Annotated in this window: 105 protein-coding genes and 4 pseudogenes (2 of these 109 running past the window's edge); 53 read left to right on the top strand and 56 right to left on the bottom strand. The window is 59.7% G+C overall.

The window, feature by feature from the left end; all coding sequences use genetic code 11:
* From gcvP to arcD (KW838_RS06110), 9 genes and pseudogenes are all read right to left on the bottom strand, one after another.
* Positions 1–2716 carry the 5' portion of an aminomethyl-transferring glycine dehydrogenase gene (gcvP, locus tag KW838_RS06145; RefSeq protein WP_218500699.1) on the bottom strand. 137 nt of this gene lie to the left of the window's left edge, so only the first 2716 of its 2853 coding nucleotides appear in the window; it begins with the start codon at positions 2714–2716; the stop codon falls past the left edge of the window.
* Between the two features lie 11 nt (positions 2717–2727).
* Positions 2728–3111, bottom strand: a complete 384-nt coding sequence (gene gcvH / locus KW838_RS06140; RefSeq protein ID WP_007977291.1) for a glycine cleavage system protein GcvH — start codon at positions 3109–3111, stop codon at positions 2728–2730.
* 431 nt (positions 3112–3542) lie between these two features.
* A complete protein-coding gene (locus KW838_RS06135; RefSeq protein ID WP_007977290.1) occupies positions 3543–5051 on the bottom strand; it encodes a sigma-54-dependent transcriptional regulator in 1509 nt (502 codons plus the stop codon).
* Between the two features lie 99 nt (positions 5052–5150).
* A pseudogene (locus KW838_RS29835) lies at positions 5151–5240 on the bottom strand (metal ABC transporter ATP-binding protein); the annotation flags it as partial.
* Positions 5241–5252: 12 nt separating this feature from the next.
* Positions 5253–5615 carry a DUF5064 family protein gene (locus KW838_RS06130; protein WP_102698365.1) on the bottom strand — a complete coding sequence of 121 codons (363 nt, stop codon included), beginning with the start codon at positions 5613–5615 and terminating at the stop codon, positions 5253–5255.
* 12 nt (positions 5616–5627) lie between these two features.
* Positions 5628–6557, bottom strand: coding sequence for a carbamate kinase (gene arcC, locus KW838_RS06125; RefSeq protein WP_218500698.1), 930 nt, complete (start codon positions 6555–6557; stop codon positions 5628–5630).
* 154 nt (positions 6558–6711) lie between these two features.
* Positions 6712–7722, bottom strand: coding sequence for an ornithine carbamoyltransferase (locus tag KW838_RS06120; RefSeq protein ID WP_007974406.1), 1011 nt, complete (start codon positions 7720–7722; stop codon positions 6712–6714).
* Positions 7723–7790: 68 nt separating this feature from the next.
* Positions 7791–9047 carry an arginine deiminase gene (gene arcA / locus KW838_RS06115; RefSeq protein ID WP_015096588.1) on the bottom strand — a complete coding sequence of 419 codons (1257 nt, stop codon included), beginning with the start codon at positions 9045–9047 and terminating at the stop codon, positions 7791–7793.
* Between the two features lie 33 nt (positions 9048–9080).
* On the bottom strand, positions 9081–10508 hold the full coding sequence (gene arcD / locus KW838_RS06110; RefSeq protein ID WP_102698363.1) for an arginine-ornithine antiporter: 1428 nt from the start codon (positions 10506–10508) through the stop codon (positions 9081–9083).
* A gap of 443 nt (positions 10509–10951) precedes the next feature.
* Between arcD (KW838_RS06110) and arcD (KW838_RS06105) the strand changes: the two genes are divergently transcribed.
* Both arcD (KW838_RS06105) and KW838_RS06100 read left to right on the top strand, forming a co-directional pair.
* Positions 10952–12379, top strand: a complete 1428-nt coding sequence (gene arcD / locus KW838_RS06105; RefSeq protein ID WP_218500697.1) for an arginine-ornithine antiporter — start codon at positions 10952–10954, stop codon at positions 12377–12379.
* Positions 12376–13239, top strand: coding sequence for a DNA-3-methyladenine glycosylase (locus KW838_RS06100; RefSeq protein WP_218500696.1), 864 nt, complete (start codon positions 12376–12378; stop codon positions 13237–13239). The genes arcD (KW838_RS06105) and KW838_RS06100 overlap by 4 nt, the downstream gene beginning before the upstream one ends.
* Positions 13240–13351: 112 nt before the next feature.
* Here KW838_RS06100 and KW838_RS06095 read toward each other — a convergent pair whose 3' ends face one another.
* The 10 genes and pseudogenes from KW838_RS06095 to gap form a co-directional block, all read right to left on the bottom strand.
* Positions 13352–14701: a CoA transferase gene (locus KW838_RS06095; protein ID WP_218500695.1), complete on the bottom strand. Its 1350-nt coding sequence runs from the start codon at positions 14699–14701 to the stop codon at positions 13352–13354.
* A 170-nt stretch (positions 14702–14871) separates the two neighbouring features.
* Positions 14872–15399: pseudogene (locus KW838_RS29830) on the bottom strand (methyl-accepting chemotaxis protein); the annotation flags it as partial.
* 378 nt (positions 15400–15777) lie between these two features.
* Positions 15778–16746, bottom strand: a pseudogene (locus tag KW838_RS29825) (chemotaxis protein); the annotation flags it as partial.
* Positions 16747–17211: 465 nt separating this feature from the next.
* The gene (locus tag KW838_RS06085; protein WP_218500693.1) at positions 17212–17601 is read right to left on the bottom strand and encodes a YbaN family protein; all 390 of its coding nucleotides are present in this window, start codon (positions 17599–17601) and stop codon (positions 17212–17214) included.
* Between the two features lie 159 nt (positions 17602–17760).
* Positions 17761–18369, bottom strand: coding sequence for a biliverdin-producing heme oxygenase (locus tag KW838_RS06080; RefSeq protein ID WP_218500692.1), 609 nt, complete (start codon positions 18367–18369; stop codon positions 17761–17763).
* Positions 18370–18484: 115 nt separating this feature from the next.
* Entirely contained in the window at positions 18485–21049 is a 2565-nt protein-coding gene (locus KW838_RS06075) for a TonB-dependent receptor (RefSeq protein ID WP_218500691.1), read from the bottom strand.
* Between the two features lie 122 nt (positions 21050–21171).
* Positions 21172–22137, bottom strand: coding sequence for a FecR domain-containing protein (locus KW838_RS06070; RefSeq protein WP_102700504.1), 966 nt, complete (start codon positions 22135–22137; stop codon positions 21172–21174).
* A gap of 91 nt (positions 22138–22228) precedes the next feature.
* Positions 22229–22756: an RNA polymerase sigma factor gene (locus KW838_RS06065; protein WP_102700505.1), complete on the bottom strand. Its 528-nt coding sequence runs from the start codon at positions 22754–22756 to the stop codon at positions 22229–22231.
* 77 nt (positions 22757–22833) lie between these two features.
* Positions 22834–23298 (bottom strand): methylglyoxal synthase, encoded by a 465-nt coding sequence (locus KW838_RS06060; RefSeq protein WP_218500690.1) that lies wholly within the window; start codon positions 23296–23298, stop codon positions 22834–22836.
* Between the two features lie 150 nt (positions 23299–23448).
* Entirely contained in the window at positions 23449–24450 is a 1002-nt protein-coding gene (gene gap / locus KW838_RS06055; protein WP_007974423.1) for a type I glyceraldehyde-3-phosphate dehydrogenase, read from the bottom strand.
* A 220-nt stretch (positions 24451–24670) separates the two neighbouring features.
* Between gap and edd the strand changes: the two genes are divergently transcribed.
* The 11 genes from edd to KW838_RS06000 all read left to right on the top strand — a co-directional run bounded on the left by edd (position 24671) and on the right by KW838_RS06000 (position 38322).
* Positions 24671–26497, top strand: coding sequence for a phosphogluconate dehydratase (gene edd, locus KW838_RS06050; protein ID WP_218500689.1), 1827 nt, complete (start codon positions 24671–24673; stop codon positions 26495–26497).
* Entirely contained in the window at positions 26494–27453 is a 960-nt protein-coding gene (locus KW838_RS06045; protein WP_218500688.1) for a glucokinase, read from the top strand. The genes edd and KW838_RS06045 overlap by 4 nt, the downstream gene beginning before the upstream one ends.
* 177 nt (positions 27454–27630) lie before the next feature.
* Entirely contained in the window at positions 27631–28362 is a 732-nt protein-coding gene (locus tag KW838_RS06040) for a response regulator (RefSeq protein ID WP_007974429.1), read from the top strand.
* 31 nt (positions 28363–28393) lie between these two features.
* On the top strand, positions 28394–29821 hold the full coding sequence (locus KW838_RS06035; protein WP_015096573.1) for an ATP-binding protein: 1428 nt from the start codon (positions 28394–28396) through the stop codon (positions 29819–29821).
* A 236-nt stretch (positions 29822–30057) separates the two neighbouring features.
* Complete coding sequence (locus tag KW838_RS06030) at positions 30058–31317, top strand: AGE family epimerase/isomerase (protein WP_218500687.1); 1260 nt, start codon at positions 30058–30060, stop codon at positions 31315–31317.
* Between the two features lie 117 nt (positions 31318–31434).
* Positions 31435–32733 (top strand): ABC transporter substrate-binding protein, encoded by a 1299-nt coding sequence (locus KW838_RS06025; RefSeq protein WP_218500686.1) that lies wholly within the window; start codon positions 31435–31437, stop codon positions 32731–32733.
* A gap of 157 nt (positions 32734–32890) precedes the next feature.
* The gene (locus tag KW838_RS06020) at positions 32891–33799 is read left to right on the top strand and encodes a carbohydrate ABC transporter permease (protein WP_007974433.1); all 909 of its coding nucleotides are present in this window, start codon (positions 32891–32893) and stop codon (positions 33797–33799) included.
* Positions 33792–34637 (top strand): carbohydrate ABC transporter permease, encoded by an 846-nt coding sequence (locus KW838_RS06015; protein ID WP_007974434.1) that lies wholly within the window; start codon positions 33792–33794, stop codon positions 34635–34637. The genes KW838_RS06020 and KW838_RS06015 overlap by 8 nt, the downstream gene beginning before the upstream one ends.
* Before the next feature lie 4 nt (positions 34638–34641).
* A complete protein-coding gene (locus KW838_RS06010; RefSeq protein ID WP_218500685.1) occupies positions 34642–35802 on the top strand; it encodes an ABC transporter ATP-binding protein in 1161 nt (386 codons plus the stop codon).
* A gap of 204 nt (positions 35803–36006) precedes the next feature.
* Positions 36007–37353: a carbohydrate porin gene (locus KW838_RS06005; RefSeq protein ID WP_218500684.1), complete on the top strand. Its 1347-nt coding sequence runs from the start codon at positions 36007–36009 to the stop codon at positions 37351–37353.
* Positions 37354–37467: 114 nt separating this feature from the next.
* The gene (locus tag KW838_RS06000; RefSeq protein ID WP_102700513.1) at positions 37468–38322 is read left to right on the top strand and encodes a D-hexose-6-phosphate mutarotase; all 855 of its coding nucleotides are present in this window, start codon (positions 37468–37470) and stop codon (positions 38320–38322) included.
* Positions 38323–38447: 125 nt separating this feature from the next.
* Here KW838_RS06000 and KW838_RS05995 read toward each other — a convergent pair whose 3' ends face one another.
* Positions 38448–39308: a MurR/RpiR family transcriptional regulator gene (locus tag KW838_RS05995; protein ID WP_170948639.1), complete on the bottom strand. Its 861-nt coding sequence runs from the start codon at positions 39306–39308 to the stop codon at positions 38448–38450.
* Between the two features lie 228 nt (positions 39309–39536).
* Between KW838_RS05995 and zwf the strand changes: the two genes are divergently transcribed.
* Genes zwf through KW838_RS05980 form a run of 3 tightly spaced genes read left to right on the top strand, consistent with a single transcriptional unit; the run spans position 39537 to position 42389 of the window.
* Positions 39537–41006 carry a glucose-6-phosphate dehydrogenase gene (gene zwf / locus KW838_RS05990; protein ID WP_102700514.1) on the top strand — a complete coding sequence of 490 codons (1470 nt, stop codon included), beginning with the start codon at positions 39537–39539 and terminating at the stop codon, positions 41004–41006.
* Complete coding sequence (gene pgl / locus KW838_RS05985; RefSeq protein WP_218500683.1) at positions 40993–41706, top strand: 6-phosphogluconolactonase; 714 nt, start codon at positions 40993–40995, stop codon at positions 41704–41706. The genes zwf and pgl overlap by 14 nt, the downstream gene beginning before the upstream one ends.
* Positions 41707–41723: 17 nt before the next feature.
* Positions 41724–42389 carry a bifunctional 4-hydroxy-2-oxoglutarate aldolase/2-dehydro-3-deoxy-phosphogluconate aldolase gene (locus KW838_RS05980; protein ID WP_007974446.1) on the top strand — a complete coding sequence of 222 codons (666 nt, stop codon included), beginning with the start codon at positions 41724–41726 and terminating at the stop codon, positions 42387–42389.
* Between the two features lie 314 nt (positions 42390–42703).
* Here KW838_RS05980 and KW838_RS05975 read toward each other — a convergent pair whose 3' ends face one another.
* Entirely contained in the window at positions 42704–43885 is a 1182-nt protein-coding gene (locus KW838_RS05975) for an aminotransferase class V-fold PLP-dependent enzyme (protein WP_218500682.1), read from the bottom strand.
* Between the two features lie 20 nt (positions 43886–43905).
* Complete coding sequence (locus KW838_RS05970; RefSeq protein WP_003227425.1) at positions 43906–44142, bottom strand: DUF3820 family protein; 237 nt, start codon at positions 44140–44142, stop codon at positions 43906–43908.
* A gap of 202 nt (positions 44143–44344) precedes the next feature.
* On the opposite strand from KW838_RS05970, the gene KW838_RS05965 reads away from it, so the two are divergent.
* Positions 44345–44812, top strand: a complete 468-nt coding sequence (locus KW838_RS05965) for a PA2169 family four-helix-bundle protein (RefSeq protein WP_102700517.1) — start codon at positions 44345–44347, stop codon at positions 44810–44812.
* Between the two features lie 125 nt (positions 44813–44937).
* Here KW838_RS05965 and KW838_RS05960 read toward each other — a convergent pair whose 3' ends face one another.
* Positions 44938–45408 carry a MaoC family dehydratase gene (locus KW838_RS05960; RefSeq protein WP_095967928.1) on the bottom strand — a complete coding sequence of 157 codons (471 nt, stop codon included), beginning with the start codon at positions 45406–45408 and terminating at the stop codon, positions 44938–44940.
* A 41-nt stretch (positions 45409–45449) separates the two neighbouring features.
* Positions 45450–46394, bottom strand: a complete 945-nt coding sequence (locus tag KW838_RS05955) for an alpha/beta hydrolase (protein WP_218500681.1) — start codon at positions 46392–46394, stop codon at positions 45450–45452.
* 239 nt (positions 46395–46633) lie between these two features.
* Between KW838_RS05955 and fadD2 the strand changes: the two genes are divergently transcribed.
* Together fadD2 and fadD1 are read left to right on the top strand one after the other, a co-directional pair.
* Complete coding sequence (fadD2, locus tag KW838_RS05950; RefSeq protein WP_218500680.1) at positions 46634–48322, top strand: long-chain-fatty-acid--CoA ligase FadD2; 1689 nt, start codon at positions 46634–46636, stop codon at positions 48320–48322.
* 356 nt (positions 48323–48678) lie between these two features.
* The gene (gene fadD1, locus KW838_RS05945) at positions 48679–50379 is read left to right on the top strand and encodes a long-chain-fatty-acid--CoA ligase FadD1 (RefSeq protein WP_102700520.1); all 1701 of its coding nucleotides are present in this window, start codon (positions 48679–48681) and stop codon (positions 50377–50379) included.
* Positions 50380–50500: 121 nt separating this feature from the next.
* Here the strand turns inward: fadD1 and KW838_RS05940 are convergent, their stop codons facing one another.
* Positions 50501–50881, bottom strand: coding sequence for a hypothetical protein (locus KW838_RS05940; protein WP_007974458.1), 381 nt, complete (start codon positions 50879–50881; stop codon positions 50501–50503).
* Between the two features lie 202 nt (positions 50882–51083).
* Between KW838_RS05940 and KW838_RS05935 the strand changes: the two genes are divergently transcribed.
* The 3 genes from KW838_RS05935 (at position 51084) to def (ending at position 52951) form a co-directional block, all read left to right on the top strand.
* The gene (locus KW838_RS05935) at positions 51084–51275 is read left to right on the top strand and encodes a CsbD family protein (protein ID WP_007974460.1); all 192 of its coding nucleotides are present in this window, start codon (positions 51084–51086) and stop codon (positions 51273–51275) included.
* A gap of 177 nt (positions 51276–51452) precedes the next feature.
* Positions 51453–52409: a YihY/virulence factor BrkB family protein gene (locus KW838_RS05930; RefSeq protein ID WP_218500679.1), complete on the top strand. Its 957-nt coding sequence runs from the start codon at positions 51453–51455 to the stop codon at positions 52407–52409.
* Between the two features lie 2 nt (positions 52410–52411).
* Positions 52412–52951 carry a peptide deformylase gene (gene def / locus KW838_RS05925; protein ID WP_218500678.1) on the top strand — a complete coding sequence of 180 codons (540 nt, stop codon included), beginning with the start codon at positions 52412–52414 and terminating at the stop codon, positions 52949–52951.
* A 117-nt stretch (positions 52952–53068) separates the two neighbouring features.
* Here the strand turns inward: def and KW838_RS05920 are convergent, their stop codons facing one another.
* Positions 53069–53488, bottom strand: a complete 420-nt coding sequence (locus KW838_RS05920; protein ID WP_218500677.1) for a GNAT family N-acetyltransferase — start codon at positions 53486–53488, stop codon at positions 53069–53071.
* A 328-nt stretch (positions 53489–53816) separates the two neighbouring features.
* Here KW838_RS05920 and KW838_RS05915 point away from each other — a divergent pair, with 328 nt between their 5' ends.
* The 6 genes and pseudogenes from KW838_RS05915 (at position 53817) to KW838_RS29815 (ending at position 59375) form a co-directional block, all read left to right on the top strand.
* On the top strand, positions 53817–54758 hold the full coding sequence (locus tag KW838_RS05915) for a fatty acid desaturase (RefSeq protein ID WP_218500676.1): 942 nt from the start codon (positions 53817–53819) through the stop codon (positions 54756–54758).
* A 142-nt stretch (positions 54759–54900) separates the two neighbouring features.
* Complete coding sequence (locus KW838_RS05910; protein ID WP_218500675.1) at positions 54901–55692, top strand: phosphate/phosphite/phosphonate ABC transporter substrate-binding protein; 792 nt, start codon at positions 54901–54903, stop codon at positions 55690–55692.
* Positions 55693–55887: 195 nt separating this feature from the next.
* Positions 55888–56436 carry a sigma-70 family RNA polymerase sigma factor gene (locus tag KW838_RS05905; protein ID WP_218500674.1) on the top strand — a complete coding sequence of 183 codons (549 nt, stop codon included), beginning with the start codon at positions 55888–55890 and terminating at the stop codon, positions 56434–56436.
* A complete protein-coding gene (locus KW838_RS05900) occupies positions 56433–57446 on the top strand; it encodes an ABC transporter substrate-binding protein (protein ID WP_007974473.1) in 1014 nt (337 codons plus the stop codon). Before KW838_RS05905 ends, KW838_RS05900 begins: the two co-directional genes overlap by 4 nt.
* Before the next feature lie 609 nt (positions 57447–58055).
* A pseudogene (locus KW838_RS29820) lies at positions 58056–58829 on the top strand (PAS domain-containing protein); the annotation flags it as partial.
* 6 nt (positions 58830–58835) lie between these two features.
* Positions 58836–59375 carry a methyl-accepting chemotaxis protein gene (locus KW838_RS29815; protein WP_371317820.1) on the top strand — a complete coding sequence of 180 codons (540 nt, stop codon included), beginning with the start codon at positions 58836–58838 and terminating at the stop codon, positions 59373–59375.
* 127 nt (positions 59376–59502) lie between these two features.
* Here the strand turns inward: KW838_RS29815 and KW838_RS05890 are convergent, their stop codons facing one another.
* A complete protein-coding gene (locus KW838_RS05890) occupies positions 59503–60036 on the bottom strand; it encodes a hypothetical protein (RefSeq protein ID WP_218500672.1) in 534 nt (177 codons plus the stop codon).
* A gap of 148 nt (positions 60037–60184) precedes the next feature.
* Positions 60185–60823, bottom strand: a complete 639-nt coding sequence (locus KW838_RS05885) for a glutathione S-transferase family protein (protein WP_008052684.1) — start codon at positions 60821–60823, stop codon at positions 60185–60187.
* A gap of 386 nt (positions 60824–61209) precedes the next feature.
* Between KW838_RS05885 and KW838_RS05880 the strand changes: the two genes are divergently transcribed.
* On the top strand, positions 61210–61458 hold the full coding sequence (locus KW838_RS05880) for a DUF6124 family protein (protein WP_102700526.1): 249 nt from the start codon (positions 61210–61212) through the stop codon (positions 61456–61458).
* A 189-nt stretch (positions 61459–61647) separates the two neighbouring features.
* On the opposite strand, the gene KW838_RS05875 is transcribed toward KW838_RS05880, so the two are convergent.
* Positions 61648–62679, bottom strand: coding sequence for a LacI family DNA-binding transcriptional regulator (locus tag KW838_RS05875; RefSeq protein ID WP_095967915.1), 1032 nt, complete (start codon positions 62677–62679; stop codon positions 61648–61650).
* Between the two features lie 215 nt (positions 62680–62894).
* Between KW838_RS05875 and KW838_RS05870 the strand changes: the two genes are divergently transcribed.
* Together KW838_RS05870 and KW838_RS05865 are read left to right on the top strand one after the other, a co-directional pair.
* Positions 62895–63428 carry a gluconokinase gene (locus KW838_RS05870; protein ID WP_218500671.1) on the top strand — a complete coding sequence of 178 codons (534 nt, stop codon included), beginning with the start codon at positions 62895–62897 and terminating at the stop codon, positions 63426–63428.
* A gap of 81 nt (positions 63429–63509) precedes the next feature.
* Positions 63510–64862 (top strand): GntP family permease, encoded by a 1353-nt coding sequence (locus KW838_RS05865; RefSeq protein WP_015096544.1) that lies wholly within the window; start codon positions 63510–63512, stop codon positions 64860–64862.
* Positions 64863–65041: 179 nt separating this feature from the next.
* On the opposite strand, the gene alaC is transcribed toward KW838_RS05865, so the two are convergent.
* Positions 65042–66259, bottom strand: a complete 1218-nt coding sequence (gene alaC, locus KW838_RS05860; protein ID WP_007974487.1) for an alanine transaminase — start codon at positions 66257–66259, stop codon at positions 65042–65044.
* Between the two features lie 139 nt (positions 66260–66398).
* On the opposite strand from alaC, the gene KW838_RS05855 reads away from it, so the two are divergent.
* The 3 genes from KW838_RS05855 (at position 66399) to KW838_RS05845 (ending at position 68200) form a co-directional block, all read left to right on the top strand.
* Entirely contained in the window at positions 66399–67061 is a 663-nt protein-coding gene (locus KW838_RS05855; RefSeq protein WP_102700528.1) for a LysE family translocator, read from the top strand.
* 66 nt (positions 67062–67127) lie between these two features.
* The gene (locus tag KW838_RS05850) at positions 67128–67613 is read left to right on the top strand and encodes a GyrI-like domain-containing protein (RefSeq protein WP_218500670.1); all 486 of its coding nucleotides are present in this window, start codon (positions 67128–67130) and stop codon (positions 67611–67613) included.
* 98 nt (positions 67614–67711) lie between these two features.
* Positions 67712–68200, top strand: a complete 489-nt coding sequence (locus KW838_RS05845) for a GNAT family N-acetyltransferase (protein ID WP_218500669.1) — start codon at positions 67712–67714, stop codon at positions 68198–68200.
* 136 nt (positions 68201–68336) lie between these two features.
* Here KW838_RS05845 and KW838_RS05840 read toward each other — a convergent pair whose 3' ends face one another.
* Positions 68337–68822: a GNAT family N-acetyltransferase gene (locus KW838_RS05840; protein WP_218500668.1), complete on the bottom strand. Its 486-nt coding sequence runs from the start codon at positions 68820–68822 to the stop codon at positions 68337–68339.
* A gap of 141 nt (positions 68823–68963) precedes the next feature.
* On the opposite strand from KW838_RS05840, the gene KW838_RS05835 reads away from it, so the two are divergent.
* The 3 genes from KW838_RS05835 to KW838_RS05825 all read left to right on the top strand — a co-directional run bounded on the left by KW838_RS05835 (position 68964) and on the right by KW838_RS05825 (position 71037).
* Complete coding sequence (locus KW838_RS05835; RefSeq protein WP_218500667.1) at positions 68964–69389, top strand: nuclear transport factor 2 family protein; 426 nt, start codon at positions 68964–68966, stop codon at positions 69387–69389.
* A 66-nt stretch (positions 69390–69455) separates the two neighbouring features.
* A complete protein-coding gene (locus tag KW838_RS05830) occupies positions 69456–69800 on the top strand; it encodes a YciI family protein (RefSeq protein ID WP_102700533.1) in 345 nt (114 codons plus the stop codon).
* Position 69801: 1 nt separating this feature from the next.
* Positions 69802–71037, top strand: a complete 1236-nt coding sequence (locus KW838_RS05825) for an RNA polymerase sigma factor (RefSeq protein ID WP_218500666.1) — start codon at positions 69802–69804, stop codon at positions 71035–71037.
* Between the two features lie 125 nt (positions 71038–71162).
* Here KW838_RS05825 and KW838_RS05820 read toward each other — a convergent pair whose 3' ends face one another.
* The gene (locus tag KW838_RS05820; RefSeq protein WP_102700535.1) at positions 71163–72017 is read right to left on the bottom strand and encodes a LysR family transcriptional regulator; all 855 of its coding nucleotides are present in this window, start codon (positions 72015–72017) and stop codon (positions 71163–71165) included.
* 90 nt (positions 72018–72107) lie between these two features.
* On the opposite strand from KW838_RS05820, the gene KW838_RS05815 reads away from it, so the two are divergent.
* Positions 72108–72545 (top strand): multidrug/biocide efflux PACE transporter, encoded by a 438-nt coding sequence (locus KW838_RS05815; RefSeq protein ID WP_218500665.1) that lies wholly within the window; start codon positions 72108–72110, stop codon positions 72543–72545.
* Between the two features lie 54 nt (positions 72546–72599).
* On the opposite strand, the gene KW838_RS05810 is transcribed toward KW838_RS05815, so the two are convergent.
* Positions 72600–73358 carry an SDR family NAD(P)-dependent oxidoreductase gene (locus KW838_RS05810; RefSeq protein ID WP_218500664.1) on the bottom strand — a complete coding sequence of 253 codons (759 nt, stop codon included), beginning with the start codon at positions 73356–73358 and terminating at the stop codon, positions 72600–72602.
* Positions 73359–73480: 122 nt separating this feature from the next.
* Between KW838_RS05810 and KW838_RS05805 the strand changes: the two genes are divergently transcribed.
* Entirely contained in the window at positions 73481–74377 is an 897-nt protein-coding gene (locus KW838_RS05805) for a LysR family transcriptional regulator (protein WP_218500663.1), read from the top strand.
* A 129-nt stretch (positions 74378–74506) separates the two neighbouring features.
* Here KW838_RS05805 and KW838_RS05800 read toward each other — a convergent pair whose 3' ends face one another.
* The 5 genes from KW838_RS05800 to KW838_RS05780 form a co-directional block, all read right to left on the bottom strand.
* A complete protein-coding gene (locus KW838_RS05800; RefSeq protein WP_007946102.1) occupies positions 74507–75229 on the bottom strand; it encodes a TylF/MycF/NovP-related O-methyltransferase in 723 nt (240 codons plus the stop codon).
* Complete coding sequence (locus tag KW838_RS05795; RefSeq protein WP_102700539.1) at positions 75226–76092, bottom strand: hypothetical protein; 867 nt, start codon at positions 76090–76092, stop codon at positions 75226–75228. The genes KW838_RS05800 and KW838_RS05795 overlap by 4 nt, the downstream gene beginning before the upstream one ends.
* Positions 76093–76291: 199 nt before the next feature.
* Entirely contained in the window at positions 76292–77314 is a 1023-nt protein-coding gene (locus tag KW838_RS05790) for a transporter (protein WP_218500662.1), read from the bottom strand.
* A 226-nt stretch (positions 77315–77540) separates the two neighbouring features.
* Positions 77541–77849 carry a PepSY domain-containing protein gene (locus KW838_RS05785; RefSeq protein ID WP_102700541.1) on the bottom strand — a complete coding sequence of 103 codons (309 nt, stop codon included), beginning with the start codon at positions 77847–77849 and terminating at the stop codon, positions 77541–77543.
* 248 nt (positions 77850–78097) lie between these two features.
* Positions 78098–79225, bottom strand: coding sequence for a glycerophosphodiester phosphodiesterase (locus tag KW838_RS05780; RefSeq protein ID WP_218500661.1), 1128 nt, complete (start codon positions 79223–79225; stop codon positions 78098–78100).
* A 211-nt stretch (positions 79226–79436) separates the two neighbouring features.
* Here KW838_RS05780 and KW838_RS05775 point away from each other — a divergent pair, with 211 nt between their 5' ends.
* Complete coding sequence (locus KW838_RS05775; RefSeq protein WP_218500660.1) at positions 79437–79763, top strand: DUF2025 family protein; 327 nt, start codon at positions 79437–79439, stop codon at positions 79761–79763.
* Positions 79764–79879: 116 nt separating this feature from the next.
* On the opposite strand, the gene KW838_RS05770 is transcribed toward KW838_RS05775, so the two are convergent.
* Positions 79880–80203 carry an antibiotic biosynthesis monooxygenase gene (locus tag KW838_RS05770; RefSeq protein WP_218500659.1) on the bottom strand — a complete coding sequence of 108 codons (324 nt, stop codon included), beginning with the start codon at positions 80201–80203 and terminating at the stop codon, positions 79880–79882.
* The gene (locus tag KW838_RS05765) at positions 80200–80907 is read right to left on the bottom strand and encodes a CTP synthase (RefSeq protein ID WP_218500658.1); all 708 of its coding nucleotides are present in this window, start codon (positions 80905–80907) and stop codon (positions 80200–80202) included. Before KW838_RS05765 ends, KW838_RS05770 begins: the two co-directional genes overlap by 4 nt.
* Positions 80908–80922: 15 nt before the next feature.
* Between KW838_RS05765 and KW838_RS05760 the strand changes: the two genes are divergently transcribed.
* Entirely contained in the window at positions 80923–81864 is a 942-nt protein-coding gene (locus KW838_RS05760; protein WP_218500657.1) for a LysR family transcriptional regulator, read from the top strand.
* Between the two features lie 6 nt (positions 81865–81870).
* Here KW838_RS05760 and KW838_RS05755 read toward each other — a convergent pair whose 3' ends face one another.
* A complete protein-coding gene (locus KW838_RS05755; RefSeq protein WP_218500656.1) occupies positions 81871–82401 on the bottom strand; it encodes a DUF1003 domain-containing protein in 531 nt (176 codons plus the stop codon).
* 124 nt (positions 82402–82525) lie between these two features.
* Complete coding sequence (locus tag KW838_RS05750) at positions 82526–83137, bottom strand: TetR/AcrR family transcriptional regulator (RefSeq protein ID WP_218500655.1); 612 nt, start codon at positions 83135–83137, stop codon at positions 82526–82528.
* A gap of 215 nt (positions 83138–83352) precedes the next feature.
* Between KW838_RS05750 and KW838_RS05745 the strand changes: the two genes are divergently transcribed.
* Positions 83353–84411, top strand: a complete 1059-nt coding sequence (locus tag KW838_RS05745) for an MBL fold metallo-hydrolase (protein WP_218500654.1) — start codon at positions 83353–83355, stop codon at positions 84409–84411.
* A gap of 23 nt (positions 84412–84434) precedes the next feature.
* On the opposite strand, the gene KW838_RS05740 is transcribed toward KW838_RS05745, so the two are convergent.
* Both KW838_RS05740 and KW838_RS05730 read right to left on the bottom strand, forming a co-directional pair.
* Complete coding sequence (locus tag KW838_RS05740) at positions 84435–84755, bottom strand: helix-turn-helix domain-containing protein (protein ID WP_116583297.1); 321 nt, start codon at positions 84753–84755, stop codon at positions 84435–84437.
* A gap of 207 nt (positions 84756–84962) precedes the next feature.
* Complete coding sequence (locus KW838_RS05730; protein WP_104449141.1) at positions 84963–85280, bottom strand: hypothetical protein; 318 nt, start codon at positions 85278–85280, stop codon at positions 84963–84965.
* Between the two features lie 252 nt (positions 85281–85532).
* Between KW838_RS05730 and KW838_RS05725 the strand changes: the two genes are divergently transcribed.
* The gene (locus KW838_RS05725; RefSeq protein WP_218500653.1) at positions 85533–86222 is read left to right on the top strand and encodes a hypothetical protein; all 690 of its coding nucleotides are present in this window, start codon (positions 85533–85535) and stop codon (positions 86220–86222) included.
* Between the two features lie 19 nt (positions 86223–86241).
* Here the strand turns inward: KW838_RS05725 and KW838_RS05720 are convergent, their stop codons facing one another.
* Positions 86242–87207 (bottom strand): hypothetical protein, encoded by a 966-nt coding sequence (locus KW838_RS05720; RefSeq protein ID WP_218500652.1) that lies wholly within the window; start codon positions 87205–87207, stop codon positions 86242–86244.
* 262 nt (positions 87208–87469) lie between these two features.
* Here KW838_RS05720 and KW838_RS05715 point away from each other — a divergent pair, with 262 nt between their 5' ends.
* The gene (locus KW838_RS05715) at positions 87470–89260 is read left to right on the top strand and encodes a SulP family inorganic anion transporter (RefSeq protein ID WP_218500651.1); all 1791 of its coding nucleotides are present in this window, start codon (positions 87470–87472) and stop codon (positions 89258–89260) included.
* A gap of 207 nt (positions 89261–89467) precedes the next feature.
* On the opposite strand, the gene KW838_RS05710 is transcribed toward KW838_RS05715, so the two are convergent.
* The 10 genes from KW838_RS05710 to KW838_RS29810 form a co-directional block, all read right to left on the bottom strand.
* Complete coding sequence (locus KW838_RS05710; protein ID WP_371317819.1) at positions 89468–89656, bottom strand: HNH endonuclease; 189 nt, start codon at positions 89654–89656, stop codon at positions 89468–89470.
* Positions 89657–89846: 190 nt separating this feature from the next.
* Entirely contained in the window at positions 89847–91064 is a 1218-nt protein-coding gene (locus KW838_RS05705; RefSeq protein ID WP_218500650.1) for an MFS transporter, read from the bottom strand.
* 147 nt (positions 91065–91211) lie between these two features.
* Positions 91212–92084 (bottom strand): glutamate racemase, encoded by an 873-nt coding sequence (gene murI, locus KW838_RS05700; RefSeq protein WP_218500649.1) that lies wholly within the window; start codon positions 92082–92084, stop codon positions 91212–91214.
* Positions 92085–92095: 11 nt separating this feature from the next.
* Positions 92096–93070, bottom strand: a complete 975-nt coding sequence (locus tag KW838_RS05695; RefSeq protein WP_102702734.1) for a TauD/TfdA family dioxygenase — start codon at positions 93068–93070, stop codon at positions 92096–92098.
* Between the two features lie 735 nt (positions 93071–93805).
* A complete protein-coding gene (locus KW838_RS05690; RefSeq protein WP_218500648.1) occupies positions 93806–94519 on the bottom strand; it encodes an HNH endonuclease in 714 nt (237 codons plus the stop codon).
* A 116-nt stretch (positions 94520–94635) separates the two neighbouring features.
* Positions 94636–95169: a Bro-N domain-containing protein gene (locus KW838_RS05685; RefSeq protein WP_102702736.1), complete on the bottom strand. Its 534-nt coding sequence runs from the start codon at positions 95167–95169 to the stop codon at positions 94636–94638.
* Positions 95170–95576: 407 nt separating this feature from the next.
* Positions 95577–96824 (bottom strand): ribonucleotide-diphosphate reductase subunit beta, encoded by a 1248-nt coding sequence (locus tag KW838_RS05680; protein WP_007978181.1) that lies wholly within the window; start codon positions 96822–96824, stop codon positions 95577–95579.
* A 527-nt stretch (positions 96825–97351) separates the two neighbouring features.
* Positions 97352–97705: a hypothetical protein gene (locus KW838_RS05675; protein ID WP_218500647.1), complete on the bottom strand. Its 354-nt coding sequence runs from the start codon at positions 97703–97705 to the stop codon at positions 97352–97354.
* A gap of 189 nt (positions 97706–97894) precedes the next feature.
* Entirely contained in the window at positions 97895–98158 is a 264-nt protein-coding gene (locus tag KW838_RS05670) for a DUF2790 domain-containing protein (protein WP_218500646.1), read from the bottom strand.
* A gap of 164 nt (positions 98159–98322) precedes the next feature.
* A complete protein-coding gene (locus KW838_RS29810) occupies positions 98323–98691 on the bottom strand; it encodes a hypothetical protein (RefSeq protein WP_371317818.1) in 369 nt (122 codons plus the stop codon).
* A gap of 171 nt (positions 98692–98862) precedes the next feature.
* On the opposite strand from KW838_RS29810, the gene acs reads away from it, so the two are divergent.
* From acs to argR, 7 genes are all read left to right on the top strand, one after another.
* Positions 98863–100818, top strand: a complete 1956-nt coding sequence (gene acs, locus KW838_RS05655; protein ID WP_218500645.1) for an acetate--CoA ligase — start codon at positions 98863–98865, stop codon at positions 100816–100818.
* Positions 100819–101518: 700 nt separating this feature from the next.
* Positions 101519–102295 (top strand): ABC transporter substrate-binding protein, encoded by a 777-nt coding sequence (locus KW838_RS05650; RefSeq protein WP_007971007.1) that lies wholly within the window; start codon positions 101519–101521, stop codon positions 102293–102295.
* Between the two features lie 91 nt (positions 102296–102386).
* Entirely contained in the window at positions 102387–103076 is a 690-nt protein-coding gene (locus KW838_RS05645) for an ABC transporter permease (protein ID WP_047532379.1), read from the top strand.
* Positions 103073–103771: an ABC transporter permease gene (locus KW838_RS05640; protein WP_007971009.1), complete on the top strand. Its 699-nt coding sequence runs from the start codon at positions 103073–103075 to the stop codon at positions 103769–103771. Before KW838_RS05645 ends, KW838_RS05640 begins: the two co-directional genes overlap by 4 nt.
* A gap of 1 nt (position 103772) precedes the next feature.
* The gene (locus KW838_RS05635) at positions 103773–104897 is read left to right on the top strand and encodes a M14 family metallopeptidase (protein ID WP_218500644.1); all 1125 of its coding nucleotides are present in this window, start codon (positions 103773–103775) and stop codon (positions 104895–104897) included.
* A gap of 27 nt (positions 104898–104924) precedes the next feature.
* Positions 104925–105689 (top strand): ABC transporter ATP-binding protein, encoded by a 765-nt coding sequence (locus KW838_RS05630; RefSeq protein ID WP_218500643.1) that lies wholly within the window; start codon positions 104925–104927, stop codon positions 105687–105689.
* A 264-nt stretch (positions 105690–105953) separates the two neighbouring features.
* Entirely contained in the window at positions 105954–106946 is a 993-nt protein-coding gene (argR, locus tag KW838_RS05625) for a transcriptional regulator ArgR (protein WP_007971017.1), read from the top strand.
* 7 nt (positions 106947–106953) lie between these two features.
* Here the strand turns inward: argR and KW838_RS05620 are convergent, their stop codons facing one another.
* On the bottom strand, positions 106954–111891 hold the full coding sequence (locus KW838_RS05620; protein WP_218500642.1) for a dermonecrotic toxin domain-containing protein: 4938 nt from the start codon (positions 111889–111891) through the stop codon (positions 106954–106956).
* Positions 111892–112201: 310 nt separating this feature from the next.
* On the opposite strand from KW838_RS05620, the gene KW838_RS05615 reads away from it, so the two are divergent.
* Both KW838_RS05615 and aruF read left to right on the top strand, forming a co-directional pair.
* Positions 112202–113422: an aspartate aminotransferase family protein gene (locus KW838_RS05615; protein WP_095963651.1), complete on the top strand. Its 1221-nt coding sequence runs from the start codon at positions 112202–112204 to the stop codon at positions 113420–113422.
* 200 nt (positions 113423–113622) lie between these two features.
* Positions 113623–113988: the start of an arginine/ornithine succinyltransferase subunit alpha gene (aruF, locus tag KW838_RS05610; protein WP_007971023.1), read on the top strand. The gene runs 654 nt beyond the window's last position; the window shows 366 of its 1020 coding nt (coding positions 1–366); the start codon lies at positions 113623–113625; its stop codon lies beyond the right edge, outside the window.

Genomic DNA, 113988 nt, shown 5'->3' with positions numbered 1-113988 from the left:
ACGGGTGCGACCACTCGCCCACCAGTTCCTTGGCGGTGTGTGGAGCGTTTTTCAGCGGGTTGTCGTCCTTGTCCAGGGTGCCGTTTTCCACCGCGCGGATTTCTTCGCGGATGCGGATCATGGCGTCGCAGAAGCGGTCCAGTTCTTCCTTGGATTCGCTTTCGGTCGGCTCGATCATCAGCGTGCCGGCTACCGGGAACGACATGGTCGGCGCGTGGAAGCCGAAATCGATCAGGCGCTTGGCCACGTCATCGACGCTGATGCCGCTGCTGTCTTTCAGTGGACGCAGGTCGAGGATGCACTCATGTGCCACCAGGCCGTTGCTGCCGGTGTACAGCACTGGATAGTGCTCTTCGAGGCGACGGGAGATGTAGTTGGCATTGAGGATCGCCAGCTGCGAAGCACGCTTGAGGCCCGCACCACCCATCATACGAATGTACATCCAGGTGATCGGCAGAATGCTCGCGCTGCCGAACGGTGCCGCGCAAACGGCGCCTTTCTTGCGCTCCATCTGTGCGTGGCCCGGCAGGAACGGCGCCAGGTGCGATTTCACACCGATCGGGCCGACGCCCGGGCCGCCACCGCCGTGGGGGATGCAGAAGGTCTTGTGCAGGTTCAGGTGCGACACATCGCCACCGAACTTGCCCGGCGCGCAGAGGCCGACCATGGCGTTCATGTTGGCGCCGTCGATGTACACCTGGCCGCCGTTGTCATGAACGATGCCGCAGATTTCGCGGATGCCTTCTTCGAACACGCCGTGGGTCGACGGGTAGGTGATCATCAGCGCGGCGAGGTGCTCGCGGTGCTCGATGGCCTTGGCGCGCAGGTCTTCGATGTCGACGTTGCCACGGGCATCGCATGCGGTCACAACCACACGCATACCGGCCATCTGAGCGGTGGCCGGGTTGGTGCCGTGGGCCGACGACGGGATCAGGCAGATGTCGCGGCGGTCTTCGCCACGGCTCTGGTGGTAGGCGCGGATCGCCAGGAGACCTGCGTATTCACCCTGGGAGCCGGCGTTCGGTTGCAGCGAAACCGAGTCGTAGCCGGTCGCAGCGCACAGCATGGCTTCCAGTTCGTCGGTCAATTGCTGATAACCGGCGCTTTGCTCGGCCGGGGCGAACGGGTGCAGGGCACCGAACTCGGCCCAGGTCACCGGGATCATTTCGCTGGCGGCGTTGAGTTTCATGGTGCACGAACCCAGCGGGATCATGGTGCGGTCCAGCGCCAGGTCCTTGTCCGCCAGTTTGCGCAGGTAGCGCATCAGCTCGGTTTCCGAGTGATAACGGTTGAACACCGGGTGGCTGAGGATCGGCGACTGACGTACCAGCGCGGCCGGGATGGCGCTCTGCACCGAGGCGGCGAGGGCGGCGAAGTCCGGCAGGGCCTTGCCGTCGGACAGCAGGCTCCACAGGGTTTCAACGTCGGCCTGAGTGGTGGTTTCGTCCATGGACAGGCCCAGGCGTTCGCCATCGATCACGCGCAGGTTGATGCGCTGGGCGTGCGCCTTGTCGTGCAGGGCGGCGGTTTGAGCGCCGGTCTTCACGGTCAGGGTGTCGAAGAAGTTCGCTTGCTCGACGTTCAGACCCAATGCGCTCAAGCCTTTGGCCAGGATCGCAGTCAGGTGGTGCACGCGATTGGCGATCTGCGTCAGGCCTTTCGGACCGTGGTACACGGCGTACATGCTGGCGATGTTGGCCAGCAGCACTTGCGCGGTGCAGATGTTCGACGTGGCCTTCTCGCGACGGATGTGTTGTTCGCGGGTCTGCATGGCCAAACGCAGGGCCGGGTTGCCGAAACGGTCTACGGAAACACCGACCAGGCGGCCCGGCATGTCACGCTTGAAGGCATCCTTGGTGGAGAAGTAGGCCGCGTGCGGGCCACCGAAGCCCAGCGGCACGCCGAAGCGCTGTGCGCTGCCGATGGCCACGTCGGCACCGAATTCGCCCGGTGCGGTCAGCACGGTCAGAGCCAGCAGGTCGGCCGCCACGGCGACCAGGGCGTTGGCAGCATGGAAGCGTTCGGTCAGCTCGCGGTAATCGAACACGTCACCGTTGCTTGCCGGGTATTGCAGCAGGGCGCCGAAGAACGGCGTCACGTCGGTCAGTTCACGCTCGTCGCCAACCACCACGTCGATGCCCAGAGGCTCGGCACGGGTGCGCAGGACGTCGAGGGTCTGCGGGTGGCAATGCACGGAGGCGAAGAATTGGTGGCTGCCTTTGTTCTTGCTCAGGCGTTTGCAGAAGGTCATGGCTTCGGCAGCGGCGGTGGCTTCGTCGAGCAGCGAGGCGTTGGCGATCGGCAGGCCGGTGAGGTCGCTGATCAGGGTCTGGAAGTTCAGCAGCGCTTCGAGACGGCCCTGGGAGATTTCTGGCTGGTACGGGGTGTAGGCGGTGTACCAGGCCGGGTTTTCCAGCAGGTTGCGCAGGATCGGCGACGGCGTGTGGGTGCCGTAGTAACCCTGGCCGATGAAGGTCTTGAACAGCTGGTTTTTGCTCGCGATGGACTTGATCAGGGCCAGGGCATCGGCTTCGCTCAAGCCGTCTTCCAGGCCGAGGACGCTGGTGCCCTTGATGCTGTCGGGAATCACGCTGGCGCTCAGGGCTTCCAGGGAGTCGAAGCCGAGGCTGTTGAGCATGGCTTGCTCGTCGCCGGCACGCGGGCCGATGTGACGGGCGATGAATTCGTTGGCAGTGGTCAGATTGATCTGGGTCATGTCAGTGCTCCTCAGGCTTCGGCTTGGGCTTTGATCAGGCGGTCGTAGGCGTCCTGGTCCAGCAGTTGGCCGACAGCGGAGGCATCGGCAGGTTTGAAACGGAAGAACCAGCCTTCGCCCAGCGGATCTTCGTTGACCAGTTCAGGGCTGCTGTCCAGCGCCGGGTTCACTTCCAGCACTTCGCCGTCCAATGGCATGTACACGCCGCTGGCAGCCTTTACCGATTCCACGGTGGCGGCTTCGGCGCCTTTGTCGTAGGACTGCAGCTCAGGCAGTTGAACGAAAACCACGTCGCCCAGGGCGTTCTGTGCGAAAGCGGTGATGCCGACCGTGACGCTGCCGTCAGCTTCGGTGCGCAGCCATTCGTGATCTTCAGTAAAACGCAACTCGCTCATGGAAACTCCTAAGGGGCCAGACTCGTCTGGTGGACGCGATTGAATGCTTGGGCGATGCCCTGGTTATGGAGAACTACATAGCAAGAACGCGGCCAACGTTGTTTTTGTTGTTATTGATCAATGATTTAGGCGGTTTTGACAAAGGCTGAAATTCATTCGTTGTAGCGAAATCGATACGGCATATGTCAATGATAAAAGCCGAGGTGGATCAAAGCCTTGCACAGCCGTGATCGGAGAGGGGTGTAGCGATATCGTTCCGCTGTAGCGCTTTCAGTACAGATGGAGGTCGTTTTTGGCGCGGTTTCATGTCGAACACAAAAAATTGTGGGAGCGAGCTTGCTCGCGATGAGGGCGTGTCAGGCGACATTTTTGTTGAATGTGACTCCGCAATCGCGAGCAAGCTCGCTCCCACAGTTGTCCTGTGTCAGGCCTCAGGCCTTGCCTGGAATGCCGTACTTGCGCAACCGATGGGCAATCGCGGTGTGGGAGGTTTGCAGGCGGGTCGCCAGTTGCCGGGTCGAGGGATAGCTGACGTAGAGTTTTTCCAGCAGGGTCTTCTCGAATTCGTCCATGGCCTGTTCCAGGCTGTCGACGTCATGGTCGCCCTGGCGGGCCACCGAGGTGCCGGCGATGTCGAGGTCGCCAATGTCCACCAGGCTGCTTTCGCAAATCGCCGCGGCGCGGAAGATCACGTTCTGCAATTGCCGCACGTTGCCCGGCCAGCGGTTGCCCAGCAGCGCCGGGTAAGTGCCTGGCGCCAGGCGACAGATCGGGCGCTGGATCTGCGCACAGGCCTGCTGCATGAAGTAGCGGGCCAGCAGCAGGATGTCCTGGCCGCGCTCGCGCAACGGCGGCACTTCAACATTCAGGACGTTGAGGCGATAGAACAGGTCTTCGCGGAACAGGCCTTCGCTGACCATTTTTTCCAGGTCGCGGTGGGTGGCGCTGAGGATCCGCACGTTGACCTTGACCTCACGGTCACCGCCGACCCGGCGAAAACTGCCGTCGTTGAGGAAACGCAGCAGCTTGGCCTGCAAATACGGCGACATCTCGCCGATTTCATCGAGAAACACCGTGCCCTGGTTGGCCAGCTCCATCAGCCCTGGCTTGCCACCGCGTTGCGCGCCGGTAAAAGCGCCGGGGGCGTAGCCGAACAGTTCACTTTCGGCGAGGTTCTCCGGTAATGCCGCGCAGTTCAACGCCAGAAAGGGTGAACTGTGCCGGGCGCTGATGGCGTGACAGGCACGGGCCACCAGTTCCTTGCCGGTGCCGGTTTCGCCCTGGATCAGCAGCGGTGCATCGAGGGCCGCCACCCGCTGGGCGCGAGCCTTGAGGGTGCGGATCACCGGGGACTCGCCGAGCAGTGCATCGAAACCTTCGGCGTGGTCATGGTGCAGTGCGGACAGGCGTTCGCCGATGCGGTTCGGCTGGTACAGGGTCAGCAGGGCGCCGGCGTCAGTGATCGGTGTGGCGTCGAGCAGGAAGGTCTGGCCATTGACGATGATTTCCCGCAGGGGCAGGCGAAAGCCGTGTTCGAGCAGGGCGTCGAGCAAGGCCGGATCGGCAAACAGCTCGGCCACACTTTCACCATTCGGTTCGCGGCCGTACAGGGCGATCAACGCCGGGTTGGCCAGCAGCACCTTGCCGTCGCTGTCCAGTGCCAGCACCGGGTCGGTCATGGCGGCCAGCAACGCATCGAGCTGCAAGTGCCGACGCTGGCCGGGCAGGATGTCGACCACCGTCACCGCTTGCACGCCACGCACGCTGAACAGGGCATCGCGCAGTTCCTCAAGGACTTGCGGGCTCAGGGTCGGGGCGTCGATGTAAACATTGGGCGGGACCATTTCCACCGCATCCAGGTTCAGATTGCGCCCGCCAAGCAGGGCCAGGACTTCCTGGGTGATACCGACGCGGTCGATGAAGCTGACGTGGATACGCATGGGGCGGTTTCGGGGTCTGCAGTGCGGAGGGTGGCAAGTATGCCTTGGGGCGGGCTAATGGTGAAATCCTGCGCGGATTTCCATAGGGCGATAATCCCTTTGTGGGAGCGGGCTTGCTCGCGAAAGCGGTGTATCAGTTGCCAACGATGGTGTCTGACACTCCGCTTTCGCGAGCAAGCCCGCTCCCACAGGGAATGTGGGCTACTCGAATTTCTCGAGATCTATCGGGTCGCCGGATTTCATATTCAGTTGCGTGCGGATGTCTTCGAACATCAGGTCGTAATGCTCGTGTGACGAACCAATGGCGATTTTTTCTTTGGGAATGCCATATTTCTCGGCGATTTTCGTCACATTGCTGGCGAAGTTGTAGGCTTCCTCCTTGGGCAGGAAAAAGGGCTCCTTCAGGTCCTTGCCCTGAATGCTGCCATGCATGGTGAACTGAATGCCTTTTTCCCCTTTGGGGTTCTTGCTGACTTCATAGTCTAGGTGGATGTTGTAGCTCACATCATCCTTGTTCAGCGCATGGCGCTCGATGTGCAAGTGACCTGGATCAAACGTTGCCATAAACGCCTCTCTCTACAAGTAAGTAATGCCGGCGGTCGCCGTGCTGATGCGCGTGCCGGCCTTGCCCTGGACGATCGCTTCGATGTCCGCGAGCGAGCCAATCACCGCCACTTTTCCAGTATGGCGCGCGAATTCGCAGGCCGCCTGCACCTTCGGTCCCATGGAGCCGGCGGCGAAGCCGAGTTTTTCCATCTCGTCGGGGTGCGCCTGGGCGATGGCTTTCTGCGTGGATTTGCCAAAGTCGATGAAAGCGGCGTTGACGTCGGTGGCGATCACCAGCAGATCGGCTTCAAGCTGTTCGGCCAGCAGCGCCGAGCACAGGTCCTTGTCGATGACTGCTTCGACGCCCTCGAGTTTGCCGGGGGAGGTATACATGGTCGGAATGCCACCGCCGCCGGCGCAGATCACGATGCTGCTTTTTTCCAGCAGCCATTTGATCGGACGGATTTCGAAGATGCGCTTGGGTTTCGGGCTGGCGACCACGCGACGGTATTTGTCGCCGTCCGGGGCAATGGCCCAGCCTTTCTCGGCGGCGAGTTGTTCCGCCTCGGCCTTGCTGTAGACCGGGCCGATGGGCTTGGTCGGGTTCTTGAAGGCCGGGTCATTGGCATCGACTTCGACCTGGGTCAGCAGGGTCGCGAAGGGCACTTCGAAGTCCAGCAGATTGCCCAGTTCCTGTTCGATGATGTAGCCGATCATGCCTTCGGTCTCGGCACCGAGCACGTCCAGCGGGTAGGGCGAAACGGAGGTGTAGGCCGCTGCCTGCAATGACAGCAGGCCGACCTGGGGGCCATTGCCGTGGGCGATGACCAGTTGGTTGCCGGGATGGATCTTGGCGATCTGTTCGGTGGCGATCCGGATGTTGGCGCGCTGGTTGTCAGCGGTCATCGGTTCGCCGCGGCGGAGCAGGGCATTACCGCCCAGAGCAACGACGATACGCATGGTGTCAGTCCTTCTAAACAGGGGAGAAGTGGATGACTCGATCCATTGTGGGAGCGAGCCTGCTCGCGAAAGCGGTGTGTCAGTCAACATCAACTTGGAATGTCAGACCGCAATCGCGAGCAGGCTCGCTCCCACATTGACCGGGATCCGGTCTTTAGAGATCAGCCAGCGTCGACACCAGAATCGCCTTGATGGTGTGCATGCGGTTTTCCGCTTGCTCGAAGGCGATGCAGGCCGGCGACTCGAACACGTCATCGGTCACTTCGATGCCGTTGCTCAGGTGCGGGTACTGCTCGGCAATCTGCTTGCCGACCTTGGTATCACAGTTGTGGAACGCCGGCAGGCAGTGCATGAACTTGGTGCGCGGGTTGCCGGTGGCTTTCATCAATTCGGCGTTGACCTGATACGGCAGCAGCTGCTGGATGCGTTCGGCCCAGGCTTCAACCGGTTCGCCCATCGACACCCAGACATCGGTGTGGATGAAGTCGACGCCCTTGACCGCCGCTTTCGGGTCTTCGGTGAGGGTGATGCGTGCGCCGCTTTCTTCACCGTACTGTTTGCAGCGGGCGACCAGGTCGTCCGCCGGCCACAGGGCTTTTGGCGCGCAGATGCGCACGTCCATGCCGAGCTTGGCGCCGATCAGCAACAGCGAGTTACCCATGTTGTTGCGTGCGTCGCCGAGGTAGGCGTAGCTGATTTCGTGGATCGGTTTGTCGGCGTGTTCACGCATGGTCAGCACGTCGGCGATCATTTGTGTCGGGTGATACTCGTCGGTCAGGCCGTTGAACACCGGTACGCCGGCGAACTTGGCCAGCTCCTCGACGATTTCCTGCTTGAAGCCACGGTACTCGATGGCGTCGTACATGCGCCCAAGCACGCGGGCGGTGTCCTTCATGCTTTCCTTGTGGCCGATCTGCGAGGAGTTCGGGTCGATGTAGGTGACGTTGGCGCCCTGGTCATAGGCTGCAACTTCGAACGCGCAGCGGGTGCGGGTCGAGGTTTTTTCGAAGATCAGCGCGATGTTGTTGCCCTTGAGATGCTGCTGTTCGGTGCCGGTGTACTTGGCACGCTTGAGGTCGCGGGACAGGTCGAGCAGGTAGCGCAATTCGCGAGGGGTGTGGTGTTCCAGGCTCAGCAGATTGCGGTTATGGATGTTGAACGCCATTTTGGATCTCCTAAGGTGTCGGTTATCCCCTTGGCCCGAACTCGGTAAGTGCGGGCCAAGGTAATAGGTTAGTAGTCGATCGGATCGCGGATGATCGGGCAGGTCATGCAATGGCCGCCGCCCCGTCCCCGGCCGAGTTCGCCGGCGCTGATGGTGATGACCTCCACCCCGGCCTTGCGCAGCAGGGTATTGGTGTAGGTATTGCGGTCGTAGCCGATGACCACGCCCGGCTCCACGGCCACCACGTTGTTACCGTCGTCCCATTGCTCGCGTTCGGCGGCGAAGCTGTTGCCGCCGGTTTCCACCACGCGCAACGCTTTGAGGTTGAGGGCCTGGGCCACGGTGTCGAGGAAGTTGGTTTCTTCGCGTCGGATGTCGATGCCGCCTGCCTTGCTTTCATCGGGACGCAGGGTGAAGGCAACAATCTGGTTCACCACTTCCGGGAAAATGGTGACGAGGTCGCGATCGCAGAAGCTGAACACGGTGTCCAGGTGCATCGCCGCACGGGATTTCGGCAGGCCGGCGACAATCACTTTCTCGACGGCCTTGTTCTTGAACAGGTTCACCGCCAGTTGGGCAATGGCCTGGCGCGAGGAGCGTTCGCCCATGCCGATCAACACCACGCCGTTACCGATCGGCATCACATCACCGCCCTCAAGGGTGGCGTTGCCGTGGTCCTTGTCCGGGTCGCCGTACCAGATCTGGAAGTCGGCGTTGGTGAACTCGGGGTGGAACTTGTAGATGGCGGTGGTCAGCAGGGTCTCCTGACGGCGCGCCGGCCAGTACATCGGGTTGAGGGTGACGCCACCATAGATCCAGCAGGTGGTATCGCGGGTGAACTGGGTGTTGGGCAGCGGCGGCAGGATGAAGCTGGAGTGGCCGAGGAAGTCGCGGAACATCTCGATGGCCTTGCCGCCGAAACTGGTGGGCAAGTCGTCGCCCGATACGCCGCCGATCAGGAACTCGGCGATGTGACGTGGCTCCAGGCTGCGCAGCCACGACGCGGTTTCGTTGATCAGGCCCAGGCCCACCGAGTTGGCGGTGATCTTGCGTTCCAGAATCCAGTCCAGGGCTTCGGGAATGGCGACGATGTCCGTCAGCAGGTTGTGCATTTCCAGCACATCGACGTTACGTTCGCGCATCTTGGTGACGAAGTCGAAGTGGTCGCGCTTGGCCTGGGCCACCCACAGCACATCGTCGAACAGCAGTTCATCGCAGTTGTTCGGGGTCAGCCGCTGATGGGCAAGTCCTGGGGAGCAAACCATGACTTTGCGCAGTTTGCCGGCTTCGGAATGGACGCCGTACTTAACTTTTTCCGTGGTCATTACAGTGATCCTCCAGATGACAAAACAAGTGCATTACAGGGTCAGGAAGCCGTCGTAGAGACCGTAGGCCGCCACCACGGCGCCGACGACCACCGCAGCGAAAATCAGCTTCTCGACGTTGGTGAAAACCGGTTTGTTGATTTCCAGCTTGGCCTTGGCGAACAGGATCACGCCGGGGGCGTAGAGCAGGGCGGACAGCAGCAGGTATTTGATGCCGCCGGCGTAGAGCAGCCAGACCGCATAGACCAGGGCCACGGCGCCGATGATGAGATCTTTCTGCCGACCGCCTGATGCGCCCTCGTAGGTTTCGCCCCGCACGGCCAAAAGCAAGGCATAGGCCGCCGACCACAGGTACGGCACCAGGATCATCGAGGTGGCGAGGTAGATCAGCGACAGGTAGGTACTGGCCGAGAACAAGGTGATGATCAGGAAGATCTGCACCATGGCGTTGGTCAGCCACAGGGCATTGACCGGTACATGGTTGGCGTTTTCCTTGCGCAGGAACGCTGGCATGGTGTGGTCCTTGGCAGCGGCGAACATGATCTCCGCACACAGCAGCACCCACGACAGCAAAGCCCCCAACAGCGAGATGATCAGGCCGACGCTGATCAGCACTGCGCCCCAGTGGCCGACCACATGCTCCAGCACCGCCGCCATCGACGGGTTCTGCAATTTGGCCAGTTCCGGCTGGGTCATGATCCCCAGCGACAGCACGTTCACCAGGACCAAAAACAACAGCACGGTGACAAAGCCGATCACGGTGGCTTTACCCACGTCGCTGCGTTTTTCCGCCCGGGCCGAAAAGATGCTCGCGCCTTCGATGCCGATGAACACCCACACGGTGACCAGCATCATCTTGCGCACCTGGTCCATCACGCTGCCCAGGTCCGGGTTCTTGAGGCCCCAGATGTCGGCGGTGAAGATGTCCAGTTTGAAGGCGAACAACGCGATCAACATGAACAGCACCAGCGGCACGATCTTGGCGACAGTGGTCACCAGGTTGATGAACGCCGCTTCCTTGATGCCTCGCAGTACGAGGAAATGCACGGCCCAGAGCAGCACCGAGGCACCGATCACGGCGGCAGGGGTATTCCCCTCCCCGAATATCGGAAAGAAGTAGCCGAGTGTGCTGAACAACAGGACGAAGTAACCGACGTTGCCCAGCCAGGCACTGATCCAGTACCCCCAGGCGGACGAGAAGCCCATGTAGTCGCCGAAACCGGCCTTGGCGTAGGCGTAGACCCCGCCGTCCAGGTCGGGTTTGCGATTGGCCAGGGTCTGGAACACGAATGCCAGGGTGAGCATGCCGACGGCGGTGATTGCCCAACCGATCAGAATGGCACCGACATCGGCACTGGCGGCCATGTTTTGCGGCAAGGAAAAGATCCCGCCACCAATCATCGAACCGACGACTAATGCAACCAGTGCGCCGAGTTTGAGTTTTCCGGGAGCTTCAGACATTGCATGACTCCAATGCAGGAGAAGAGAGGCAACAGACTAATTCCGTTGGCTATCCAATCAGCTGACTTGGATCACTAAATGAAAGCGTTCCCAGTTTCGTGGCGGAGTGCTATCACTTGCAAGGCGGCTGCTTGTAATGCTTGATCTAGAGCCTTTCTGTGAATAATTTCAGTACTTTTGTACTTTGTTTCGAATTATGACGCTAGTTGGTTTTTCAGAATTCGCCAATCTTCCTCACGGGTTTTTTGTACGAAATGGATGTATTGGAAAAACGTATACAACTAATGATTATATCGGCGCCTCTAATAGCCGTTTTGTGCAAGTAAAAAGACATAGGTTGGCGTTATCCAATAAACGTTATTACGCTTCAACAGTTTAGTTGACGCCCGATATGTGACGATCTCGCGGCAGTTGTCGCCCCCCGAAAAAATGGAGATGCAACGATGTCGCAATCACCGAGCAAGCTTCGCCTGAGCGCATTGATCGCCCTGGTGGTGGGTTCGATGATCGGTGGCGGGATCTTTTCCCTGCCGCAAAACATGGCCGCCAGGGCCGATGCCGGGGCGATCCTGATCGGTTGGGCGATCACCGCCGTTGGCATGCTGACCCTGGCGTTCGTGTTCCAGACCCTGGCCAATCGCAAGCCTGAGCTGGAGTCCGGGGTGTATGCCTATGCCAAGGCCGGGTTCGGTGACTACATGGGCTTCTCGTCCGCCTGGGGGTACTGGATCAGCGCCTGGCTGGGCAACGTCGGCTACTTCGTACTGCTGTTCAGCACCCTGGGTTATTTCGTTCCGGTCTTTGGCGAAGGCAACACGCCAATCGCCATCGCCTGCGCTTCGGTGCTGCTCTGGACCGTGCATTTTGTGGTGATGCGCGGGATCAAGGAGGCGGCGTTCATCAACCAGGTGACCACCGTGGCCAAGATCGTGCCGTTGATCATGTTCATCGTGATTGCCGCCGTGGCGTTCAAGGCGGACATCTTTACCCTCGATATCTGGGGGCGTAACAACCCGGAATTCGGCAGTGTGATGAATCAGGTTCGGCACATGATGCTGGTCACCGTGTTCGTGTTCATCGGTATCGAGGGGGCCAGTGTCTATTCGGCCCGGGCGGAGAAACGTTCCGACGTGGGCCGGGCGACGGTGATCGGGTTCATTGGGGTATTGGCACTGTTGGTGCTGGTGAACGTGTTGTCGCTGGGGATCATGACCCAGCCGGAACTGGCGAAACTGCAGAACCCCTCGTTGGCGGCGGTGCTTGAGCATATCGTCGGCCACTGGGGGGCAGTGCTGATCAGCGTCGGCCTGGCGATCTCGCTGTTGGGGGCGTTGCTGTCCTGGGCGCTGCTGTGCGCCGAAATCCTGTTCGCCACGGCGAAAGACAAGACCATGCCGGCATTCCTGACCAGGGAAAACGCCAACCGTGTGCCGGTCAATGCAATGTGGCTGACCAACTCGATGATCCAGCTGTTCCTGCTGATCACGCTGTTTTCCGCCGGCACCTACACCAGTCTGATTTACCTGGCGTCATCGATGATTCTGGTGCCGTACCTGTGGTCGGCGGCCTATGCGGTGTTGTTGTGCGTGCGCGGGGAAACCTACCAGCAGGCAAGCGCCGAGCGGAGCAAGGATTTGCTGGTTGGCGTCATCGCCTTGAGTTACGCGGTGTGGTTGCTGTACGCCGGCGGCTTGAAGTATTTGCTGCTGTCGGCGTTGTTGTATGCGCCGGGTGTGATCCTGTTTGCCAAGGCCCGCCATGAACAAGGCATGCCATTGTTCACGACGCTCGAGAAAGGCGTTTTCACTGCGGTCATCGGCGGCGCCGGGCTGGCGGCTTATGGGTTGTATAGCGGGTTGCTGAGTCTGTGAAGCTGCTGCTGGCGTATCAGCCACCCTATGACTGGCCGGCGATGCTGGGATTTTTGTCGGCACGGGCGATTGCGGGACTGGAAACGGTGGCTGACGGCGTCTACTCGCGCAGCATCGATCTGAAGGGGATGCACGGCAGCTTTTCTATCCGGCCTGCCAAGTCTGACGCCCTTGAGCTGACGCTGGATTTTCCCGACCCGAGCGCCGTGCCTGACATCGTCGCAAGCGTGCGGCGGATGTTCGATCTCGATACCGACCTCGCCACCATCCATCGGCATTTAGCGGGTGATCCGCTGATGGCCCGGTTGATTGCCGAGCGTCCCGGGCTGCGTGTTCCGGGGGCGTGGGACGGGCTGGAACTGGCGATCCGCGCGGTGCTGGGGCAGCAGATTACGGTGGTCGCGGCGATTCGCCTGGCGGGGAAACTGGTGGCGCAATATGGCGTGCCACTGGGTAAGCCGTTAGCGGGTTTGAGTCATGTGTTCCCCACGGCGCAGGTGTTGGTGCAGGCCGATCTGGCTGCGTTGGGCATGCCGAAAAGCCGGGGGCGGACCTTGTCGGGTGTGGCTCAGGCATTGCTCGATGATCCGCGATTGTTCGAGCCCGGTCGGGAGGGGGGCGTAGCGCGGTTGCTGGCGTTGCACGGGATTGGTGACTGGACGGCGCAATACATTGCGTTGCGCCAGTTGCGGGAGATGGATGGATTTCCCAATGGCGATGTAGGGCTGGTCAATGCGTTGGCGGCACTGGAGGGTGGGCCGGTGACGGCGAAGCAGCTGTTGGCGCGGGCTGAAGGGTGGCGGCCTTATCGAGGGTATGCGGCGCAGGTGCTGTGGACTTCATTGAGTCGGGTGGACTGAGTTGATCCGGAATTTGTATCGATAGTCCTGACGCCTTCGCGAGCAAGCCCGCTCCCACATTTGATCGCGGTCACCTGTGGGAGCGGGCTTGCTCGCGAAGGCGATCTGACGGTCACCACCACTGCGCGGGATGTGAACCCAGTTCAGTCGCGGGCAATGTCCACTGTAGTGGCGTCCCGATGATCTTCAGCGGCACCTGCAACCGATGCGCCGGCCCCCAGGACGTTTGCTCCACCAGCGTCCCCAGATCCTGTTGATCTTCGCCGCGCAACGACTCATCCGGGTCGGCCCCCTGCTCGATCAACAACTTCGCCGTGCGCGCCAACGACAATCGCGCCGAGCCACCTGTGCCGTCGCTCAACCGTCCCGCCAACAACCTGATCGCACTGGCCGCCATCAAATACCCGGTGGCGTGATCGAGTGCCTGCACCGGCAATGGCGTCGGCTTGGCCGCCGACCTCCAGCGCATGCCGGCTTCGGCAATGCCACTGCTCATCTGTACCAGGCTGTCGAAGCCCCGGCGATTTTGCCAGGGGCCACTCCAGCCATAGGCGTTGAGGCAAACATCAATCAGGCCGGGGCTCAGTTGCCGGCGTTGATTCGTGCCCAAGCCAAGTCGCTCCAGCGCATCGGCACGATAGCCGTGGAGCAGAATGTCGGCGTCCTTGAGCAGGGATTCGAATACGTCGCGGTCGGACTTGTCGCTCAGATCAAGACGCGCGCAACGTTTTCCCAACGTGACTTCCGGCACCACCCCCGGCTCGTTCCAGGTCGGCGGATCGATGCGCAGGACATCGGCGCCCAGGCCTGCCAGAAAGCGGCTGGCGATGGGGCCTGCCAGTACCCGGGTCAAGTCCAGCACCTTGATGCCGGCCAGGGGGCGGGCCACTGAACCTGTCCAGGGTTTGCGGCTCTGGCTTGGGTGGTTGGCGAACAGAACCAAGGGTTCGGCATTGACCGCCTGGCCTTGAGGATGGGTCTTCCATTTGTCCCAGGTGCGCATTTCGGCGGCACAGCCACCGGCATCGACCACCGCCTGTTCCAGCTCGCTTTTCGCCCATTGCGCCACTTTGCCGGCCATCGCTGCGCGGTCGGCACAGGCACCGAGCACGCGTTCGGCAGCGGCGCGGTGATGGGGCGCGTTGGTGTGCAGGCGAATCCAGCCGTCGCGGGTGGCGTAGTCGCCGGCCACCGGGTCCCACAGCGGTGGAACGCTCCAGCCTATGGGGCGAATCGAGGTCGCGAACCAGAAAGACGCCAGGCGTCGGTCCACTTCAAGGTCGGGCCGGCGTCCGGTCTGTTGGTGCAGCAGTTCGCTGGCGGCCTGGCCGGCGGCGGCGATGCTCGCGCAAGCCAGTTCGGTGACGGCAAATGCAGAGGGCAGGGCGCCCGTGGCGGTGAACGAGATCGGGGTGTTGGGCAAGCCGAGCGCGGCTTGAATGGACGTGAGTAAACCAGTCATCGAAGGCCCTCCGGAACGAGAGCGAGATCTTAGATCAAATCAGGTGACAAGCCAGGTGAAACCTGTGGGAGCGGGCTTGCTCGCGAAGACGGAGTGTCAGTCGACATCATTGTTGTCAGACACAACGCTTTCGCGAGCAAGCCCGCTCCCACAGTTTCCGGTGGTGCTGCTTACACGCGGAACTGATCCATCAACTTCATCTGGTGGGTGGTCAGGGTGTTGAGCTGGCTGCTGATCTGCGCCGACTCGGTGGCCTGGCCGGTCAGGGTTTCGGTGACGGTGCGGATCGCCGAGACATTGCGGTTGACCTCTTCGGCAACGGCGCTTTGCTGCTCGGCGGCGCTGGCGATTTGCAGGTTCATGTCGCTGATCACGGTGACCGCGTCGCTGATTTTGCTCAGGGCCTGGACCGCCTGCTGGATCTGCCCGGCGTTGCTGTGGGCCTGGGTCTGGCTCGAGTGCATGGTGGCGACCACACCGCGGGTACCGGACTGGATGCGTTCGATCACCAGGCGAATTTCCTCCACCGAATCCTGGGTGCGTTTGGCCAGGTTGCGCACTTCATCGGCGACCACCGCAAAGCCGCGACCGCTTTCGCCGGCGCGGGCCGCTTCAATCGCCGCGTTGAGGGCCAGCAGGTTGGTTTGCTCGGCGATGCTGCGGATCACTTCCAGTACCGAGCCGATCTGTTCGCTGTTCACCGCCAGGGCTTCGACTTCGGTCACGGCCTTGCTGACTTCGTCGGCCAGTTGATTGATGTCGCGGGTGCTGCGTTCGATGATCGACATGCCGTCGCGGGCCGACTGGTCGGCACCCTTGGCGGCGTTGGCCGCGTTCGAGGCGCTGTTGGCGACATCGTGGGCCGTGGCGCTCATTTCGTTGGACGCGGTGGCGACCTGGTCGATTTCGCGGAACTGCACCTGCATGCCTTCACTGGTCTGCCGGGCAATCTCGGACGACTGATCGGCCGTGCCACGGGCATCGGTGATGCTTTGCTTGATCTGCGCGATGGTCGGTTGCAGCTTGTCGAGGAAGCGGTTGAACCAGCTCACCAGTTCGCCCAGTTCGTCCTGCTTGCTGTAGTGCAGGCGCTGGGTCAGGTCACCGTCGCCACTGGCAATCGCCTTGAGCATTTGCGCCACGCTGTTGATCGGTCGGGTCACGCCGGACGCCGTGAGCCACATCAGCAGCAGGCCGATCACACCGGCAATCACCGCCACCGACAAGGCCTTGATCGTGCCGCTTTGCTGGGCATCGTCGAGTACCGCTTGCAGCTTCACCGAGTCGGCCAGCAGCACTTGTTTGGGCAAGTCGATCACCACGGCCCAGGCCTTGGCATCGGCAATCGGGCTGACCGGGTACACCGCGCGGATCAGGTCGCCTTGCTGGAGAATCTTCGGTGCGCCGCTGCCAAGCAGTTGCAGGATGTCCTTGCCGTCGGCACCCAGGGTGTCGCCGATGCTCTTGCCGACCTTGCCGGCATCGACACTGTAGGCGGCCAGCACACCAGTGCCGGAAACGATGAGCATGTGCCCGGCACTGTTGAACAGGTCGCGCTGGGAGTCGACCGCCGCCGCTTGCAGGGCGTCGAGGGCGATGTCGATACCGACCACGCCGATGGACTTGCCCTCCACCAGCAGCGGGACGGAAATGGTGGTCATCAACATTTCCTTGTTGCCGACCGTATCGGCATAGGGGTCGAGCAGGCAGATGCGCTTGCTGTCCCGAGGGCAGGTGTACCAGACGTTGTACGGATTGCCGCTGAGGTTCAGGGTGGTCTTGGTCATGTCCTCTTCGACCATGATCGTGTTGAGGGCATCACCCCCGGCGCGGCTCCAGTACGTAGCGAAACGCCCGATCTCGTTGGATTGACGGGCGGCGTCGTTGACGAACTCGCTGTCCTTGCCGTCCAGGCCGTTGGGTTCGAAGGCCAGCCAGATGCCCAGCACCTTGGCGTTGCGTTCGAAGGCGGTTTTCAGGCTCTGGTTCAACTCTTCTCGCAAGACGCCGGGCTCGAGCGAGCGCTTGGCGGCCAGGTTGCGCATGTCCTGGATCTGGTCCGCCAGGGCGGTCACCACCGTCAGGGTTTCACCGAAGGTCTTCTGCACCCGCACCGCCTGCTCGGCGGCCTTGGCCTGCAGCAGATCCTGCACACTGGTAGTGAGCATTCTGCTGCTGGAATCGCTGACCAGATCATCGTTCTGATTGGTCTGGTAGATATTCATGCCCACTATCAGGGCGACTACCCCCAGCAGGCACAGACCGGACAGCAGGACGATTTTCAGGCGGATGGACAGTGAGTCGAACATAGGGCGAACTCGCGAATGGATGAAGTGTTGGCTGTGAGCCGTTGCGGCTCACTCGCTAAATCCATTTAGCGCCGATCAATGCACATCGGCGTGAAGGCCAGGTTACATGAATGGGCTGCCGACGAACGGTAGTGGTTGAACGTTTGCGCAGAAAAATGTGCCGAAAATGGGGGTAAAAAGAGGAAAAAGTGCGGGGTGGATTCAGGCGGGTTGCGGCAGCGATTCCGGCCGTGACCAGATCCACAGGTTGCCCAGCCCCATCCCGGCAATTGCCAGGTAGATCGGCCAGCCGTGATCGAGCATCACCAACATGAGACCGGCGCATACCAGCATGCTGACGGTGGCACTGACCTTGGCCCGGCGGGCGATGACCTTGCCGTTGCGCCAGTTTTGGAGGATGGGGCCGAACAGCCGGTGGTTTTCCAGCCAGGCACTCAGGCGCGGCGAACTGCGGGTCGCAGCCCAGGCGGCCAGCAGGATGAACTCGGTGGTCGGCAGACCGGGAATGACGATCGCGATCAGGCCGATGCCCAGGCTGACATAGGCCAGCAGGCCGAAGAGGAGGCGGGAGAGTTTTGAAGAGGTGGGCATGGGCTCAAGGCAACATGTGAGGCGAATCGAAATCTTGCAGACTTGCTTCGTCCAATGTGGGAGCGAGCCTGCTCGCGATAGCGGAGTATCAGTCGACATAAATGTTGAATGTCAGACCGCTTTCGCGAGCAGGCTCGCTCCCACAGGGACAGTCGTGTGTCAGGCGACTTCTGGGGCGGTGGCGTAAGCCTGCTCCAGCAACACCGTGAAGCGGTTGAACGCGTCGAGGGCGCCTTTTTCTACTTCGGCTTCTTCCTGGGCGCTGAACTCAAGGCCGTCCAGGGTTTTGACGAAGCGCTTCCAGCCTTCCGCGCGGCCGCCGGCCGGTTCGCCGAGGTGACGGGCACCGAAGGTTTCGCTCAGGCCGAGGCCCACGGCACGCTTGATCAGGAATGCTGCACCGAGCTTCGAGCCTTCGGAGACGAAGAGCCAGCCCAGGGCCTCGGCCTTGGTCGGGTTCTTCAGGGCGCCGGCGACAGGTGCCGGTACATCGGTGTCCAGGTCCGCCAGATCGGCTTTGGCCGCATCGGCGCGGCAGCGGGCCGGCAGGTCCGGGACGATGGCGGTCAGTTCTGCATCGTTGTACAGCGACACCAGTTCCGACTGGAACAGGTACTGCGCCACCACGAAACGGGCGAAACTGGCCTGGGTTTCAAAGGGGGAGTGGGCCTTGACCAGGGCATCAAGCTTGCTGTGCGGCTCGTGGGTGATCTGGTTCAAACGCTGCGAACGCAAGTTGGGGCGTTGTTCGGTGGCCTGGGTAGTCATGGCAATTCCTTGGAAAAAGAAGAGGCGCTTGGTAACGAGACGAACAGGAGGGCGCCTGACAGTAAAAAAATCCTCGCCGGGCGGCTTGTTTAAAGCGCCCGGCGAGATGAGCGGATCAGATATCCCAGATCAGGTTGACCGCGAAGTTGCGACCCGGCTGGGTCAGGCGGTCGAGGTTGGCCGGTTGGGTCACCGAGGCTTCGCCGACACTGTCGTAACCGCGCACGTCATCCCACAGCCAGTACTTCTTGTCGGTCAGGTTGTAGACGCCGCCGCTGACGGTCACCTCGTCGGTCACCTTGTAGAACGCGCTCAGGTCCAGAATGCCGAAGCCCGGGGTCTTGAACTGGGTGCTGGTGCCGTCCGGGGTCTTGAAGGTGCTGCTGTCGACGCGGTCCTTCTTCTTCACCAGTGTCCAGTTGAGCACACCGCCGTAGGTGTCCTGCTCGTAACCGAGGCCGAACACACCGGTCAGCGGGTTGACGCTGTTGAGCGGCTCGCCGCTGTCGTCGTTGCGACCGTAGGCATAGGCCACCGAGCCCTGGGTGTACAGGCCTTGCGGCGCGCCGAAGGCGTCGAGGTTCAGGCGTCCCTTGACCTCGGCACCCTTGATGGTGGCGTGCTTGATGTTGTTGCTCTGGAACGTGGTCTCGGTGTAGCCGGGCGTGATGGCGTTCTCGTCGATGAAGTCGCGGTATTTGTTGTAGAACACGGCGATGTCAAACGAGCCCTGCTCGAAGTTGCCGCGTAAACCGGTCTCGTAGCTTTTGCTCTTTTCCGGTTCGAGGTCCGGATTAGGCGCGACCTGATAGCCACCGGCTAGGTTTTCGAAACGGCCATACAACGCCTTGGCGGTCGGGGTACGGAACCCTTCGGCGTACTGGCCGTACCAGGTGTAGTTATCGTTGAAGCTATAGGTGGTGCCAAACTTCGGCGACAGGCGATGCCAGGTCTTGGTCTCGTCGCTCACCGTGCCGTTGCCGCTCTGGTCGGCGGTGGCCAGGAACGCTTCGGTGATGTGCGGCTTGAGTTGGGTGTAGTCGTAGCGTGCACCGGGCAGGAAGGTCCAGTTGCCCCAACTGATCTGATCCTGGGCGAACAGGGCGTAGCTGTTGATGGTCGGGTCCGGGAAATCACTGGCCGGTGTCAGCGTGTCGGTGGCGCTGGGGGCGCCGATGACCCGGCAGGCGCCAGCCACGGTCAGGCAAGTGCCGGTACCGGTACGCAGGCCGGTGATTTTGTCCTGCTTGATGGTGGTGCCATAGGTGACGAAGTGTTCGGTGTCGGCGATGGCAAACGACTTGTCGACCTGGGCATCGAATACCCATTGGCGATCCTTGTAAGTGGTATCGCGGTTGCGCAGCACGGTCCGCGACGGCGCGTAGATTTCTTCGGTGGTCTGGTCGGTCTTGGCGATCTGGTAGTTCAGGGTCCACTTGATGTTGTCAGCCAGTGCACTGTCCAGGCCGAAGCTGTGTTCCAGGCCAAAGCGTTCGCGGGTGATCGTGTCGTTGCCGGTGCGGGACTTGTAGAAGCCGAAACCGCGTCCGGCATTGAACGGGCCGCCCACCGCGCTCAATTGATTGGTGTCGCGGTCGTCCTTGTAGTGCTCGTAGGTCAGGCCCAGGCGCGCGTCGTCGGCGTAATCCCAGCCCAGTTTTGCCAGCACGCTGGTGGTGCGAGCGTCCTGGGGGTTGGCTTCAGTACGGTTCAGGCCAGTGCCGCCGGTGTCGCCATAGGACTCTGTTTCATGCCCGTTGCGTTGACTGAAGTGCAACAGGCCATCGAACTCGCCGCTGCGGCCGGCGACGGTGCCGGACGTCAGCCAGCTTTCATCGGCGGAGCTGTAGCCGGTTTTCAGGCGTGCACCGACATCCTTGCCCGGTTTGATGATGTCGTCCGGGTCCAGCGTGTAGTAGCTGACCGCACCGCCAATGGCGTTGCTGCCATACAGCACCGACGCCGGGCCCCGGAGGATTTCCACGCGCTTGACGATTTCCGGGTCGACATAATTGCGGTTGGTCTGGGCATACGGGCCGTTGAAGAAACCGTCGGGCACCTGCACCCCGTCGACCTGGGTCAGCACGCGGTCGCCATCGATGCCGCGAATGTTGTAGCCGGTGATGCCGGCGCGCTGGCCTGCGCCGCCTACCGAAACGCCGGGTTCGTAGCGCACCAGTTCCTTGATAGTGTTGACGTTGTTGCGGTCCAGATCTTCGCGCGTGTAGACAGAGACCGTGCTCGGTACGCTGTTCACATCCTGCTCGTTACGGGTGGCGCTGATGGTGACCTGATCCAGATTGAGGGCACTGCTGCCGCTGCGCTTTTCCAGCACGATGCTGTTATTGCCCAGTTTGCGATAACTCAGGTTGGTCCCCACCAACAGGCGATCCAGGGCTTTCTCCGGCGACAGCGAACCACGGACGCCCGGCGAAGCCACACCTTGCGCCAGCTCCGACGACACGCCGACCTGCCAGCCGGTCACAGCGGTAAAGGCATTGAGTGCCGATACCAGAGACTGTTGGGGAATGGCGAAGGCGTAGTCGCCCATTTTGCGAGTCGACGGCTCGGTGGCGGTGGCGGCCATGAGCGGTGCGGCACCGGCCATCAGGATGGCAGCGGTCAGCAGTGACAGCATGCGGGAAGGTGAGGTGGCTGGGCGGGTGAGGCGAGAGGACATCGATAGCGCTCCGTGTCGCACGAATCTTTATAGGTGCTGATAGGCATAGTGAGATGCGAATCAATTGCATTGGCTATAACGAGACGTACAGGGTTTGGCTATCGAGTAAAAATAATTCTCATTCAGTTCAAGATGACCAGCGCCGGGAATTCCTGGAGCCGTGCCGAGGTGATGTGGGCCAGGGAGCGAACCACATCCAGTGGCTGATCGAGGCGGTAGTTGCCGGTCACGGCGACATCGGCCAACTGTTCGTTGTTGTTGATGATCCAGCCCGGGTAGTAGCGGCGAAGTTCCGCCAGCACCTGGTTCAACGGGCAGTTTTCAAACACCAGTCGCCCCTGGACCCACGCCAGGTCGGTGGCGGCATCCAGCTTGGCCGGGCGGTCGAAGCCGTTGGGGCCGATGCGAATGCTTTCCCCGGCGGACAAACGCACCCGCGCATCGTCACGGGTGGCGCGCAAGTCGACATCCCCGCGCTGCACCCGCACCTGTGCCACGCCGTCGAGGTAACGCACCGCAAATGCGGTATCGCGAACGCTGGCCGTGACCGGGCCGGCGTCGATTTCCAGTGGCTGGTTACGACTGGCCTGCACTTCGAAAAACGCTTCCCCCTGATACAGGCGGGCAACGCGTTGCTGGTCGTTGATGGTGCTTGAGAACGCCGAATTGGTATTGAGCAGGACTTTGGAGCCGTCCTCCAGTTGCAGGCGCTGGCGCTCGCCGACCACGGTCAGGTGATCGGCCTGCAGGCGCATCGGCAAATTGCTGAAATTGAACAGACCGAGCAGCAGCACGGCGGCAGTGGCCAGCGGTTTCCAGTGCGGACGCAGGCGGGCGAGGACCGTGACTTTCGCGGGACGGGCAGCCAGGCTTTGCGCGCATTGCGCCACGTGCGGGCCGTCCCAGATTGCCTGGGCCTTGGCGAACGCCTGGGCATTCAACGGATCGGCGTCAAGCCACGCCTGGAATTGGCGGGTCTGCTCCTCGTCGGGACTGCCGAGCACGATCAGCCAGTCCAGGGCCTGGTCCATCGCACTTGCGGGATCCTGCGCCGGTGAAGGCTCAGGGGGGCGGTGGTTGTCCGTCACGGTGTTTCCTCGGCAGGGGCTTTTGAGAAGCAGTTTTAAGCTGCAAGCCGCAAGCCGCAAGCTAAAGTTGGTTTCTGGATTGACTTGCAGCTTATAGCTTGCCGCTGCCGTCATGCCGTTCTGCAACCCCGATGCAGATCGACATGATCAATTTGAGCTCTTTCTGCACGGTACTGAGGGACACGTTAAGTTCGTCGGCGATCTCCTGGTAGCTATGCCCGTGCAGGCGGCTGAGGATGAAAATCCGCTGTTGGCGGGCGCTGAGTTCACTGAGGCTCACGTTCAGGCGCTCCAGCAATTGTTCGGCGTGGGCGGCATCTTCGGCGCTGCTGGTGGGGGCGGCGACGCTGTGCACCACCTCCTGCGGTACGTCGTCGACCATGGTGCGCGAATGGATGCGCCGTGCGCGCAAATGATCCAGCGCCAGGTTGCGCGCCGTCTGGAAGACAAAGGGCTCAAGATGATCGATGGCCCGTTCGCTCAATGCACGGGTCACCCGCAGGTAAGTTTCCTGCAAGAGGTCTTCAGCGGTGCTGTGATTGTTGACCATCCGCTCCAGCGTGCGCAGCAGGGAGGTGCGCTGGGCGAGGAAAACGTGGTTGAAGCGTGACTGACTCACGGGAGAACCTGATCCATTTCGAGCAAATGATAATGCTTATCATCTACTCGAGTGGTCAAGCACTGATTTGTGAAGTTTTACCCGCGACCCTGCAAATAGCTCGCGTAATCGGGAATCCGATGGGGATGCGCCTGATCCATCAACGGGCTGCTGAGCAGGTAGTCGGCGCTGCATTCGTTGCACGCCACCGGGATGTTCCACACGGCCGCGACCCGCAGCAATGCCTTGATATCCGGGTCGTGGGGTTGTGGCTCGAACGGGTCCCAGAAGAACACCAGCATGTCGACCCGCTGCTCGGCGATTTGCGCACCGAGTTGCTGGTCGCCACCCAGTGGACCACTGATCATGCTCTCCACGGGCAGGTCGAGGCGTTGTTGCAACAACAACCCCGTGGTGCCGGTAGCAACCAGATCATGCTGGACCAGCTTGTCTTTCTGTCGTTCGGCCCAGTCGAGCAAGAACACCTTGCAGTGGTCATGGGCAACCAGGGCGATACGCTTGCGCGCCGCCAGGGTCTTTTGCGTAAAACTGATGCCGATCATCGATTGTTGCTCCAGACATGACACGCAACTTGTAGGAGCGAGCCTGCTCGCGATGGACTGTAGAACACCGCGGGGCATCAGGTCCCCCGCGTTATCGTTAACGACCATCGCGAGAAGCTCGCTCCTACAAAGAAGGGGGGGGCGTGCTGCTTATTCTGCGTTGCACAGCGCCAGGCAGTTATCGAGCATGCGGTTGGAGAAGCCCCACTCGTTGTCGTACCAGGCCAACACCTTGAGCAGCTTGCCGCTGGACTTGGTGTGGTTGGCGTCGAAGATCGACGACAGTGGGTTGTGGTTGAAGTCGCTGGAGACCAGCGGCAGGGTGTTGTACCCAAGGATCTTCGAGTGCTGGCTGGCCTCTTTCATCAGCGCATTGACCTCATCGGCCGACGCTTCGCGCTTGAGCTGCACGGTCAGGTCCACCAGCGACACATTGATGACCGGTACGCGCACCGACATGCCAGTCAATTTGCCCGCCAGTTCCGGCAGCACCAGGCCCACCGCTTCAGCAGCACCGGTCTTGCTCGGGATCATGTTCTGGGTGGCCGAACGGGCGCGGTACGGATCGACGTGATAGACGTCGGTCAGGTGCTGGTCGTTGGTATAGGCGTGAATGGTGGTCATCAAGCCACTTTCGATGCCCAGCTCGCGGTGCAGCACCTGGGCCACCGGCGCCAGGCAGTTGGTGGTGCACGATGCGTTGGAAATGATCTGGTGCGACTGGCGCAGAATGTCGTGGTTCACCCCGTAAACCACGGTGGCATCGGCGCCTTTGGCCGGGGCCGAGATGATCACTTTGCGCGCGCCGGCCGTAATATGCGCGGCGGCTTTGGCCCGGTCGGTGAACAGGCCGGTGCATTCGAACACCACATCAATCTTTTCCGCGGCCCAGGGCAGGTCGGCCGGGTTGCGAATGGCGCTGACCGAAATGCGGTCGCCGTTGACCGTCAGGCTCTCCTGGTCATGCTGGACATCGGCATCGAACGTGCCGTGAACGGTGTCGTACTTGAGTAGATGAGCATTGATCGCGCTGTCGCCCAGGTCGTTGATGGCGACGATCTGCAGATCCTGACGGTAGCCCTGGGTATAGAGTGCGCGCAGGACATTACGGCCGATGCGGCCAAAACCATTGATTGCAATTCGAAGAGTCATAGTGCGGCGCTACCGTCGTTTTGTTGTTGGAATTACAAGATTATTCGCAAAAAAATAGAAAACAAGCCTTTTTGATGGCAATATTTTGTTCAATCTACAACGAGTGACCTGAATCAACTGGTCCAACCGATCAAGAAAACCGTCTGTCATCCCATCGACACCGGCCTTTGATCAGCATAGACAATCAGGTCGCCACATCCGTTAGCCTGGAGTTCTACACATGCATCCCCGCGTCCTTGAGGTCACCGAACGGCTTATCGCCCGCAGTCGCGCCACGCGTGAGGCTTACCTTGCATTGATTCGCGGTGCGGCCAGCGACGGTCCGATGCGCGGCAAGCTGCAATGCGCCAACTTCGCCCATGGCGTGGCCGGTTGCGGCAGCGACGACAAGCACAGCCTGCGGATGATGAACGCCGCGAACATCGCGATTGTTTCGTCATATAACGACATGCTCTCGGCGCACCAGCCGTACGAAGTCTTCCCCGAGCTGATCAAAAAGGCCCTGCGCGAAATCGGCTCCGTCGGCCAGTTCGCCGGTGGCACACCGGCCATGTGCGATGGCGTGACCCAGGGCGAGCCGGGCATGGAGCTGAGCCTGCCGAGCCGCGAAGTGATCGCGCTGTCCACCGCCGTGGCGCTGTCCCACAACATGTTCGACGGCGCGCTGTTGCTCGGCATCTGCGACAAGATCGTGCCGGGCCTGATGATGGGCGCGCTGCGCTTCGGCCATCTGCCGATGATCTTCGTGCCGGGCGGGCCGATGGTCTCGGGCATTTCCAACAAGCAGAAAGCCGACGTGCGGCAGAAATACGCCGAAGGCAAGGCGACCCGCGAAGAGCTGCTGGAATCGGAGATGAAGTCCTACCACAGCCCTGGCACCTGCACCTTCTACGGCACCGCCAACACCAACCAGCTGCTGATGGAAGTCATGGGCCTGCACCTGCCAGGCGCGTCCTTCGTCAACCCGAACACGCCGCTGCGTGATGCCCTGACCCGCGAGGCGGCGCACCAGGTCACGCGCCTGACCAAGCAGAACGGCGACTTCATGCCGATCGGCGAAATCGTCGACGAGCGTTCGCTGGTCAACTCGATTGTCGCACTGCACGCCACCGGTGGCTCGACCAACCACACCCTGCACATGCCGGCCATCGCCATGGCGGCGGGCATTCAACTGACCTGGCAGGACATGGCCGACCTCTCTGAAGTCGTGCCGACCCTGAGCCACGTCTACCCGAACGGCAAGGCCGACATCAACCACTTCCAGGCCGCGGGCGGCATGTCGTTCCTGATCCGCGAACTGCTGGAAGCCGGGCTGCTCCACGAAAACGTCAACACCGTGATGGGCCACGGCCTGAGCCGCTATACCCAGGAGCCGTTCCTCTACAACGGCGAGCTGGTGTGGCGCGAAGGCGTGACCGACAGCCTCGATGAAAGCATCCTGCGTCCGGTCGCCCGTGCGTTCTCGGCCGAAGGTGGCCTGCGGGTGATGGAAGGCAACCTCGGTCGCGGGGTGATGAAAGTCTCCGCCGTCGCCGTGGAAAACCAGATCGTCGAAGCGCCGGCCATGGTGTTCCAGGATCAGCAGGACCTGGCCGATGCGTTCAAGGCCGGTTTGCTGGAGAAGGATTTTGTCGCGGTGATGCGTTTCCAGGGACCGCGCTCCAACGGCATGCCCGAACTGCACAAGATGACGCCGTTCCTCGGCGTGTTGCAGGACCGCGGCTTCAAGGTAGCGCTGGTGACTGACGGACGCATGTCCGGTGCGTCGGGGAAAATCCCGGCGGCCATTCACGTCAGCCCCGAAGCTTATGTCGGCGGCGCTTTGGCGCGGGTGCAAGAGGGCGATATCATCCGCGTCGATGGCGTCAAAGGCACCCTGGAGCTTAAGGTGGACGCCGAAGAATTCGCAGCGCGCACGCCGGCCAAGGGCCTGTTGGGTAACAACATCGGCACCGGTCGCGAACTGTTTGGTTTCATGCGCATGGCCTTCAGCTCGGCGGAGCAGGGCGCCAGCGCCTTTACTTCTGCCCTGGAGACGCTTAATTGAAACTGGCTTTGGTCGGTGACATCGGTGGGACCAACGCACGTTTCGCGTTGTGGAAAAACCAGCAGCTGGAATCGGTCCAGGTGCTGGCAACGGCGGACTTCCCCAGCCCGGAAGAAGCGATCAGCCTCTACCTCGGCGGTCTGGGACTGGCGCCGGGTTCGATCGGCTCGGTGTGCCTGTCGGTGGCCGGTCCCGTCAGTGGCGATGAGTTCAAGTTCACCAACAATCACTGGCGTCTGAGTCGCAAGGGTTTCTGCCAGACCTTGCAGGTGGATCAACTGTTGCTGGTCAACGACTTCTCGGCCATGGCCCTGGGCATGACCCGTTTGCAGCCCGGCGAATTCCGCGTGGTCTGCGAAGGCATGCCGGAGCCGTTGCGCCCGGCCGTGGTGATCGGTCCGGGCACCGGCCTGGGTGTCGGCACCTTGCTCGATCTGGGCGAGGGCCGGTTTGCTGCGTTGCCAGGGGAGGGCGGCCACGTCGACCTGCCCCTGAGCAGCCCGCGTGAAACCCAACTGTGGCAGCACATCTTCAACGAGATCGGCCATGTCAGTGCTGAAACGGCGTTGAGCGGCGGCGGCTTGCCGCGCGTCTACCGGGCGATCTGTGCGGTGGACGGGCACACGCCGGTGCTCGACACCCCGGAAGCCATCACCGCCGCCGGGCTGGCGGGCGACCCGATTGCCGTGGAAGTGCTTGAGCAGTTCTGCTGCTGGCTCGGTCGCGTGGCGGGCAACAACGTGCTGACCAGCGGTGGACGCGGTGGCGTGTACATCGTTGGCGGAGTGATTCCACGGTTTGCCGATTTCTTCCTCGAAAGCGGTTTCGCCCGCTGCTTCGCCGACAAGGGTTGCATGAGCGATTACTTCAAGGGGATTCCGGTGTGGCTGGTGACGGCGCCGTATTCGGGATTGATGGGTGCGGGTGTGGCCTTGGAGCAATCTCTCCCAGCCTGAAATGCGATCAAAATGTGGGAGCGGGCTTGCTCGCGAATGCGGTGTGTCAGTCAACGAATGTGTTGAATGTAAAACCGCTTTCGCGAGCAAGCCCGCTCCCACATTGTTTCTGTGGTGTTTGCAGTTTCGGTGCTTAAGGCATAATCCGCCCAATTCCAATATCAAGGACGCCTTCCTGTGAGCTCAGTCAACAAGTCGATTTTGTTGGTCGATGACGATCAAGAGATACGCGAGTTGCTGGACACCTACCTGACTCGCGCCGGGTTCCAGGTGCGTGCCACTGCCGATGGCGCCGGTTTTCGCCAGGCGCTGAACGAGGCGCCGGCCGACCTGGTGATCCTTGACGTGATGCTGCCCGACGAAGACGGCTTCAGCCTGTGTCGCTGGATTCGCCAGCACCCACGCCAGGCGCAGGTGCCGATCATCATGCTCACCGCCAGTTCCGACGAAGCCGACCGTGTCATCGGCCTGGAGCTGGGTGCCGACGATTACCTCGGCAAGCCGTTCAGCCCACGGGAATTGCAGGCGCGGATCAAGGCGTTGCTGCGCCGCGCGCAGTTCGGTCAGGAGCGTAACGGCGGTGAGGTGCTGGCCTTCGATGACTGGCGCCTGGACATGGTCAGCCATCGGCTGTTTCACATCGATGGCGAAGAGGTGATTCTCTCGGGTGCCGACTTCGCACTGCTGAAACTGTTCCTCGACCACCCGCAGGAAATCCTCGACCGCGACACCATCGGCAACGCGACCCGTGGCCGTGAACTGATGCCGCTGGATCGCATCGTCGACATGGCCGTCAGCCGGTTGCGCCAGCGCCTGCGCGACACGGAAAAACCGCCACGGTTGATCCGCACCGTACGTGGCAGCGGCTACCAACTGGCGGCCAATGTGGTTGCCGGCAATGGCCACTGAGATGTTGCGCAAGCTCGCCGCCAGGGTGCCGATGCCGCGTTCGCTGCTCGGGCGGATGTTGCTGTTGACCCTGCTGGCGGTGTTGTTCGCCCAGGCGTTGTCGAGCGTGATCTGGGTGTCGCAACTGCGCGCCACGCAGCTCGAGGGCCTGGTCACCAGCGCCCGCAGCCTGGCCCATTCGATGACGGCCAGTGTCAGTTATTTCCGTTCGTTGCCGGTGGCGTTTCGGCCCCTGGTGCTCGATCAGTTGCGCAGCATGGGCGGCACCCGGTTCGTGGTCACGCTCAACGACAAACCCCTGGGCATGGAAGTGCTGCCCATCACCCCGCGCAAAGAGGCGGTGCTCAAGGCGGTGGACGAGGTGCTGCGCCAGTCCCTCGGTCAGGACACGGACATCTCGGTGACCTTCGTCAGCCCGGAAGACCTGCGCATCTTCAATGGCGGCCTGAAACTCGATGAGTTGCCACGCTCCTGGGCGCACTACGCGTTGACCCTGGAACCGGTGAACCCGCCGGTGCTGGTCACGCAGATCCAGATGGCACCGGGCGAATGGCTGTACATCGCCTCGCTGCTGCCCGAGCCCTACACCAGTCTTGAAGAGCAGGGCCTGCCGGCGCAGCAGGTGTGGTTCATCGTCCTGACCAGCGGCTTTCTGCTGTTGTTCATCGGCCTGCTGGTGCACTGGCAGAGTCGTCCGCTCAAGCGCCTGGCGCGGGCCGCGCGCGATCTGTCGCTGGGGGCCGACGTGGAACCGGTGGCCGAGGGCGGTGGCAGCGAAGTGGTCGAGGTCGGGCGCGCCTTCAACACCATGCGCGAGCGCATCAGCCGTTACCTGACCGAGCGCAGCCAGTTGTTCAGTGCGATTTCCCACGACCTGCGCACGCCGATCACCCGTTTGCGCCTGCGCGTTGAATTGCTCGAAGACGAAACGCTGCAAGCCAAGTTCGGGCGCGATCTGGACGAGCTCGAATTGCTGGTCAAGGGCGCGCTGCAATGTGTGAAGGACACCGACATCCACGAGAACATCGAGCCGGTGGACCTCAACCATGTGCTCGACTGTCTGGTGGAACCGTACCTGGCCCCCAACGGCAATGGTCGCGTGACCCAGCAGGGGCGGGCGCTGGCGGCGTATCCGGGCAAACCGCTGGCGCTCAAGCGCTGCATCGGCAACCTGATCGACAATGCGTTGAAGTACGGGCAGAACGCGCACCTGCACATCGATGACGATGACCGCGCGTTCATCCTGCATGTCGATGATGAAGGGCCCGGCGTGCCGGAGCAGCGGCTGGAGCAGGTGTTCGAACCGCATTTCCGTCTGGCCGGGCAGCAGCAGGGGTACGGGTTGGGACTGGGGATTGCCCGCAACATTGCCCATAGCCATGGTGGAGAGGTCAGCTTGCAGAACCTGCGTGAGGGCGGGTTGCGGGTGACCCTGCAGTTACCGCGCAGTGTCGACTAGTCAGACCGCGTTATCGTTCTTCGCGAGCAAGCCCGCTCCCACATTTGACCGAGTTCATCCAGATGGAATGCGATCAACTGTGGGAGCGGGCTTGCTCGCGAAGGCGTTAGAAGATTCAACAAATCCCTCAAGATAAATGTCACCGTCTGGTGACATAACCCACCCCCTTCGTTACAAGCCCGCCGCCTTTCGTTGTTTATGCTGCCCCACAGTCATAACAACAAAAAAGGTACGCCATGGACACCCTCCAACCCGCCTTCAGCAGTTGGCTGAACGCTCCTGCCCATCAGCAATGGCTCGCCGCCGAAGGCCTGCGCCTGTTGAGTTTTGCCAAGGCTTCCAAGCTCCCTGAAGGCTTCGGCAACCTCGATGAAAAAGGCCGCCTCCCGGCCGATGCGCAAGCCCAGACCATGAACACCGCCCGCATGACCCACAGCTTCGCCATGGCCCACATTCAGGGTTTGCCAGGCTTTGCCGAGCTGGTCGATCACGGCGTCGCGGCACTGCGCGGGCCCCTGCGCGATGCAGTTCACGGCGGCTGGTTCGCCACTGCCGAACATCGCGATGGCAACACCGGCAAGAACGCTTACCTGCATGCCTTCGTCGCGCTGGCTGCCAGTTCGGCGGTGGTCGCACAGCGTCCCGGTGCGCAAGCCTTGCTCGATGATGCCATCGATATCATCGACACCTGGTTCTGGAGTGAAGAAGAAGGCGCGATGCGCGAATCCTTCAATCGCGACTGGAGTGAAGAGGAGGCGTACCGGGGCGCCAACAGCAACATGCACGCCACCGAAGCCTTCCTCGCCCTGGCCGATGTCACTGAAGACAATCGCTGGTTGTGCCGCGCCCAGCGCATCGTCGAGCGGGTGATCCATGGTCACGCCGCTGCCAACGATTACCTGGTGATCGAGCATTTCGACCGCGACTGGCAGCCACTGCGGGACTACAACCGTGACAATCCGGCGGACGGTTTTCGCCCCTACGGCACCACCCCGGGCCACGGTTTCGAGTGGGCGCGGCTGTTGCTGCACCTCGAAGCTTCGCGGGTGAGTGCGGGGATGCTCACGCCGGGCTGGCTGGTCACCGACGCGCAACAACTCTTCGAGCACAACTGTCGTCACGGCTGGAACATCGATGGCGCGCCGGGGATTGTCTACACCCTGGACTGGGACAACAAAGCGGTGGTCCGCCATCGCCTGCACTGGACCCATTGCGAAGCCAGTGCCGCCGCCAGTGCCCTGATCAAACGCACGGGTGAAGCGCAGTACGAGCAGTGGTACCGCCTGTTCTGGGAATTCTGTGACAGTCATTTCATCGACCGCTGTGATGGCAGCTGGTATCACGAACTCGATCCGCAAAACCGCCCGAGCGCCGATATCTGGCCCGGCAAGCCTGACCTTTACCATGCCTGGCAAGCCGTTCTGATTCCGCGCCTGGCGCTGACGCCGAGCATGGCCACGGCGCTGGCGCAGTTGTCCCAGAGCGGTTCTATGTAACCATGCGGTGACATTCGCGCATCCCTTCGTTACCTGCGAGGGGATATCCCCTGTTTAGAATCTTATGCAGCGCAAGCAACAGACTTGCATGCATAACAACAAGAAAGGTGCTCCTAGATGAATGCGATTTCTCGCCTCGCTACTGTCATTTCTCTCGCTTCCCTGTCTGCGCTCCCCCTCAGTGTCCTGGCCGCCGAATCCAAAGGTTCCGTTGAAGTCGTTCACTGGTGGACCTCCGGTGGTGAAAAAGCAGCAGTCGATGTCCTGAAGGCTCAAGTCGAAAAAGACGGCTTCACCTGGAAGGACGGCGCAGTCGCCGGTGGCGGCGGTTCCACGGCCATGACCGTACTCAAGAGTCGCGCCGTAGCCGGCAACCCGCCAGGCGTTGCGCAGATCAAGGGTCCGGACATCCAGGAATGGGGCAGCACCGGCCTGCTCAGCACCGACGCGTTGAAAGACGTTTCCAAGGCGGAAAACTGGGATGGCCTGCTGTCGAAGAAAGTCTCCGACACCGTGAAGTACGAAGGCGATTACGTCGCCGTGCCGGTGAACATCCACCGCGTCAACTGGCTGTGGATCAATCCGGAAGTGTTCAAGAAAGCCGGGATCGAAAAAGCCCCGACCACCCTCGAAGAATTCTATGCCGCCGGCGACAAGCTCAAGGCTGCAGGCTTCATCGCGCTCGCCCACGGCGGTCAGCCTTGGCAGGACAGCACCGTGTTTGAAGACGTGGTGCTCTCGGTCATGGGCGCCGACGGTTACAAGAAAGCCTTGGTCGACCTGGACCAGAAAACCCTGTCCGGCCCGGAGATGACCCAGTCGTTTGCCGAGCTGAAAAAGATCACCGGCTACATGGACCCGAACCGTGCCGGTCGTGACTGGAACATCGCTGCCGCCGACGTCATCAACGGCAAGGCCGGCATGCAGATGATGGGCGACTGGGCGAAAAGCGAGTGGACGGCGGCCAAGAAAGTCGCGGGCAAGGACTACCTGTGCGTAGCGTTCCCGGGCACTGAAAAAGCCTTCACCTACAACATCGACTCCCTGGCGGTGTTCAAGCTCAAGGCTGATCGCAAGGGTGACATCGCTGCCCAGCAGGACCTGGCCAAGGTCGCCTTGGGCACCGACTTCCAGAAAGTCTTCAGCATGAACAAGGGTTCGATCCCGGTGCGTAACGACATGCTGGGCGAAATGGACAAGCTCGGCTTCGACGAGTGCGCCCAGAAGTCGGCGAAGGACTTCATCGCGGACGACAAGACTGGCGGCCTGCAACCGAGCATGGCGCACAACATGGCCACTTCCCTGGCCGTGCAAGGCGCGATCTTCGACGTGGTCACCAACTTCATGAACGACAAGGACGCTGACCCGGCCAAGGCCAGCGCCCAACTGGCCTCGGCTGTCAAAGCCGCCCAGTAAATCCCTGACACCTAGCCCCCCCTGTGGGAGCGAGCCTGCTCGCGAAAGCGGTTTGACATTCAGAAGTGATGTCGACTGAAACACCGCCTTCGCGAGCAGGCTCGCTCCCACAAGGGATCACCGTGTCGATTCATTTCTCTAAACCTGGATTATCCCGATGAGCTCTGTGGCGGTTTTCAGCAAAGCCTCACCGTTCGATGCGCTGCAACGCTGGCTACCCAAATTGGTACTCGCGCCGAGCATGCTGATCGTGTTGGTTGGCTTCTACGGTTACATCATCTGGACGTTCATTCTGTCCTTCACCAATTCCAGCTTCATGCCGAGCTACAAGTGGGTCGGCCTGCAGCAATACATGCGCCTGATGGACAACGACCGCTGGTGGGTCGCGAGCAAGAACCTCGCGGTGTTCGGCGGCATGTTCATCGGCATCAGCCTGGTGCTGGGCGTGTTCCTCGCCGTGCTGCTGGACCAGCGCATCCGCAAGGAAGGCTTTATCCGCACCGTCTACCTGTACCCGATGGCGCTGTCGATGATCGTCACCGGTACCGCCTGGAAATGGCTGCTCAACCCTGGCCTGGGCCTGGACAAGATGCTGCGTGACTGGGGCTGGGAAGGCTTTCGTCTCGACTGGCTGGTGGATCAGGATCGTGTCGTCTACTGCCTGGTGATCGCCGCCGTGTGGCAAGCCTCCGGGTTTGTCATGGCGATGTTCCTGGCCGGCCTGCGTGGTGTCGATCAATCGATCATCCGCGCCGCGCAAGTCGATGGTGCGAGCCTGCCGACCATCTACCTGAAGATCGTCCTGCCGAGCCTGCGTCCGGTGTTCTTCAGTGCCTTCATGATCCTGGCGCACATCGCGATCAAGAGCTTCGACCTGGTCGCGGCGATGACCGCGGGCGGCCCGGGTTATTCATCCGACCTGCCGGCGATGTTCATGTATTCCTTCACTTTCAGCCGTGGCCAGATGGGCATCGGTTCGGCCAGCGCCATGCTGATGCTTGGCGCCGTGCTGACCATCCTCGTGCCGTACCTGTACTCCGAGCTGCGAGGCAAACGCCATGACTAATCAACTCGGAAAATCGGGCATCAGTTTCAGCCGCATCGCGATCTACGCCACCCTGCTGTTGGCAGCGGCGGTGTACCTGATCCCGCTGGTGGTGATGCTGCTGACCAGCTTCAAATCCCCGGAAGACATCCGCACCGGCAACCTGCTGAGCTGGCCGACCGTGATCGACGGCATCGGCTGGATCAAGGCCTGGGACGTGGTCGGCGGCTACTTCTGGAACTCGGTGAAAATCACCGTGCCGGCGGTGCTGATCTCGACCTTCATCGGCGCCATGAACGGCTACGTGCTGTCGATGTGGCGCTTCCGTGGCTCGCAGTTGTTCTTCGGTCTGTTGCTGTTCGGCTGCTTCCTGCCGTTCCAGACCGTGCTGCTGCCGGCCTCGTTCACCCTCGGCAAGTTCGGCCTGGCCAACACCACCACCGGCCTGGTGCTGGTGCACGTGGTCTACGGCCTGGCGTTCACCACGCTGTTCTTCCGCAACTACTACGTGAGCATTCCGGATGCGCTGGTCAAGGCCGCAAGGCTCGATGGCGCGGGCTTCTTCACGATCTTCCTGAAAATCCTGCTGCCGATGTCGATCCCGATCGTGATGGTCTGCCTGATCTGGCAGTTCACCCAGATCTGGAACGACTTCCTGTTCGGCGTGGTCTTCGCCAGCGGCGACGCCCAGCCAATTACCGTGGCCCTGAACAACCTGGTCAACACCAGCACCGGGGCCAAGGAATACAACGTTGATATGGCCGCCGCGATGATCGCCGGGCTGCCGACACTGCTGGTCTACATATTCGCTGGCAAGTATTTCCTGCGTGGGCTGACGTCCGGCGCGGTCAAGGGGTAGAAAGATGGCAACTCTCGAATTACGCAACGTCAACAAGACCTACGGCCCCGGCTTGCCGGACACCCTGAAAAACATCGAACTGAAAATCGATGACGGTGAGTTCCTGATCCTGGTCGGCCCGTCGGGCTGCGGTAAGTCCACGCTGATGAACTGCATCGCCGGCCTGGAAACCATCAGCGGCGGTGCGATCCTGGTGGATGACGCCGACATCAGCGGCATGAGTCCCAAGGATCGTGACATCGCCATGGTGTTCCAGTCCTATGCGCTGTACCCGACCATGAGCGTGCGCGACAACATCGCCTTCGGCCTGAAGATCCGCAAAATGCCGACCGCGGAAATCGACGAGGAGGTCGCTCGCGTATCCAAGCTGTTGCAGATCGAACACCTGCTCAGCCGCAAGCCCGGCCAGCTCTCCGGCGGCCAGCAACAGCGTGTGGCGATGGGGCGTGCATTGGCGCGGCGGCCGAAGATTTATCTGTTCGACGAGCCGCTGTCCAACCTCGACGCCAAGCTGCGGGTCGAAATGCGCACCGAAATGAAACTGATGCACCAACGCCTGAAAACCACCACGGTCTACGTGACCCACGACCAGATTGAAGCCATGACCCTGGGCGACAAGGTGGCGGTGATGAAGGACGGGATCATCCAGCAGTTCGGTACGCCGAAGGATATCTACAACAACCCGGCCAACCTCTTCGTGGCGAGCTTCATCGGTTCGCCGCCGATGAACTTCATCCCGCTGCGCCTGCAGCGCAAGGACGGTCGTCTGCTGGCGCTGCTCGACAGCGGCCAGGCCCGTTGCGAGCTGCCACTGGGCATGCAGGACGCCGGTCTGGAAGACCGCGAAGTGATCCTCGGCATGCGCCCCGAACAGATCATCCTGGCCAACGGTGAAGCGAACGGTTTGCCAACCATTCGTGCCGAAGTCCAGGTCACCGAACCGACCGGGCCGGACACCCTGGTCTTCGTCAACCTCAACGAGACCAAGGTCTGCTGCCGCCTGGCACCGGACGTGGCGCCTGCGGTGGGGGAGACCCTGACCCTGCAATTCGATCCGGCGAAAGTGCTGCTGTTCGATGCCAGGACAGGGGAGCGCCTAGGTGTGGCCGGCGTGCCAAAAGCCGAGACGCATGCTGACAACGTCGCACAGTTCAAAGGCCGCTGAAGAACAAACCTGTAGGAGCGAGCCTGCTCGCGATGGACGTCAACGATGACACTGGAAACCTGATACCCCACGGCGCTCTCAGGTTTCTCGCGAGCAAGCTCGCTCCTACAGGGGGGATTCGCAATGCACGGCCTGTCGCGCATTGCACCGGTTGTAACCGCGTTAAAGAAGAAAAGTTAATAACAATAAAACGAGGATGTAGGGATGAAGATGAAGAACAAGGCCCGGTTGATCTGCCAGGTTTCAGCAGCGGCAGCACTGGTTCTGGCCGGCAATGCGATGGCCGATGAAGCGTTCAGCTCGGACTCCAAGTGGATGACGGGCGATTGGGGTGGCGAGCGTACCAAGCTGATCGAGCAAGGCATCGACATCAAGATGGACTACGTCGGTGAAGTCGGCGGCAACCTGCATGGCGGCTTCAACGATGACAAGACCGCGCGCTACGCCGACCAGTTCGGCCTGGGCGCGGCGCTGGACCTGGAAAAACTGTTCGGCTGGGACAACACCCAGGCCAAGATCCAGCTCACCAACCGTAACGGCGAGAACATTTCCAACGACCGTATCGGCGACCCGCGTGCCGGCACCTTGAGCTCCTCCCAGGAAGTCTACGGTCGTGGCCACATGGTGCGTCTGACCCAGTTGTGGATTCAGCATCAGTTCTTCGACAACAAACTGGACGTCAAGGCCGGTTACTTCGGTGAAGGTGAAGACTTCAACACCTTCCCGTGCGAATTCCAGAACCTGGCGTTCTGCGGATCCCAGGTCGGTAACTGGGCCACCAACATCTGGTACAACTGGCCGGTCAGCCAGGCGGCGATCCGCGTGAAGTACCACATCAATGACGAGCTCTACGCTCAGATCGGCGCGTACAACCAGAACCCGACGCAACTGGAACACGGTAACGGCTTCAAGCTCAGCGGCAGTGGTACTGAAGGCACCGTGTTGCCGGTCGAGCTGGTCTGGTCGCCGAAGGTCAACAACCTGCCGGGCGAATACCGCGTCGGTTACTACAAAAGCACAGCCAATGCCGACGACGTTCTCAAGGACGACAACGGCCAGGATGCCGCGACCACCGGCAACCCTTATCGCGTCCACGATAGCAAGCACGGCTACTGGTTCGTTGCGCAGCAGCAACTCACCAGCCACAACGGCGATGCTTCCCGTGGCCTGAACATCGCGGCCAACGCCACCTTCCACGACAAGGACACCAACTTCATCGACAACTACCAGTCGCTGATGTTTGTGTACAAGGGCCCGTTCGACGCACGTCCCAAGGATGACGTGGGCATCGGTTTCGCCCGTATCCATGTCAACGATGACGTGAAGAAAAACGCTGAGCTGACCAACGTGGCCAACGGTGTTTCGGAATACGACAATCCGCTGTTCTCGCCCATTCGTGAAACCGAATACAACTACGAGATCAACTACGGCTTCCACGTGACCAACTGGCTGACCGTACGTCCCAACCTGCAATACGTCACTCACCCGGGTGGTGTGGATGAAGTCGACAACGCGCTGGTGGCCGGCCTGAAAATTCAGTCGGTGTTCTAACGCGTCTGCGATAAGCTTCTCTCCATGTGCGCATATTTGCGGACAGCCATGGCTGTCCGCTTTTTTTTGCGGGCCGCGCACCCCGGTGACAGATGATTTTCAGGACCGTGGCACATGCTTGAGCATCCGCTACAACGCTTCTTCAAATCCTTGCGCGAACGTCCGGTGTTCGCGTGGGAGCGCTATCAGATGCGCGACGTGCTGGTGATCGATCATCCGCTGTGTCAGGCGGTGTTCAGTCGGCAGGGTGCGCAGTTGCTGCACTTCCAGCCCAAGGGGCAAAAGCCCTGGCTGTGGTGCGCGGCAAAGTGGCCGCAGGTCGGGGCCATTCGCGGTGGTGTGCCGGTGTGTTGGCCCTGGTATGGCCGGCATCCGAGCGAAAACGCCTGGCCGTCCCATGGCTGGGCGCGGCTGCTCGACTGGAAGCTGCTCGACAGCAGCAGTGACGACGAAGGCGTGCGGTTGCACTGGCAGCTGAAGTTGTGTGACTGGCAAGTGGATCTGCACGCCCATCTGGGTGAACGCATGGACTTGCGCCTGAGCACCGAGCATCAGGACGACATGCCGTGCCAGATGAGCCAGGCTTTGCATGCTTACTGGCGTATTGGCGATGTCAGTGAGATAGCGCTGTCTGGGCTGGACGGTGCGCAGGGTTATGACCAGCTGAGCCGACAGGTTTGTCAGCAGGAAGGCGAGTTGCGCGTGGACGGCGGTTGCCAGCGGGTGTTCCAGCATGATGGCGAATTGCAGCTCAACGACCACGCCTGGCAGCGGGCGTTGTGCATTGATACCGGGGATACGGCCGACACGGTGGTGTGGCATCCCGGTTCACGGCCGTTGCTCGGCGTGACCTGGAATGAGATATCCGAATTCGTTTGTGTAGAAGCAGCGAGCGGTGGCACCGACAGCCTGTGCCTGAAGCCTGGGGAGCGGGCGCATCTGAGTTTGCAGGCGCGGGTGGGGGTTTAGTTCAGCATCTGTGGTGCTCCGTATACCGCCATCGCGAGCAAGCTCGCTCCCACATTTGGAATGCATTCCCCTGTGGGAGCGAGCTTGCTCGCGATGAGGCCATTCAGGGCGATGGAGATGCTGGATTAATTAAACTCATCCCCAACGGGATACCGGCTGGCATTCAAGCTCTCCTTGATCTTGCGCAAATGCGGCTGGAAATCCACGCCCCGGCGCAACGTCATGCCGGTGGCGAGCACGTCCAGCACGGTCAGCTGGATGATCCGCGACGTCATCGGCATGTAGATGTCGGTGTCTTCCGGCAGCGGAATGTTCAGGCTCAGGGTGCTGGCCTTGGCCAGCGGCGAGTTCTCGGCGGTCAGGCCCAGCACCGAGGCGCCGTTTTCCCGGGCGATACGCGCCACTTCCACCAGTTCGCGGGTGCGACCGGTGTAGGAAATGATCACGAACAGTTCGCCGGTATGGGCCACCGAGGCAATCATGCGCTGCATCAACACATCCGCGTGGGCCGTGACGGCGAGGTTGAAGCGGAAGAACTTGTGTTGCGCGTCCAGTGCCACCGGGGCCGAGGCGCCGAGGCCGAAGAAGTGGATCTGCCGGGCCTGGATCAGCAGGTCGACGGCGCGGCTGATCAGGTTCGGGTCCAGTGCCTGGCAGGCGCTGTCCAGCGAGGCGATGGCGCTGCCGAAGATCTTCTGGGTATAGGCCTCCGGATTGTCATCGGCCTCCACCGCGCGGCTGACGTACGCGGCGCCACTGGCCAGGCTCTGGGCCAGTTGCAGCTTGAGCTCGGGGTAGCCGCTGACGCCGAAGGAACGGCAGAAACGGTTGACCGTCGGCTCGCTGACCGAGGCGGCCTGGGCGAGGGCGGCGATGCTGAAGCGGGTGGCCTGCTGCGGGTTGAGCAGGATCACCTCGGCGACTTTGCGTTCGGCCTTGTTCAGCTCTTCAAGGCGATTCTGGATCTGCTCCAGTAAATTTCGCACGCGGTCCATATAAGTATCCTTGATTCACCGGCGCGGATAAGCGCGCGGCTAATGCAAAAAGGGCCTTTGGTGAGGCCCATGACGGTGGCCTATCCTACTGATGGCTCCGACCGACCACCACTCGGAATCTGTATTTTGCGAAAATGTTGTGGTTATTACTACATTTTCCCTTGAGTGATGCCTTGAAAAAAGGTATTTGTAGCTTAACTTGATAAAAGAACAAACATCATGCTCTCGATTACGGTTGAACCGTGCACCTTTGCCTTGTTCGGCGCCCTTGGCGATCTGGCCTTGCGCAAGCTGTTTCCTGCCCTTTATCAACTCGACGGCGCCGGCCTGTTGCACGAGGACACGCGAATCATCGCGCTGGCCCGTGAGCCGGGCAGCGAGCAGGAACACCTGGCGTTCATCGCCTCCGAGCTGCGCCGCTATGTCGGTGCCAAAGAGCTGGACGAAGCCGTGGTCGAGCGTTTTCTGGCGCGCCTGAGCTACCTGCACGTCGACTTCCTCAAGTCCGAAGATTATGTGGCCCTGGCCGAAGTGGCCGGTACCACGCAACGGGTCATCGCCTACTTCGCCACGCCGGCCGCCGTCTACGGCGCGATCTGCGAGAACCTGGCCAAGGTCGGCCTCGCGCAAAACACCCGTGTGGTGCTGGAAAAGCCCATCGGTTCGGACCTGGAATCCTCGCGCAAGGTCAACGACGCCGTGGCGCAGTTCTTCCCGGAGAACCGCACCTACCGCATCGACCACTACCTGGGCAAAGAGACCGTCCAGAACCTGATCGCCCTGCGTTTCGCCAACAGCCTGTTCGAAACCCAGTGGAACCAGAATTACATCTCCCACGTGGAAATCACCGTGGCCGAGAAGGTCGGCATCGAAGGCCGCTGGGGTTACTTCGACAAGGCCGGCCAGCTGCGCGACATGATCCAGAACCACCTGCTGCAACTGCTCTGCCTGATCGCCATGGACCCGCCGGCCGACCTGTCCGCCGACAGCATCCGTGACGAGAAGGTCAAGGTGCTCAAGGCCCTGGCGCCAATCAGCCCGGAAGGCCTGACCACCCAAGTGGTGCGCGGCCAGTACATCGCCGGCTATAGCGAAGGCAAAGCGGTGCCGGGGTACCTGGAAGAACCCAATTCCAACACCCAGAGCGATACCGAAACCTTTGTCGCCCTGCGTGCCGACATTCGCAACTGGCGCTGGGCCGGCGTGCCGTTTTACCTGCGTACCGGCAAGCGCATGCCGCAGAAGCTGTCGCAGATCGTCATCCACTTCAAGGAACCGTCGCACTACATCTTCGCTCCCGAGCAGCGCCTGCAAATCAGCAACAAGCTGATTATCCGCCTGCAGCCGGACGAAGGCATTTCCTTGCGTGTGATGACCAAAGACCAAGGCCTGGACAAAGGCATGCAGCTGCGCAGCGGTCCGTTGCAGCTGAATTTTTCCGACACCTGGAGCAGCGCACGGATTCCCGATGCCTACGAACGGTTGTTGCTGGAAGTGATGCGCGGCAATCAGAACCTGTTTGTCCGTAAAGATGAAATCGAAGCCGCGTGGAAGTGGTGTGACCAGTTGATCGCCGGGTGGAAAAAATCCGGTGATGCGCCCAAGCCGTACGCGGCCGGGTCCTGGGGGCCGATGAGCTCCATTGCTCTGATCACGCGGGACGGGAGGTCGTGGTATGGCGATATCTGATTTGAAACTGCCGCAGGGCGTCAGCGCCCATGGGTTCAAGAGCCCGGTGCTACTGGCTGAAAGCCTGGCACTGAACGTGGCGAAAAAACTGAGCGACGTAATCGACGCCCAGGGCACTGCGACCCTGGTGGTCTCCGGTGGCCGCAGTCCGGTGGCGTTTTTCCAGCACCTGGCCAAGCAGTCGCTGGACTGGTCGAACGTGGTGGTCAGCCTGGCCGACGAGCGCTGGGTGCCGGTGGAGCACGCCGACAGCAACGCGGGCCTGATCAAGCGTTATCTGTTGCAAGGTCCTGCGGCCAAGGCGCAGTTCCTGAGCCTGTACAGCGCCAGCGCCAACCTTGAACAGGCGGCGGAACAGGCCGACCGCTTGCTGTCCGAACTGCCGGTGATCGACGTGCTGATCCTCGGCATGGGCGATGACGGCCACACCGCGTCGCTGTTCCCCAACAGCCCGAACCTTGCCGAGGCATTGCAGGCCGATGGCGTCCGTCGTTGCTGGCCGATGCTGGCGCCGACCGTGCCGCATCAGCGCCTGACCATGAGCCGCGCGCTGCTGGCCTCGGCCAAGCATAAGGTTCTATCGATTTCCGGTCAGTCCAAGCTGACCACCCTGAGTACCGCACTGGCCGGTGACGATGTCGCCGCAATGCCGGTGCGCGCATTTCTGCAACCCACGTTAGAGATTTTCTGGTGCCCATGAGCCAAGGAACAGCCGCTATGACAAACCCATCCCCGACCGTTTCCATGGCGGACAAAGTTGCCCTGATTGACAGCCTCTGCGCGAAAGCGCGGATCCTGCCGGTGATCACCATCGCCCGCGAGCAGGACGTCCTGCCGCTGGCCGACGCGCTCGCGGCCGGTGGCCTGACAGCCCTGGAAGTGACCCTGCGTTCGCAATTCGGCCTCAAGGCCATCCAGATACTGCGCGAGCAGCGTCCGGAGCTGGTGACCGGTGCCGGCACCGTGCTGGATCGCCACATGCTGGCGGCGGCGGAAGCGGCGGGTTCGCAGTTCATCGTCACGCCGGGCATCACCCGCGACTTGCTGGAAGCCAGCGTCGCCAGCCCGATTCCACTGTTGCCAGGCATCAGCAATGCCTCGGGCATCATGGAAGGCTACGGTCTGGGTTACCGCCGCTTCAAGCTGTTCCCGGCCGAAGTCAGCGGTGGCGTTGCGGCCATCAAGGCGTTGGGCGGCCCGTTCGGCGAAGTGAAATTCTGCCCGACCGGCGGCGTGGGCCCGGCCAACATCAAGAGCTACATGGCGCTGAAAAACGTCATGTGCGTGGGCGGTAGCTGGATGCTTGATCCGGAGTGGATCAAGAACGGCGACTGGGCCCGCATTCAGGAATGCACCGCCGAGGCCCTGGCGCTGCTGGACTGATCGCTTCACCCTACACTTCGTTGTGTGTTCTACGGCTTTACGGTGCGCTTGGTCGGTGCACCGTTTTTTTTTGCCCGAAAAAAATGGCCTGGATCGGCTCATACCCCCTGTGGGAGCGAGCTTGCTCGCGATGACGGTGTGACAGTTTGCATGGGTGTTGAATGACACGACGCCATCGCTCCCACAGGTTCGGCGCTAACCCTTGTAGGAGCGAGCCTGCTCGCGAAAAACCCGAGGGCGACACTGGGCATCAGGTTTCACCCGTTATCGTTCACGACCATCGCGAGCAAGCTCGCTCCCACAATGGTGAGTGTTCAGCGCAGTGCTTTCAGCGCGATGATCAACTGCTGCATATGGCCGGCAGTGCTGGTCAATCCCGGTGTCACGCGGATGCACGGCCCGCAAGCCGCGCCACTGCGCACCACGGTGAACAGGTTGTAGTCGTTGAGCAGCCTTTCGACCATCACCTGTTGATCGGCCTGTTGGGTAAAGCGCATCGAGGTGATGCCGCAATACAGCCGTGGATCGTCCGGGGTCAACACCTCGATGCCCGGAAGTTCGCGAACTTCGCGCACCCACAGGTTGCGCAGGTAATTGAGCCGCGCACCCTTGGCCGCGGCTCCTCCCATCGCCCAATGTTCTTCGAGCACCAGCGGCAAGGTCAGCAGCGCCGGGATGTTGGGGGTGCTGTACGAGGTTCGGGCGCGGGTGTCAGTGGGCGGGAAGTGCATCTCGCCCATGTCCGGGTCGATGTCGGCCAGGCGTTCGGGGGCGATGTAGATAAAGCCGAGCGTCAGCGGTGCACCGATCCACTTGTGCAGGTTGTAGCCGGCGAAGGCGATGCCCAGTTCGGTCAGGTCAAATTCGAGTTGGCCGAGGGCATGGGCACCGTCGAGGATGACGTCGATGCCCTGTTCCTTTGCAGCGGCCGCAATCGCCTGCACCGGCATCACCAGGCCCGTGCGATGGGTGACGTGGGTCAGGGCCATCAACTTCAGCCGTGGGTGCCGTGCGAAGGTTTCGCGGTAGGTGTTCAGCAGGCTGTCGAAGGTGGCCGGGTGTGCGTGCTCGATTTCGATCACTTCAACGCCGCGATTACGCGCCAGCCAGTGCATGGCGCCTTTGACCGTGTCGTATTCCAGATCGCAAACCAATACCTGATCGCCGGGCTGCAGCCGGTTGTAGTTGCGGATCAGCGACTGCAAGCCTTCCGACGCGTTGCGGGTCAGGGCGATGCTGTCGGCGGGGGCGCCAATCAACCTGGCCAGTTGCGCGCGGATCTTCAGGCTGTCGCCCTGTTCGAAGCGCTGGCGCACGTACACCGAATTGCTGCGATTGATCAGCTCGATGTTGCGTTGGTACTCCTCGACGACCGTGCGCGACATGCGTCCGAAGTAACCGTTCTCCAGGTTGAGCGGGCCGGGTTCGACATCGTAGCGGTCGGCAAAGGTTTGCCAGAAGGCTTCATCACGGGCGCGGCGAGTGTTGTCAGGCATGAGGGTGCTCGGTAGGTGATTCAGTGACGCGGGGCCGGTTTGCCGTGTTTGGCGCGCAGCGGTTCGAGCAAGTCCGACAAACCGTTGTGATCGATTTCCTGCATCAGGGCCAGCAGGCCGCCCAATTCGCCGTGAGGGAAACCCTCCCGGGCGAACCAGTTCAAGTAAGGACCGGGCAGGTCGGCAATGATTCGCCCCTTGTATTTGCCGAAGGGCATTTCACGGGTGATCAGCAGTTCGAGCTTTTCAGGATTCATCGATCGGTCGTCTTGATTCAGTCAGTCTGGAAAATACAGGCATTCTGCATGCAGGCCAAATGACAGATCATGCAAATAAAACGGATACAGATTTTTTGAGAATGGATAACTATTTGAAAAATAACGAATAGTTAAACGATTCCGAGCTGGCATGCAGGGTGCAGTACTCATTGCATCTTTCATCAACCGAAGGAATTGAAAAATGACTGACATGAATAAAGAAGCGATTTCTGTACTCAATGACCTGATTGAAACCAGCAAGGACGGTCAGGCCGGGTTCAAGACTTGCGCTGAAGACATCAAGCACCCTGAACTCAAAACCCTGTTTATCAATCGTTCGACCGATTGTGCGACGGCCGCTGCGGAGTTGCAGTCTGCGGTGCGTTCGATGGGTGGCGATCCGGAAACCTCCACCAGTGTCAGCGGTGACCTGCACCGTCGCTGGGTCGACGTGAAGTCGATGTTCACCGGCAAGGACGAGGAGGCCGTGCTCAATGAGGCCGAACGCGGTGAAGACCACGCGTTGAAGGCTTATCGGGACGCCATGGAGAAAATCAACAAACACAACCTGGTGGGCATTCGTGACCTGGTTGAGCGCCAGTACCATGGCGTGCAACGCAATCACGATCAGGTCAAGGCCCTGCGTAACCAGGCGCGTGCGCGTTCATAAGCCTGGCTGAAACCACTGTGGGAGCGAGCTTGCTCGCGATGAGGGCCTGACATTCAACATTGATGTTGACTGATCTAGCGCTATCGCGAGCAAGCTCGCTCCCACATTGTTTTTTAACTGGTCAATCAGCCGATGCTGATCGCCGGCAGCTCCGTCAGCGTCACGCTCTGTTGCTTGCGCGGCGCGAGGATTTCCGCTTCGCCATCCACCACCAGTTCATCCCGCTGATTGAACACGCGAGTGGCAATGCGTACGCGAAACTTCGGCAGCTTTTCCAGAATTTCCAGGCGCACGGTCAGGGTGTCGCCGATCTTCACCGGTTTCTGAAAGCTCATGGTCTGGCCGATGTAGATGGTCCCCGGTCCAGGCAATTCGCAGGCGACCGCCGCGCTGATCAACGCACCGCTGAACATGCCGTGGGCGATGCGCTCCTTGAACATGGTGCTGGCGGCGTATTCGGCATCCAGGTGCACCGGGTTGTGATCGCCGGACATCGCGGCGAACAACTGGATGTCACGCTCTTCGACCGTCTTGCTGAAGCTGGCGGTCTGGCCCACTTCGAGGGCTTCGTAAGGGGTATTGGTAACCTGGGTCATCTGTCTCAATTCCTGTGACGAATTAAAAAATTCACAAAAAACTATTCGGACCGGTGCGGTCGAGGGGTGCTCAAGACCTGGGCGATCCAGTTCAGCACATCGGCGACGATTTCATCGCGGTTGCTCTCGTTGAACAGTTCGTGCCGTGCCTGCGGGTAAACGGTCAGTTGCAGGTGCTGGCTGCCGGCCGCCCGCAACGCGTCGGCCAGATCCTTGAGACGTTTGCCTTCGCTCACCGGATCACATTCACCGCCAATCACCAGCAGCGGCAGGCCCGGGTCGATCTGGGCGAGATTGGACGCTTTGCTGATTTGCTGCAAGCCACCGAGCAAATCGATCCACAGTTGATTGGTGCAGCGGAAACCGCAGAGCGGGTCGTTGACGTACAGGTCGACCTGCGCCGGATCACGGCTGAGCCAGTCGAACGGCGTGCGTGCCGGTTTGAATTTGTTGTTGAACGAACCGAACGACAGCCATTCGATCAATGCGCTGCGTCCTTTGCCGCCCAGGCGCAGGCGTTCGAAACGGGCGATTTGCCGTGCCGCGCGATAAAGCGCCACGGGCTGGAAGTTCGAACCGCTGAGGATGGCCCCGTGCAGACTGGCACTGTGGTGCAGCAGATAGGCCTGGGCGATGTAACTGCCCATGCTGTGACCGAGCAGCACGATCGGTATGCCTGGGTGCTGCTGGCCGATGTGCTGGTTGAGGCACGCCAGGTCGCTGACGACCTTGCACCAGCCGTCGTCATCGGCGAAATGTCCCAGGGTCCCGTTTTCGGCAGTTTTGCCATGTCCACGCAGGTCCGGCGCACACACACCGTAGCCCTGATCACAGAGTTTTTCCGCAAGGGCTCCATAACGGCCGCTGTGTTCGGCCATGCCATGGGCCAGCAGAATCATTGCCTTGAGGCTGCCGTCGGGTAGCCACTGGTTGACGAAGAGGCGGCTGTGGTCGCTCGTGGTCAGCCAGAAAGTGTCATGGATCATGGCGGTTCCTTTGCACTGAGTCGTTGCATTGTATAGCGCATCCCGTTGCATGCGTCTGATCAGCCCACAGCAAGGCAGGAAGATTCACACGGTCAATGACGGCGCTGGGCATATTTGCCTGAATCGCCATAGCTGCTAGTGTCCGTGAAGCTCCGCTTTTCGCTTTCTGCCTTTGAGGGATCAGGGAGAAATGACAGAAAGGCGGCCCCGGATAGATTCAGGTAAAGAGGACAAGAACAATGCAACCTGATTTCTGGAATGACAAACGCCCGGCCGGCGTCCCCCTGGATATCGATCTGGGTGCCTACAAGTCGGTGATCGAGGTGTTCGAGCGTTCCTGCAAGAAGTTTGCTGACCGCCCGGCGTTCAGCAACATGGGCGTGACCCTGACCTACGCCGAACTGGAGCGCCAGAGCGCTGCTTTCGCCGGCTACCTGCAAGCCCACACCGACCTGGTGCCGGGTGACCGCATTGCGGTGCAGATGCCCAACGTCCTGCATTACCCCATTGCCGTGTTCGGCGCCTTGCGCGCCGGGTTGATCGTGGTCAACACCAACCCGTTGTACACCGCGCGGGAAATGCGTCACCAGTTCAAGGATTCCGGTGCCCGGGCGCTGGTGTACCTGAACATGTTCGGCCAGAAAGTCCAGGAAGTGCTCCCCGACACCGACATCCAGTACCTGATCGAAGCGAAGATGGGCGACCTGATGCCCACCGCCAAGGGTTGGCTGGTCAACACTGTGGTGAGCAAGGTCAAGAAGATGGTCCCGGACTACTCCTTGCCCCAGGCTGTTTCTTTCAAGAGCGCATTGCGCATGGGCCGTGGCCTGGGCATCAAGCCGCTGAAGGTCGGCCTCGACGACATCGCCGTGCTGCAATACACCGGCGGCACCACAGGCCTGGCCAAGGGCGCGATGCTGACCCACGGCAACCTGGTGGCGAACATGCAGCAGGCACGGGCCTGCCTCAGCCAGTCGGCCAGCGACGGTCAGCCGCTGCTGCGTGAAGGCCAGGAGGTGATGATCGCGCCGCTGCCGCTGTACCACATCTATGCCTTCACAGCGAACTGCATGTGCATGATGGTGACGGGCAACCACAACGTGCTGATCACCAATCCACGGGACATCGCCGGCTTCATCAAGGAACTGAAGAACTGGCGGTTCTCGGCGCTGCTGGGGCTCAACACACTGTTCGTTGCGCTGATGGATCACCCGGACTTCAAGACCCTGGACTTCTCCAGCCTCAAGCTCACCAACTCCGGCGGCACTGCGCTGGTCAAGGCTACGGCCGAACGTTGGGAACAACTGACCGGTTGCCGCATCACCGAAGGTTACGGCCTGACCGAAACCTCGCCAGTGGCCTGTACCAACCCCTATGGCGAGCAGTCCCGGATCGGCACGGTCGGCCTGCCGGTGCCGGGCACCACGCTGAAAGTCATCAACGATGACGGCGTCGAACAACCTTTGGGTGAGCGCGGCGAGTTGTGCATCAAGGGCCCGCAGATCATGAAGGGCTACTGGCAGAAACCTGAAGCCACGGCCGAAGTGCTGGATGCCGAGGGCTGGTTCAAGTCCGGTGACATTGCGGTGATCGACCCGGACGGTTTCGTGCGCATCGTTGACCGCAAGAAGGACATGATCATTGTCTCGGGTTTCAATGTGTACCCGAACGAAATCGAAGACGTGGTGATGGCTCACCCGAACGTCGCCAACTGTGCGGTCATCGGTGTGCCAGACGAACGGTCGGGGGAGGCGGTGAAGCTGTTCGTGGTGGCCCGTGAAGCGGGCGTCAGCCTTGAAGAGCTGAAGGCTTACTGCAAGGAGAACTTCACGGCGTATAAAGTACCGAAGCACATCGTGTTGCGTGAGTCGTTGCCGATGACGCCGGTGGGCAAGATCCTGCGGCGGGAGTTGCGTGATATCGCGTAGCCGGTTGTAGATCGAGGCGGTCCCGAAAGATCGCAGCCTTCGGCAGCGCCTACAGAGGAATGCGATCCTTGTAGGAGCTGCCGAAGGCTGCGATCTTTTGCTTTGAGCCCCCGATTTCCGGGGCTTTCAAGGAGGTTATAGAATTTTTGCTCTAAAATGACTCGCTTCAAGTCTTGAGTCACAAATGTGACCGTAGAGGCCGCTTTTGGCTCTAGTCGACCCTTGGCAAAGCTGCTACTCTCGGCGCGCTTTGTGACTTCTCGGCCTTCTATCAGCCAGATTCACCAATGGCCAAACACCAATAATAATCGCATCAAATGCGGTGCTGAATTCGCGTTGCTGAGGAGTGGGCTTCCATGATCGAAGACTTTTGGAAGGATAAGTACCCAGCTGGAATTGCTGCCGACATCAATCCAGACGAGTATCCGAATATTCAGGCAGTGTTGAAGCAATCCTGCCAACGCTTCGCCAACAAGCCGGCATTCAGCAACCTGGGCAAGACACTCACCTACGGTGAACTGTACGAATTGTCCGGTGCGTTTGCCGCTTATCTGCAACAGCATACCGATTTGCAGCCTGGTGATCGAATCGCCGTGCAACTGCCCAACGTGTTGCAGTACCCGGTTGCCGTCTTCGGCGCCATCCGCGCCGGGCTGATCGTGGTCAACACCAACCCGCTGTACACCGCGCGGGAGATGGAACACCAATTCAACGACTCCGGTGCCAAGGCCCTGGTCTGCCTGGCCAACATGGCGCACCTGGCGGAAACCGTGGTGCCGAAAACCGGCGTCAAGCACGTGATCGTCACCGAAGTCGCCGACCTGCTGCCGCCGCTCAAGCGCCTGCTGGTCAACAGTGTCATCAAGTACGTGAAGAAGATGGTGCCGGCCTATCACTTGCCAAAAGCCGTCAAGTTCAACGACGTGCTGAGCAAAGGCCAGGGCCAGCCAGTGGCGGAAGCCAATCCGGCCAGCAGCGATGTCGCGGTGCTGCAATACACCGGCGGCACCACCGGTGTGGCCAAGGGCGCGATGCTGACCCACCGCAACCTGGTGGCGAACATGCTGCAGTGCAAGGCGCTGATGGGGTCCAACCTCAATGAAGGTTGCGAGATCCTGATCACGCCGCTGCCGCTGTACCACATCTATGCCTTCACTTTTCACTGCATGGCGATGATGCTGATCGGCAACCACAACATCCTGATCAGTAACCCGCGCGACCTGCCGGCGATGGTCAAGGAACTGTCGAAGTGGAAGTTCAGCGGCTTCGTCGGTTTGAACACACTGTTCGTGGCGCTGTGCAACAACGAAGGCTTCCGCAAGCTGGACTTCTCCGCACTGAAAGTCACCTTGTCGGGCGGCATGGCCCTGCAACTGGCCGCGGCCGAACGCTGGAAGGCGGTCACCGGTTGCGCCATCTGCGAAGGCTACGGCATGACCGAAACCAGCCCGGTGGCCACGGTCAACCCGATCCAGAACATCCAGATCGGCACCATCGGCATTCCGGTGCCGTCGACCCTGTGCAAAATCGTCAACGATGCCGGTGTCGAACAACCGATGGGCGAAATCGGCGAACTGTGCGTGAAGGGGCCGCAGGTCATGAAGGGTTACTGGCAGCGCCAGGAAGCCACCGATGAAATCCTCGACAGCGAAGGCTGGTTGAAGACCGGTGACATCGCGCTGATCCAGCCTGATGGCTACATGCGCATTGTCGATCGCAAGAAAGACATGATCCTGGTGTCCGGTTTCAACGTGTACCCGAACGAGCTCGAAGACGTGCTGGCGACCCTGCCGGGCGTGCTGCAATGCGCGGCCATCGGTGTGCCGGACGAGAAGTCGGGCGAAGCGATCAAGATTTTCATCGTCGCCAAGCCAGGCGTGACCCTGACCAAGGAACAGGTGATGGAGCACATGCGCGCCAACGTCACCGGCTACAAGGTTCCGCGCTCCGTGGAGTTCCGCGATGCACTGCCGACCACCAACGTCGGCAAGATCCTGCGTCGTGAATTGCGCGATGAAGAGCTGAAGAAGATCAACGCGAAGAAAGCCACCGCGTAACCAACAAAAAGCCCCGCAGAAGCGGGGCTTTTTGTTGAAGATCAAAAGATCGCAGCCTTCGGCAGCTCCTACAGGTGACCGCGATCCCATGTAGGAGCTGCCGAAGGCTGCGATCTTTTCTTTATTGTTGGCGAAACGGCGCGAAGTTGACGTTGGTGCCCGCCGGGCGCATGTCTTGCAGGAAGGAGTCCTTGTCGGCGCTCAGTTCCAGGCTCAATGCCGCCTTGCGCTTGCCTTCATTGCGCACCACCAGCCCTTCGAGCTTCTCGCGCAGGAACACGGTCGGCACTTTCAGGTGCAGCAGCTCGTCGGTGGCCGGTGTGTGCATCAGCAGGTGGATCCACTCGTATTGACCGATTGCCAGGCGCGTCACCGGGAGGTCGAACCACCAGATGTTGCGATTACGGTTCAATTCGGCGAAGTGGCAGTTGTTGACGCCAAGCACAGCACCGCCGAGTTCCTGGTTTCTGCGGGCAATGGCCTGCTTTTTATCGAGTTTCATAACATTCCTACGGGATTGGATCTTCAGCGCCATGGCCTGAACGTGTTGCGCATTCTCGGGGGTTGGCCCGCAAACATAAAGCGCAACCTGCACTGAACGATGAAATGTCGTGATGAAAATAAATGAAACTCCCTGCAAAAGCCCCCGGTCAACCTTGTGTAACGACTTTTCTTCCCATTGAACTGTTCACAGGAGAATCACCATGGGCAGCACAAGCGATAAAGTCAAAGGCATGGCCAATGAAGCCGCCGGCAACGTCAAGCAGGGTGTCGGCAAGGCCACCGGCAACGACAAGTTGCGTGCCGAGGGCGTGATGCAGGAAAAGAAAGGCGAGGCCCAGCAAGCAGTCGGCAAGGCCAAGGATGCGCTTAAAAAAGGTATCGACGACGCGTGATCCGGCCGTTTAATGAAAACACGACGCGGCCATCTCGGATGGCCGTTTTTGTGTCAGCCTGAACTTGCATCCTGAAATTGTTTCAAAGTCGCCAACTGGGCTACCTTGATGATAGAAAACGGCCCCTGAGTCGCCACGACTCCAACCCAAATCCGTATGCGGCGAATGGAGACGCGAATGATTTTTCCGGACATGAGAGGCCTGCCCCTGCACCGTGTGATGATGCGCACGGTCACCGAGTTCGTCGCCGACGAGATGTCGACCTATGCCTCGGCGCTGGCCTATCAAATGCTGTTTTCGCTGTTTCCGTTCATCCTGTTCCTGATCGCCCTGATCGGCTTCCTGCACCTGCCGGACTTCTTCTCCTGGCTGCGCCTGCAATCGGAGCTGGTGCTGCCGCCCCAGGCGCTGGAGCAGGTCAACCCGGTGATCGACCAGCTTCAGCAGTCCAAAGGTGGTTTGCTCTCGGTGGGTATCGTGATTGCGCTGTATACCGCCTCTGCCGGTGTGCGGCTGATGATGAGCGCGATGAACGCAGCCTACGACGTGGTTGAAGGGCGCCCGCTGTGGAAACGCTTTCCGTTGTCGATCATCTACACCGTCGGCATTGCCGGCATGCTGCTGATCGCCGCTGCGCTGATGGTGCTCGGGCCGCAGGTGATGGGCTGGATCGCTGCGCAAGTCGGCCTCGAGTACTTTATCGTCACGCTCTGGACCCTTTTGCGCTGGCCGGTGATCGTGATTCTGCTGATGGTCGCGGTGGCGTTGATCTACTTCGTCATGCCCGACGTCAAACAGGAATTCCGCTTCATCACACCGGGCTCGGTGCTGGCGGTGGTGGTGTGGATCATTGCCTCCCTGGGCTTCGGTTTGTACGTCAAGGAGTTCGCCAACTACAACGCCATGTATGGCAGTATCGGTGCGATCATCGTGCTGTTGCTGTACTTCTACATTTCCGCCGCGGTGTTGCTGCTGGGCGCGGAGATGAACGCGGTGATCGAACACATGTCGCGAGAGGGCAAGGACCCTGGGGAAAAAGTGGCTGGCGAGCATGGTCCCGTCCATGAGGAAAAACACCACGTCTCGGGCCTGGGCCGCGATCACTCAATCAAACCGACCATTGATGAAACCTGATCATGATTCGTGAAATTCTGAAAATGGGCGACGAGCGCCTGCTGCGCATTGCCCCGCCAGTGCCGGCCGAGATGTTCGACAGCCCCGAGCTGTGGCAACTGATCGATGACATGTTCCAGACCATGGAAAGTGTGGGGGGCGTTGGCCTGGCGGCTCCGCAGATCGGCGTCGACCTGCAACTGGTGATCTTCGGTTTCGAGCACAGCGAGCGTTATCCGGATGCCGAAGCCGTGCCGCAGACGATCCTGATCAACCCCTTGATCACACCGCTGAGCCCGATCCTGGAGGAGGGCTTCGAAGGTTGTTTGTCCGTGCCCGGCCTGCGCGGCGCGGTGCAGCGTTACCAGCAGATTCGCTACGAAGGGCTCGACCCCAAGGGCGAGCCCATCGTGCGCGTTGCTTCGGGGTTCCACGCACGGGTGGTGCAGCATGAATGCGACCACCTGATCGGCCGCCTGTACCCGTCGCGCATCACCGACTTCAGCAAGTTCGGCTTCACCGAAGTGATGTTCCCGGACCTGGACCCCAACGCCGACGACTGAGCACACCACAAACCAATGTGGGAGCGAGCCTGCTCGCGAAGGCGGTCTGACAGTCAGCATTGATGGTGACTGACACACCGCTTTCGCGAGCAGGCTCGCTCCCACAGTTGATCTCCGTCAGGTTTGAGCAGGCTCCAACCCCATCGCAATCATCGGCTTGCTGCGCGCATACCGGCTCAACCGTTCAACCATCGCATAAGGCATCGGCGGGTCGAACGTAAACCCTCGTCGCTCATAAAACCCGCGCAAGTCCGGATGACAGAACAACCACACCGGCAGCTCGCAATCCTTCACCGCTGCCGCAATCAACCCGGCGGCAATCCCTTGTTCCCGGCACTGCGGATCGACAAACAACCCGGTCAGCCAATGCCCACCGGACACCGGACGTAAACACAGCGCGGCAACTATCTGGTCACGCCGGGCCACCCAGAGCTGCGCGTCGCGCACGGCTTTCATCGACGATTGGTGAGCGCGATAGAACTTGTTCATCAATGGCCATAACGGCTCGTCGAGCAGGGTGTAGTGGGTGTCGGGCATGGTCTCGGACTGTCGGTGGGCAAAGCGGCGATTATAAAAGAACACGCGCGCCGGGATAGGTGTATACCTGATCTCACATCCCCCCGAGTGGAGTACGCATCATGTCCAAAGGTATGGATTCAAAGAAAGCAGACAAGAAAAAGCCGGCGAAAACCGCTATCGAAAAGCGCGCCGACAAGAAAGCCAAGAAGGTCAATGTGTTCGGGCATTGAGCCTGCGCTGACCGATCGCTCCCGCGCAATGCGGGAGCGATCACGTTGAAAATAATCTGCAGGAAATCCGGGCGTCGTTGCACAGAAGAGGATTGGTCCCCGATCCGAGCAATGCCATGCCTCATTATTTCGATGCAGCCCACCGAGAAGAAATCGAAACCCTGCGCCAACGCCTCACCGCCCGCACCGAGTGGCCGACCTGGTTGCTGTTGATTGGCGTGTACAGCGCGTGGTTCGCCCTTGTTCTGGCCAGTGATTCATTGGGCCTGTGGTTGAGCACGTTGTTGCTGATTCCCGTGGTGGTGTTGTGGCTGTCGGTGCAGCACGAACTGCTGCACGGTCATCCGACCCGCTGGCCGCTGTTGAACAAAACCCTCGGCTACGCACCGTTTGCCGTCTGGTATCCCTACACCTTGTATCGCGACAGCCATTTGCTGCATCACCGCGATGAAGACCTGACCATCCCCGGTCGCGATCCGGAAAGCCGTTACCTGAATGCCGAGCAGTGGCAGGGCAGTTCGTTGTTCGAACAAGGCCTGCACTGGTTGAACAAAACCGTGCTCGGGCGCTTTCTGCTCGGTGCGCCAATCGCCTTGCTGACGCTGGCCCGGGAAGAACTGCAACGCCTGAAAAGCGGCGAGCGCCAGGCCTGGTTGATGTGGCTCAGCCATGGCGCCTTGACCCTGTTGATGCTGCTGTTCATCGCGCGCTACAGCCTTTTGCCGGTGTGGCATTACCTGTTGCTGGTCAGCGTGCCGGCGCTGTCGATCGCGATGATTCGCTCCTACTATGAACATCGACCTCACGAGGCGCCGGAGCAACGTACCGTGCTCAATGAAGCGGCGTGGCCGTGGCGCTGGCTGTTCCTGAACCTCAATTTTCACTTGGTGCATCACGAGTTGCCGGGGTTGCCCTGGTACGACTTGCCCCGCGCCTATTGGGCCCGCCGCGAGCAATGGCTGGCGCGTAGCGGTGGATTCCTGGTGCAGGGGTATGGGCAGCTATGGCGTGAATACGGCGTAAAGGCTATCGACAGCCCGAGGCATCCGTTTCACTGATTCTTCAATCGCCACTGACCTACTGTGGGAGCGAGCCTGCTCGCGAAAGCGGTGTGACAGATTGCATGGATGTTGACTGACACGACGCCATCGCGAGCAGGCTCGCTCCCACAGGGGATTTTCGTTGCATGGGACTATCTCGATGACCCAACACATCACCGAACTGCTGATGTACACCGCCCCCGACCCCATCCACCAGGCCAACGAACGCTGGCTGGCGCGAATCCTCGAGCACCTGGGTGAAACCCGCGGCGATGCCCAAGGCCTGTCACTGATGGAGATGTGGTTGTCGCCGCATTTGCTGCTCACCCAAACCTGTGGCTATCCGCTGATGACGGCCTTGCGCGGCAAGGTCCGGGTGCTGGGGCGGCCGCGTTACGAGCTGCCGGACAGCAGCGGCGGCAATCACTGCAGTCTGATCCTGGGACGGGTCGATGATCCGCGCCAGACCCTGGCGGATTTTCGCGGCAGTCGAGGCGTGATCAATGGCCATGACTCCAACAGCGGCATGAATTTGCTGCGCCACCGGTTGGCGCCGTTGCAGCGTGACGGACGTTTTTTTGCCGAGGTCGGCATCAGCGGCAGTCATCGTGAAAGCCTGCGCTGGTTACGCGAAGGCCTTGCTGATCTGGCGGCCATCGACAGCGTGACCTTCGCCTGTCTGGCGCGCTACGCCGCAGAGGAAGTGGCCGGCTTGCGTGTGATTGCCCGCAGTGCGCTGAGTCCGGCGTTACCGTTCATTACTGCCGCCACCGTCAGCGATCAGCAGGCTGAAGGGCTATTGCAGGCGATGAATCAGGCGTTGTGCGAGTTGCCTGACGTCGCCGAAATCCTCGGGTTGCCCGAGGTGCTGCCGGCTAGCGAAAGCGACTATCAGGTTGTGCTCGATTATCAGCGTGAGGCCGAGGCGTTGGGGTATGGGGATTTGCGATAGGGCGCGAATGTCGGGTCGACAGGTCCATTTTTCGCGGGCAAGCCACGCTCCCACAGGGTTTCGGTGTGCCTGTGGTTTAATTCCATAAGTGAATATAAAAATAAGTTTTAAGTATTATTAATGAATAAGGCTCCTTGCTAGGATTCGCCTCACCGGACCACCGGACATTCAGCGACCCCTAACCCAGGAGCCCCTATGTCCGGCGCCGATATTCTTCACCGCAAACACGTGGACGGACTGTTCCGCGCTCACTACCACTGGCTCTGCACACGCCTGCGTCAGTCCCTGAACGATGCCGCCGCTGTCGAAGACATTGCCTGCGAAACCTTCCTGCAACTGCTCCAGGCGCCAAGCCTGACGGCCATCCGTGAACCCCGTGCTTTGCTCACCACCATTGCCCGGCGCCTGCTCTTTCAGCGTTGGCGTCGAGGTGACCTGGAGCGCCAGTACCTTCAACAACTGCAACAGGCCGAGCCGATCCACGCCGAATCACCGGAGGAGCTGGCTCAACGGTCCCAGACCCTGACCCGTGTGGAGCGCAGTCTTCAGCGGCTGCCTGGCAAAGTGCGCTCGACCTTCCTGCTGTCGCGGATCGATGGCCTGACCTATCCGCAAATTGCCGCTGCGCTGGGCATCTCCCAGCGTTCGGTCAGCGACTACATGACCCGTTCCCAGGCCCTGTGCGACCGGCACAGCGCCAACCAATCCCTGAACCGCCCACTCAAGAACAAGAGGTCCGCATGAGATCGATCAAAACCCTGCTCGGCAGTTCGCTGCTGGCCCTGAGCCTGTTGTCCCACCCGGCATCGGCCACGGAAAAAGCGGCGCCTATCCATTTCGGCGACATCACGTGGGAAAGCGGCAGCCTCATCACCGAAATCCTGCGCCTGATCGTTGAGAAAGGTTACGGCTACCCGACCGACACGCTGCCGGGCAGCACCGTCAGCCTCGAAGCGGCGCTGGCCAAAAACGATATCCAGGTCATCGGTGAAGAGTGGGCCGGACGCAGCCCGGCCTGGGTCAAGGCCGCCGCCGAGGGCAAGGTCTTCGGCCTCGGCGATACGGTCAAAGGTGCCACCGAGGGTTGGTGGGTGCCGGAGTACGTGATCAAGGGCGATCCCGAGCGCGGCATCAAGCCCTTGGCCCCGGAGCTCAAGTCCGTAGCCGACCTGGCGAAGTACAAGGATGTATTCCGCGACCCTGAAGACCCGAGTCGCGGACGCTTCCTCAACAGCCCCACCGGCTGGACCTCGGAAATCGTCAACAGCCAGAAACTCAAGGCTTATGACCTGACCGCCAGCTACGTCAACTTCCGCACCGGTTCCGGCGCGGCGCTGGACGCAGAAGTGGCATCGTCGATCCGCCGTGGCAAACCGGTGCTGTTCTACTACTGGTCGCCGACACCGTTGTTGGGGCGATTCAAACTGGTGAAGCTCGACGAACCGCCGTTCGACGCCGAAGCCTGGAAAACCCTGGCCGACGCCAACAACCCGAACCCCAAAGGCACGCGCTCGATGCCAGCGAGCCTGGCCATCGGCGTGTCGGCACCGTTCAAGGCGCAATACCCGGACCTGGTGACGTTCTTCGAAAAGGTCGACCTGCCGATTGATTTGTTGAACCAGACCCTGGGCCAGATGAGTGAAAAACGCCAGAAACCCCGCGAAGTCGCCGAAGCGTTTTTGCGTGAGCAACCGCAGGTGTGGAAGGGCTGGGTGCCGGGGGAGGTGGCCAGCAAGGTGAGTGCGAGCTTGTAGTTTTGTAATGTCTGGAAAGTAGCCATCGCGAGCAAGCTCGCTCCCACAGGGGAACTGCAGTGGACGCAGTATTTGGGAACCCCAAAATCCTGTGGGAGCGAGCTTGCTCGCGATTCGATTTGAAGTCTTACGCCAGTTCGGCGGCCAACGCCGCTTTAACCGCCGGCCGCTGATCTACCTTGATCGACGAGCAATCCCCCCCAACAAGCAGCTGAACCGTTTTTGTCCTCAATGCTGGCCGACTAGTGGCCTTGCAAGCCCAAGGTTGCTGTCTATGATCAGCTGTAACTGGTTATGTCGACCGTGATGAGGCGGTCGACTGGCCGCCAGAGTGCGCAATCAAAGGCACCAACACTTGATGACAGGGAGCTGTCCGCTAAATGGAATTTGATTCGAATCTGTTAGGGCTGGCCCGCATGCGGGCTATCAAGAGAAGGATGTCTTGATGAGCGTGTCGCTGTAAGGACCCCTCCGATTGATCATCGTTTATCACCTGACTAGTCCTTCTTTTTGGAGGGATGCGTGTGCCTGTTCCACGGAACGTAGTGGTGGATGTGAAAGACCTGCAACTTTCATCAATCAAAAAATCGCGCGGAAGGTGATACAACAATGTTCAACCTACATCACAAGGCTGACCTGCTGGAAATCGAACGCTTCAGCTGTGCGCTGACCGAGGCCAACGCCAAGCTGGCGGCGGTGAGTCGTTCGATGGCGATGATTGAATTCACCCCGGACGGCATCGTCATCGATGCCAACGAAAATTTTTGCAGTGCCATGGGTTACAGCGCCGAAGAAGTGCGCGGCAAGCATCACCGGATCTTTTGTGAAGAGCAGTATTACCGCAGCGACGACTACACCAAGTTATGGCGTGACCTGGCGCGGGGCGAGCCGCTGAGCGGGACCTTTTTGCGCTTGCACAAAAGCGGCCGTGAAATCTGGCTCGAAGCCAGCTACATGCCGGTGCTGGGCCCCGACCGGCAGGTCAGGAGCGTGATCAAGGTCGCTACCGACATCACCGACCGGGTCAACAAGGAACACGAAAACGAAAGCCGACTCGCCGCGATCGGCCGCTCCATGGCCGTGATCGAATTCACGCCCGAAGGCAAGGTCATCAGCGCCAACGACAACTTCCTGAAAACCATGCAGTACTCGCTCAACGAAGTGGTGGGGCAGCATCACAGCCTGTTCTGCCACCGTGCCGAAGCCGAGTCCCAGGGTTACCGCAATTTCTGGGCTTCGCTCAACCGCGGCGAATATCACTCCCATCGTTTCGAGCGCCGGAACAAGCAAGGTCAGACGGTATTTCTCGAAGCGTCCTACAACCCTTTGTTCGACGCCAAGGGGCGTTTGTACAAAGTGGTCAAGTTTGCCAGCGACATCACTCACCAGATGACCACCCTGCAAACTGCCGCTGAGTCGGCCCACAGCACCTCGGTGCAAAACGACGTCTGTGCGCGCAAGGGCTCCGAAGTGGTGCAGCAGACGGTGCAGATCATCCAGGATATTTCCCGCGACCTGAACGAAGCCGCAGTGAGTATCGATGCCGTGAGCAAACAGTCCGACATCATCGGCACCATCGTGCAGACCATCCGCGGCATTGCCGATCAGACCAACCTGCTGGCGCTCAACGCGGCGATTGAAGCGGCGCGGGCCGGTGAGCACGGGCGCGGGTTTGCGGTAGTGGCCGATGAAGTGCGCAGCCTCGCGGCGCGTACCAGCCAGGCGACGCTGGAGATCGTCGAGGTGGTGCGCAAGAACCACGACTTGTCGCTGAGCGCGGTGTCGAGCATGCAATCGAGTCTGAGCCGAACCGGCCTGGGCGTGGAATTGGCGAACGAGGCAGGGGAGGTGATCCTGGAAATCCAGCAGGGTTCACGGCATGTGGTGGATGCGATCAGTCAGTTCAACTCGACGTTGCAACTGAATTAGTCGCGGTAACTACTGTAGGAGCCAGCCTGCTGGCGATGGACTCAAGCGCGCCGCGTTCATCCAGGTCACACGCGTTATCGTTAACGACCATCGCGAGCAAGCTCGCTCCTACAAAAAAGCAAATGGCTTAGAGCGAGGCGAGGAGCTTGTCGACCACCGGACTGCTACCGTTGTCTTTCTCGGCTTGCGCCAATTGCATTTTGTCCTTCATGCGATCGGCAATTTCTTGCGCCACCGCCTGTTGTTTCTCCGGCGGCATGGCTTTCAGTTCTTCCTCGGTAATGCCCATCTCTTTCAGGATACTGTCGCGCAGACGCTCTTCTGGCGTTTTGCTCATGTAGTCCTTGAATTCGGCGGTGGCCGAGCCTTCGCTGAGCCGGGTGGCGTCTGTCGCTTGCAGGTTCACGCGGGTCTTGGCGAACGCTTCGTCGACGTTGTCGCTGATCTTGCTCGCCTCGCTGACTTGCTGCGTGGCGATCCGGGTGGCGGAGTCCTGCACCTGTCGGGTGGCTGTGGTTTGCGCCTGCACATTGTTTTGCATGGCCTGGGCGATGACCGCCTGCATGCCGCCCTGAAGACCGGCGGCGGCATCGGCGGAGGGCTCGTCACCGGGACGCTTGGGGAGTGGGGTCACCAACGATTGTTTTGCACTGACCAACATGATGAAGAGACCTTGTGGCTAATGGCGGTGCGTGGTCTCAGCAAATAGCGTGCCTCGTGGATTAAAGGCAACAAAATCAAATGGTTGGCGTGATAGTGCTAGCAGGGGTTCGGTCAGCGGTTGCCGCCGGGCGGCAACCTGCGGCCATTCAAGGCAAGCCGTTGCAGCAATGCTTCAGGAAACCGGGGTGTTGCGCCAGGCGTTTGAAATACTCATCGACGGCGGGGTAGTCCGGACGCTCGATCGGGGTCATCAGCCAGCGATTGACGGACAGGCCGATGACGATGTCGGCCAGGGTAAATCGCGGTCCGGCGACATAGGCCTTGGTGGTCGCGAGTTGATGCTCGAGGATGGCCATTTTCTGGTTCCAGCCGCGAATGCCGACCTCGAGGCTATGCGGGTCCTGGAACTCCGGGTCCTTGCGCACCAGCGCCATGAACGGGTATCTCCAGGACGGATTGAGCTCGGTGGCTTGCCAATCCATCCACTGCTCCACCCGAGCGCGGGCGGCCGGTTCGGTAGGCAGCAGCTCGGTATGATGGTGATGATGTTTGCCCACCAGGTAGCGGCAGATGGTATTGGACTCCCATAACACCCCGGCCTCATCAATGATCACCGGCACCTGCGCGTTGGGATTGAACCGGAGGAACTCCGGGCTGTGGGTGGAAGCAAAGCCGCTGCCCCAGTCCTCGCGTTCGTAGGTGATGCCCAGTTCCTCGCAGGTCCATAGGACTTTTCTGACGTTAATGGACGACGCCTTGCCGAGAATCTTCAGTGCATGTTCCATGTTCTGCTCCAGCGAGAATGACGTACAGGCAATTGTAGGTGGTGGCATGTAGGAAGGCGCTGTAGGAGAGCGGCTTCAGATGAATTGTGCAGGTTACGCTTTCTTGCACCCTTGCCTACAACTAAGCCAGAATCCGCCGACTTGTGCGCCTGGTATCCGGACTCTATCGTTCCGTGTCGCTGCAAATTCAGCGATCGGGTTTCGCAGCCCGGGTATCTCTAGACGCATAGCGTCCACCATTCGTGATCACTTCACTTTATGGCGGCTGTGCGTGGGAGACCTTCGGGTCTACCGGGTTCTAGAGTCCCGGTCTGCGACCCGCGTACAGCTGCCACCCTTCGTATCGCAGCGAGACGTGGCAGCTCCACTACTCTAGGAGTATTGCCATGTTCAAGCCCACGCCCAACCCCCCACGCAATCCCAGCCCGATGTTCTCCATCTCACCCGGCATCAATAACGAAACGCTGTTGGCGCATGCCTGCGAGTCACTGGCCTCGGCGAGTGTGATGACCAATGACTTTGCAACGTATCTGGAAGGCAGCCAGCGCAACACGGCGCTGGCGATCGCACAGATCATCATGCTGGCGGAACTGGCGGTGAATCGGGTGCTGGATAACCTTGATCCTCAGGATTGAACACTGAGCGAAGGTGAGGGGGCTTTTCTGTGGCGAGGGGGCTTGCCCCCGTTGGGTTGCGAAGCGACCCCAAGGCTGACACTGCGGTTATACAGTTAAACCCTGTGAACCGGATTACGACTGCTCCGCAGTCGAACGGGGGCAAGCCTCCTCGCCACAAAATTTCACTTCACTGCGGTTGTGTCGCGCCTACGTGCTCTCCCGCACCTTCAACTCAAACCCCATGTCCTGCACCGGCCTGGCCACGGTGTTGCCGGCCATCAGCGTCAGCATCTGCTCCGCCGCGCGGCGGCCGATGGCTTCGCGTGGGGTGTTGATGCTGCTCAGGCGCGGGACCATGTGCTCGGACATGGGCAGGTCGTTGAAGCCGAGGATCGCCACTTGCTCGGGGATCTTGATCCCGTGTCGCATCGCTTCGAGCAGCGCGCCCTGGGCCAGGTCGTCGTTGCCGAAGAAGATCGCATCGACATCCGGGCGGCTGGCGATCATCTGCAAGAACAATTCGCCGCCCAGGCCGACCGAAGACGGGCGGGGCGTCAGCACTTCCAGCGCCGGGTCGTACAAACCGGCCTTTTGCAGGGCTTTGCGGAAACCTTCGCCGCGTAGCAAGGTGCGTTGGTCCAGTTGCGCGCCGATGTAGGCCAGGCGCTTGCGACCGCGAGACAGCAAGTGTTCGGCCGCCGTTTCGCCGGCCGCCAGTTGCGAGAAACCCACGCAATTGAGCCCGGCCGCACTGTCCAGCTCCATCATGTACACGCAGGGAATGTTGCTGGCTTCGATCATCCGTCGCGAGCTTTCGGTGCGGTCGAACCCGGTCAGCAGCAAGCCGCGTGGCTGATAGGCCATGTAGTTGCGTAGCAGGTTTTCTTCTTCATCACGTGAGTAGTGGAAGTTGCCGATCAGCACTTCGAAGCCTTTGGGGCGCAAAACCTGATGAATGGCTTCCAGGGTATCGATGAACAGCAAGTTGGATAATGAAGGCACCAACACCACCACCGAATGGCTCTGGGCCGAGGCCAGGGCACGGGCGGCAGGGTTGACGACATAGTTGAGTTCCAGCGCCGCTTTCTGCACTTTTTCCACCAGTTCGGTGGCCACGGTGCTGACGCCACGCAGGGCGCGGGAGGCGGTGATCGGGCTGACGCCGGCCAGTCGGGCAACTTCGTTCAGGGTAGGGCGGCCAGTGGTGCGGGTATTTTTATCGTTCTTGGTTGTGTTCATCGACGGCTTGCCAAACAAAATTCAAGGCACTAAGGTAGCGCTGTCTCGATGCAGCTGCAAATGCGTGAGCGAGGGTTCGCCTGATCCTCGCTTTTTGGTGTTGGGACCTAACCTGCTGCAACCCACAAAATGACAAGAAAGGCGTCGGCAACTTCTGCTTTTGATCTAGTGTCATAACTGGCAAAGGTAGCGCTGTCTGCGCGCTGAGGTGTTACATGAACCATCCCATCACCGCCCTGGTCATCATGGGCGTTGCCGGTTGCGGCAAGACGTGCGTCAGCGAGGCCTTGTGCCAACTGAGCGGCGCTACGGCCATTGAAGGCGACTCTTTCCACCCTGCCGCCAATATCGAAAAGATGAGCGCGGGGATCCCCCTGAACGATGAAGACCGCGCCGGCTGGCTCGACAGCCTGTGCGATGAACTGCGCCGTGTCGACGCCAAGGGCGAGCGCCCGGTGCTGACCTGTTCGGCGCTCAAACACATCTATCGCGAACGTCTGCGCAGCGCCTTGCCGGGCCTGGGCTTCGTGTTCCTTGAGTTGACCCCCGAGGTGGCCGCCGACCGCGTGTCCCATCGGCCGGGCCACTTCATGCCGTCGACCCTGATCGACAGCCAGTTCGCCACCCTCGAATCGCCCGTCGGCGAGCCGTTGACCCTGGCGCTGGATGCTTCGACCCATAGCGTCGAGCAACTGGCTGCGCAGGCTCATGTCTGGTGGCAGGCGAACGGCCTGAAGCGGGCGGTATGACTGTGCTTGCAAAGACAGCGCTGTCCTCGCGGCTTCTGATTAACCCGCTTTAATAACAACAACAACCAGGAGACACCCCTAATGTTTGGCATGTCCCACGAGACGTTCCTGCTGCTCGATGCAGTGGTCACGGTGATCGGGCTTATCGTCCTGATCACCAAGTTCAAATTGCACCCCTTCCTCGCCCTGATCATCGCCGCAGCCTTCCTCGGGCTGACCTCCGGCATGCCGATCGGCACCATCATCAAGGCGTTCCAGGACGGCTTCGGTGGCGTGCTTGGCTTTGTCGGCATCATCCTCGCGCTGGGCACGATGCTCGGCAAGATGATGGCCGAATCGGGCGGTGCGGATCAGATTGCGCAGACGTTGATCCGCGCCTTCGGCAAGGACAAGGTGCAGTGGGCGATGATGTTCGCGGCCTTCCTGGTCGGTATTCCGCTGTTCTTCGAAATCGGCTTCGTGCTGCTGATCCCGCTGGTGTTCATCGTCGCCCGCCGCACGGGCGTGTCGATCATCAAGATCGGTATCCCGTTGCTGGCGGGTCTGTCCGCGGTACACGGCCTGGTGCCGCCGCACCCGGGTCCGCTGCTGGCCATCGGTGTGTTTGGTGCCGACATTGGCAAGACCATTCTTTATGGACTGATCGTTGCGCTGCCAACCGCCATCATCGCCGGCCCGATCTTCGGTACGTTCATTGCCAAGCACATCCCTGGTCATCCGAACCAGGAGCTGGTGGATCAACTGGCCCGCGAATCGGATTCTGCCGATCTGCCAAGCTTCGGCATCACACTGGTGACCGTGCTGCTGCCGGTGTTCCTGATGCTGCTCAAGACCTTTGCCGACGTGGTGCTGCCCGATGGCAATATCTTCCGCGCCTTCATGGACCTGATCGGTCACCCGATCTCGGCGCTGCTGCTGGCATTGCTGCTGTCGCTGTATACCTTCGGCTACAAGCAGGGCATCGGTTCCAGCCAGATGATGAAATGGCTCGATGCCAGCCTCGCGCCGACCGCCGCGATCATCCTGATCATCGGTGCCGGTGGTGGCTTCAAGCAGATGCTGGTGACCAGCGGTGTGGGTGACGTGATCGGCCACATGGCGGTGAACGCACAGATCTCGCCGATCCTGCTGGCCTGGCTGGTGGCGGCGGTGATTCGTATCGCCACCGGTTCGGCGACTGTGGCGACCATCACTGGCGCGGGCATCGTGGTGCCGGTGGTGGGGATGATTCCGGGCGTGAACCGTGAGCTGCTGGTGCTGGCCACCGGTGCCGGTTCCCTGATCCTGTCCCACGTCAACGACGCCGGTTTCTGGCTGGTCAAGCAGTACTTCAACATGACCGTGGCCGAAACCTTCAAGACTTGGACCGCGATGGAAACCATCCTGTCGGTGGTGGGCCTGGGCTTTATCCTGTTGCTGTCGCTGTTCGTCTAAGCGATTCGACAGACACAAAAAAACCGCAGCGATGCGGTTTTTTTGTGGGTGATGATTTCAGGGACCCATACAAGACCCTGTGGGAGCGAGCTTGCTCGCGATAGCGGTGTTTCAGTCGCCATTATTGTTGACTGATACGACGCCATCGCGAGCAAGCTCGCTCCCACAGGAGATATGGGTCAGGTGTTGGATTTGGTGACGAGCCCATCCGCCCGGAACATCCCGCGAATCCCGCGTACGGCCTGGCGAATCCGGTCCTGGTTTTCGATCAGGGCAAAGCGCACGTGATCATCGCCGTACTCGCCAAACCCGACGCCCGGCGAGACGCACACCTTGGCTTCGGCCAGCAGTTTCTTGGCGAACTCCAGCGAACCCAGGTGCGCATAAGCCTCAGGGATTTTGGCCCAGACGTACATCGACGCTTTCGGGTTTTCCACCATCCAGCCCAGTTCATGCAGGCCCTTGACCAGTACGTTGCGGCGCTGCCGATACTGCTCGGCGATGTCGCGCACGCATTGCTGATCCCCTTCCAGGGCAGCAATCGCCGCCACTTGCAGCGGGGTGAAGGTGCCGTAGTCGTGGTAGCTTTTGATCCGCGCCAGGGCGTTGACCAGTTCCGGGTTGCCGACCATGAAGCCGATGCGCCAGCCGGCCATGTTGTAGCTCTTGGACAGGGTGAAGAATTCCACCGCAATGTCCTTGGCCCCCGGCACCTGCATGATCGACGGGGCTTTCCAGCCGTCGTAGACGATGTCGGCGTAGGCCAGGTCGTGCACCACCAGCACGTCGTACTGCTTGGCGAGGGCGATGACGCGCTCGAAGAAGTCCAGCTCCACGCACTGGGCGGTCGGGTTGGACGGGAAGCCGAGGATCATCATCTTCGGCTTCGGGATCGAGCCGCGAATGGCCCGCTCCAGCTCCGCGAAGAAATCCACGCCCGGCACCAGCGGCACCGACCGCACCTGGGCGCCGGCAATCACGGCACCGTAGATGTGAATCGGGTAGCTCGGGTTGGGCACCAGTACGGTGTCGCCCTGATCCAGGGTGGCCAGCATCAGGTGTGCCAGGCCTTCCTTGGAGCCGATGGTGACGATGGCTTCGCTTTCCGGGTCGATGTCGACCTCGTAGCGGTCCTTGTACCAGTTGGAAATCGCCCGGCGCAGGCGCGGGATGCCCTTGGAGGTGGAGTAGCCGTGGGTGTCTTCGCGCTGGGCCACCGTGACGAGTTTTTCGACGATGTGCGGCGGCGTGGCGCCGTCGGGGTTGCCCATGCTCAAGTCGATGATGTCTTCGCCACGACGACGGGCGGCCATCTTCAGCTCGGCGGTGATGTTGAAAACGTAAGGGGGGAGTCGATCGATGCGCGCAAAGCGGCGCGGCGAACCTTGTTCGGCCATTGTTGCCTCGGATAACGTAAGCGCCCGGAACCGTCCGAGCGACGCTGGTCACTGCGGTGACCTGTGGCGGAATGTAAGGGCAGCTGTGGCAGACTGTCCAGCCTCAAAGTAAACAAATTTTTCCGAAGGATAGGGTTCGATGGAATTTACCAGCGGCTTCTTGCTGAGCCTTTCGCTGTGCCTGGATATCGGCGTGGCCAACATCGCGATGATCACCCTGGCCATGCAGCGCGGCTATTTCCAGGGCTTTGCCCTGGGCCTGGGGACCTGCGTCGGCGACCTGATCTACGCGGTACTGGCGCTGGCCGGCATGACCGTGTTGCTGCAGTACGAAACCGTGCGCTGGGTGTTGTGGATCGGCGGTTCGGCGCTGCTGGTGTATTTCGCGGCGAAGATGATTTATTCGGCGATTCACCACGAAGCGGTGCTGGCGCAATCGGCCGAGGTGGGGCACAACTCCCATCGCAAAGAATTTTTCCGTGGGATCTTCCTGGCCATGTCGTCGCCTAGCGCCATTCTCTGGTTCGCCGCCGTGGGTGGCACGCTAATCGCCCGTTCCGGCGGCGGTGGCGCCCTCAGCTCCGCACTGTTTCTCGGCGGTTTTCTCTGCGCGGGGATTCTCTGGTGTGTCGGGCTGTGCTTTGCCGCGAGCCACGGCGGCAAGTTGCTCGGCGACAAGTTGCTGCGTTATTCCTACATGGCATCGGCGGCGATCTTCTGTTATTTCGCGGTCTACGTGATCCTATCGGGTTACAACGAGTTCGTTGGCGCCGGTGCGGTCGAGCCGTTGCACGCCCTGTAACTGGGCGAATCGGGTTTGGCTTCTATACTCCCAGCCGAACCCATTTTTAAGCGCAGGAGTCGAGTCATGGATGAGCAAACACGCGTCGAGGTGACGGAGCCCCGTTTCGAACACGGACACTTTCTGCTGATCGCAGGACTTGGCGAACGATTTACCCAAGAGACAGTAAAAGGCATTCCCGAACTCTGGGATAAATTCATTCCCCACATCGGTAAAGTTCCGGGCCAGAAAGGCGAAGTCACCTACGGCGTCTGCTGCAATTTCGACGGCAAGGGCGGCTTCGATTACATCGCCGGGGTCGAGATCAGCAAACTCGACGACTTGCCGGAAACCTATCGCTGGGTGGAAGTTCAGCCGCAGCTATATGCGGTGTTCGAACACAAGGGACCGCTGGACACCCTGCCGCAAACCTTCCAGTACATCCATGGCACGTGGCTGCCGCAGTCCGGCCACGAACTATTGGCGGCGCCGGAGTTCGAGCGTTACAGCGAAGACTTCAACCCCAAGCTCAACACCGGCAAGCTAGAACTCTGGCTGCCGATCAAGGCATGACACCCGCAGCGGGAGGCGGATCAGCCGATTCGTCTCTCGATGTCCCACGGCGGCTGATTTATCATCCCCAGCCTTTCCCATGCTGATCCCGAGCCGCCATGAACACCGTCATCCGCAACGTCACCCCCGCCGATCTGGACCGCTGCTTTGCCATCGAAACCCTTGCCTATGAAGGTGACGAAGCCGCGACCCGCGAGAAGATCGCCACCCGCATCGCCACCTGGCCCGAGGGGTTTATCGTTGCTGAAGTGGACGGCGTCGTCGCCGGTTTCATCAACTCCGGTGCGGCGTTTCAGGTGGAAATGTCAGACGAGGCGTTCAAGGAACTGATCGGCCACGACCCGGCCGGGCCGCACGTGGTGATCATGTCGGTGGTGGTGCACCCGGATTATCAGGGGCAGGGCCTGGCCAAGCGCCTGATGGGCGAATTCATCGAGCGTATGCGTGCGATGGGCAAGGTCAGCATCAACCTGATGTGCAAGGAGCGACATATTCCGTTGTATGCCGGGTTCGGCTTTGCCTACGTCAAGCCGTCGGCGTCGGACCATGGCGGCATGGCGTGGCATGAGATGGTGCTGGAACTCTGACCCGACATAGATCCTCTGTGGGAGCGAGCTTGCTCGCGATGGCGGCGTAACATTCAACAAAGATGTCGACTGATCATCCGCTATCGCGAGCAAGCTCGCTCCCACAGTGTTTTTGTGGTGTTGGTGGGGGCCGTGTTCAAAACACCAACCCCATCCGCCGCTCATAACCGATCCGGCCCTTGTACGCCTCGCCGCTGTCGACAAAGCCGAACCTGGCGTACAGGGCGATGGCAGCTTCGTTGTCGGCATCCACCGACAGCTCCAGCCCCCGGATTTCCGGCCAAGCCAGGCGCGCCGCCTCGGGCAGCGCTTGCAGGCAGGCCTTGCCGTAGCCTTTGCCCTGGGCGCGTTGATCGACTTGCAGGGCATGCAGGGTGGCGCTGTGTTCATTGGCCCACTCAGGCAATACGGGTGGGCGTTTGAGCAGCAGGAAGGCCACGGGAATGTCGTCGGCCAGCAGGGCAAATCCTTTGACCCCCGGGCCGGGCCTGGACAACAAGGTGTGCAATGCACCGTGGATATCACCGGAGAACTTTATCTGCTCCGGATGAACTTCAATGGCCTCGATCTGCTGGCGCTGCTGCGCATTCAGGCTTTCGTAAGGCACAAGTCGAGCTGTCACGGGAGTGTCCTTTTTCCAACATGAATAGAACCTCGGATTCTAGCGATTCTGGCCGTTTGGATTATTTTTATTTCTTCTGTCGATTCGCCGGATCGCCAGACGACTAAGGGTGTCTTCCAATAAAAACCACGGAGAACCACCATGAACTCGCAAACCCAGATCCAGAACCTCATCGAGAACTATCGTCAGGCAGTCATGGCCAAGGACATTGAAAAAATCATGGCCCTGTATGCCGATGACATCGTCTCCTTCGACGCGGTCAAGGCCCTGCAATTCAAGGGCAAGCCGGCGTATCGCGCGCATTGGCAGGCCTGCATGGAAATGTGCCCCGGTCCGCACATTTTCGAATTCGACGAAATCACCATCGAGCCGTCCCAGGAAATTGCGTTCGCTCACTGGCTGGCCCATTGCGGTGGCACCAACGACAAGGGCGAAACCCAGGCCTGCTGGATGCGTGTCTCGCAGTGCTATCGACAGGAGTCGGGGCTGTGGCAGATCGTCCACGAACATTGGTCGGCGCCGTTCGACATGACCAGCGGCGCGACGCTGTTCGACCTCAAGCCCTGATCGTCGGGAAACCGAGCCAGAATGCCAGTCAGCGACCATAGTTGATTGTTCGATAAGGAGAGCGTGATGAAGTACCTATGCCTGGTCTACAGCGATGAGCAGCTGCTGCATTCGCTGCCGGAAAGCCCGAAGGACGAAGAGTGCATGGCCTATGCCGAGTCGATCCAGGGCAGTGGCCGGATGGTCGCCGCCGAGGCGCTGGAGTCGGTGCAGACCGCCACCACCGTGCGCATGCGCAACGGCAAAATGTCGATCACCGATGGTCCATTCGCTGAAACCAAGGAGCAACTGGCCGGCTTTTACCTGATCGATGCCAAGGACCTCAACGAAGCCCTCCAGGTCGCCGGGAACATTCCGGCGGCCCGGGTCGGCAGTGTCGAAGTGCGCCCCGTTCGGCAGTTGAATCCTTAAGATGCCAGGGCTGCCGGTTCAGGCGCAGGTCGAGCGGGTTTATCGCGAAGAGTCGCGGCGCATTCTTGCGACCCTGATTCGTTTGCTCGGTGATTTCGACCTCGCCGAAGAGGCCTTGCACGAGGCGTTTTTCGTCGCGGTCGAACGCTGGCAGCGTGACGGCGTGCCGGACAATCCGCGGGCCTGGCTGGTGTCCGCCGGGCGCTTCAAGGCCATCGATGCCTTGCGCCGCCGCGCCCGTTTTGCCGCGTCGCAGCCCTTGCTGATTGCGCAACTGGAAGAGCTAGAGCAGGCAGACTGGAGTGATGAAGACGTGGAAGACGATCGCCTGCGGCTGATCTTCACTTGCTGCCACCCGGCCCTGGCGGCGGACGCGCAAGTTCCACTGACACTGCGGGAAGTTTGCGACCTGACCACGGAAGAAATCGCCCGGGCCTTTCTCTCGGCCCCGGCCACCATCGCCCAGCGCATCGTGCGCGCCAAGGCGAAGATCCGCGATGCGAAAATCCCTTATCAAGTGCCGACGCTGGCTGAGTTGCCCGAGCGCCTGGACAGCGTATTACGGGTGATCTACCTGGTGTTCAACGAGGGCTACTCGGCGTCCATCGGCGCCGAACTGGTCCGCGAGGAATTGACCCGCGAGGCGATCCGTCTCGGCCGGTTACTGGTGGAGTTATTGCCGGAACCGGAAGTGATGGGCTTGCTGGCATTGATGCTGCTGCACGAGTCGCGGCGCCCGGCCAGGACTTCGGCGAGCGGCGAGTTGATTGTGCTGGACGAGCAGGACCGTTCGCTGTGGGACGCCGGGTTGATTGCTGAAGGCTGTGCGCTGATCGAGCACGCGCTGGGCATGGGGCGATTCGGACCCTATTGCCTGCAAGCGGCCATCGCGGCGGTGCATGCCGAAGCCTCGACGGCGGGGGAAACCGATTGGCCGCAGATTGTCGGCCTGTATGACGTGCTGCTGCGGGCGGTGCCGTCGCCGGTGATCGAGTTGAATCGTGCGGCGGCGATTTCGCAACGCGATGGACCGCAGGCGGGGCTGACGCTGGTCGACGCCATTCTGGCGCGGGGCGAACTGCTGGATTACCACCTGGCGCATTCGGCGCGGGCGGAGTTTTGTCGGCAACTGGGTCGTAAGCCAGAGGCGCGGGCGGCGTGGGAACGGGCACTGGCGTTGACCCGGCAGGAGCCGGAGCGGCGGTTTATTGAAGACAGGCTCAAGGCGCTGGATTGATGCGGCTGTACTGGCCTCATCGCGAGCAAGCTCGCTCCCACAGGGGCAGTGGTGTACACAAATTTTGTGACCAGACACAATAACCTGTGGGAGCGAGCTTGCTCGCGATAAGGGCCGAAGGACCTTCATTCCAGCATCTTGCCCAGCAACCAGCTCCCCGCCGGCCCCGGCGGATTCAGTCGCGACCACAACGCATCCACCGACACCGTTTTCGGCCAGCCGCGCACCACCAGTTCCTGCAAGGTCCCGGGCCCGAAGCGCTCCACCAGCCAACGGGGCAACGGTGCCCAGCCGAATCCGCCCTGGGCCATTTCCAGCAGCATCAGATAACTCGGCGCCGACCAGACGCGGCCCTTCGCCCGACTTTCATAGGGATTGATGATGGTGGCCAGGCGCAGTTCGCGGTGTTGTTGCAGTACATCCTGATCGACGTAGTCCAGCCTTGTCAGCGGGTGGGTAGGGGACACGAACAGAGCGATTTCCGTGCGCTCGTCCACCGTCGAACTGACCAGGTCCGGCGGGTAACTGTCCTGCATTTCGGCGAAGGCAATCTGCGCCCGGCCGCTTTGCACCAGCGACACCAGGTCATCGCATTCGGCGATCAGGCATTCGAGTTCAAGGTCCGGGTAACGCTGCTCGAAGGCACTGAGTGACGCCTCGAAACGGTCCGATTGATAGGTGTCGGACAGCGCCACCGTCAGCTTCGCTTCCACCCCTTGGGACAGTTGGCGGGCGGTCATTTCCAGACGACTGCTGGCGGCCAGGATGTCTTCGGCCCGTTGCAGCATGACGCGTCCGGCCGGGGTCAGCCCGGGCTTGCGGCTGCTGCGGTCGAACAGCGTCAGGTTGAGGTCGATTTCCAGGCTGGCCACCGCCGCGCTGATGGTCGACTGGCTGCGGCCCAGCTTGCGCGCCGCGGCGGAAAACGAGCCTTGGGTGGCCGCTTCGACAAACGCCAGCAACACTTCGTGAGAAGCCATGAACTATCGCCTTGATCGATGGTTATTGGTTATGAAGTATCGGCGTGATGACAGATCATGGCAACCACAGTCACTCAAGGGAGTACGGCCATGAGCGCCAACAAATCCATTACTGAACGTATTTTCCAAGCCATCGGTTTTGAACTGCTGGCCATTCTGATCTGTACCCCGCTGCTGGCCTGGATCATGAAGAAGCCGATGCTGGAAATGGGCATGGTCACCGTCCTTATCGCCGCCCTGGCCCTGGCCTGGAACGTGGTCTTCAACGGTATGTTCGACCGGGTGCTCAAGCGCCTCGCCATCGCCCACAACGCCTGGGTCCGCGTGGTGCATGCGCTGTTGTTCGAAGGCGGTCTGGTCGCGCTTGGCGTGCCGCTGATTGCCTGGTGGCTGAATGTCAGCCTGTGGCAGGCGTTCCTGCTGGATATCGGCGTGTTGCTGTTCTTCCTGCCGTACACCTACGTGTACCACTGGGGGTATGACGTGGTTCGGGAGCGGGTGGTGCTGCGCCAGTCTTGTGCGCAGTAACGTAAAAAAGATCGCAGCCTGCGGCAGCTCCTACAAAGCTGCGATCTTTTGATCTTACAAAAACATCCCCCCCGACGCCTCGATGCGCTGGCCATTGATCCACTGGCTGCCCGGCGCGAGCAGCAGCGCAATCGCGGCGCCGATGTCATCCGGCAGACCGGCGCGACCCAGGGCGGTGTTGTTCGCCACCAGGGTGTTCAACCCGGGGTTGTCGCGCACGGCGCCACCGCCGAAATCGGTTTCAATCGCGCCGGGTGCGAGGATATTCACCGCGATGTTGCGCACACCGAGTTCCTTGGCCTGGTAGCGGGTCAGCACTTCCATCGCGCCTTTCATCGCCGCATAGGCACTGTGGCCCGGCAGGCTGAAACGGGTCAGGCCACTGGAAATGTTGATGATGCGCCCGCCGTCATTGAGCAATGGCAACAAACTTTGCGTGAGGAAAAACGGCCCCTTGAGTTGGATGTTCACCAGCTGGTCGAACTGCTCGACGGTGGTGTCGACGAAGTTGGCGTGCAGGCCGATCCCGGCGTTGTTGATCAGAAAATCGAAACCCTCGCGCTCGAAGTGGCTGTGCAGGACCTTCGCGACTTCGCTGGCGAAGGCACTGAAGCTTTCACTCCGGGCAACGTCCAGTTGCAGCATGACGGCGCGACCGCCCAGGCTTTCGATCTCGGCCACCAGTGCCTGCGCTTCATCGGCGCGGCTGTTGTAGGTGCCGATGATGTCGATGCCTTGGGCAACCAGATGCAGGGCGGCGTTTTTACCGAGGCCGCGGCTGGCGCCGGTGATCAGTGCGATTTTACGGTTCATGGGACTTCCTCAGGAGCAGTGGGCGGTTGATGTGAGGAAGTTTATTTATCCGCGAAGGGGTGATAAACAGAGTGAAATCGGAATCACTGGTCGGATAAACCGAACAATAAAAGAGCAGGTCGATGAACAAACTGGAACTGCTGCGCACCTTTGTCCGTGTCAGCGAGATGTCGAGTTTTACCCTCGCCGGAGAAAGTCTGGGGCTGCCCAGATCCACGGTGTCCGAGCATGTGCAGGCGCTGGAGGCATTGCTCGGCACCCGGTTGTTGCAACGCACCACGCGCAAGGTCCAGGCGACCCAGGATGGCCTGGTGTTGTATGAGCGCAGCAAGGACCTGTTGTCGCACATGGACGAAATCGAGGGCTTGTTTCGCCAGAACGAGGCATCGCTGGTGGGGCGCATTCGCATCGACCTGCCGAACATTCTCGCCCGTCGCGTGATCATGCCGCGCCTGCCGGCGTTCATGGCGCAGCACCCGCTGCTTGAGCTGGAAATCAGCAGCACCGACCGTCGTGTCGATCTGCTCGCCGAAGGGTTCGATTGCGTGCTGCGCATCGGCGCCCAGCCGGACCAATCGGTGGTGGCGCGACACCTGTGTGACTTCACCATGGTCAATTGCGCCAGCCCTGCGTATCTGCAGCGCTATGGCGTGCCCGAGCGGCTGGAGGATCTGGCGCGGCATCGGCTGGTGCACTACGTCGGCGTTTTGGGTTCGCGTTCGGAAGGCTTTGTGTACGTCGACAAGGGGCAGGTGCAGCGACTGCCGATGGCCGGCAGTGTCACGGTCAACAGCACCGATGCCTATGAGGCCGCCTGTCTGGGTGGTTTCGGCCTGATTCAGGCGCCGAGAATGGGCATGCAGCAATACCTGCAAAGCGGTGAACTGGTCGAGGTGTTGTCGCCGTTCAATGCGCCGTCCATGGAGGCGTCGCTGCTCTATGCCCGGCAGCGGCATTTGCCGTTGCGGGTGAGGGTGTTCATGGATTGGCTGGGGGAGGTGATCCGCTCGGCCATTTGATGTTAACCCTTGTGGGAGCGAGCTTGCTCGCGATGGCTGCGTGACAGTCAACATCGATGCTGAATGTCAGACCGCTTTCGCGAGCAGGCTCGCTCCCACAGGTTTTGCACCGGTTTCCAGGTCTTTGGATCAGACGTGGAAGTAACCCACGCACGAATCGAACGGCAGGCGCTTGAGTTCGATCTTGTTCAGGTCGAGCACTTCACGCAGGGCCTTGGTTTCGCCTGGGAAGTTGCGGTAGGCGACTTCGTCGAGCACCACGATCGCGCCTTTGGGCATGTACGGCAGGAAAGTTTCCAGCGCGACTTTGGTCGATTCGTACAGGTCGGTGTCGAGGATCAGCATGGCCACGACCAGGTCCGGACGGGTCTTGACCCACTCCGGCACGGTCTTGACGATGTCGCCCTTGACCAGCTCGCAACGCGGGATGCGGTTGACCGGGCGCAACAGGTCGTTGGCGTCGATCATGTCCTGGATCAGCGACTGGTCGGTGTCGGAGAACATGGTCTCGTTGACGTCGGCCGGGTCTTCTTTCTTGTCGATGCTCTGGAAACCTTCGAAGGTGTCGAAGCCGATGATCGAACGGTTGATCGCATAGGGCTCGAGAATCATCGACAGGTGCATGTAGAGCATCAACGAGTTGCCCTTGTACACGCCGCATTCAATGATCGCGCCCGGTACTTCCGCGACCTTCTTGAACAGCTCCATACGCGACAGCGCGGCGGTCACGCCAATGCGGTTGGCGAAGACGAACGGAGCGTCGGCCACGTATTCGGCATCGACCCGTTTCAGGACGTTGGCGCGGGTTTCGTTGTATTGGGCCTCGGCGGGCGTGATGCGACGCTTGGTCATTGCTGGATTCCCTGGAAGTTCGAAAAGTCGTGGACGTGGAAAAAGTCTTTGAAACCGGCACCGACATCCGGGCAGGCATTGTCGACGTTGATCGCGCCGCGCTTGTGCCTGACGTCGTCGAGGTGCATCAGGCGAAAGTCCACGCTGAAGCGGGTCTGTTGTGTGTAATTGGGCACGGTGCCGTGCAGGTGCGAACCTGAAAACACCAGCATCTCGCCCGTGTTGCCGGCGACGCGCAGTTCGGAGGCCGTGTTGATGGCTTCGGTGGGCACCGGGTGTTGGCGTGCCTCTTCCTTGATGTTGTCCTGGGCGCGTTGGCGTTGCACGCCGATCCAGTCGGCCAGGCTCCACTGCGCCGAGGTGTTTTGCACCGGGGCGTCGAAGTAGGCCGGGTTGATCATCATGGTCTGGTCAGGCTGGATCGTGTAGACCGGCATCCAGGTATTGATCTGGCAGTCGACTCCGCCGTACCAGGTATCGCGATGGGGCTTGTAGGCATAGCTGACGCCGGCGTGCAGGTAGTCGTAGTTGGGCACGACACGAATGCGCGGTACGTCGAAAATGAACTCCTCGGGAGCGGCACCGATTTCGTCGGTGAAACTGCGGATCAGCTCCTTGGCCCGCAGGCTGTTGGTGAACTGACCCTTGAGACGAGTCACCAGCACCACGAACTCTTCCACCGGCATCAGCGTGTGCAGCGCCTGGTGGTTGGTTTCGCCATCGAAGGCAGCCGTGATGCTTTCCTGGGCAAAGCCACACAGCTCTTTGGCGGCGCGCAACTGAGTGTTCAGGAAGATATCGCCGGCGTAGATGGCTTCTTTGAAGTCAGCTTTGTGTTGAAGCTGATTGATGTACAGATTCACGATTCCACTCCTGAATACATCGAGTCTCTAAAGAGTCGGCCACACGTTAGCAAACTGAAGTGCAATCTGGCGGGGGCCGGATCAATAACCGCGCAAACCCCTGAATTTGCGACGAAATGCGTTTGCATCCCGGCTCAGACACTGGTCGGGATGAGGTTGTGCACCTGTAGGAGCTGCCGCAGGCTGCGATCTTTTGATCTTAATAATCCTGCTGCTTGCGAAACGCCCAGCGCCCGGCAATCACGGTAAAGGTCGCGACCAGTGCCACCAGGATCCAGAAACCTTCCGGGTCATCGGCCAGCGGAATGCCGCCGACGTTCATGCCGAAGAAACCGGCAATGATGTTGATCGGCAGCGCCAGCACCGTCACCACTGTCAGGGTGAACAGCGTGCGGTTGGTCTGTTCGTTGATGTTGGCGGCGATCTCTTCCTGCAACAGCTTGATCCGCTCACCCAGCGCCGTGAGGTCGTTGATGATCAGCGCAAACTCCTCGGTGGATTTGCGCAGCTCCTTCACGTCTTCCTTTTGCAGCCATTGCGGCGGCCGGTTGAGCAGGCGCAGCAACGAGCCTGGCTCCAGCGCCAGCAGCCGCTGCAAGCGCACCAGCACCCGGCGATTGGCGCCCAGTTCGGCGCGGTTGGTCGACAGGCGCGAGGACAGCAACTCGTCTTCGATCTGGTCCACGCTCTGGCTGGTCTTGCGCACGATCTGGGTCAGCACTTCACCCTGGTCGCGCAGCAGATGCACCAGCAGCTCCAGCGGGGAGCGAAAGCATTCCCGGGCCTTCACCGACGAGCGCAACTTGTCCACCGAGTGCAGCGGCTGCAGGCGGGCGCTGATGATCAGCCGACTGCGGGCGCACACCCACAAGGTCGAGACATCCGACGAGATCAGGTTGCTGAGGTTGAACACCACGTCGTTGACCACCGCCAGCAGCGCGGAGTCGACATGCTCGATGCGCGTCGAGCGCGAGCCTTCGTGCAGCGCCTCGAAAAATTCCTCGGGCAATTCCAGGTGGCTTTTCATCCAGCGCTCGCACGCGGCATGGGCGAGGTTCAGGTGCAGCCAGAGAAACTGTTCGTCGCTTTCCGGTTGTTGCAGGTACTGCAAAGCCTCGGCGGAATTGATTTCCCGACCGGCCTCACCGGGGCGAAAACTGAAACCGTAGAGCAGGCCGAACAGATCCGTGTCGCGATGGCTTTGATCGAGGCTGTGGTTCATGAGGACTCGCAAGGGGAGGCGCCTGTCACGTGTTTTACAGGTTCACTTGAGCGGCATCATCGCAAGTGCGGATGACTTTTTTGTGACGCCAGTAGTGGCGGCAACTGCCACGCAATCACTGTTGCAGGCCTTGCAGGATGAGGGCGGCAGCACGTCCGCCTGATCAATCATCCAGACGCAAAAAAGCCGCACGACTTTCAAGTCGTGCGGCTTTTGCTGGGGGGCATCAGTCGTCTTGTTTGTTCTTCAGGACTTCGCCGGTGGCGGCGTTCAAATCCACGTCCCATTCAACATTGCTGGCGTCACGCAGTTCGACTTCGTACTCGTAGATAGTGGAGTGTTTGTCCAGGTCGCTGTCGGTGATGGTGGCGCCCGGGTGCAGCTTCAACACGATCTGGTTCAACTCTTCCAGCGGCTTGATCTTGCCTTCCTTGACCAATTGAGGGATCTGGTCGACAGGCACATCTTTTGCCTGGGCCAAACCCGCGGTGAGCATCAGGGTCGCAGCGGTGAACAAAGCAGTCAGGGTCTTCATGGGCTTCTTTCCTTGGGTGATCTGTTTAAGTGAGATCAGGTTAGCTTGTGTAACTTAAGCCACCCTTAAAACCCTCTACATGTCCTGCATCAATTCCTGTGGGACTGTGCCCGAACATACAAACACAAATACATAACCTGTGGGAGCGGGCTTGCTCGCGAATGCGGAGTGTCAGTCAACGTGGATGTTGAAGCTGATGGCCCTTTCGCGAGCAAGCCCGCTCCCACAGGGTTTTGCGCGACTCTGGATCAGTAGCCGTTGTTCTGTAGCAACTGCGCGACGCTCGCCGCCGCTGGGCGTTTATAGAACTTCAACAACTCACTGGCGCGGTTGGTGAAGATCCCGTCGACGCCGGCGTCCATGACTTTCTGGTAGTCCACTGCATCGTCGATGGTGTAGACGTGCACCAGCAGGCCCTGATCGTGGGTGTTCTGGTTCATCCAGGGGTGCACCAGATCCGAGTAGCTCTGGTCGCCACCCTGGGTCAGTGCGGCGGACGGGCCGGTACCGATGGCGCCCTGGGCCTTGGCGTAGTCGACCCAGCGCTGGAATTCGGCGTTGTCCTTCGGTTGTTGTTTGGCGTAGTAAGCGGCTTTATCTTTTTCGCCGGACTCGGCAAAGGTCACCTTGGACTTGGGCTCGATACTGCCTTCACCGACCCACAGCAGCAGGATCTTCGGCACCTTCGGCATTTCCTTTTGCAGCAGTTCGAGACTGCTCTTCTCGAAGGTCTGCAGGACCACCTTGCCGTTGCCCTGGCCTACCGCCAGCGCGCTGTTGGCCGGTTTCGATTCGCTCGGGTTCAGCCAGCCACGGGCCTGGAGTTTTTCCTTGAGGTCGTGTTCGATGCCGGGAAACTGCTTGGGCTCCTTGGTCTCGATGTACAGCCCGGGCTTGTGCTGGGCGCTGCCCTCGGCGATGTCGATGATTTCATCCAGGGTCAGAATCTTCAGGCCGGCGAAAGCAGGACGCGCGCGATCCGGGTAGGCGGCATTGAACCAGCTGCCCGCATCCAGGGTTTTCAACTCGGCCATGGTGAATGCATTGGCCGGGCTGTCCTTGCGCTCGGGGAATTTGCTGGCGACGTCGGTCGTGCGTTGCAGGTTGTTGTCGTGCAGGGCGAACAGCACGCCGTCCTTGCTGCGCTGCAGATCCAGTTCCAGGTAGTCGGCGCCCAGGTCGCGGGCCGTCTTGTAGGCCGCGGCGGTGGATTCCGGCGCATCGAAAGACGCGCCACGGTGGGCGATCACCGCCGGGTACGGAATGCCCAGGCGAGTCGCCAGTTCCGTGGGGCCGGGTTCGCTGGCGGCCTGTGCCTGGCCGAGGCCTAGCAACAGGCTCAACAACAGGGCGCTTTTAGTAAAGGTGGCGGGCATGGTCGAGGTCCTTTCGCAATGAGTGAGCGGTCCCTTTTAACAACTCATCTTTGCAGACGCTATCGCGAGACCGACATAAATCTGCCTGAAGCTGATTTTCGTCAGCGTTTTTGTGCGCCCGTTTGCAGTACGCTGGCGCCCTGCAATTTCCCCGGCAGAGGGAAACGCAGGCCCTGCGTGTAAACCAACGATCACCATTGCGGGGTTTACCATGCGCATCACTTCCCAGCTCATCTGCCAGGCGGCCGACCAACTCAAAGGCTTCGTCGGCCTCAACCGCAAGACCGGCCACTACCTCGTGCGCTTCAGCGAAGACTCGTTCGGCATGGACGTGGCGGACGACGGCATTATCCCGACCAGCGAATTCGTCTGGGGCGCGGGGCCCGGGCAGGCCATGACACTCAAGCGCGAATTGATCCAGTTGTTGCTGGACCAGAACATCGATGAGCGGATCAACATCACCGAGCCGTTGCGGGTGTACATGAACCGGGGGGAAGTGCCGGAGATATCGGCGGTTCGCAGTCTCGTTCAGGGTTGAGTTTTTTGTGGTGACTGTTCTGGCCTCTTCGCGGGCAAGCCCGCTCCCACAGGTTGCCATTAATCCCTGTGGGAGCGGGCTTGCCCGCGAAGACGGCCTAAAGAACACCACATCATTTACAGACTGAACCCGTAGGCCCGCTCAACCCGACACACCCGCGTATGACACCGCGCATACCAGGTCGAACGCCCACGCTCGCGAATCGCCGTATGCTCAGGATGATGCTTCCACGCCAGAATCGCCGCCTCACTGACCCAATACGACACGGTGATTCCCAGCCCATCCTCACCCCGAGCCGATTCCACGCCGAGAAACCCCGGCTGTTCACGGGCGAGCTCCAGCATCCTTGCAGCCGCTTCGGCGTAACCCTGATCACCCTCGGTGCGCAGCGAGGTGAAGATCACCGCGTAATAAGGTGCCGCTGGCGTATCGGCGATCATGACGAGCGCCCCGCACAGGCTTCGACAAAGGCGCCAACCAGCGGCGGCAAGACGCCCCCGAGCGCCGCCCGCTCGGGTTGAAACAAGGTCGCGACAAAGAACGGATGGCCGCTGAGTTCGACCGCGCGCAGTCCCTGTTGCGAATCGTGGCCGACGGCATGCAACTCGCGCTTGAGCAGCTCCCCTTCGAACTGCGGATTCACCCCATAGCGACAGCGATAGCCTTCATGAATCTCAGCGCTTTCGTACGCCTGCGCGATCAACGAGCCTTCAGCCAGATGAATGGAATCGACGGCCTCGACCAGCGCACACGACAGTGGCGTCAGCAGCGCCCGTGCTGCATCGGGCGCCGTCTCGCCGTGTTCGGCATCCGACCAGCCCAGCACATTGCGTGCATATTCCAGCGCCGCGTGCTGAAAGCCGCCGCAGGTGCCGAGGAAAGGTCGCCGTTGTTCGCGGGCAAAACGGATCGCCAGCAATGCACCGTCCATGTTGCGATACGGACTGGCCGGCACACACCAGAAGCCATCGAACGGGTGCAGCGGTGCCTCGGCGTGGATTTCATCGGTGGCCAGCCATTGCCATTGCACGTTCAGGTCGCTGTGTTCAGCGGCCATTTCAAGGGCTACGGGAATGGCCTGGTGGGCGGTGACTTGCGGGTCGTAGTCGCCGATCAGGGCGATGCGAATCGGAGGATTTTCCATGAGGGGCCTCTGCACTTGTTGATTCCTGAGGCCCACTATAGATTGGCGTTCACGCACTCAATATTGGCGTTTTCCCAAGTGATCAATGCAGCGACGCACTATCGACTGGACTACCCGGACCTGGCCCTGATCCTCGCATTGGTGCGCTGCGGCTCTCTGGCCCGCGCCGCGCAACTGTTGAAGGTGGACGTCTCGACGGTGTTTCGAGCAGTGCGCCGGCTGGAGGCTGCGCTGGGTCAGCAATTGTTCGAAAAAAGCCGCGCCGGTTACCTGCCCACCACCCTGGCGCAGTCACTGGCCGAGCAGGCCGAGCGCGCTGAACAGGCGCTGGAGGCGGCGCGCATCGGTGTGGAGCAGGGGGGTGAAGTGATCAGCGGCATCGTGCGCCTGACCTGTACCGATTCGGTCCTGCAAGGTTTGCTGTTGCCGGCGCTGGCGCAGTTCATGCCGAACTATCCGGCGCTGACGCTCGAACTCAGCACGTCCAATGATTTTGCCAACCTCAGCCGCCGGGATGCCGATATCGCCCTGCGCCTGACCCGCACGCCACCGGAGCATCTAGTGGGACGGCGACTGGGGGATATTGCCTACCGCGTGTGCGCCAGCGAGCGATACCTGCAATCGGTCAACACCACAGACCTGGCCTCATTGACCTGGATCGCCCCGGATGACTTCCTGCCGGATCACCCGACCGTTACCTGGCGTCGCCAGGCCTTGCCGGGCGTAACGCCGGGCTACCGTTGCAACAGCATGTTGTCGGTGACCGAGCTGGTCAGGGCGGGGCTGGGTGTCGCGGCGTTGCCGGACTTCTTGATCGGCGAGGGATTACGCCCGTTGGGCGAGCCCTTGCACGGATATGACACCGCGCTGTGGCTGCTGACCCGTCCCGACTGCCGAGCCTTGCGCTCGGTGGTCACCTTGTTCGATGAGCTGGGGCGGGCGCTGAAACTGCCGTGAAACCGTTCAGGCCTGTGGCTCATCCTTGCGCATGAAGTGTTGATGCATTTCCGAAGTCAGGTTTTCGATGCGCTCGGTAAGGGCCTTGGTCATCTCCGTGAGGCGGGTGTTCTGCTCAAGCAGCTCCAGCAGTTGCGCGGTGTTTTTCGCGGCTTCTGCCTGCCGCTCACTGTTGGCGGTCGCCAGCGCTTCGCGGTGCTGCGCATCAGCATCGGATTGGGCTTTGTCCCGCGCGGCCTGACGCGTCTGAGCCAACAGAATCAAAGGCGCGGCATAGGCCGATTGAAGGCTGAACGCCAGGTTGAGCAGGATGAACGGGTATGCATCGAAGTGGGCGATACCGAACAGGTTGAGGCACACCCAGACCACCACGATCAGCGTTTGGGCGCCGAGAAAAGTCGGGGTGCCGAAGAACCGCGCAAAGGCTTCCGCGCGCAGGGCAAACTTGTCATTGCCAAAGGTCGGCGCCAGATGGGCGTGATGGCGATGGAAACGCAGGTGATCGACGGGGGCGGCGGTTTCGTGGCTGGTGGTCATGATGCTCTCTGTCTGGCGCTGGGACTGAAGCTCACTATAGCCTCAGCGCCAGTTTCATTCTGAAACACATGTGCCATTCCAATCAGAGCCATCCATCCTTCGACATCGCCGTTGACCTTGTCATTTATTGCAACTGATAGCAGGCCAGAAACATGTCCAGCGCGGACTCGGCCACCTGGTGCTGTTCTTCGGGCGACAAGCCAGGCTTGCCCATGGAAATTTGCGGCCAGAAGGCAAACGACTTGAGCAGCCCCTGCACCTGCTGTGCGGCAAAATCAGGGGCAATGGCTTTCAATCGACCGTCGGCCTGTGCGGCCCGAATCCAGACCGTCAGCCCTTCTTCGCGTTCGCCCATGCGCGCCACCATATCCTGCGCCCGCTCCGGGGAATGAATCGTCGCCGCTATCGCCACCCGGGCCAGATCGAGAAAGTTGTCATCGCCCAACATTTGCAGCTTGGCCATCAGCAATACGCGCAATTGGTCGCGCAACGGCAGGTCGGGACGGTAGGCCGTTTCCTGTTCTGCCATCACCCGGATCCATAACTGATTGAGGATCTCGGCGAACAACTCTTCCTTGCTGGGAAAGTGGTTGTACACCGTGCGCTTCGACACACCGGCAGTGGCCGCAATCCTGTCCATGCTGGTGATCTCGAAACCGTTGTCACGGAACTCGTTGATCGCGGCTTGAATGATCGCTTGGCGTTTTCGATCGGTGAGGCGCTGTGGAGCTGTCATAAGTACGCTTCGGCAGGAAGAAATGGGAAATTACACTCAGCAGTTTACTTGTCGCCGACTTTGATGCAACCTAGAAACTACACTGTGCAGTGTAATGTTTTGTTAATCCTGCCCGGTAAAAATAGAAAGTCCGGCTGATGCGTGCGTGCCTTGGCCATTTATCGTCCCAAAACGGAGAATCGCGTCAAACGCGGTTTTTCTGGAGTCATTCAGTCATGGCCAATTCAACCTCCCCGGTGGACAACGCCTCCACACCTGAAGCGTCCCGACAGGCTCAAGGCCAGTATCAGAACTTCACACCGGTTCAACGTTTAAGCTTTGGCAAAACCATGGGCATCCTGTGGAACGCGCTGTTTCACAAACCGCAAAACACCCGCCCGAGCGCCCCCGTCCCGGTGCAAGCCCTGACGCAAGCTGCGCTGATCGCCGCGCCCAATCACAGCGTCTATCGCCTGGGCCATTCCACAGTGCTGCTCAAGTTGCGCGACAAATTCTGGATCACCGACCCGGTCTTCGCCGAGCGCGCCTCGCCCGTGCAATGGGCCGGCCCCAAGCGGTTCCACCAACCACCGATCAGCCTGGAGGCATTGCCGCCGATCGAGGCGGTGATCCTGTCCCATGACCACTACGACCACCTGGATCATCAGGCCGTGCTGAAGCTCGCGGACAAGACCAAACACTTCCTGGCCCCGCTGGGCGTAGGCGACACCCTGATCAAGTGGGGCATCGACCCCAGCAAAGTCCGCCAACTGGACTGGTGGCAAGGCACGGAAGTCGAGGGCATCCAGTTCATCGCCACACCATCGCAACACTTCTCCGGCCGTGGCCTGTTCGACAGCAACAGCACCCTCTGGGCCTCGTGGGTGATGATCGACGGTGACACGCGCATTTTCTTCAGCGGCGACAGCGGCTACTTCGACGGCTTCAAACGCATCGGCGAACAGTACGGCCCATTCGACCTGACCCTGATGGAAACCGGTGCCTACAACGTCGACTGGCCGCACGTGCACATGCAACCCGAACAAACCCTGCAAGCCCACCTCGACCTCAAGGGCCGCTGGCTACTGCCGATCCACAACGGCACCTTCGACCTGTCGATGCACGCCTGGTACGAACCCTTCGATCGCATCCTGGCCCTGGCCTGGGAACGCAACGTATCGATCACCACACCGCAGATGGGAGAGGCGTTCAATTTGATGCATCCGCAGCGTGGTGGTGCGTGGTGGCTGGCGGTGGAAGGGGAGAGTGAGCGGGTGGTGGTGCAGAACGCGTAGAGTGATTGGTTGAGTTGTAGGCCTCAGCTAAAAAACACTTCAATTCGGCCCTCTTTGCGTGAGCGCGGGGCCGACTTGACCACGATTTGCACATCCCGTCCGAGAAGTAACAGGCATTCCATCATCTTGGCCTCACTGATCCCACGAAATTTTCCGCGCAACATTTCAGATAGCTTGGGCTGTGACAGGCCTAAAATTTCGGACGCCTGAACCTGGGTCAAATGGCGGGCTTTGATGATTTCGCCAATTTTTGCGGCCAACTGGGATTTGACTCGCATTTCATTGGCGTTGGGTGTCCCGAGGTCTTCGTAGACATTGCCGCTGCTTTCTTCGATTTCAATCATTTCAATTCTTTTCGCATAAACGGGCCCTCCTGTAGGAGCGAGCTTGCTCGCGATGGACTCAAGGACACCGCGTTTATCCAGGATTTGCGCGTTATCGTTAACGTCCATCGCGAGCAAGCTCGCTCCTACAAAAAACGATGCGTGCACCGCCTTTTGATTTATGCGAAATATACCAATATAGGAATAATCGTCAATCGATGAATTGGCTCACTCCACCATCGCAAAATCCGCCCGCCCAACCGGATTCGGCGTCGACCCTTTCACATTCATTCCTCGACCCGGCGCAAACCCGGGGAAGAACACCAACCCTTCCGATTCGAACCGATAGGCCAGCGCCAGGCGCGTGACATCCAGCACCTCCTGGCGTGCCTCGAAGCGTTGAATGGCCTCCACCGAGACTCGGGACTCGCGCGACAGCTCTTCCACACTCCAGCCCAGCATCGCTCGGGCCTGGGCGCAGTGGGTCGGGGTGAATTGGAAGAGGGCGATACGTTCCAGGGTGATTTTCATCGCTTGAGAGGCCATGGTGTTCTCCGGGCTCGAGAGTGTTGGTCAAAATATACTGTGTTTTTGTACAGTTGTTTTGAGCCGAGATCAAATGCAATTTTTGATGTGTCTTTTTGGCCGGACGAACGGTGGCTGTCCCGGTGCGAGGGGAAACACCGTCGAAGTCGCCAGGGAATCACATCTCGATTTGAGGGTTGGTAAAGGTGGTTTTTTTCGCAAGAATAGGGGGGAGTCCCGCAGCGCTGACCAACCTTTACCAGAGAACCAGGGATGCTGATTTTCAACTGCACCGAAGCGGCCAGCAAATTTTTCAGTCGTGTACATAAGGGCAAAACAATCACACCGGTGGAGAAACCTCCATCGCCCATCATTGAAGACGATGAGTCGAATGAGTCAGCCGAACAGTGGCTGGTTCATGCCATCACGGTTCAACGCAAACACGTGCTGTTCGCCATTCATATTCCAACCCGTTACTGCATGATTTTCGCCGATGCCAAAAAGGCCGACGCCGAGGGGTTTGTTCAACGTTTTGCTGATCGCTGGATTAGCGGGCTGATACGCCATGCAGGGCAGTTCGACATCCTTCAGTGGGTCGATGCCGAGCCGATGATGGAGCGCTTTCAAGAAAGCTGTGGTCAGTTCGTCCTGTACCGGCGCAGCCATCGCAGTGCGCAAAAACACATCGATGAAATCGCCTGGATTTTTCAGGATGTCGCGGCTGAACGGGGCTCTTTACCGCCGGATGAGTTTTCGGCAGAGCGATTCGACGGCGATATGAATGACTGCCCAAGAAACAGCAAAGGCCATAAAGACTATTACTACCCGGATGAGGAAATGTTGGCTCACTGGCTACGCCAGTACTGCAGCCTCGGAGAATCCACTATCCAGACCGCGCTCGATCGACGTATGGAAGTGAAACGGGAAATATGGGCGATACAACGGCAGTTGGACGCAGACTAAAACAACCCACTGGTTCGAATCATTTGTCCGCCAACCCCGGCGCCTCCCGCACAATAAAGTGATCCAGATTCTCGATGTTGGCGCTGAACACCCCGAACGTCTGCTCGGGGTTCTTCTTGCTCGGGACCTGCTTCAGCTCAGGCGTCACGCCATAAAAGAAGCAATACAATTCCCGCCCGCTCTCGATGGCGTGCTTGATCTCCTCGAGGAACGCCTTGCGCTTGCGGTAGCTGTCGATGAGCTTTTTGCTCAGGTAGACATTGACCGAGTAAGGCCTCTTTTCGAACCAGACCTTCTTCTCGAAATCGATGCGAAAACTCTGGGTGTAGTCCTTGATCTCCTTGACCTTGCCCCAGTAAATCAGCCCCTTGTTGTCCTGCAGGTATTCGATCTTCTTGAAAAACGAGCCATAAGGCGCGGTGTGCTCGCCAATCTTCAGCGGCACGCGCTTGAGCAAGTCCTTGTCGTCGAAGTTCGATACGAAACACTCCACCGGATGGGCGAAGACGCTGGTCTTGTCCGGGGCCGATTCCCGGCCCGGTTGCTCGGCGTTACGGGGCACCGAAGGCGTTGGCGGCTTATCCCGCACCCCGTCCGCCGCGACCTTCGGACTGGACGGCTTACGCACATACTCACGCCGAGTCAGTAACAATTCCGACGGGAAATTTTCCTCGCGGCTGTCATCCGTTTCCGCCTCCTCCACACCCGACGCCAGCGTCTTCAGGCTGACATAAGGGCAGCCCTCGACATGCCGCGTACTCGGCAGGTTCTTGAAGTGCGGCGTGCGCACGTAATTCACATTCTTGGCGTTGAACGTGCCCAACTCGTTGGCCGCATCGAACGCCAGACGACAGGCATCGTTGGGGCACTGGAAGTGTTCCCGGGCGGAGTCGAAATCCATCGTCTCGTCGAAATTCAGATCCCGAACGTCGTAGATCGACAACTTGTCGTTGAGGCTGAGGCAGTAGGCGAGGTCGAATTTCATGTCGGCTTCCAAATCCTTTAGGTGAACAGCTTCCAGTGATGGCGCATTCGAAGCAATAGCTACACTGAGATCACCTCGATATCGCCGAGTCTGCACGGCCCATCAACGAGTGAATGTTCCATTGTGGGAGCGAGCTTGCTCGCGATGGTCGTTAACGATGCCGCGTGTTTACTGACTAAACGCGGCGCTCTTGAGTCCATCGCGAGCAAGCTCGCTCCTACAAAATTTTTAATGAATAGCATTACATCAACGAGGGCGATTCATGAGCCATTCAGATGCTTCGCCGCCCGTTTCGGAACCGGGCCGCATAGCCCACCGGGATGAACAGACCGGTTGGCGCCGCTGGCTACCAGGATTGGGCGTGCTGCGCGAATACCAATGGGCGTGGTTGCGTTACGACATCGTGGCCGGTCTGGTGCTGACCACGATGCTGGTGCCCGTCGGTATCGCCTACGCGGTGGCATCGGGCGTGCCCGGCATTTATGGCCTCTACGCGACCATCGTTCCTCTGCTGTTCTATGCCCTGTTCGGCCCCAGCCGGATTCTGGTGATGGGGCCGGACTCCTCCCTGGTGGCCGTCATCCTGGCCGTCATCATTCCACTCTCCGGCGGCGACCCGCAGCGTGCCGTCGCCCTGGCGGGGATGATGGCGATCGTCTCGGGAGCGGTGTGCATCCTGGCCGGCATGGCGCGCCTGGGTTTCATCACCGAGCTGCTGTCCAAACCGATCCGCTACGGCTACATGAACGGCATCGCACTGACCGTATTGATCAGCCAGTTGCCCAAGCTGTTCGGTTTTTCCATAGAGTCCGACGGCCCATTGAGAAACATAGGGGCCATCGCCTCGGCGCTGATGGAAGGAAAGGTCAACTGGACCACCTTCACCGTAGGCGGGCTCACCCTGGCGGTGATCCTGCTACTCAAAAGATGGCCGCGATTGCCGGGCATCCTGATCGCCGTGGTCGGCGCGACGGTCGCCGTGGGAGTCCTCGACCTGGCGACACGCGCCGGTGTGTCGGTCCTCGGTTCGCTCCCCCAAGGCCTGCCCGGATTCGCCATCCCCTGGATCACCACCGCCGACATCGTCCCGGTGGTGATCGGCGGGTGCGCCGTCGCACTGGTCTCATTCGCCGACACCAGCGTGCTCTCCCGTGTCTATGCGGCGCGGACCCGAACCTACGTCAACCCGAACCAGGAAATGATGGGCCTCGGCATCGCCAACCTGGCGGCCGGATTTTTCCAGGGCTTCCCGATCAGCAGCAGCTCGTCACGCACACCCGTGGCCGAAGCCGCTGGCGCCAAAACCCAAATCACCGGCGTCGTCGGCGCACTCGCGGTTGCCTTGCTGCTGGTGGTGGCACCGGACCTGCTGCAACATCTACCCTCCAGCGCCCTGGCGGCGGTCGTGATCGCCTCGGCCATCGGCCTGATCGAAATCACCGACCTGCGCCGGATCTATCGCATCCAGCGCTGGGAATGCTGGCTATCGATCGTCTGCACCGTCGGCGTGGCCGTGTTCGGCGCGATCGAAGGCATCGGCCTGGCCATCGTGATCGCGATCATCGAGTTCCTCTGGGACGCCTGGCGCCCGTACTCCGCCGTATTGGGCCGCGCCGACGGGGTCAAGGGCTACCACGACATCAAACGCTACCCCGACGCACACCTGATCCCCGGCCTGGTCCTGTTTCGCTGGGATGCGCCCTTGTTCTTCGCCAACGCCGAACTGTTCAGCGACCGCGTGCTGGACGCCGTGGCGGCATCACCCACACCCGTGCGCTGGCTGGTGGTCGCCGCAGAGCCAGTCACCAGCGTCGACGTGACTTCCGCGGACATGCTGGCTGAGCTGGACGATACCCTGCACGCGGCGGGTATCGAGTTGTGCATTGCCGAGATGAAGGACCCGGTGAAGGACAAGCTGAAGCGGTTTGGGTTGTTTGCGAGGTTGGGGGAGACGGCGTTTTTTCCTACGATTGGGACGGCGGTGGATAGTTATGTGGCGAATTATCGAGTGGATTATGTGGAAGGGGATGAAGGAGGGGAGGTGGGGCGTTGAGTGGGGGCTGGCAGTTCTCACACCGATTTGGCAGACAGACACCTTACTGTGGCGAGGGAGCTTGCTCCCGCTGGGCTGCGACGCGGCCCCAAACTCAGCAAACGCGGTCAATCAGACAGAACACGTAATTCGCTGAGCGACTGCTCCGCAGCCGAGCGGGAGCAAGCTACCTCGCCACAGAATCCAGCTTGCCTGACTATTCGGGAATCACCGTCCAACCCTTTCATAAAGCAACGCTGTGAACTTCTCCCGATTACTTGAATGTTGGCAACGTCGATGACAGTTCGGGCGCAGCGCTACAGCATTGCTCGGACGGTCTGAGCTTTCCTGTGTCAGATGCTTAACGTGGTGAACCTTAAGAAACGGCTTGCTCGACTTTTCAAACGGATTAGACACATTCCGTCGACCGTTAAAAGCTCCTTCTTCACCTGATCTGCTTGCTTGAACCAGGCCTTCTATTCGGAGTCGATACGAAAGCTCGGCGCGTGCCGCTTGATCTTGCCCCTATAGATACTCGAACCTGTTGAAGAAGGAAACGTAATGCGCCGTGCATAGATCTTCAGCGACATGCGAGTGTTAAACAAAACTATCCAGAGGCCATTACTATTTCCTTTTTTCTCCTGCTGGTAATAAACAACACAATGGCAGAGATTATTGCCAATACCCCCCAGCCATAAGCAAAGGTTCCGAGGCTATCTCTCGACAGACCAATAATTGGTGGCACCAATACGACGGAAATCTGATTGGCTGTCATAGCCATTCCGAGTGCAAAACCCTTGCGATCAGCGGGAGCGGTCTCGGCTACATAAGCTACCCAGGGGCCGTACCACCCATATGCGAAAAATCCTATCAGAGCCATAAATACACTGATGATTGCTAAATTTTTGGTTTCCAAAAATGGCAGCAGTGTCAGAAATACAGTAACGGCACCCAAACAAGTTAACACAGGGAAGTACCTACCAGCCTTGCAACGGTCGCTCCAAGCTGCAAGTACAATTCTTCCAGTTATACCTGCCCCAAGCACTACAAAGAACATCGTTGTCGCAGCGAAGCTATCAAGTCCAAGCGAAGTATGAAGATACAAGACAAGAAAGACTGAAATGGCGTACTGCGAAGCAGTAAGGCTAGCGCCCGACAGCATAATATTTCTCATGGATGGGTCCTTTGCCATCATAAAACGTGATGCGATCGCTGATCTTAAGTCGACTTGTTTTTTGGGGAGGCGGTGTTGTCGCTCAGGAGACTTGTATAGTAGCATAAATAGAGTAGCGCCAAACAAGGCGACCAAGCCTCCCGTTAGGAAGGCTACTTGAATCGAGTAGCGGGTAGCAATAAATGGGAGCAGTAGTGCTGCAATTGCGCCGCCAAGTGGTAATCCAGCTTGTCGGATTCCCATTGCGAATCCTAACTGATTACCTGCAAACCAATTGGATACTGATTTGCTTCCTCCAGGCTGAGCAGTGCTGTATCCAAGGCCCAATATTGTAAGAAGTATAAGTAACTCTGTATAAGAATTAACCAGTGCTGCTCCACACAATGCGACACCGACTATCACCGTTCCCATTCCTACAACAAACCGTTCGCTGTATTTGTCCAGCAGTTCGCCAGCGACCAAAAGTCCAATAAGAGGAATGAACTGCGCTGCTGATACTAGTATTCCTATCTGCCAGTTGCTGAGGCTCATTTCATTTTTTACATGTATTGCAATGGCTCCGAATCCTTGTACAAAGAAGCAAGCGCACGCTTGAGCTAATGTGGCTATAGCTAAAATTACCCACCGATACTCCTTGGTAAGCGTTTTCATATGCTTGATCTCCATTCTTGATAAGACAGGGTGGGGATATGCTTCGTAAAGATATGATGAGCTGAGACTGGTTGTGTAGAGAATGGCGAAGTGTAATTCAAAGTAACTAAGTGAACAGATAGCTAATTTGTTTGTAAGGTTCTATCTCTAATGATTGGGGCTTATGCTGAATCCATTGTTCGAAAATGCCTTTTGGTATTTTGTCAATTCGTGCTTGCTTGTGAATGTGGTGATCTTAAAGGGGGGATTAATGGATGCTGCTTTTTTTTTCGTTAGAGATGCGACCTGCGAAGCAAGCTTGTTGGCGGGATCAATCCAGTTTTCAGCAGTTGGAAAAATCTTGCGCAAGTCATCGATCAAATGAGGGAAGTGCGTGCAGCCTAGAATAACTGTGTCAACTGATAAACGCTGCTCTTTTGTAAGGTGATGGTCGATCAGTTCGGCGAAATTAGCGAAACTTGGGTTCTCTCCTGCTAATTTAGTCTCGGATAGTGTTACTAACGCTTGGGTTGCGATTGGCCATATTTTTGCGTGCATTTTAGCTTTGGTTATCTTTTGAATAATGTGTCTGCTTTCAATGGTGCTGGGAGTGGCAAGCAAAACAATATTTTTGTTCTCGGAAATTTCAAGCGCTTCATCTATAGGTGGCGTGACAAAAAAGCAATTGTACCTAAACTGGTCGAGACCGTTCTCGATAATGGCGATAGAAGCTGTGTTGCACGCTACGACTATCGCTGAAGGTCTTAACTGCGTACAAAGTTCATCGAGCAACTGTTCCACCCGTTGAGCTACCGCAGATCCAAGCTTATTGCCGTAAGGGAACCAATCGTTATCCACCACATATAGAATGTTTGCGTTGGGAAGTAATTTTTCCAGTTGCCGTGCTACTGTTAAGCCACCCACGCCTGAATCGAACACGACAATCGGGCGAGAGTTTATAAGTTGCGCACTATCAAACACCGTCTCGTCACCTAGCCAGAATTTCGGGATGGTTGCTAATGTTGAAATGTGAGCGTCCATCGACATTCCCCTTACGCATTGATGGCGCGAGTTTCTACCGAGTTTCGCATTTCGCGTGATTTTCTCAGGCTCGAAGCAAATACTACCCTTGCGAGCCATCGAGCACCGTCGCCGTAGTTTGCCTTGAATGAGTCTCGTGCGTGGACGCAACGGTAATTATCTATGAAAAAGTAATCTGTAGCTTCGAGCATGACCGCTTTGCGGTTCTCTGCAAAGTGACGTAGAAGTTTTTCTAAAGCTTGACGTTCGATGCCGTCATACTCATCAATATTTAATGCGGCAGCATTAATTTTGACATATGGCGCGTTGCTGTGACCGAATAGGATGGGCTGGGAGATTTCCTCTACTATGTCAGTAGTGCTGTGGATTGGGTTGTGACAGATTTTATACCTCGGCTCAAATAGTACTTGCTTCTCCTCTGCACTAAGTTTGATGCCGTCGATGCACGAAATAGTGGTCGCAGCACGTTCATTGTTGCGCATACAGACGAGTCCCAAGTATTCGGCACGTGCGGGGTGAAAGGCATCTTCCACGTGGAATCCAAAGTCGAGGGCAGATCCGCTACTCGAGTTTGAAACTTTGCTAAGTTCTTTAAGTGGAATAATGTTGTTGTAAAGGCTGCCACAACGTTGCGAAGTAAATCCGACTCCCTCGCCAAGCAGTGAACCATATAGGCCATGCAAAATTTTTGCGTCATTTAAACAGTAGTCATCATCTAACTCAATGTACCTTGACGGACTTGGACCTGCGCCGTCAAGAAGCACAGGACTGCCGGAAATCAAGATTGCCGAAAATTCCTCATTGCGCTTGAAGTCATAAAATTCCTGGCGGATTCTTCGCGGAAGCTCCTGAGCGTACAGAACTGCTTTTTCAATGAAGTTGTACTGATTCGCCATTGTAGGGATTCGGATGATCTCATCGAGCAAGCCGCGGATCTGTTGTTTTTCTTGGTTGGTAAGTATTATTGTTTTGACTAATGTTGCCATGGTGTTGCTCCATGAGATTTATGGTTGTTGTCAGTGTTTAAGTTTTTCTTAATTTGCAAATTCTCAGAGGTTTTTATAAGGTGGTATGTTCCGCTGCTCAAGTTCATGCTGCTGGGCATACTGTTGGGTTGTTACTTTTGCTTGTGTTGTTATTTTTTAACGAAAGAAGTCGGTCCATTAAGTTTGTAGGTGGGCATAAAAATCAATGGCTGAGGTTGCTTGGATTTAAAATGGGTTAGTATGTGTGTCTGGTGAATGAATTGGAATAGGTGGCTTAATCTGTTGCATGTCACTAGATTTGCACTTTTTTATTTTGTTATGAGTTGGTTTTTATGCGAAGTATTAGCGGTGGTGCTACCCCAGGGGACTGCGAAACAAGGTATTAATTTTGGTGGGGGGAGTCAACTTTTTTGCTTGTAGGAAGTTTCTGGTTTTACTGTTGACGCAAAAGAGATCAGCGTTTCATAGTGTGCGAAAGCGCTCTGATGATGAAAAAATCGCTCGGATTTGATCGGAACGTTTATTTTTGTGTAGGCAACAGACCATGGCAGTTTGAGTAAAGTGCGGCGGCGTTGCTCGTCCGGTCCGGAATTTTTTGAACAGCTGCAAGGGGATTCAAAATGATTTTTGCGTCGGTCGAATTAGCGCCTTATCTTTTGAAATTTTAGGTTTCAACTACCTTGGCTTTCTCTATGGAAGTGCCATATAACTGAGTCAGAACAAGTAAATATGCGACTATTCGGGAATCAACCGTCCAACCCTTTCATAAAGCAACGCTGTGAACTCATCCCGATCACTCGAATGATGACAACGCCGATGACAGTTCGGGCACAGCGCTACAGCATTGCTCGGACGGTCTGAACCTAATTGGGCCAAATGCTTAACGTGATGAACCTCAAGGAACGGCCTGCCCGACATTTCAAACGGAGCAGGGTCGCCACAGCCTTCGCACTTACCTTCAGCCTGTTGGCGCACCCACGCTCTCACTCCAGGATCTCGAAAAAAAGACTTTCCGCTGGACTGAGTTTGCTCTGGTCTCTCAATCCCCTTTGGCTCGACTTTGATCGGTTGTCGCTCAAGCTTTGCAGCTCGCTGTTCCAGCGTCGCTTCGTCGGCTGTCGGGGCAAAGTCTTCGGGAGTCAAAGGGCCTGGAGCATTGAGTGCTTCACGAATGCTCTTCGCAACATTGGCGCCGACATTTTTGGCGGGTTTGTAGCCCTCAATGCGATCACGCCCGAGTTCAACCAACACGGTAGAAATGTTCTGCATCCGAAACTCAACAGAACCTTTGGTCCGACCAGCCAAAGCACCCTCGCGCAGGACGCGATTTTCATGAGCCTTGTTGATCGCCTGACCGTTCTGCTCGCGTGACAGCATGCTGAGATAGGCATCGACCGCAGCCTGAATCTCTGCCTCACTCCAATCGCCGTTGCTCTTTTCCGTATCCATACAATCGCCGAGGGTTAAATACCCTCGGACGATACTGAGTGGCCACTACGACTGTCTACGAAAATTCCTACACAAAGAAGAGAAGGTTCTTGCGGGCGGTCCTACAGGCGAGGCACCTAACCCATCGAATGTTTCGACGACTGAAACACCCGCGCAACCTTCCGCCACCAAGGTTTAGCTGCCGGCATCCGCCATTGCGTGTGATCGAGCAGCAGATACGGCATGTCCCGCAGCCGAATCCAGCCTTCATCCTGCCAGTGCAGCAGGCTCAGTGACATCTCCGGCCAGTCCAACAGACTCAGCATCGGCCGATCCGAATTGTCCGACTGCTCCGCATCACGTAAGGCCGGCACCACTTGATGGGTGATCCACTCACGCAGCAAGCGATTTCCTGGTGCGTAGTGATAGACCAGCAGCGCATAGACACCGGACTCACTGAGCATCAGCTGTTTTTCCGGTTGCCGGTAATACTCAATCCACAACGGGCGGTGTTGGTCTTTGTCCAGTTTGTTGACCATGCGCTCACTCAGATGGAAACCCATCAAGCGGCCGATATCGCGGGCGCAGAACCACGGTTGGTTTTCCAGGAGGAGAGCATGGAGAGGGAGATTGTGGCGGGTGAAGACTGTTACAGAAAAGAGATCAGACATGGCCAATCTCCATGGTTCGGAGAGTGACGAGAAGGTTGTGTTCAGGCATATCCATTACCTCTACGTTTGGACTTTTGCGGGCCTGACCCCAACGTAGAGTGGACATAAGAAGCTCCAACGAGCAAAAGCCTCACACAGCCGTAGGATCAATCACCAGGGGGTGACTGCTCGTCTGTGCAATTGGCTAGCTTTCTACGTTGGGCGTTTCTTAGGCACCTGCAGTAGAGCTTAGGGCCGTATGGAATGGCCCTCAATACAGAAGGTGCTGGAATACATGTAGGAGGTTTAACTACTACTGAGATTGCAAGTAAGAGTTTTCCTACCCCACAAAAAAGCCCCGATCAGATCGGGGCTTTCAGATGTTCGATTTGTCGATTCAAGTCGTCAAATCGCGGCTAGCTTGGGAATTAATCCCAGCTAAGCGCACCACCAGTCTGATACTCAATAACCCGAGTCTCAAAGAAATTCTTCTCCTTCTTCAAGTCCATAATCTCGCTCATCCAAGGGAACGGGTTGGTCGTCCCTGGATACTCTTCCTTCAAACCAATCTGCGACAGGCGACGGTTAGCGATGAATTTCAGGTAGTCCTCCATCATCGCCGCATTCATGCCCAACACGCCGCGAGGCATGGTGTCACGCGCGTATTCGATCTCCAGCTGAGTGCCCTGCAGAATCATCTGCGAAGCTTCTTCCTTCATCTCGGCATCCCACAAATGCGGGTTTTCGATTTTGATCTGGTTGATCACGTCGATGCCGAAGTTCAGGTGCATGGATTCGTCGCGCAGGATGTATTGGAACTGCTCGGCGACGCCGGTCATTTTGTTGCGGCGGCCCATGGAGAGGATCTGGGTGAAGCCGCAGTAGAAGAAGATGCCTTCCAGGACGCAGTAGTAGGCGATCAGGTTGCGCAGCAGTTCTTTGTCGGTTTCGACGGTGCCGGTTTCGAACTTCGGATCGGAGATCGAGCGGGTGTATTTCAGGCCCCAGGTGGCTTTTTTCGCGACCGATGGGATCTCGTGGTACATGTTGAAGATTTCGCCTTCATCCATGGCCAGGGATTCGATGCAGTACTGGTAGGCGTGGGTGTGGATCGCTTCTTCGAAAGCCTGGCGCAGGATGTACTGGCGGCATTCCGGGTTGGTGATCAGGCGGTACACGGCCAGGACCAGGTTGTTGGCAACCAGGGAGTCGGCGGTGGAGAAGAAGCCGAGGTTGCGCATCACGATGCGGCGTTCGTCGTCGGTCAGGCCTTCCGGGTTTTTCCAGAGGGCGATGTCGGCGGTCATGTTGACTTCTTGCGGCATCCAGTGGTTTGCACAGCCGTCCAGGTACTTCTGCCAGGCCCAGTCGTACTTGAAGGGTACGAGTTGGTTGAGGTCGGCGCGGCAGTTGATCATGCGCTTTTCGTCAACGGCGACACGGGCGGAGGCGCCTTCGAGTTCGGCGAGGCCTTCGGCGACGTCGAGCGAATCCAGGGCGGCTTTGGCGCGGGCAACGGCGGCGGAGTCAGCGGCGGTCACGGCACGGGCTTCCAGGGCGGCGGCACCGCCGGCGCTGTCGAGACGGTCCATGTTGGCTTCGGTGGCGTGGCCAGCGTTGGCGCTCTTGACTGCTACTTCCGTGTCTTCTTTGTCGAATTCGTCCCAGCTCAGCATGACGTGTCGTCTCCTGCGTGAGGGCCAGAGTGCCCGTGTGAAAATGGATAGGTTGGTTTTTCACACGGCCTTACTGGCCGCGTTGGATCTAAAGGAATCGTTTTTTGCAGCAGCTATACGCAGGCATCAAACAGAATTTTGTACGGGGTTCCGAGAGCCACTGATGGGCGCAGCAAGCGGCAAGCGCCTGTGCGGGGCTTCAGACTGGCTTTTCATCCCTGTAAGGGGATATTGCAGGCCCGTTTAAGGCCGCATTATAGGGAAGTTTTGCGTGCTGTGGTGCGGCGAAATGGCTCACGGATCGGTCGACAGGGGCCGTATTTCGGTCGGAGCGAGGGTTTACAGGGCTTTGAAGGGCATTGGCGGGGGAAGATTTTTTTTCCTGATTTTTTGCCCCGGATTATTTTTGTACAAGAAATAACCAAAATGGGCATTTTTTACTACATCTTGTGTTTCGGTGGGGTTTTCTCAGGCTCCAGACACAACTAAGCCCGACCGAAGTCGGGCTGTGAAGTCACGCGGGTGGATCAGCTCAGGCGACCTGCACCGACGTGGTCGGCACCATCAGCGGCGAGGCGGGCGGCACCGGTGTGGTCAGCGCCGTCGGAAGCCAGTTTGCCGGCACCTACATGGTCGGCACCATCGGCGGCGAGGCGGGCGGCACCGGTGTGGTCCGAGCCGTCGGAAGCCAGTTTGCCGGCGCCTACATGGTCGGCGCCATCGGCGGCAAAAGAGGCTGAACCGGTGTGGTCGTAGCCGTCGGAAGCGACAGCCGCTTCAGTGGTGTAAGCGGCCGAGCCGGTGCGGTCGTAACCATCGGCGGCGAAGGTGTTGGCAGCCAGGACGGAGAGGGTCAGGGCGAGGATCAGTTGGGTTTTCATGGTCAGTGCTCCGGATTCGTGGGCGTTGTTTGTCTTGGGTTGAATTGGATACTACGCCGATTAATTCGATTAAAAAGCGCAAATAAATGCTTAAAATAATCGATTTAATCGATCATTAAGGTTCGGCGCTTCATCTGCCTGATCGTGGCGGGTGGGTCGAACCTTATTGGGGGAGGGGTGAAGCGGGGATCAGCCGTTAGAGCAACCGTTGCCCATCGCGCTGTAACGCAGGATATGCCGTTGACCGTTGGAGTCTTCGTATTCCATTTTCATGGGGACAACTTCACAAACATTCGGCGCATCGCTCATCGAGATTACTTTGGCGATGTCCAGATTCATCGAGTAAGTGTATTCCTCAATAGGCGGTTGTTGCTGCGCGACATCAGTCGGGGCCTCGCTTGCCATGGCGGTTGCGCACACGCTGCCGAGAGCCAGAACCCATAAAGCTTTCATTTAAGTTTTACCTTTCTAAGGTCGAGAGGGGGCACGCAATCCTTTTGAGATTGCGTGTGGAGCTTCAGTACCTGGGGGGTTGATTAACTGCCTTCGTGGGGGCTGTAACTTGGTTAATCAGGTTGCCTTGTTGGCGTGGCAGATTTTAGAGGTGACGGATACGTTCATATAGACGTGGTTTTGATAAACACCTTTGACAGATCCTGTAACAATCCCTGAATAGCCTCTTCTTTTGTAGGAGCGAGCCTGCTCGCGATGAGCCAGAGAGCTCCGCGGGGTGTCAGATTGGGCGCGTTATCGTTGACGACCATCGCGAGCAGGCTCGCTCCCACAGGTACCGCTTTTGTAGGAGCGAGCCTGCTCGCGATGAGCCAGAGAGCTCCGCGGGGTGTCAGATTGGGCGCGTTATCGTTGACGAGCATCGCGAGCAGGCTCGCTCCCACAGGTACCGCTTTTGTAGGAGCAAGCTTGCTCGCGATGAGCCAGAGAGCACCGCGGGGTGTCAGATTGGGCGCGTTATCGTTGACGACCATCGCGATCGAGCTCGCTCCTACAGGTGTTGTCTGATGCCCGGGCAGCGCGGGCGCGAGGGTATTCACGACATTTTGTGTGGGCTTGTTACTACCATCGTCGAATGGTTCTATAGGCCCGGCCCGGCTACAACGGGGTCATACAAAAACAACTATTCCACCGAGGTAAGAAAGATGAGTGCGGCTTCCCTGTATCCCGTTCGTCCCGAGGTTCTGGCCAACACCCTGACCGACGAGGCGACCTACAAGGCCATGTACCAGCAGTCGGTCGTCAACCCGGACGGCTTCTGGCGCGAGCAAGCCAAGCGCCTCGACTGGATCAAGCCGTTCACCACGGTGAAGCAGACCTCCTTCGACGATCACCATGTCGACATCAAGTGGTTCGCCGACGGCACCCTGAACGTGTCCTACAACTGCCTGGACCGTCATCTGGCCGAGCGCGGCGACCAGGTCGCGATCATCTGGGAGGGCGATGACCCGGCCGAAAGCCGCAACATCACTTACCGCGAGCTGCACGAGCAAGTGTGCAAGTTCGCCAACGCCCTGCGTGGCCAGGACGTGCATCGCGGCGACGTGGTGACGATCTACATGCCGATGATCCCCGAAGCCGTGGTCGCCATGCTGGCCTGTACCCGGATCGGCGCGATCCACTCGGTGGTGTTCGGCGGCTTCTCGCCGGAAGCCCTGGCCGGTCGCATCATCGACTGCCGCTCGAAAGTGGTGATCACCGCCGACGAAGGCATTCGTGCCGGCAAGAAGATCCCGCTCAAGGCCAACGTCGACGACGCGCTGACCAACCCGGAAACCAGCAGCATCCAGAAAGTCATCGTGTGCAAGCGCACCGGTGGCCAGATCAAATGGAATCAGCACCGCGACATCTGGTTCGAGGACCTGATGAAAGTGGCCGGCACCGTGTGCGCGCCGAAAGAGATGGGCGCCGAAGAAGCGCTGTTCATCCTCTACACCTCGGGCTCCACCGGCAAACCGAAGGGCGTGCAGCACACCACCGGTGGCTACCTGCTGTACGCCGCCATGACCCACGAGCGTGTGTTCGACTACCGCCCGGGCGAGATCTACTGGTGCACCGCCGACGTCGGCTGGGTCACCGGCCACAGTTACATCGTCTACGGCCCGCTGGCCAACGGCGCGACCACCCTGCTGTTCGAAGGCGTGCCGAACTACCCGGACATCACCCGGGTGGCGAAGATCGTCGACAAACACCAGGTCAACATCCTTTACACGGCGCCGACCGCGATCCGCGCGATGATGGCCTCGGGCGCCGCCGCCGTTGAAGGTGCCGATGGCAGCAGCCTGCGCTTGTTGGGTTCGGTGGGCGAGCCGATCAACCCGGAAGCCTGGGACTGGTACTACAAGAACGTCGGCAAGTCCCGCTGCCCGATCGTCGACACCTGGTGGCAGACCGAAACCGGCGGCAACATGATGAGCCCGCTGCCGGGCGCTCACGCCCTCAAGCCGGGCTCGGCGGCGCGTCCGTTCTTCGGCGTGGTGCCGGCCCTGGTGGACAACCTGGGCAACATCATCGAAGGCGAGGCCGAGGGCAACCTGGTGATTCTCGATTCGTGGCCAGGCCAGGCGCGTACGCTGTTTGGCGATCACGACCGCTTCGTCGACACCTACTTCAAGACCTTCCGCGGCATGTACTTCACCGGTGACGGCGCCCGTCGCGATGCCGATGGCTACTACTGGATCACCGGTCGCGTGGACGACGTGCTCAACGTCTCCGGCCACCGCATGGGCACCGCCGAGATCGAAAGCGCGATGGTCGCGCACCCGAAAGTCGCCGAAGCGGCGGTGGTCGGTGTGCCGCACGACATCAAGGGACAGGGCATTTATGTGTATGTCACCCTGAAAAACGGCGAGGAGCCGAACGAGCAACTGCGCCTGGAACTGAAGAACTGGGTGCGCAAGGAGATCGGGCCGATTGCCTCGCCGGATGTGATCCAGTGGGCGCCGGGGCTGCCGAAGACCCGTTCGGGCAAGATCATGCGGCGGATTCTGCGCAAGATTGCGACGGCTGAGTACGATGGGTTGGGGGATATCTCCACCCTGGCGGATCCGAGTGTGGTGCAGCATTTGATTGATACGCACAAGACGATGAATGTCGCGTAAGCGGCGGTTCTGAGTTATCGAAGCCCCGTCAGGTGTTGAGTCTGGTGGGGCTTTTTTGTGCCTGGGTTTTTGTGTTGGCTGGGCTGGCCTCTTCGCGAGCAGGCTCGCTCCCACAGGGATCTTTGGTGGGTGAAAATTTTGTGCTCGGCACAAATCCATTGTGGGAGCGAGCCTGCTCGCGAAGGCAGTTTGGCAGGCGCTACAGCAACATCTACCAATAAATATCGGTTTCCTCTGTCGGCGTTTTCCTACTGTTACCTGAGATCTTTCCGGTTACTGAATGTGTAACCGCGTCGGATCAATGCGGGGCATTGGGAAACGCAAGGCCCCACATCGGGGTTTGAAAACCACCGCTGAAAAATAAGACACCACGCTGCGCTTGCCGGATTAGAAGGGTTTGCCAATAATAGGCCCGCAATTTGCAACATAGATCGGTTCAATGTCTTTTGCTCTTGCATGATTTTGCAGGGCTGTCAACGTGCTAAAACGACTTTCTCGGTGCTTCTGTAATTAGTTGTCGCATTGAAGAAATATCGGCCTCGGGCCTGTCGTTAGAATGCCGATCACTCGCTCGTCGTTGCTCGTGTTGAATTTAAACACCGGCTTCCCAGGACGCAGCACTGCTTTCTGGTTCCACTCATTCGCATATTGGGCTGTTGCTCACTCTGCCGTTTTTGCCCTTTACCGATGGAGTCCCAAGATGAAGAAACTCGTGCTGCTTGGCGCCCTGGCACTGTCCGTGCTGTCGCTGCCATCCTTCGCCGATGAAAAGCCTCTGAAAATTGGTATCGAAGCGGCTTACCCTCCGTTCGCTTCCAAAGCACCGGACGGCAGCATCGTTGGTTTCGACTACGACATCGGCAACGCCTTGTGCGAAGAGATGAAGGTCAAGTGCGTGTGGGTCGAGCAAGAGTTCGACGGCCTGATCCCGGCACTGAAAGTGCGCAAGATCGACGCGATCCTGTCGTCCATGTCGATCACTGAAGATCGCAAGAAGTCCGTGGACTTCACCAACAAGTACTACAACACCCCGGCTCGCCTGGTCATGAAGGCCGGCACCCAGGTCAGCGACGGCCTGACCGAGCTCAAGGGCAAGAACATCGGCGTGCAGCGTGGTTCGATCCACGAGCGTTTCGCCCGCGAAGTCCTGGCCCCGCTGGGTGCCGAGATCAAGCCTTACGGCTCGCAGAACGAAATTTACCTCGACGTGGCCGCCGGCCGCCTCGACGGCACCGTGGCAGACGCTACGCTTCTGGATGACGGCTTCCTGAAAACCGACGCCGGTAAAGGTTTCGCCTTCGTCGGCCCTGCGTTCACCGACGTCAAATACTTCGGCGACGGCGTAGGCATCGCGGTGCGCAAGGGCGACAAGGCCGAGCTGGACAAGCTCAACGCCGCCATCGCCGCCATTCGCGAGAACGGCAAGTACAAGCAAATCCAGGACAAATACTTCGCCTTCGATATCTACGGCAAGTAACACGCCCCGGCGACAAGTCCGAAATGGCGCAAGCAGCAGGATCTCTGAGGTTTGCGCCATTTTTTCATCCCAACTTTCGAGGACCTGAATCATGTTGAAAGGCTACGGGGCTGTCATCCTCGATGGCGCTTGGCTGACGCTTCAGCTCGCCTTGTCGTCCATGGCCCTGGCCATCGTTCTGGGCCTGATCGGCGTGGCACTGCGTCTGTCGCCGGTGCGCTGGCTGGCCTGGCTGGGCGACCTGTATTCCACGGTGATCCGCGGTATTCCCGACCTGGTGCTGATCCTGCTGATTTTCTACGGCGGCCAGGACCTGCTCAACCGCGTCGCACCGCTGCTCGGTTTTGACGAGTACATCGACCTGAATCCGTTGGCCGCCGGTATCGGCACCCTGGGCTTCATCTTCGGTGCGTACCTGTCGGAGACCTTCCGGGGCGCGTTCATGGCGATCCCCAAAGGTCAGGCCGAAGCCGGCATGGCGTACGGCATGAGCAGTTTCCAGGTGTTCTTCCGGGTGTTGGTGCCACAGATGATTCGCCTGGCGATTCCGGGTTTCACCAACAACTGGCTGGTTCTGACCAAGGCGACCGCGCTGATTTCGGTGGTGGGCCTGCAGGACATGATGTTCAAGGCCAAGCAGGCGGCCGATGCCACCCGCGAGCCTTTCACCTTCTTCCTCGCAGTGGCGGCGATGTACCTGGTGATCACCAGTGTGTCGTTGCTGGCATTGCGTCACCTTGAGAAGCGCTACTCGGTAGGCGTAAGGGCGGCTGATCTATGATCTTCGACTACAACGTCATTTGGGAGGCCTTGCCGCTGTACTTCGGCGGCCTGGTGACCACCCTCAAACTGCTCGCGCTGTCGCTGTTCTTCGGCCTGCTGTGCGCATTGCCGCTGGGCCTGATGCGCGTCTCGAAGAACTCGGTGGTCAACATGTCCGCCTGGCTCTACACCTACGTGATCCGCGGCACACCGATGCTGGTGCAGCTGTTTTTGATCTACTACGGTCTGGCGCAGTTCGAAGCGGTGCGTGAAAGCTTCCTCTGGCCGTGGCTGTCCAGCGCAACCTTCTGTGCGTGCCTGGCGTTCGCGATCAACACCAGCGCCTACACCGCCGAGATCATCGCCGGCAGCCTGCGGGCCACGCCGAACGGCGAGATCGAAGCGGCCAAGGCCATGGGCATGTCGCGCTTCAAGATGTACAAGCGCATCCTGCTGCCGTCGGCCCTGCGCCGGGCGCTGCCGCAGTACAGCAACGAAGTGATCATGATGCTGCAGACCACCAGTCTGGCGTCCATCGTGACCCTGATCGACATCACCGGTGCCGCGCGCACGGTCAACGCCCAGTTCTACTTGCCGTTCGAGGCCTACATCACCGCCGGCGTGTTCTACCTGTGCCTGACCTTCATCCTGGTGAAGCTGTTCAAGATGGCCGAGCGCCGCTGGCTGGGCTACCTGGCCCCGCGGAAGCACTGATATGGAACGCATCGATCATGCTTTGCCGTGGAGCCACCTGGGCAGCGAACGCCGGATTTCGGTGTTCCGTTTCGGCAATAAGGAGCGCAGTGGCGAGCGCAAGGCCTATATCCAGGCCAGCCTGCATGCCGATGAGCTGCCGGGTATGCGCACGGCGTTCGAGCTGAAAAAGCGTCTGGCCGAACTCGAAGCCCAGGGCTTGCTCAACGGTGTGGTCGAACTGGTGCCGGTGGCTAATCCACTGGGTCTGGGTCAACTGCTTCAGGGCAATCATCAAGGGCGTTTCGAGGCCGGCAGCGGCAAGAACTTCAACCGCGATTTCGTCGAGTTGAGCGCACCTGTGGCAGCTGCCTTGGCAGAAAGCCTCGGTGACGATCCGCACGCCAACATTCGCCTGATCCGTCAGGCGATGGTCGATCATCTGGCCGCTTTGCCAGAGGCGAGCAGCCAGTTGCAGGGCATGCAGCGGGTTCTGCTCAGCCACGCCTGCACCGCCGATGTGGTGCTGGATCTGCATTGCGATGCCGAAGCGGCGCTGCACATGTACGCCTTGCCGCAGCACTGGCCGCAGTGGCGTTCGCTGGCTGCGCACCTGAATGTTCGGGTCGGTTTGCTGGCGGAAGATTCCGGCGGCAGTTCGTTCGACGAAGCCTGTTCGTTGCCGTGGTTGCGCCTGTCGCGTCTGTTCCCGGAGGCACAGATTCCACTGGCCTGCCTGGCGACTACCATTGAATTAGGGGGGCAGGCCGATACCGGTCGCGCGGAGGCTTGCGCCCATGCCGAAGGCATTCTGGCGTTCCTTGTCGAGCAAGGATTGATCAGTGGCGAATGGCCGACGCCTGCGCAAGACCCTTGCGAAGGCATGCCATTCGAAGGCACAGAATTGTTGTTCGCGCCACACCCCGGTGTGGTGAGTTTCCTGCGTAAGCCCGGTGAGTGGGTTGAAGCAGGCGACGAGATTTTTGAAGTGATCGATCCGTTGGCGGATCGGGTCAGCACGGTGTGTGCTGGTACGTCCGGGGTGCTGTTTGCCATTGAACGGCTGCGTTATGCCCAACCCGGTTTCTGGCTGGCCAAGGTGGCGGGGCGCGAAGCGCTGCGTCACGGGCGCTTGCTCAACGACTGACTGACTGTTTTTGTGAGAACCGACCGCATGTACAAACTTGAAGTCCAAGACCTGCATAAACGCTATGGCAGTCACGAAGTGCTCAAGGGCGTGTCCCTGAAAGCGGCAGCCGGCGATGTGATCAGCATCATCGGCTCCAGTGGCTCCGGCAAAAGTACCTTCCTGCGCTGCATCAACCTGCTGGAGCAGCCGCACGCGGGCAAGATCCTGCTCAACAACGAAGAGTTGAAGCTGGTGGCGAACAAGGACGGCGCGTTGAAAGCCGCCGACCCGAAACAGCTGCAACGCATGCGTTCGCGCCTGTCGATGGTGTTCCAGCATTTCAACCTGTGGTCGCACATGACCGCGCTGGAAAACATCATGGAAGCGCCGGTGCATGTACTCGGCGTGTCCAAGGCCCAAGCGCGGGAAAAAGCCGAGCACTACCTGAACAAGGTCGGCGTGGCCCATCGCAAAGACGCTTACCCGGGCCACATGTCCGGCGGCGAGCAGCAGCGCGTGGCGATTGCCCGTGCACTGGCGATGGAACCTGAGGTGATGCTGTTCGACGAACCGACCTCGGCCCTCGACCCGGAGCTGGTGGGCGACGTGTTGAAAGTCATGCAGGCCCTGGCCCAGGAAGGCCGGACCATGGTGGTGGTGACCCACGAAATGGGCTTCGCCCGTGAGGTGTCGAACCAGCTGGTGTTCCTGCACAAAGGTGTGGTCGAAGAAAGTGGCAACCCGCGCGAAGTGCTGGTTAATCCGCAATCGGAGCGTCTGCAGCAGTTCCTCTCGGGCAGCCTGAAGTAAATCGAACTCCCGTTGTGCACAGGGATAGTGCATGCTTCGCCGTTTAGAGGCCGGCCCCGATCCCCTGTGTAGGAGCTGTCGAGTGAAACGAGGCTGCGATCTTTTGATCTTAAAAAAACAAGATCAAAAGATCGCAGCCTTCGGCAGCTCCTACAAGGAGTCGACTCCTGTGTTTGATCTCTGTTGGTTTCGAGATTTGCGTTCATTTACGGGCTAGCATTGGCCCATGCCTTCATCTCTGTTCTTCGCTTCGGATTGCCCACCATGACTGCCCATCGAATTGGTTTCCTGATTTGGCCCAGCACTAAAGCACTGACGCTTGCGCTGGCTGAGGAGGCCTTGCGTGTTGCCCAGCGTGTGCATCCGGACGTGGTTTACGAGCTGTCGTTCCTGCAGGCCGAAGCCATTACAGACGCCGCGGCCGACAGCGCCTGGCAATTGCCGGGTGAGGCATGGACCGGCAAGCTGGAAAACTTCCAGAAACTGTTCCTGCTTGCTGACGAGCCACCGACCGCACTGGCGCCGGCGCTCAGCAGTGCGCTCAAACAGCTGGTGCGCTCCGGTTGCGTGATCGGCGGTCTGTCGGCCGGTGTGTACCCGTTGGCGCAACTCGGTTTGCTCGACGGTTATCGCGCGGCTGTGCATTGGCGCTGGCAGGATGACTTCGCTGAGCGTTTCCCGAAAGTCATCGCCACCAGCCACCTGTTCGACTGGGATCGCGATCGCCTGACCGCGTGCGGCGGCATGTCGGTGCTCGACTTGTTGCTGGCCGTGTTGGCCCGCGACCATGGTGCGGAGTTGGCGGGTGCAGTCTCCGAGGAACTGGTGGTCGAGCGCATCCGCGAGGGCGGCGAGCGCCAGCGTATCCCGTTGCAGAACCGTCTCGGCTCCAGCCATCCGAAGCTCACGCAAGCCGTGCTGCTGATGGAAGCCAACATCGAAGAGCCGCTGACCACCGACGAAATCGCCCAGCACGTGTGCGTGTCCCGTCGGCAGCTGGAGCGGATCTTCAAGCAATACCTCAACCGTGTGCCGAGCCAGTACTACCTGGAACTGCGCCTGAACAAGGCCCGGCAGATGTTGATGCAAACCAGCAAGTCGATCATCCAGATCGGCCTGTCCTGTGGCTTCTCCTCGGGGCCGCATTTCTCCAGCGCCTATCGCAACTTCTTCGGTGCCACGCCGCGGGAAGATCGCAACCAGCGGCGCAGCAGCAGCCCGTTCGAATTGTCATCGGTGCCGCCGGAACGCGGGTAGCCAGTACTCAGTCTTCAATGTCGGTGTCGGGCGCTTCATCCACAGGCACCGGCAAGTCGGCTATCTCGTGGATACCCAGATCATTCTCGGTTGCGCGAAAGTATGCAGCGATGCGTTGCAAGCTTTGCGCATTGAACGGGTTGCCGCTGAAGTCAAAGCTTTCTCCGACACCTGGGTCCACCTCCATGAGTTCGGGTGGCATCTCGGTAATGGCGTTGAAGCTCAGGTCGACGTCGGTCCAGGTCGTGATGCTCAGCACTCCCTTGGGGATTTCAGTGATGCCCGTATGGCTCAAGTCCAGTGAGGATATTTCTGTCATGTGACTAAGGTCAGGGCTTGGACCGAGTGGATTGTCCCGCAGGTTCAAGTGGTCAAGGTGTTCCATGCCCGCCAGGGCCTCTACGGTTTCCGGAGTCAGCGTAATGCCGCACTCCGACAGGCTCAGCACCGATAACCTGCCCATTCTGAAGATGGCTTCGGGAAGGTTGCCCAGTTGGTATCCCCGTATGGTCAGGGTGTCCAGGTTGGTAAAACTGTCCAGGAACCGGCCAAGTCTTGGTGCAATGCCATGGGCGGTCGTCAGGTACATTTCGGGCACATGACTGAAGTCGGCTGACAGCGTCGGCAGGTCACCCATGATTGCCAGGTGTGAGACGAATCCGTACTCCCCCACGGCAATGTTTTCGATGGGGATCTGGCGCCAGCAGCGTTCCAGGTTTTGCTTGAATTCGTCTCTTTTGACGTGCTCGGCAAACATCTCCTCGGCCGTCAGCGGGGCGCCAGTAACGGAATGGGTGTCGGGCACATCGGCCGTCCACCGGCTCAGTTCGGTACCGAGTCGGGCGAGTTCGAGCTCGCGACGGGTCAGGTCAGCTCGACCCTCTGCGAGTGTGCCGGGCAAGCGGTAGATAAAGTCGCTGGCCTCTTCGTTGTCCAGACTTGGGTAAAGGGCTTTGACGCGATCGATATCGACCTGTTCGGCATGGACTCCAAAATCCATTTCGGTTCGCTGGTAGTGACGCTTGATGTGTTCCCGGATGGTCGAGGACAGAGGGTTGTTGCCATAATCAAACCCCTCGGTGATGTCGCCGGGCAGATCGAAGAGGGCGGTGGGCAATTCGGTGATCTGGTTGTCATTGAGAATGGCGGTTCGAATGCTCGGGTGATTCACCAGGCCGTCGGGAATGCGGGTAATTCCGGTACCGGAAAGATCGACGTAGGTCAGCTTCGGCATGTTTTCCAGGGAAGGGCACACACCGAGCGGGTTTTTATACAGGTCGAGTGCAGTCAATTGGTTCAGGGCAGAAAGGGTGGCGCGAGTCTGCTCTGTGAGGGTCACGGCGCAGTCGCTGAGGATCAGTGCTTCGAGTTGGGGCCATTGGGCAATGGCGTCCGGCAACTGCCCCAGTTCGAAGTTGCGTAGCGCCAGGCGGTTGAGGCTGGAAAACCCCTTCAAAAAATCATTCACGCCCTGGGTGGCACGATGACCTTCAAGCGTCACGCTGCGCACCTGAGGGAAATCGACGTTCAACTTTGGCAGCTCGCCAACAACCGGCTGGGAAAAATCAAAGGAAACCGGTACGCCATGGGTGCTGTCGTAGGTGGCCTGACGCCGCCAGCAGTCGAGCAATCTGGCTGTCATTTGTCGGCGTGCATACCGTTGACTGGCGAGCTGCTCGACGCTCAAGCGGATTTGCGTGCCCGGAACATACAGCGGGATCTCGTCGCACCAGGTGCTCAATTGCTCAATCAATTGCGCGTGTTGATAAAACAGGCGCTGGAGTTCTGCGCGCGGTCCGCCGGGCGTGCCTTGCAATCGTGCGGCAAAGGCTTGCAGTTCCTCTGGGCTCAGATGGGGAAACAGCCGATAGATGTGGCTTTGTAATGAAGGGGTATTGGCCGGCATCCGGTGATAACCATCGCCCCCGCCCAGCAAACGCATCACCGCCGGATCGTAGGTAGGCTTGAGATTCGGCCGTTGCGCCAGCAGCGCACGCAGTGCTTCACGAGTGAGCGCGTGGGTGCGAATCAGCCGCTTGAGCCTTTCGCCCTCACCGATGTTGAGGTTGAGGGCGATTCGCTCGCTGTCGGGCAGTGCCTGTAAAAGGCTGGAATAGAGGGAGTCAGTGCTACTGAGCTGTTCACCGGTTTCATCGTAGGCCTGATACGCCCCTTCATCGGTCAACACCAGCACCTTGCGCAAGGGCGCGTCCGGCTGGCCAATACTGTCGATCAGCGGCCCATTGTGGGTGTATTGGCGGATTTCCAGGCGCATTTGTCCCGACCAGCCAGGCAAGCGTTCCAGGGTGTGTAACGCCAGGCGATCGGTGTCGAGATGGTTGCGCGTCGAGTACAGGTAGAGCCCTTCATAAGCGCGAGTGACGCGCACCTGCAGGCCGGCCTCTTGTGCCAGTTCCGTGAGGCGTTTGGACAATGTTCCACGCTCCAGTTGCTCGCGTTCCGCGGCACTGGCGCTGTCGAGCAGTGCTTCGGCGAGGCTGGTTGGCAAACCGGGTTCGCTGTCGATAATGCGCTGGACCAAGGGGCGCGCACCTTGTTCGATTTTGCGGTAGCGCTGGCTGAAGAGGGTTTCCCGTTTGTCGGCGGCAAGCGTTGTCAGATAGCGGCGCACTGAGCGTGCGTCGGTGTTGCCGAGGTGTTGCAACAGGGTGTTGATCAGGTCGCCATCGTCCAGTTGCGCCAGGTTGATCTGCACCACGACCTGGTTGCCCATGCCGCGCTCCCAGAGGGTTTCTCCTGTTGCATCAACCAGTCGCAGCCCCTTGTCCGCTGGCCAGTTACCGTAGTCGCAGAGCAGTTCCAGTTGCATCAGCGGATCAGCCTTCAGGTAATCGTCTGCACGATCGCTGCCGATTTGCTCAATGAAGATCTGCAGGTCCTGATCAATCATGAAGCGTTTGAGGGTGTCGGCCAGCAGCGGCGGTAGCTGTTCGGCGTCGACATGCATCTTGCGCAAGGCGTTTTCGTGGCAGCCGCTGATGCTGAGGATGCGCTCGCGTTCGCTCGCGGAAAAACGCTGCATGTCCGGACCGATACGTCGCAGCAGGGTGGCCTGGTCCCAGGTCAGTGGCTGCTCGAGTTCGGTGTGCCAGGCCCCTTTTCCGTTGTGTCTCAGGGTGGGTTGGTACGCTTCGGGACGCGTGGGGTGCTGGATGCGATGGCGCCCGGTCAGCGGATCTTCGGTCACGGAGTAACGGCGGTTGTCCAGTGTCAGCAGGGTTTTGCCTTGGTGGATGTGCAGTCCCATCGAGTCGGGTTTCACGTCGTTGGGGATCGCGACGGTTTGTTCGTAAGGCGTCAGGTCGGGCTGCCAATAGCGGGTTTCGCCATTGGGGCGTTTCACGGCGTTGAAGCGGTCGATGAATTGCACGACTTCCCGGGGCAGGACCGCGCGAAATTCGCTGACGGCGATCATGCCACCTGCCGCGAAAGTGCCCAGTTGCACTGCGGATTCAACCATCCCCATGAAATGCTCGAAGGCTTCGTTGGTCAGGCCTTCTGCCCAGTCGACAACACCTTCGAAGGTATCATCCAGCAGCTGATAGGCCGTGTAAGCCAGCATCAGCTCGCCTAGGAACGGGACGAACGGCAACGCGATGAAGGCTGCGATGTTCAGCAGCGCCGAGGCGATTTCCGTGAAGGAGTCCCATAACGCCCATCGGGCCTTGCGGTCGACCGTGGCCGTCGACACTGCGATCACGCGCGCGTCATTGAGGATCTTGTCGAGTTTGCGTTGATAGAGATGAACCCACAGGTCACCTCTGATCGGCGTTACTGCCATTTGCAGGTCGGGACGCTGGTTGGGGTTTTCTCTCCAGGTCGGCCGTGGATCGCCGGGTGGGACCGGTTGCCAGGTGATGGGGTCGAGGCGGTTGTTCAGCTCGGCGAAGAAGTAGCCACGGTCTTCATGATTGATAAAACGACTGAAAAACTGTTGATAGTCGGGCCCCCGCAGGCGTTGGCTCAGTTCCTCGGCGAATGCCGCCGATGAGGGGTATTGCTTGATGGGATGTTCAGGGTCGTCAGGAATGTAGGCCACTACCCGGACCTCTTCGCGGGCGCGCTCCAGTCCCGGGGCGAACAGCACGATGCCGGTCAGGCGGGCATTCATGATCGTCAGGTCATGGCATCGCCAGGAATGGCTGTGTGCATCGGAGAGCAGGCGAAGGAGCGGCTGATGAACGTCGCTGGCCAGCAGGTTTTGCATCCGCGCCATCTGCAGGGCAGCGGTCAGTGCGGTTTTTTGGCTTTCGCGAATTTTCGGTTGCAGGATCGCCGCGGCTACCGGGTTGCTGATGCCAAGGTTGTCTTCCAGGTATCTTTTATAGCGCTCGCCAATATCGAGCTCGCGGCACAGTTGGGTGAACGCCGTGATGGGTATCGTCGCCAGAATCTGTGGCAGGGTGCTGAAGTGCCCGGTGGAAGAGGGCGCAGTGATGTAAGTCGAGGCGGGCTCAAAGGCGTCGGCCTCGGTTTCTGCGCTTTCGAAGTTGTGCAGCGCGGCGTCCAGCAACGACACGGTCCAGGTGCGGGCGGCTCCGGACTTCAGGCGCAACCAGGGTATGTGCGCGGGAATGTACAGACGCAGAAAGATTTTACTGACGTCCGCTTCCAGGCCGAATCGTGTCTTGAGTGCGCCCTTGAGCATGGGTTCGGCGAAGGCTGCAGGGTCCAGCAGATTCGCCAGGGCCTGATCGACCCGGTTCTGGCTCACCGTCTGCAGGGTAATGAGTCGGTCAAGTTCGACGCGCTGAGCGTCAGATACATCCCTGAGGGGGGTGGGCAACACTGGCTTGATGTTGCGCAGCGCTTCACGCCTTCGTGGCGTGGTTTGGCGAAGCCAGGGCGCAATGACGTTCATCAAATGCTGGTAATGCGCGTCGGGCCTGAAGGTCTCAGGGATGTCGGGATTTTCGGTGTTCATGGGGATAGGTCCACCCTCGCGGTTGATAGACCGTCAGGAAACCCCGTAATCGAAGACGACACGCGGTACATATCTACCGCATTCATGGAATCGGCATGGGTTACGACACAGCGGCCTGCCGCAAACGTCCGCCGCCAGTTAAACTGCGCCTTTGCGACCCTATATGTCGCATTGCCGTAAACCCGGGAAAATCCGGGGTTTGCGCTATAAGAAGTTGTCGCTTGGCGGCAAGGCCGGGCTGAAAACTGTCCTTACAATCCCCCCATCGCTCGCCAGTTTCAGGCGAGTGTTTTCTCTTCAGGAGACTCCGATGTCCGTTGAGCACGCTGCGGTACAACGCGCCGATTTCGATCAGGTAATGGTTCCCAACTATGCGCCTGCCGCATTCATTCCTGTGCGTGGCGCCGGTTCCCGCGTCTGGGACCAGTCCGGTCGCGAGCTGATCGACTTCGCCGGCGGGATTGCCGTTAACGTATTGGGCCATGCGCATCCGGCGCTGGTCGGTGCCTTGACCGAGCAGGCGAACAAGCTGTGGCACGTGTCCAACGTGTTCACCAATGAGCCGGCCCTGCGCCTGGCCCATAAGCTGGTCGACGCCACCTTTGCCGACCGCGCTTTCTTCTGCAACTCTGGCGCCGAAGCCAACGAGGCCGCCTTCAAGCTGGCCCGTCGTGTCGGTTTCGACCGTTTCGGCAGCGAGAAATACGAGATCATCGCCGCGCTCAACAGCTTCCACGGCCGTACCCTGTTCACCGTGAACGTCGGTGGCCAGTCGAAGTACTCCGATGGTTTCGGTCCGAAGATCACCGGCATCACCCACGTGCCGTACAACGATCTGGCCGCGCTGAAAGCCGCCATTTCCGACAAGACATGCGCTGTGGTGCTGGAGCCGATCCAGGGCGAAAGCGGTGTCATCCCGGCTGAACTCGAATACCTGCAAGGTGCCCGCGAACTCTGCACCGCGCACAACGCATTGCTGATTTTCGACGAAGTGCAAACCGGCATGGGCCGTACCGGCCACCTGTTCGCCTACCAGCATTACGGCGTGACTCCGGACATCCTGACCAGCGCCAAGAGCCTGGGCGGTGGTTTCCCGATCGCGGCGATGCTGACCACTGAAGACCTGGCCAAGCACCTGGTCGTCGGCACCCACGGCACCACCTACGGCGGTAACCCGCTGGCGTGCGCGGTCGCGGAAGCTGTTATCGACGTGATCAACACCCCTGAAGTGCTGGCCGGCGTCAACGCCAAGCACGACAAGTTCAAGGCGCGCCTTGAGCAGATCGGCGAAAAATACGGCCTGTTCACCAAGGTGCGTGGCATGGGCCTGTTGATCGGTTGCGTGTTGAGCGATGCGTGGAAAGGCAAGGCCAAGGACATCTTCAACGCCGCTGAAAAAGAAGGCCTGATGGTCCTGCAAGCCGGCCCGGACGTGGTGCGTTTCGCGCCAAGCCTGGTAGTGGAAGACGCCGATATCGATGCCGGTCTGGACCGCTTCGAACGTGCCGCGGCAAAACTGACGCAAGCCTGATAGACCCTTCGACGCCTGACCGTTCAGGCGTCGAACCCAATTTTGATGCCGGGCTTGTTCCATTGTGGGAGCGAGCCTGCTCGCGAAGAGGGCGTATCAGTCAACATCTCTGCTGACTGATACAGCGCTTTCGCGAGCAGGCTCGCTCCCACAGTGTCCGGCGTTTTTTCTGTGAATTTATAAGAGAAAGGAGTGACACCATGCTGGTGATGCGCCCCGCGCAAATGGCTGATCTGGGCGAGGTACAGCGTCTGGCTGCGGACAGTCCGATTGGTGTCACTTCCTTGCCGGATGACGTTGAGCGCCTGAGCGACAAGATCGCGGCAAGCGAAGCCTCGTTCGCCGCCGAAGTGAGCTTCAACGGTGAGGAAAGCTATTTCTTCGTCCTCGAAGACTCTGCCACCGGCAAGCTGGTCGGTTGCTCGGCCATTGTGGCGTCGGCCGGTTACTCCGAGCCGTTCTACAGCTTTCGCAACGAAACCTTCGTGCATGCTTCGCGCGAGCTGAAGATTCACAACAAGATCCACGTGCTCTCCCAGTGCCACGACCTGACCGGCAACAGCTTG

This window comes from Pseudomonas sp. PDM27, from assembly GCF_019219205.1.
GTDB lineage: Bacteria > Pseudomonadota > Gammaproteobacteria > Pseudomonadales > Pseudomonadaceae > Aquipseudomonas > Aquipseudomonas laurylsulfatiphila.
The sequence above is the reverse complement of the archived record's forward strand: the minus strand, read 5'-3'. Positions and strand labels throughout refer to the sequence as shown.

Excerpts from the sequence above, each read along its gene's own strand:
- KW838_RS05775 (WP_218500660.1), top strand. The coding sequence starts at position 79,437 with ATGCGCATCACTTCCCAGCTCATCTGCCAGGCGGCCGACCAACTCAAA.
- KW838_RS06010 (WP_218500685.1), top strand. The coding sequence starts at position 34,642 with ATGGCAACTCTCGAATTACGCAACGTCAACAAGACCTACGGCCCCGGC.
- KW838_RS06075 (WP_218500691.1), bottom strand. The coding sequence starts at position 21,049 with ATGTCCTCTCGCCTCACCCGCCCAGCCACCTCACCTTCCCGCATGCTG.
- KW838_RS06080 (WP_218500692.1), bottom strand. The coding sequence starts at position 18,369 with ATGACTACCCAGGCCACCGAACAACGCCCCAACTTGCGTTCGCAGCGT.
- arcD (WP_102698363.1), bottom strand. The coding sequence starts at position 10,508 with ATGTCTGAAGCTCCCGGAAAACTCAAACTCGGCGCACTGGTTGCATTA.
- KW838_RS06005 (WP_218500684.1), top strand. The coding sequence starts at position 36,007 with ATGAAGATGAAGAACAAGGCCCGGTTGATCTGCCAGGTTTCAGCAGCG.
- KW838_RS05740 (WP_116583297.1), bottom strand. The coding sequence starts at position 84,755 with ATGATTGAAATCGAAGAAAGCAGCGGCAATGTCTACGAAGACCTCGGG.
- KW838_RS05890 (WP_218500672.1), bottom strand. The coding sequence starts at position 60,036 with ATGTTGGTCAGTGCAAAACAATCGTTGGTGACCCCACTCCCCAAGCGT.
- pgl (WP_218500683.1), top strand. The coding sequence starts at position 40,993 with ATGGCGATATCTGATTTGAAACTGCCGCAGGGCGTCAGCGCCCATGGG.
- KW838_RS06085 (WP_218500693.1), bottom strand. The coding sequence starts at position 17,601 with ATGCCCACCTCTTCAAAACTCTCCCGCCTCCTCTTCGGCCTGCTGGCC.
- KW838_RS05885 (WP_008052684.1), bottom strand. The coding sequence starts at position 60,823 with ATGGAACATGCACTGAAGATTCTCGGCAAGGCGTCGTCCATTAACGTC.
- KW838_RS05675 (WP_218500647.1), bottom strand. The coding sequence starts at position 97,705 with ATGAAAACCCAACTGATCCTCGCCCTGACCCTCTCCGTCCTGGCTGCC.
- KW838_RS05920 (WP_218500677.1), bottom strand. The coding sequence starts at position 53,488 with ATGCCCGACACCCACTACACCCTGCTCGACGAGCCGTTATGGCCATTG.
- KW838_RS05800 (WP_007946102.1), bottom strand. The coding sequence starts at position 75,229 with ATGACCAAGCGTCGCATCACGCCCGCCGAGGCCCAATACAACGAAACC.
- KW838_RS06035 (WP_015096573.1), top strand. The coding sequence starts at position 28,394 with ATGCCGCGTTCGCTGCTCGGGCGGATGTTGCTGTTGACCCTGCTGGCG.
- KW838_RS05855 (WP_102700528.1), top strand. The coding sequence starts at position 66,399 with ATGGAATTTACCAGCGGCTTCTTGCTGAGCCTTTCGCTGTGCCTGGAT.
- KW838_RS29810 (WP_371317818.1), bottom strand. The coding sequence starts at position 98,691 with ATGGTCGTCAACGATAACGCGCCCAATCTGACACCCCGCGGTGCTCTC.
- KW838_RS05915 (WP_218500676.1), top strand. The coding sequence starts at position 53,817 with ATGCCTCATTATTTCGATGCAGCCCACCGAGAAGAAATCGAAACCCTG.
- KW838_RS05980 (WP_007974446.1), top strand. The coding sequence starts at position 41,724 with ATGACAAACCCATCCCCGACCGTTTCCATGGCGGACAAAGTTGCCCTG.
- edd (WP_218500689.1), top strand. The coding sequence starts at position 24,671 with ATGCATCCCCGCGTCCTTGAGGTCACCGAACGGCTTATCGCCCGCAGT.
- KW838_RS05640 (WP_007971009.1), top strand. The coding sequence starts at position 103,073 with ATGATCTTCGACTACAACGTCATTTGGGAGGCCTTGCCGCTGTACTTC.
- KW838_RS05650 (WP_007971007.1), top strand. The coding sequence starts at position 101,519 with ATGAAGAAACTCGTGCTGCTTGGCGCCCTGGCACTGTCCGTGCTGTCG.
- KW838_RS05810 (WP_218500664.1), bottom strand. The coding sequence starts at position 73,358 with ATGAACCGTAAAATCGCACTGATCACCGGCGCCAGCCGCGGCCTCGGT.
- KW838_RS05935 (WP_007974460.1), top strand. The coding sequence starts at position 51,084 with ATGGGCAGCACAAGCGATAAAGTCAAAGGCATGGCCAATGAAGCCGCC.
- gcvH (WP_007977291.1), bottom strand. The coding sequence starts at position 3,111 with ATGAGCGAGTTGCGTTTTACTGAAGATCACGAATGGCTGCGCACCGAA.
- KW838_RS05910 (WP_218500675.1), top strand. The coding sequence starts at position 54,901 with ATGACCCAACACATCACCGAACTGCTGATGTACACCGCCCCCGACCCC.
- KW838_RS05900 (WP_007974473.1), top strand. The coding sequence starts at position 56,433 with ATGAGATCGATCAAAACCCTGCTCGGCAGTTCGCTGCTGGCCCTGAGC.
- KW838_RS05875 (WP_095967915.1), bottom strand. The coding sequence starts at position 62,679 with ATGAACACAACCAAGAACGATAAAAATACCCGCACCACTGGCCGCCCT.
- KW838_RS05790 (WP_218500662.1), bottom strand. The coding sequence starts at position 77,314 with ATGAACCACAGCCTCGATCAAAGCCATCGCGACACGGATCTGTTCGGC.
- KW838_RS29815 (WP_371317820.1), top strand. The coding sequence starts at position 58,836 with ATGACCACCCTGCAAACTGCCGCTGAGTCGGCCCACAGCACCTCGGTG.
- KW838_RS05745 (WP_218500654.1), top strand. The coding sequence starts at position 83,353 with ATGGCCAATTCAACCTCCCCGGTGGACAACGCCTCCACACCTGAAGCG.
- KW838_RS06000 (WP_102700513.1), top strand. The coding sequence starts at position 37,468 with ATGCTTGAGCATCCGCTACAACGCTTCTTCAAATCCTTGCGCGAACGT.
- KW838_RS06030 (WP_218500687.1), top strand. The coding sequence starts at position 30,058 with ATGGACACCCTCCAACCCGCCTTCAGCAGTTGGCTGAACGCTCCTGCC.
- KW838_RS05825 (WP_218500666.1), top strand. The coding sequence starts at position 69,802 with ATGCCAGGGCTGCCGGTTCAGGCGCAGGTCGAGCGGGTTTATCGCGAA.
- KW838_RS05805 (WP_218500663.1), top strand. The coding sequence starts at position 73,481 with ATGAACAAACTGGAACTGCTGCGCACCTTTGTCCGTGTCAGCGAGATG.
- zwf (WP_102700514.1), top strand. The coding sequence starts at position 39,537 with ATGCTCTCGATTACGGTTGAACCGTGCACCTTTGCCTTGTTCGGCGCC.
- KW838_RS05670 (WP_218500646.1), bottom strand. The coding sequence starts at position 98,158 with ATGAAAGCTTTATGGGTTCTGGCTCTCGGCAGCGTGTGCGCAACCGCC.
- KW838_RS05975 (WP_218500682.1), bottom strand. The coding sequence starts at position 43,885 with ATGCCTGACAACACTCGCCGCGCCCGTGATGAAGCCTTCTGGCAAACC.
- KW838_RS06025 (WP_218500686.1), top strand. The coding sequence starts at position 31,435 with ATGAATGCGATTTCTCGCCTCGCTACTGTCATTTCTCTCGCTTCCCTG.
- KW838_RS05720 (WP_218500652.1), bottom strand. The coding sequence starts at position 87,207 with ATGAAATTCGACCTCGCCTACTGCCTCAGCCTCAACGACAAGTTGTCG.
- KW838_RS05615 (WP_095963651.1), top strand. The coding sequence starts at position 112,202 with ATGTCCGTTGAGCACGCTGCGGTACAACGCGCCGATTTCGATCAGGTA.
- fadD2 (WP_218500680.1), top strand. The coding sequence starts at position 46,634 with ATGCAACCTGATTTCTGGAATGACAAACGCCCGGCCGGCGTCCCCCTG.
- arcA (WP_015096588.1), bottom strand. The coding sequence starts at position 9,047 with ATGACCACGGAAAAAGTTAAGTACGGCGTCCATTCCGAAGCCGGCAAA.
- alaC (WP_007974487.1), bottom strand. The coding sequence starts at position 66,259 with ATGGCCGAACAAGGTTCGCCGCGCCGCTTTGCGCGCATCGATCGACTC.
- KW838_RS05645 (WP_047532379.1), top strand. The coding sequence starts at position 102,387 with ATGTTGAAAGGCTACGGGGCTGTCATCCTCGATGGCGCTTGGCTGACG.
- KW838_RS05965 (WP_102700517.1), top strand. The coding sequence starts at position 44,345 with ATGACTGACATGAATAAAGAAGCGATTTCTGTACTCAATGACCTGATT.
- KW838_RS05685 (WP_102702736.1), bottom strand. The coding sequence starts at position 95,169 with ATGTCTGATCTCTTTTCTGTAACAGTCTTCACCCGCCACAATCTCCCT.
- KW838_RS05680 (WP_007978181.1), bottom strand. The coding sequence starts at position 96,824 with ATGCTGAGCTGGGACGAATTCGACAAAGAAGACACGGAAGTAGCAGTC.
- def (WP_218500678.1), top strand. The coding sequence starts at position 52,412 with ATGATTCGTGAAATTCTGAAAATGGGCGACGAGCGCCTGCTGCGCATT.
- KW838_RS05755 (WP_218500656.1), bottom strand. The coding sequence starts at position 82,401 with ATGACCACCAGCCACGAAACCGCCGCCCCCGTCGATCACCTGCGTTTC.
- KW838_RS05750 (WP_218500655.1), bottom strand. The coding sequence starts at position 83,137 with ATGACAGCTCCACAGCGCCTCACCGATCGAAAACGCCAAGCGATCATT.
- KW838_RS05770 (WP_218500659.1), bottom strand. The coding sequence starts at position 80,203 with ATGATCGCCGATACGCCAGCGGCACCTTATTACGCGGTGATCTTCACC.
- arcD (WP_218500697.1), top strand. The coding sequence starts at position 10,952 with ATGTCGCAATCACCGAGCAAGCTTCGCCTGAGCGCATTGATCGCCCTG.
- arcC (WP_218500698.1), bottom strand. The coding sequence starts at position 6,557 with ATGCGTATCGTCGTTGCTCTGGGCGGTAATGCCCTGCTCCGCCGCGGC.
- KW838_RS05905 (WP_218500674.1), top strand. The coding sequence starts at position 55,888 with ATGTCCGGCGCCGATATTCTTCACCGCAAACACGTGGACGGACTGTTC.
- KW838_RS05970 (WP_003227425.1), bottom strand. The coding sequence starts at position 44,142 with ATGAATCCTGAAAAGCTCGAACTGCTGATCACCCGTGAAATGCCCTTC.
- KW838_RS05830 (WP_102700533.1), top strand. The coding sequence starts at position 69,456 with ATGAAGTACCTATGCCTGGTCTACAGCGATGAGCAGCTGCTGCATTCG.
- KW838_RS05725 (WP_218500653.1), top strand. The coding sequence starts at position 85,533 with ATGCTGATTTTCAACTGCACCGAAGCGGCCAGCAAATTTTTCAGTCGT.
- KW838_RS05635 (WP_218500644.1), top strand. The coding sequence starts at position 103,773 with ATGGAACGCATCGATCATGCTTTGCCGTGGAGCCACCTGGGCAGCGAA.
- KW838_RS06020 (WP_007974433.1), top strand. The coding sequence starts at position 32,891 with ATGAGCTCTGTGGCGGTTTTCAGCAAAGCCTCACCGTTCGATGCGCTG.
- KW838_RS05715 (WP_218500651.1), top strand. The coding sequence starts at position 87,470 with ATGAGCCATTCAGATGCTTCGCCGCCCGTTTCGGAACCGGGCCGCATA.
- gap (WP_007974423.1), bottom strand. The coding sequence starts at position 24,450 with ATGACTCTTCGAATTGCAATCAATGGTTTTGGCCGCATCGGCCGTAAT.
- argR (WP_007971017.1), top strand. The coding sequence starts at position 105,954 with ATGACTGCCCATCGAATTGGTTTCCTGATTTGGCCCAGCACTAAAGCA.
- KW838_RS05705 (WP_218500650.1), bottom strand. The coding sequence starts at position 91,064 with ATGAAAACGCTTACCAAGGAGTATCGGTGGGTAATTTTAGCTATAGCC.
- fadD1 (WP_102700520.1), top strand. The coding sequence starts at position 48,679 with ATGATCGAAGACTTTTGGAAGGATAAGTACCCAGCTGGAATTGCTGCC.
- KW838_RS06135 (WP_007977290.1), bottom strand. The coding sequence starts at position 5,051 with ATGCGTATCCACGTCAGCTTCATCGACCGCGTCGGTATCACCCAGGAA.
- KW838_RS05940 (WP_007974458.1), bottom strand. The coding sequence starts at position 50,881 with ATGAAACTCGATAAAAAGCAGGCCATTGCCCGCAGAAACCAGGAACTC.
- KW838_RS05815 (WP_218500665.1), top strand. The coding sequence starts at position 72,108 with ATGAGCGCCAACAAATCCATTACTGAACGTATTTTCCAAGCCATCGGT.
- KW838_RS05845 (WP_218500669.1), top strand. The coding sequence starts at position 67,712 with ATGAACACCGTCATCCGCAACGTCACCCCCGCCGATCTGGACCGCTGC.
- KW838_RS05955 (WP_218500681.1), bottom strand. The coding sequence starts at position 46,394 with ATGATCCATGACACTTTCTGGCTGACCACGAGCGACCACAGCCGCCTC.
- KW838_RS05850 (WP_218500670.1), top strand. The coding sequence starts at position 67,128 with ATGGATGAGCAAACACGCGTCGAGGTGACGGAGCCCCGTTTCGAACAC.
- KW838_RS05880 (WP_102700526.1), top strand. The coding sequence starts at position 61,210 with ATGTTCAAGCCCACGCCCAACCCCCCACGCAATCCCAGCCCGATGTTC.
- KW838_RS05765 (WP_218500658.1), bottom strand. The coding sequence starts at position 80,907 with ATGGAAAATCCTCCGATTCGCATCGCCCTGATCGGCGACTACGACCCG.
- KW838_RS05865 (WP_015096544.1), top strand. The coding sequence starts at position 63,510 with ATGTTTGGCATGTCCCACGAGACGTTCCTGCTGCTCGATGCAGTGGTC.
- KW838_RS05630 (WP_218500643.1), top strand. The coding sequence starts at position 104,925 with ATGTACAAACTTGAAGTCCAAGACCTGCATAAACGCTATGGCAGTCAC.
- KW838_RS06120 (WP_007974406.1), bottom strand. The coding sequence starts at position 7,722 with ATGGCGTTCAACATCCATAACCGCAATCTGCTGAGCCTGGAACACCAC.
- KW838_RS05930 (WP_218500679.1), top strand. The coding sequence starts at position 51,453 with ATGATTTTTCCGGACATGAGAGGCCTGCCCCTGCACCGTGTGATGATG.
- KW838_RS06015 (WP_007974434.1), top strand. The coding sequence starts at position 33,792 with ATGACTAATCAACTCGGAAAATCGGGCATCAGTTTCAGCCGCATCGCG.
- KW838_RS05960 (WP_095967928.1), bottom strand. The coding sequence starts at position 45,408 with ATGACCCAGGTTACCAATACCCCTTACGAAGCCCTCGAAGTGGGCCAG.
- KW838_RS06130 (WP_102698365.1), bottom strand. The coding sequence starts at position 5,615 with ATGGCAACGTTTGATCCAGGTCACTTGCACATCGAGCGCCATGCGCTG.
- KW838_RS06095 (WP_218500695.1), bottom strand. The coding sequence starts at position 14,701 with ATGACTGGTTTACTCACGTCCATTCAAGCCGCGCTCGGCTTGCCCAAC.
- KW838_RS05820 (WP_102700535.1), bottom strand. The coding sequence starts at position 72,017 with ATGGCTTCTCACGAAGTGTTGCTGGCGTTTGTCGAAGCGGCCACCCAA.
- acs (WP_218500645.1), top strand. The coding sequence starts at position 98,863 with ATGAGTGCGGCTTCCCTGTATCCCGTTCGTCCCGAGGTTCTGGCCAAC.
- KW838_RS05780 (WP_218500661.1), bottom strand. The coding sequence starts at position 79,225 with ATGCCCGCCACCTTTACTAAAAGCGCCCTGTTGTTGAGCCTGTTGCTA.
- KW838_RS05695 (WP_102702734.1), bottom strand. The coding sequence starts at position 93,070 with ATGGCAACATTAGTCAAAACAATAATACTTACCAACCAAGAAAAACAA.
- murI (WP_218500649.1), bottom strand. The coding sequence starts at position 92,084 with ATGGACGCTCACATTTCAACATTAGCAACCATCCCGAAATTCTGGCTA.
- KW838_RS06060 (WP_218500690.1), bottom strand. The coding sequence starts at position 23,298 with ATGATCGGCATCAGTTTTACGCAAAAGACCCTGGCGGCGCGCAAGCGT.
- KW838_RS05690 (WP_218500648.1), bottom strand. The coding sequence starts at position 94,519 with ATGGATACGGAAAAGAGCAACGGCGATTGGAGTGAGGCAGAGATTCAG.
- KW838_RS05870 (WP_218500671.1), top strand. The coding sequence starts at position 62,895 with ATGAACCATCCCATCACCGCCCTGGTCATCATGGGCGTTGCCGGTTGC.
- KW838_RS05835 (WP_218500667.1), top strand. The coding sequence starts at position 68,964 with ATGAACTCGCAAACCCAGATCCAGAACCTCATCGAGAACTATCGTCAG.
- KW838_RS05785 (WP_102700541.1), bottom strand. The coding sequence starts at position 77,849 with ATGAAGACCCTGACTGCTTTGTTCACCGCTGCGACCCTGATGCTCACC.
- KW838_RS05620 (WP_218500642.1), bottom strand. The coding sequence starts at position 111,891 with ATGAACACCGAAAATCCCGACATCCCTGAGACCTTCAGGCCCGACGCG.
- KW838_RS05730 (WP_104449141.1), bottom strand. The coding sequence starts at position 85,280 with ATGGCCTCTCAAGCGATGAAAATCACCCTGGAACGTATCGCCCTCTTC.